General features: G+C 68.5%; 110 protein-coding genes and 1 riboswitch (1 of these 111 cut by a window edge). Of the genes, 54 read left to right on the forward strand and 56 right to left on the reverse strand.

Annotation, left to right across the window (positions count from 1 at the left end):
* Both EV137_RS17740 and EV137_RS17745 read right to left on the reverse strand, forming a co-directional pair.
* Positions 1-533 carry the 5' portion of a GNAT family N-acetyltransferase gene (locus EV137_RS17740; protein ID WP_134130039.1) on the reverse strand. Its footprint begins 19 nt before the window's first position, so 533 of the gene's 552 nt are visible here — the first part of the coding sequence; the start codon lies at positions 531-533; its stop codon lies off the left edge, out of view.
* A 9-nt stretch (positions 534-542) separates the two neighbouring features.
* Positions 543-1,838, reverse strand: a complete 1,296-nt coding sequence (locus EV137_RS17745; RefSeq protein ID WP_133783642.1) for an NsdA family TPR-like regulatory protein — start codon at positions 1,836-1,838, stop codon at positions 543-545.
* A gap of 228 nt (positions 1,839-2,066) precedes the next feature.
* Between EV137_RS17745 and EV137_RS40605 the strand changes: the two genes are divergently transcribed.
* Positions 2,067-2,240 (forward strand): hypothetical protein, encoded by a 174-nt coding sequence (locus EV137_RS40605; RefSeq protein ID WP_166679921.1) that lies wholly within the window; start codon positions 2,067-2,069, stop codon positions 2,238-2,240.
* Positions 2,241-2,629: 389 nt separating this feature from the next.
* Here the strand turns inward: EV137_RS40605 and EV137_RS17750 are convergent, their stop codons facing one another.
* Positions 2,630-3,631, reverse strand: a complete 1,002-nt coding sequence (locus EV137_RS17750) for a GNAT family N-acetyltransferase (protein WP_134130040.1) — start codon at positions 3,629-3,631, stop codon at positions 2,630-2,632.
* 9 nt (positions 3,632-3,640) lie between these two features.
* A complete protein-coding gene (locus EV137_RS17755; protein ID WP_134130041.1) occupies positions 3,641-4,552 on the reverse strand; it encodes a TolB family protein in 912 nt (303 codons plus the stop codon).
* A gap of 97 nt (positions 4,553-4,649) precedes the next feature.
* On the opposite strand from EV137_RS17755, the gene EV137_RS17760 reads away from it, so the two are divergent.
* Positions 4,650-5,669, forward strand: coding sequence for a LuxR C-terminal-related transcriptional regulator (locus EV137_RS17760; protein WP_166679922.1), 1,020 nt, complete (start codon positions 4,650-4,652; stop codon positions 5,667-5,669).
* Position 5,670: 1 nt separating this feature from the next.
* On the opposite strand, the gene EV137_RS17765 is transcribed toward EV137_RS17760, so the two are convergent.
* Complete coding sequence (locus tag EV137_RS17765; protein ID WP_134130043.1) at positions 5,671-7,119, reverse strand: MDR family MFS transporter; 1,449 nt, start codon at positions 7,117-7,119, stop codon at positions 5,671-5,673.
* A 165-nt stretch (positions 7,120-7,284) separates the two neighbouring features.
* On the opposite strand from EV137_RS17765, the gene EV137_RS41455 reads away from it, so the two are divergent.
* Together EV137_RS41455 and EV137_RS41460 are read left to right on the forward strand one after the other, a co-directional pair.
* Positions 7,285-8,322: an NACHT domain-containing protein gene (locus tag EV137_RS41455; protein ID WP_238175517.1), complete on the forward strand. Its 1,038-nt coding sequence runs from the start codon at positions 7,285-7,287 to the stop codon at positions 8,320-8,322.
* Complete coding sequence (locus EV137_RS41460) at positions 8,310-9,533, forward strand: hypothetical protein (RefSeq protein WP_238175395.1); 1,224 nt, start codon at positions 8,310-8,312, stop codon at positions 9,531-9,533. Before EV137_RS41455 ends, EV137_RS41460 begins: the two co-directional genes overlap by 13 nt.
* Here EV137_RS41460 and EV137_RS17775 read toward each other — a convergent pair.
* Positions 9,523-10,185 (reverse strand): hypothetical protein, encoded by a 663-nt coding sequence (locus EV137_RS17775; RefSeq protein ID WP_134130044.1) that lies wholly within the window; start codon positions 10,183-10,185, stop codon positions 9,523-9,525. The genes EV137_RS41460 and EV137_RS17775 overlap by 11 nt on opposite strands.
* A 116-nt stretch (positions 10,186-10,301) precedes the next feature.
* Positions 10,302-11,426, reverse strand: a complete 1,125-nt coding sequence (locus tag EV137_RS17780; protein WP_238175396.1) for an MFS transporter — start codon at positions 11,424-11,426, stop codon at positions 10,302-10,304.
* 54 nt (positions 11,427-11,480) lie between these two features.
* On the opposite strand from EV137_RS17780, the gene EV137_RS17785 reads away from it, so the two are divergent.
* Positions 11,481-12,212 (forward strand): helix-turn-helix transcriptional regulator, encoded by a 732-nt coding sequence (locus EV137_RS17785; RefSeq protein WP_134130045.1) that lies wholly within the window; start codon positions 11,481-11,483, stop codon positions 12,210-12,212.
* Here the strand turns inward: EV137_RS17785 and EV137_RS17790 are convergent.
* Genes EV137_RS17790 through EV137_RS17825 form a run of 8 tightly spaced genes read right to left on the reverse strand, consistent with a single transcriptional unit; the run spans position 12,185 to position 22,629 of the window.
* Complete coding sequence (locus EV137_RS17790; protein WP_202871027.1) at positions 12,185-12,796, reverse strand: TetR/AcrR family transcriptional regulator; 612 nt, start codon at positions 12,794-12,796, stop codon at positions 12,185-12,187. The two genes, EV137_RS17785 and EV137_RS17790, sit on opposite strands and share 28 nt — an antisense overlap.
* A complete protein-coding gene (locus tag EV137_RS17795; RefSeq protein WP_134130046.1) occupies positions 12,789-14,345 on the reverse strand; it encodes an AMP-binding protein in 1,557 nt (518 codons plus the stop codon). The genes EV137_RS17790 and EV137_RS17795 overlap by 8 nt, the downstream gene beginning before the upstream one ends.
* A gap of 13 nt (positions 14,346-14,358) precedes the next feature.
* A complete protein-coding gene (locus tag EV137_RS17800) occupies positions 14,359-15,516 on the reverse strand; it encodes an acyl-CoA dehydrogenase family protein (RefSeq protein ID WP_134130047.1) in 1,158 nt (385 codons plus the stop codon).
* Positions 15,513-17,465, reverse strand: a complete 1,953-nt coding sequence (locus EV137_RS17805; RefSeq protein WP_134130048.1) for an acetyl/propionyl/methylcrotonyl-CoA carboxylase subunit alpha — start codon at positions 17,463-17,465, stop codon at positions 15,513-15,515. The genes EV137_RS17800 and EV137_RS17805 overlap by 4 nt, the downstream gene beginning before the upstream one ends.
* Positions 17,466-17,470: 5 nt before the next feature.
* Positions 17,471-19,024: an acyl-CoA carboxylase subunit beta gene (locus tag EV137_RS17810; protein ID WP_134130049.1), complete on the reverse strand. Its 1,554-nt coding sequence runs from the start codon at positions 19,022-19,024 to the stop codon at positions 17,471-17,473.
* Positions 19,021-20,142 carry an acyl-CoA dehydrogenase family protein gene (locus EV137_RS17815; protein ID WP_134130050.1) on the reverse strand — a complete coding sequence of 374 codons (1,122 nt, stop codon included), beginning with the start codon at positions 20,140-20,142 and terminating at the stop codon, positions 19,021-19,023. The genes EV137_RS17810 and EV137_RS17815 overlap by 4 nt, the downstream gene beginning before the upstream one ends.
* Positions 20,139-21,848 carry an acyclic terpene utilization AtuA family protein gene (locus tag EV137_RS17820; protein WP_134130051.1) on the reverse strand — a complete coding sequence of 570 codons (1,710 nt, stop codon included), beginning with the start codon at positions 21,846-21,848 and terminating at the stop codon, positions 20,139-20,141. The genes EV137_RS17815 and EV137_RS17820 overlap by 4 nt, the downstream gene beginning before the upstream one ends.
* Positions 21,841-22,629, reverse strand: coding sequence for a TIGR03084 family metal-binding protein (locus EV137_RS17825; protein ID WP_134130052.1), 789 nt, complete (start codon positions 22,627-22,629; stop codon positions 21,841-21,843). Before EV137_RS17825 ends, EV137_RS17820 begins: the two co-directional genes overlap by 8 nt.
* Before the next feature lie 244 nt (positions 22,630-22,873).
* Between EV137_RS17825 and EV137_RS17830 the strand changes: the two genes are divergently transcribed.
* The 3 genes from EV137_RS17830 to EV137_RS17840 all read left to right on the forward strand — a co-directional run bounded on the left by EV137_RS17830 (position 22,874) and on the right by EV137_RS17840 (position 25,785).
* Complete coding sequence (locus EV137_RS17830; RefSeq protein ID WP_238175518.1) at positions 22,874-23,506, forward strand: hypothetical protein; 633 nt, start codon at positions 22,874-22,876, stop codon at positions 23,504-23,506.
* Between the two features lie 61 nt (positions 23,507-23,567).
* Entirely contained in the window at positions 23,568-24,467 is a 900-nt protein-coding gene (locus tag EV137_RS17835; protein WP_166679923.1) for an N-acetylglucosamine kinase, read from the forward strand.
* A gap of 70 nt (positions 24,468-24,537) precedes the next feature.
* Entirely contained in the window at positions 24,538-25,785 is a 1,248-nt protein-coding gene (locus EV137_RS17840) for a hypothetical protein (protein ID WP_134130055.1), read from the forward strand.
* Here EV137_RS17840 and EV137_RS17845 read toward each other — a convergent pair.
* Positions 25,782-27,845 carry a YhgE/Pip domain-containing protein gene (locus tag EV137_RS17845; protein WP_134130056.1) on the reverse strand — a complete coding sequence of 688 codons (2,064 nt, stop codon included), beginning with the start codon at positions 27,843-27,845 and terminating at the stop codon, positions 25,782-25,784. The two genes, EV137_RS17840 and EV137_RS17845, sit on opposite strands and share 4 nt — an antisense overlap.
* A complete protein-coding gene (locus EV137_RS17850) occupies positions 27,842-28,558 on the reverse strand; it encodes a P-loop NTPase family protein (protein WP_134130057.1) in 717 nt (238 codons plus the stop codon). The genes EV137_RS17845 and EV137_RS17850 overlap by 4 nt, the downstream gene beginning before the upstream one ends.
* A gap of 56 nt (positions 28,559-28,614) precedes the next feature.
* Between EV137_RS17850 and EV137_RS17855 the strand changes: the two genes are divergently transcribed.
* Positions 28,615-29,226: a TetR/AcrR family transcriptional regulator gene (locus EV137_RS17855; protein ID WP_134130058.1), complete on the forward strand. Its 612-nt coding sequence runs from the start codon at positions 28,615-28,617 to the stop codon at positions 29,224-29,226.
* Here EV137_RS17855 and EV137_RS17860 read toward each other — a convergent pair.
* Both EV137_RS17860 and EV137_RS17865 read right to left on the reverse strand, forming a co-directional pair.
* Positions 29,207-30,727 (reverse strand): molybdopterin-dependent oxidoreductase, encoded by a 1,521-nt coding sequence (locus tag EV137_RS17860; RefSeq protein WP_134130059.1) that lies wholly within the window; start codon positions 30,725-30,727, stop codon positions 29,207-29,209. The two genes, EV137_RS17855 and EV137_RS17860, sit on opposite strands and share 20 nt — an antisense overlap.
* Before the next feature lie 272 nt (positions 30,728-30,999).
* The gene (locus tag EV137_RS17865) at positions 31,000-31,551 is read right to left on the reverse strand and encodes a MarR family winged helix-turn-helix transcriptional regulator (RefSeq protein ID WP_238175397.1); all 552 of its coding nucleotides are present in this window, start codon (positions 31,549-31,551) and stop codon (positions 31,000-31,002) included.
* A 196-nt stretch (positions 31,552-31,747) separates the two neighbouring features.
* Between EV137_RS17865 and EV137_RS17870 the strand changes: the two genes are divergently transcribed.
* From EV137_RS17870 to EV137_RS17890, 5 genes are all read left to right on the forward strand, one after another.
* The gene (locus EV137_RS17870) at positions 31,748-32,764 is read left to right on the forward strand and encodes an ABC transporter ATP-binding protein (RefSeq protein WP_133996901.1); all 1,017 of its coding nucleotides are present in this window, start codon (positions 31,748-31,750) and stop codon (positions 32,762-32,764) included.
* Positions 32,761-33,567 (forward strand): ABC transporter permease, encoded by an 807-nt coding sequence (locus EV137_RS17875; protein WP_134130060.1) that lies wholly within the window; start codon positions 32,761-32,763, stop codon positions 33,565-33,567. Before EV137_RS17870 ends, EV137_RS17875 begins: the two co-directional genes overlap by 4 nt.
* The gene (locus EV137_RS17880) at positions 33,560-34,369 is read left to right on the forward strand and encodes an ABC transporter permease (protein WP_134130061.1); all 810 of its coding nucleotides are present in this window, start codon (positions 33,560-33,562) and stop codon (positions 34,367-34,369) included. The genes EV137_RS17875 and EV137_RS17880 overlap by 8 nt, the downstream gene beginning before the upstream one ends.
* Positions 34,370-34,462: 93 nt before the next feature.
* Positions 34,463-35,263, forward strand: a complete 801-nt coding sequence (locus EV137_RS17885) for a DUF8175 domain-containg protein (protein WP_134130062.1) — start codon at positions 34,463-34,465, stop codon at positions 35,261-35,263.
* An 11-nt stretch (positions 35,264-35,274) separates the two neighbouring features.
* The gene (locus EV137_RS17890; RefSeq protein WP_134130063.1) at positions 35,275-36,591 is read left to right on the forward strand and encodes a TrbL/VirB6 family protein; all 1,317 of its coding nucleotides are present in this window, start codon (positions 35,275-35,277) and stop codon (positions 36,589-36,591) included.
* A 121-nt stretch (positions 36,592-36,712) separates the two neighbouring features.
* Here the strand turns inward: EV137_RS17890 and EV137_RS17895 are convergent, their stop codons facing one another.
* On the reverse strand, positions 36,713-37,345 hold the full coding sequence (locus EV137_RS17895) for a GNAT family N-acetyltransferase (RefSeq protein ID WP_134130064.1): 633 nt from the start codon (positions 37,343-37,345) through the stop codon (positions 36,713-36,715).
* A gap of 52 nt (positions 37,346-37,397) precedes the next feature.
* On the opposite strand from EV137_RS17895, the gene EV137_RS17900 reads away from it, so the two are divergent.
* Entirely contained in the window at positions 37,398-38,324 is a 927-nt protein-coding gene (locus EV137_RS17900) for a hydroxymethylglutaryl-CoA lyase (RefSeq protein ID WP_134130065.1), read from the forward strand.
* 31 nt (positions 38,325-38,355) lie between these two features.
* Entirely contained in the window at positions 38,356-39,189 is an 834-nt protein-coding gene (locus EV137_RS17905) for a helix-turn-helix transcriptional regulator (protein WP_133996923.1), read from the forward strand.
* On the opposite strand, the gene EV137_RS17910 is transcribed toward EV137_RS17905, so the two are convergent.
* The gene (locus EV137_RS17910; protein WP_133996926.1) at positions 39,176-39,871 is read right to left on the reverse strand and encodes an EcsC family protein; all 696 of its coding nucleotides are present in this window, start codon (positions 39,869-39,871) and stop codon (positions 39,176-39,178) included. The genes EV137_RS17905 and EV137_RS17910 overlap by 14 nt on opposite strands.
* 129 nt (positions 39,872-40,000) lie before the next feature.
* Here EV137_RS17910 and aat point away from each other — a divergent pair, with 129 nt between their 5' ends.
* On the forward strand, positions 40,001-40,666 hold the full coding sequence (aat, locus tag EV137_RS17915) for a leucyl/phenylalanyl-tRNA--protein transferase (RefSeq protein ID WP_134130066.1): 666 nt from the start codon (positions 40,001-40,003) through the stop codon (positions 40,664-40,666).
* On the opposite strand, the gene EV137_RS17920 is transcribed toward aat, so the two are convergent.
* A complete protein-coding gene (locus tag EV137_RS17920; RefSeq protein ID WP_134130067.1) occupies positions 40,659-41,345 on the reverse strand; it encodes a TetR/AcrR family transcriptional regulator in 687 nt (228 codons plus the stop codon). The two genes, aat and EV137_RS17920, sit on opposite strands and share 8 nt — an antisense overlap.
* Before the next feature lie 112 nt (positions 41,346-41,457).
* Here EV137_RS17920 and EV137_RS17925 point away from each other — a divergent pair, with 112 nt between their 5' ends.
* Positions 41,458-41,925 (forward strand): nitroreductase family deazaflavin-dependent oxidoreductase, encoded by a 468-nt coding sequence (locus EV137_RS17925; protein ID WP_238175398.1) that lies wholly within the window; start codon positions 41,458-41,460, stop codon positions 41,923-41,925.
* Here EV137_RS17925 and EV137_RS17930 read toward each other — a convergent pair.
* Both EV137_RS17930 and EV137_RS17935 read right to left on the reverse strand, forming a co-directional pair.
* Positions 41,922-43,709 carry an ABC transporter ATP-binding protein gene (locus EV137_RS17930; protein ID WP_134130068.1) on the reverse strand — a complete coding sequence of 596 codons (1,788 nt, stop codon included), beginning with the start codon at positions 43,707-43,709 and terminating at the stop codon, positions 41,922-41,924. The two genes, EV137_RS17925 and EV137_RS17930, sit on opposite strands and share 4 nt — an antisense overlap.
* Positions 43,696-45,492: an ABC transporter ATP-binding protein gene (locus tag EV137_RS17935; RefSeq protein ID WP_134130069.1), complete on the reverse strand. Its 1,797-nt coding sequence runs from the start codon at positions 45,490-45,492 to the stop codon at positions 43,696-43,698. The genes EV137_RS17930 and EV137_RS17935 overlap by 14 nt, the downstream gene beginning before the upstream one ends.
* A gap of 64 nt (positions 45,493-45,556) precedes the next feature.
* On the opposite strand from EV137_RS17935, the gene EV137_RS17940 reads away from it, so the two are divergent.
* A complete protein-coding gene (locus tag EV137_RS17940; protein ID WP_133996942.1) occupies positions 45,557-46,621 on the forward strand; it encodes an adenosine deaminase in 1,065 nt (354 codons plus the stop codon).
* Here EV137_RS17940 and EV137_RS17945 read toward each other — a convergent pair.
* The 6 genes from EV137_RS17945 to EV137_RS17970 all read right to left on the reverse strand — a co-directional run bounded on the left by EV137_RS17945 (position 46,613) and on the right by EV137_RS17970 (position 51,797).
* On the reverse strand, positions 46,613-47,380 hold the full coding sequence (locus EV137_RS17945) for an ABC transporter permease (protein WP_133783570.1): 768 nt from the start codon (positions 47,378-47,380) through the stop codon (positions 46,613-46,615). The two genes, EV137_RS17940 and EV137_RS17945, sit on opposite strands and share 9 nt — an antisense overlap.
* Positions 47,377-48,357: an ATP-binding cassette domain-containing protein gene (locus EV137_RS17950; RefSeq protein WP_134130070.1), complete on the reverse strand. Its 981-nt coding sequence runs from the start codon at positions 48,355-48,357 to the stop codon at positions 47,377-47,379. The genes EV137_RS17945 and EV137_RS17950 overlap by 4 nt, the downstream gene beginning before the upstream one ends.
* Before the next feature lie 143 nt (positions 48,358-48,500).
* Complete coding sequence (locus tag EV137_RS17955) at positions 48,501-49,196, reverse strand: PadR family transcriptional regulator (RefSeq protein ID WP_134130071.1); 696 nt, start codon at positions 49,194-49,196, stop codon at positions 48,501-48,503.
* A 57-nt stretch (positions 49,197-49,253) separates the two neighbouring features.
* Entirely contained in the window at positions 49,254-50,324 is a 1,071-nt protein-coding gene (locus EV137_RS17960) for an acyltransferase family protein (protein WP_166679924.1), read from the reverse strand.
* 103 nt (positions 50,325-50,427) lie between these two features.
* On the reverse strand, positions 50,428-50,844 hold the full coding sequence (locus EV137_RS17965) for a GNAT family N-acetyltransferase (protein WP_134130073.1): 417 nt from the start codon (positions 50,842-50,844) through the stop codon (positions 50,428-50,430).
* Positions 50,844-51,797, reverse strand: coding sequence for a GlxA family transcriptional regulator (locus tag EV137_RS17970; protein ID WP_133996961.1), 954 nt, complete (start codon positions 51,795-51,797; stop codon positions 50,844-50,846). The genes EV137_RS17965 and EV137_RS17970 overlap by 1 nt, the downstream gene beginning before the upstream one ends.
* Before the next feature lie 82 nt (positions 51,798-51,879).
* On the opposite strand from EV137_RS17970, the gene EV137_RS17975 reads away from it, so the two are divergent.
* Complete coding sequence (locus tag EV137_RS17975; RefSeq protein WP_133996964.1) at positions 51,880-52,143, forward strand: hypothetical protein; 264 nt, start codon at positions 51,880-51,882, stop codon at positions 52,141-52,143.
* Here EV137_RS17975 and EV137_RS17980 read toward each other — a convergent pair.
* Positions 52,131-53,306, reverse strand: a complete 1,176-nt coding sequence (locus EV137_RS17980; RefSeq protein WP_134130074.1) for a DUF418 domain-containing protein — start codon at positions 53,304-53,306, stop codon at positions 52,131-52,133. The two genes, EV137_RS17975 and EV137_RS17980, sit on opposite strands and share 13 nt — an antisense overlap.
* Before the next feature lie 84 nt (positions 53,307-53,390).
* On the opposite strand from EV137_RS17980, the gene EV137_RS17985 reads away from it, so the two are divergent.
* Positions 53,391-54,212, forward strand: coding sequence for a class I SAM-dependent methyltransferase (locus tag EV137_RS17985; protein WP_133996970.1), 822 nt, complete (start codon positions 53,391-53,393; stop codon positions 54,210-54,212).
* Here the strand turns inward: EV137_RS17985 and EV137_RS40615 are convergent.
* Complete coding sequence (locus tag EV137_RS40615) at positions 54,206-54,346, reverse strand: hypothetical protein (protein ID WP_165546414.1); 141 nt, start codon at positions 54,344-54,346, stop codon at positions 54,206-54,208. The genes EV137_RS17985 and EV137_RS40615 overlap by 7 nt on opposite strands.
* A 102-nt stretch (positions 54,347-54,448) precedes the next feature.
* Between EV137_RS40615 and EV137_RS17990 the strand changes: the two genes are divergently transcribed.
* Entirely contained in the window at positions 54,449-55,306 is an 858-nt protein-coding gene (locus EV137_RS17990; RefSeq protein WP_133996973.1) for a DNA-formamidopyrimidine glycosylase family protein, read from the forward strand.
* A gap of 10 nt (positions 55,307-55,316) precedes the next feature.
* The gene (locus EV137_RS17995; protein ID WP_133996976.1) at positions 55,317-55,760 is read left to right on the forward strand and encodes a DUF2871 domain-containing protein; all 444 of its coding nucleotides are present in this window, start codon (positions 55,317-55,319) and stop codon (positions 55,758-55,760) included.
* Here EV137_RS17995 and EV137_RS18000 read toward each other — a convergent pair.
* Positions 55,734-56,570, reverse strand: coding sequence for a hypothetical protein (locus EV137_RS18000; protein ID WP_134130075.1), 837 nt, complete (start codon positions 56,568-56,570; stop codon positions 55,734-55,736). The two genes, EV137_RS17995 and EV137_RS18000, sit on opposite strands and share 27 nt — an antisense overlap.
* 102 nt (positions 56,571-56,672) lie before the next feature.
* On the opposite strand from EV137_RS18000, the gene EV137_RS18005 reads away from it, so the two are divergent.
* The 3 genes from EV137_RS18005 to EV137_RS18015 all read left to right on the forward strand — a co-directional run bounded on the left by EV137_RS18005 (position 56,673) and on the right by EV137_RS18015 (position 61,401).
* Positions 56,673-56,996, forward strand: a complete 324-nt coding sequence (locus tag EV137_RS18005; RefSeq protein ID WP_133783548.1) for a rhodanese-like domain-containing protein — start codon at positions 56,673-56,675, stop codon at positions 56,994-56,996.
* Between the two features lie 135 nt (positions 56,997-57,131).
* Positions 57,132-60,479: a phosphodiester glycosidase family protein gene (locus EV137_RS18010; RefSeq protein WP_238175399.1), complete on the forward strand. Its 3,348-nt coding sequence runs from the start codon at positions 57,132-57,134 to the stop codon at positions 60,477-60,479.
* Between the two features lie 10 nt (positions 60,480-60,489).
* Complete coding sequence (locus EV137_RS18015) at positions 60,490-61,401, forward strand: S66 peptidase family protein (RefSeq protein WP_134130077.1); 912 nt, start codon at positions 60,490-60,492, stop codon at positions 61,399-61,401.
* On the opposite strand, the gene EV137_RS18020 is transcribed toward EV137_RS18015, so the two are convergent.
* Genes EV137_RS18020 through EV137_RS18030 form a run of 3 tightly spaced genes read right to left on the reverse strand, consistent with a single transcriptional unit; the run spans position 61,373 to position 66,747 of the window.
* Positions 61,373-63,151, reverse strand: a complete 1,779-nt coding sequence (locus EV137_RS18020; RefSeq protein WP_238175400.1) for a S9 family peptidase — start codon at positions 63,149-63,151, stop codon at positions 61,373-61,375. The two genes, EV137_RS18015 and EV137_RS18020, sit on opposite strands and share 29 nt — an antisense overlap.
* Positions 63,152-63,211: 60 nt before the next feature.
* Positions 63,212-64,990: an ABC transporter ATP-binding protein gene (locus EV137_RS18025; protein ID WP_134130078.1), complete on the reverse strand. Its 1,779-nt coding sequence runs from the start codon at positions 64,988-64,990 to the stop codon at positions 63,212-63,214.
* Entirely contained in the window at positions 64,987-66,747 is a 1,761-nt protein-coding gene (locus tag EV137_RS18030; protein WP_134130079.1) for an ABC transporter transmembrane domain-containing protein, read from the reverse strand. The genes EV137_RS18025 and EV137_RS18030 overlap by 4 nt, the downstream gene beginning before the upstream one ends.
* Positions 66,748-66,911: 164 nt before the next feature.
* Between EV137_RS18030 and EV137_RS18035 the strand changes: the two genes are divergently transcribed.
* Positions 66,912-68,339 (forward strand): MFS transporter, encoded by a 1,428-nt coding sequence (locus tag EV137_RS18035; protein ID WP_134130080.1) that lies wholly within the window; start codon positions 66,912-66,914, stop codon positions 68,337-68,339.
* Between the two features lies 1 nt (position 68,340).
* Positions 68,341-68,889, forward strand: coding sequence for a dihydrofolate reductase family protein (locus EV137_RS18040; RefSeq protein WP_133996997.1), 549 nt, complete (start codon positions 68,341-68,343; stop codon positions 68,887-68,889).
* Here EV137_RS18040 and EV137_RS18045 read toward each other — a convergent pair.
* The gene (locus EV137_RS18045) at positions 68,886-69,899 is read right to left on the reverse strand and encodes a GTP pyrophosphokinase (RefSeq protein ID WP_134130081.1); all 1,014 of its coding nucleotides are present in this window, start codon (positions 69,897-69,899) and stop codon (positions 68,886-68,888) included. The two genes, EV137_RS18040 and EV137_RS18045, sit on opposite strands and share 4 nt — an antisense overlap.
* Positions 69,900-70,048: 149 nt before the next feature.
* On the opposite strand from EV137_RS18045, the gene EV137_RS18050 reads away from it, so the two are divergent.
* The 5 genes from EV137_RS18050 to EV137_RS18070 all read left to right on the forward strand — a co-directional run bounded on the left by EV137_RS18050 (position 70,049) and on the right by EV137_RS18070 (position 75,107).
* The gene (locus EV137_RS18050; protein WP_133783524.1) at positions 70,049-71,242 is read left to right on the forward strand and encodes an ATP-binding protein; all 1,194 of its coding nucleotides are present in this window, start codon (positions 70,049-70,051) and stop codon (positions 71,240-71,242) included.
* Between the two features lie 48 nt (positions 71,243-71,290).
* Positions 71,291-72,157 (forward strand): DUF3152 domain-containing protein, encoded by an 867-nt coding sequence (locus EV137_RS18055; RefSeq protein ID WP_134130082.1) that lies wholly within the window; start codon positions 71,291-71,293, stop codon positions 72,155-72,157.
* Between the two features lie 30 nt (positions 72,158-72,187).
* Positions 72,188-72,994 carry a hypothetical protein gene (locus EV137_RS18060; protein ID WP_134130083.1) on the forward strand — a complete coding sequence of 269 codons (807 nt, stop codon included), beginning with the start codon at positions 72,188-72,190 and terminating at the stop codon, positions 72,992-72,994.
* Complete coding sequence (locus EV137_RS18065) at positions 72,991-73,650, forward strand: alpha/beta fold hydrolase (protein ID WP_133997011.1); 660 nt, start codon at positions 72,991-72,993, stop codon at positions 73,648-73,650. The genes EV137_RS18060 and EV137_RS18065 overlap by 4 nt, the downstream gene beginning before the upstream one ends.
* An 18-nt stretch (positions 73,651-73,668) precedes the next feature.
* Positions 73,669-73,786: riboswitch (TPP riboswitch) on the forward strand.
* Positions 73,782-75,107 carry a purine-cytosine permease family protein gene (locus EV137_RS18070; protein WP_133997014.1) on the forward strand — a complete coding sequence of 442 codons (1,326 nt, stop codon included), beginning with the start codon at positions 73,782-73,784 and terminating at the stop codon, positions 75,105-75,107. It overlaps the preceding riboswitch by 5 nt.
* Here the strand turns inward: EV137_RS18070 and EV137_RS18075 are convergent.
* The gene (locus tag EV137_RS18075; RefSeq protein ID WP_202871029.1) at positions 75,046-75,426 is read right to left on the reverse strand and encodes a hypothetical protein; all 381 of its coding nucleotides are present in this window, start codon (positions 75,424-75,426) and stop codon (positions 75,046-75,048) included. The two genes, EV137_RS18070 and EV137_RS18075, sit on opposite strands and share 62 nt — an antisense overlap.
* A gap of 68 nt (positions 75,427-75,494) precedes the next feature.
* On the opposite strand from EV137_RS18075, the gene EV137_RS18080 reads away from it, so the two are divergent.
* A complete protein-coding gene (locus EV137_RS18080; protein WP_134130084.1) occupies positions 75,495-76,178 on the forward strand; it encodes a class I SAM-dependent methyltransferase in 684 nt (227 codons plus the stop codon).
* A 165-nt stretch (positions 76,179-76,343) separates the two neighbouring features.
* Here the strand turns inward: EV137_RS18080 and EV137_RS18085 are convergent, their stop codons facing one another.
* A complete protein-coding gene (locus EV137_RS18085; protein WP_134130085.1) occupies positions 76,344-76,910 on the reverse strand; it encodes a methylated-DNA--[protein]-cysteine S-methyltransferase in 567 nt (188 codons plus the stop codon).
* Positions 76,903-77,394 carry an RNA polymerase sigma factor gene (locus EV137_RS18090; protein ID WP_134130086.1) on the reverse strand — a complete coding sequence of 164 codons (492 nt, stop codon included), beginning with the start codon at positions 77,392-77,394 and terminating at the stop codon, positions 76,903-76,905. Before EV137_RS18090 ends, EV137_RS18085 begins: the two co-directional genes overlap by 8 nt.
* 251 nt (positions 77,395-77,645) lie before the next feature.
* On the opposite strand from EV137_RS18090, the gene EV137_RS18095 reads away from it, so the two are divergent.
* The 8 genes from EV137_RS18095 to EV137_RS18130 all read left to right on the forward strand — a co-directional run bounded on the left by EV137_RS18095 (position 77,646) and on the right by EV137_RS18130 (position 84,758).
* Positions 77,646-78,188 (forward strand): flavin reductase family protein, encoded by a 543-nt coding sequence (locus EV137_RS18095; protein ID WP_133997027.1) that lies wholly within the window; start codon positions 77,646-77,648, stop codon positions 78,186-78,188.
* On the forward strand, positions 78,181-79,224 hold the full coding sequence (locus EV137_RS18100) for an ABC transporter substrate-binding protein (RefSeq protein ID WP_133997030.1): 1,044 nt from the start codon (positions 78,181-78,183) through the stop codon (positions 79,222-79,224). Before EV137_RS18095 ends, EV137_RS18100 begins: the two co-directional genes overlap by 8 nt.
* Positions 79,221-80,057: an ABC transporter permease gene (locus tag EV137_RS18105; protein WP_133997033.1), complete on the forward strand. Its 837-nt coding sequence runs from the start codon at positions 79,221-79,223 to the stop codon at positions 80,055-80,057. The genes EV137_RS18100 and EV137_RS18105 overlap by 4 nt, the downstream gene beginning before the upstream one ends.
* Positions 80,033-80,743 carry an ABC transporter ATP-binding protein gene (locus tag EV137_RS18110; protein WP_134130087.1) on the forward strand — a complete coding sequence of 237 codons (711 nt, stop codon included), beginning with the start codon at positions 80,033-80,035 and terminating at the stop codon, positions 80,741-80,743. Before EV137_RS18105 ends, EV137_RS18110 begins: the two co-directional genes overlap by 25 nt.
* Positions 80,740-82,077: an LLM class flavin-dependent oxidoreductase gene (locus EV137_RS18115; RefSeq protein ID WP_134130088.1), complete on the forward strand. Its 1,338-nt coding sequence runs from the start codon at positions 80,740-80,742 to the stop codon at positions 82,075-82,077. Before EV137_RS18110 ends, EV137_RS18115 begins: the two co-directional genes overlap by 4 nt.
* Before the next feature lie 70 nt (positions 82,078-82,147).
* A complete protein-coding gene (locus EV137_RS18120; protein WP_133997043.1) occupies positions 82,148-82,972 on the forward strand; it encodes a glycerophosphodiester phosphodiesterase in 825 nt (274 codons plus the stop codon).
* Between the two features lie 358 nt (positions 82,973-83,330).
* On the forward strand, positions 83,331-83,747 hold the full coding sequence (locus EV137_RS18125; protein ID WP_133997047.1) for an ATP-binding protein: 417 nt from the start codon (positions 83,331-83,333) through the stop codon (positions 83,745-83,747).
* A gap of 39 nt (positions 83,748-83,786) precedes the next feature.
* Entirely contained in the window at positions 83,787-84,758 is a 972-nt protein-coding gene (locus EV137_RS18130) for a DUF5926 family protein (protein WP_134130089.1), read from the forward strand.
* 203 nt (positions 84,759-84,961) lie between these two features.
* On the opposite strand, the gene EV137_RS18135 is transcribed toward EV137_RS18130, so the two are convergent.
* On the reverse strand, positions 84,962-86,176 hold the full coding sequence (locus tag EV137_RS18135; protein ID WP_134130090.1) for an arginine deiminase: 1,215 nt from the start codon (positions 86,174-86,176) through the stop codon (positions 84,962-84,964).
* 95 nt (positions 86,177-86,271) lie between these two features.
* Entirely contained in the window at positions 86,272-86,862 is a 591-nt protein-coding gene (locus EV137_RS18140) for a dihydrofolate reductase family protein (RefSeq protein WP_133997056.1), read from the reverse strand.
* 188 nt (positions 86,863-87,050) lie between these two features.
* Between EV137_RS18140 and EV137_RS18145 the strand changes: the two genes are divergently transcribed.
* Complete coding sequence (locus EV137_RS18145) at positions 87,051-87,848, forward strand: glycosyltransferase family 2 protein (protein ID WP_134130091.1); 798 nt, start codon at positions 87,051-87,053, stop codon at positions 87,846-87,848.
* Entirely contained in the window at positions 87,838-89,376 is a 1,539-nt protein-coding gene (locus EV137_RS18150; RefSeq protein ID WP_133997061.1) for an MptA/MptB family glycosyltransferase, read from the forward strand. The genes EV137_RS18145 and EV137_RS18150 overlap by 11 nt, the downstream gene beginning before the upstream one ends.
* Here the strand turns inward: EV137_RS18150 and larC are convergent.
* Together larC and larB are read right to left on the reverse strand one after the other, a co-directional pair.
* Positions 89,373-90,671 carry a nickel pincer cofactor biosynthesis protein LarC gene (gene larC, locus EV137_RS18155; protein ID WP_134130092.1) on the reverse strand — a complete coding sequence of 433 codons (1,299 nt, stop codon included), beginning with the start codon at positions 90,669-90,671 and terminating at the stop codon, positions 89,373-89,375. The two genes, EV137_RS18150 and larC, sit on opposite strands and share 4 nt — an antisense overlap.
* Positions 90,671-91,387 carry a nickel pincer cofactor biosynthesis protein LarB gene (gene larB / locus EV137_RS18160; protein WP_133997067.1) on the reverse strand — a complete coding sequence of 239 codons (717 nt, stop codon included), beginning with the start codon at positions 91,385-91,387 and terminating at the stop codon, positions 90,671-90,673. Before larB ends, larC begins: the two co-directional genes overlap by 1 nt.
* 113 nt (positions 91,388-91,500) lie before the next feature.
* Between larB and EV137_RS18165 the strand changes: the two genes are divergently transcribed.
* Positions 91,501-91,980: a DUF4446 family protein gene (locus EV137_RS18165; protein WP_238175401.1), complete on the forward strand. Its 480-nt coding sequence runs from the start codon at positions 91,501-91,503 to the stop codon at positions 91,978-91,980.
* Here EV137_RS18165 and EV137_RS18170 read toward each other — a convergent pair.
* Positions 91,977-93,569, reverse strand: a complete 1,593-nt coding sequence (locus EV137_RS18170; RefSeq protein WP_133997070.1) for a bifunctional phosphatase PAP2/diacylglycerol kinase family protein — start codon at positions 93,567-93,569, stop codon at positions 91,977-91,979. The two genes, EV137_RS18165 and EV137_RS18170, sit on opposite strands and share 4 nt — an antisense overlap.
* 94 nt (positions 93,570-93,663) lie before the next feature.
* Between EV137_RS18170 and serS the strand changes: the two genes are divergently transcribed.
* Both serS and EV137_RS18180 read left to right on the forward strand, forming a co-directional pair.
* Positions 93,664-94,938 (forward strand): serine--tRNA ligase, encoded by a 1,275-nt coding sequence (serS, locus tag EV137_RS18175; RefSeq protein WP_133997073.1) that lies wholly within the window; start codon positions 93,664-93,666, stop codon positions 94,936-94,938.
* The gene (locus tag EV137_RS18180) at positions 94,935-95,729 is read left to right on the forward strand and encodes an HAD family hydrolase (protein ID WP_134130093.1); all 795 of its coding nucleotides are present in this window, start codon (positions 94,935-94,937) and stop codon (positions 95,727-95,729) included. The genes serS and EV137_RS18180 overlap by 4 nt, the downstream gene beginning before the upstream one ends.
* A gap of 188 nt (positions 95,730-95,917) precedes the next feature.
* Here the strand turns inward: EV137_RS18180 and EV137_RS18185 are convergent, their stop codons facing one another.
* Positions 95,918-96,472: a WhiB family transcriptional regulator gene (locus EV137_RS18185; RefSeq protein WP_133997080.1), complete on the reverse strand. Its 555-nt coding sequence runs from the start codon at positions 96,470-96,472 to the stop codon at positions 95,918-95,920.
* 586 nt (positions 96,473-97,058) lie between these two features.
* Between EV137_RS18185 and EV137_RS18190 the strand changes: the two genes are divergently transcribed.
* Positions 97,059-97,868, forward strand: coding sequence for an HAD family hydrolase (locus EV137_RS18190; protein ID WP_134130094.1), 810 nt, complete (start codon positions 97,059-97,061; stop codon positions 97,866-97,868).
* 4 nt (positions 97,869-97,872) lie between these two features.
* Here EV137_RS18190 and EV137_RS18195 read toward each other — a convergent pair whose 3' ends face one another.
* From EV137_RS18195 to EV137_RS18220, 6 genes are all read right to left on the reverse strand, one after another.
* Positions 97,873-98,481, reverse strand: a complete 609-nt coding sequence (locus EV137_RS18195; protein ID WP_133997086.1) for a bacterial proteasome activator family protein — start codon at positions 98,479-98,481, stop codon at positions 97,873-97,875.
* A 20-nt stretch (positions 98,482-98,501) separates the two neighbouring features.
* A complete protein-coding gene (locus tag EV137_RS18200; protein WP_134130095.1) occupies positions 98,502-99,032 on the reverse strand; it encodes a CGNR zinc finger domain-containing protein in 531 nt (176 codons plus the stop codon).
* Positions 99,033-99,201: 169 nt separating this feature from the next.
* Positions 99,202-101,814 carry an FtsX-like permease family protein gene (locus EV137_RS18205; protein WP_134130096.1) on the reverse strand — a complete coding sequence of 871 codons (2,613 nt, stop codon included), beginning with the start codon at positions 101,812-101,814 and terminating at the stop codon, positions 99,202-99,204.
* Positions 101,814-102,530 carry an ABC transporter ATP-binding protein gene (locus EV137_RS18210; protein WP_134130097.1) on the reverse strand — a complete coding sequence of 239 codons (717 nt, stop codon included), beginning with the start codon at positions 102,528-102,530 and terminating at the stop codon, positions 101,814-101,816. Before EV137_RS18210 ends, EV137_RS18205 begins: the two co-directional genes overlap by 1 nt.
* A complete protein-coding gene (locus tag EV137_RS18215) occupies positions 102,527-103,099 on the reverse strand; it encodes a PadR family transcriptional regulator (RefSeq protein ID WP_134130098.1) in 573 nt (190 codons plus the stop codon). The genes EV137_RS18210 and EV137_RS18215 overlap by 4 nt, the downstream gene beginning before the upstream one ends.
* 33 nt (positions 103,100-103,132) lie before the next feature.
* Complete coding sequence (locus EV137_RS18220; protein ID WP_134130099.1) at positions 103,133-103,705, reverse strand: TetR/AcrR family transcriptional regulator; 573 nt, start codon at positions 103,703-103,705, stop codon at positions 103,133-103,135.
* A 73-nt stretch (positions 103,706-103,778) separates the two neighbouring features.
* Here EV137_RS18220 and EV137_RS18225 point away from each other — a divergent pair, with 73 nt between their 5' ends.
* Positions 103,779-104,195 carry a VOC family protein gene (locus EV137_RS18225; protein WP_133997099.1) on the forward strand — a complete coding sequence of 139 codons (417 nt, stop codon included), beginning with the start codon at positions 103,779-103,781 and terminating at the stop codon, positions 104,193-104,195.
* Here the strand turns inward: EV137_RS18225 and EV137_RS18230 are convergent.
* Genes EV137_RS18230 through mobA form a run of 3 tightly spaced genes read right to left on the reverse strand, consistent with a single transcriptional unit; the run spans position 104,185 to position 106,635 of the window.
* Complete coding sequence (locus tag EV137_RS18230) at positions 104,185-105,162, reverse strand: NAD(P)H-quinone oxidoreductase (protein WP_134130100.1); 978 nt, start codon at positions 105,160-105,162, stop codon at positions 104,185-104,187. The genes EV137_RS18225 and EV137_RS18230 overlap by 11 nt on opposite strands.
* 40 nt (positions 105,163-105,202) lie before the next feature.
* A complete protein-coding gene (locus tag EV137_RS18235; protein WP_134130101.1) occupies positions 105,203-106,063 on the reverse strand; it encodes a phosphotransferase family protein in 861 nt (286 codons plus the stop codon).
* Positions 106,064-106,095: 32 nt separating this feature from the next.
* Complete coding sequence (mobA, locus tag EV137_RS18240; RefSeq protein ID WP_238175402.1) at positions 106,096-106,635, reverse strand: molybdenum cofactor guanylyltransferase; 540 nt, start codon at positions 106,633-106,635, stop codon at positions 106,096-106,098.
* Between the two features lie 80 nt (positions 106,636-106,715).
* On the opposite strand from mobA, the gene EV137_RS18245 reads away from it, so the two are divergent.
* The 5 genes from EV137_RS18245 to EV137_RS18270 all read left to right on the forward strand — a co-directional run bounded on the left by EV137_RS18245 (position 106,716) and on the right by EV137_RS18270 (position 111,583).
* Positions 106,716-107,507, forward strand: a complete 792-nt coding sequence (locus EV137_RS18245) for a carbon-nitrogen hydrolase family protein (RefSeq protein WP_133997110.1) — start codon at positions 106,716-106,718, stop codon at positions 107,505-107,507.
* Positions 107,508-107,561: 54 nt separating this feature from the next.
* Positions 107,562-108,629 carry an Rv2231c family histidinol phosphate aminotransferase CobC gene (gene cobC / locus EV137_RS18250; protein WP_134130102.1) on the forward strand — a complete coding sequence of 356 codons (1,068 nt, stop codon included), beginning with the start codon at positions 107,562-107,564 and terminating at the stop codon, positions 108,627-108,629.
* Between the two features lie 84 nt (positions 108,630-108,713).
* Complete coding sequence (locus tag EV137_RS41075) at positions 108,714-109,247, forward strand: BatC protein (RefSeq protein WP_202871031.1); 534 nt, start codon at positions 108,714-108,716, stop codon at positions 109,245-109,247.
* Positions 109,244-110,545: a cupin domain-containing protein gene (locus EV137_RS18265; protein WP_238175403.1), complete on the forward strand. Its 1,302-nt coding sequence runs from the start codon at positions 109,244-109,246 to the stop codon at positions 110,543-110,545. The genes EV137_RS41075 and EV137_RS18265 overlap by 4 nt, the downstream gene beginning before the upstream one ends.
* A gap of 96 nt (positions 110,546-110,641) precedes the next feature.
* Positions 110,642-111,583 carry a ferredoxin family protein gene (locus EV137_RS18270; protein WP_134130103.1) on the forward strand — a complete coding sequence of 314 codons (942 nt, stop codon included), beginning with the start codon at positions 110,642-110,644 and terminating at the stop codon, positions 111,581-111,583.
* 126 nt (positions 111,584-111,709) lie between these two features.
* Here the strand turns inward: EV137_RS18270 and EV137_RS18275 are convergent, their stop codons facing one another.
* A complete protein-coding gene (locus tag EV137_RS18275; protein ID WP_134130104.1) occupies positions 111,710-112,309 on the reverse strand; it encodes a gamma carbonic anhydrase family protein in 600 nt (199 codons plus the stop codon).
* Positions 112,310-112,903: the final 594 nt, after the last annotated feature.

Genomic DNA, 112,903 nt, shown 5'->3' on the forward strand with positions numbered 1-112,903 from the left:
CTGGGTGAATGTTCGGCTTCGAGGAGCGAATAGAGCAGGGAATCGCGCCAGGCGCCGTTGGTGAAGACGTGGTCGCGGAGGTGGCCCTCGTAGGTGAAGCCGAGGCGCTTCACGACGCCGATCGATGCCTCGTTCTCGGGGCCGATCGCGGCCGTGACCCGGTGCCGGCCGAGGGGGCCGAACGCGAAGCCGAGCAGCACCCGGGCCGCGTCCGTCGCGTACCCGTGGCCCCAGTGGTCCGCACCGATCGCGTAGCCGAGCTTGGCGGTCCACGACCCGCTCGGCGCGATCCGGCCGAACCCGATCACGCGATCGTCGTCCGGCCGGGTCACGGCGAGCATGTAGTCGGGACGGTTGTCCTGCGCGGACCGCGCCACGATGGCGGCCAGGCTCTGCTCGGCCTTGGCGCGGTCGTAGCTGTCGAACGCCATCCAGGTGGTCACTCGGTCGTCACCGGCGATCGCCAGATAGTCGTCGAGGTCGGTTGTCCGGAATTCCCGCAGTACAGTCAGCCGTCCGCTGAGTGCCTCCATCCGCGCAGGCTACCGGGGGTAGGTCTGCATCGGGGTCCGGGTAAAGGTCTCGATCTCCTCCTGGAGCTCCCGCGCGTCGTCGGCGCGACCGGACTGCCGCAGGGCCTGGTGGACCCGGCGGGCCGAGTGCACCACGCCGTTGATCCGGCGCTCGGTCGGCAGCGTCAGCACCGGGGCCAGCGCATCCGCCGCACCGTCCAGCTCACCGCTCGCGATCCGGGTGATCGCCATCGCGGCGTGGCTGCCGGCGGCGTCGCCGAAGGCCCACTCCGGGTGGTTCTCGTCGGTGTACGCGTCGACGGCCTGGCTCGAGTACCGCTGGGCCTGCTCGACCTCACCGGGCAGCTGGGCGAGCGCGTCGGCGGCGTAGTACAGCTGGCGGTTGCGGCCGAACGTGCACAGGCCGCCCATGTCGTCCAGGTCGTCGTTGTGGACCGAGTTCCATGCCTCTTCGGCGCGCTCCAAGGCGGCCCGGGTGGCCTCCGGGTTGCCGAGCGCGGCCCAGGCACGGGCCTCGCTGACCGGGAGCCAGACGCTGGTGGTGCTGTTGGCCTGCTCGGCGTACCCGGCCCCGAGCTGCGCGTACCGCACCGAGTCGTGCGGGTTGCCGGCCCAGTAGGAGACCAGGGACTGCAGGCCGCGCACCCAGGCGCGCAGGCCGTGGTGGTCGGCGTTGTCGGCGCACATGAACGCGGTCCGCGCCTGGGTCAGCGCGGCGTGCGGGTTGCCGAGGTCGTGGGAGGCCTTGGCGAGCAGCCCGCCGGTGACGCCGGCCAGGAAGTACAGCTGGCGGTGGTGGTCCGGGCGCTGGCGGCTCTCCAGCAGACCGAACACCAGGTCCTGCGTCTCGACCAGTTGGCCGAGGATCTCCGGGAGTGGACGCTGGGGGTACGCCTGGGCGGCGTGGCGTACGTCGTCGTACACCTGTTCCATGGCCTCGCTTCCGAGACCGGACTGGGCCGCGAGGGCAAACGCCCTCGCGCGGCTGGCAGCCATGTCGAGAACCTCCATCTCATTACCTGTCGTGATCCGTCCACTCGCGGCAGGTGCCGGCACCACCTGGGCGGCCTGTTCCGGCACGTACGGCGCGAGGAGTTCCTCGACCGGTTTGCCGAACAGGCGTTGCAGGGTGCGCCGGGTCTGAGGAGTGGTCCCCGCGCGCTCGCCCGATGCGAGGCGACGCAGGTGCCGCTCGGTGATGGTTCCACCCAGCTCGACGAACTCGGCGACGATCTCGGAGTAGGTCTGGTTCCGGCGCTGGATCAGGTGCGCCAGGACCGTCTTTGGCGCATACCTACTCGCCATCGTTCCTCCCGTTCACGTCAGTCAGACGTTGTCTCGACTTGTGCCCCACGACAAGGTGCTGTCCCCCAGATGTCCGCGAGAGGACCGGAAGAGGTCCGGCAAAGGTCCGGTCCAGGTCCTAGAGCGGTCACGTTGGGCTCGTGCACCATTACTGCCATGACAACCAGTAAGTCCAACTGGTTGCAAGGCCTGAGAGTTACGGGGTGAGAGGTTGTGACCATCGCGGAAATGACGTCGAGACAGCACCGGCGCCGAGTCCGGGTCTGGTTCGGCGAGCACGTGATCGCGCAGTACGTCGCGGAGGCGCCGCTCGCGGCCCGCTACGAACAAGCGATGCGGCGCCGTTTCGCCGGTCTCAAGGTCACCAACGACCTGCTCGGCCCGCTCGACTCGAACGACTGAAACACCTGATCGCTTCCGGGTCCTCCTCAGACCCGGTCGGCTGCTCCCTGGAGTCTCCTCACGTCCAGGGGCAGTGCTTGGAAGGTCCGGAGCACTCCTCAGTTCCGGACGAAACCCGAGGTGCGGTCCGGAGCACTCCTCAGCTCCGGACCGCACCGCCCTCCCGACCCGGCTGGGCTTGGCGGTTGAGTCCCTGTGTCGCCGCCGCCCAGCCGTTCCAACCCACCTCCTGGCCGACACCTCGGGCCAGGCAGGGCCGAGTGTCCTGGGCGGTAGGACACCGGAGGCTCCCGACACCTCACCGGGAACCTCCCCCTTGAGGTGGCTGGCTCCGAGTGTGACCGCCGCGCCTGGGCGGTCACACTCGGAGCCTTTTCACGCCAGGTTGGTCACCGGGTGATGACGTAGACGGCGAAGGGGGCGTCTGGTTGTACGTCGGGGGCGTCGGCGGACCAGCCTTCTGCGCGGATCTCGCCGGCGTACTGCATTCCGAGGCGCCTCATCACGGCCTGGGATGCGGAGTTGACCTGTTCCGTGAACGCGATCACGGATGCAGCGTCCAGGGTGTTGAAGGCGTAGTCCAGGCCCGCACGGCCGATTTCCGTGGCGAGGCCGCGGCCGCGGGCGGACTCGACGAGGGCCCAGCCGAGTTCGAGGCCCGTCCACTCGGGTCCTACCAGCGCGGCGATGGCCTCGGCGGTCGGCGTACCGGCGGGCATCCGGGACATTCCGCCCCGCCCGGCGAGCTCGCCACTCGACCGCTCGTACGCGATCCACTTGCCCACCGAGTCGCGATCCCAGCCCTCCTGCTGTTGGACGGCTCGCGCTGCTGCTTCCTCCGGTGACCACGACCCGTCGTACCACCTGGCCACCCACGGGTCCGCGTACAGCCGCACCAGGTCCGCTCCATGTCCGGGCAGGACACCGTTCGGACCAGTGATCGGCTCCAACCGGAGGCGGTCCGTGAACCGCGTCCGGACCACATGCGCCACCAGGTCGCGCAGCCGCCGGTCGCCATCGGTCCGGTTCACCATCAGCAGGTCGAGGTCACCCGGTCCGGCCCACGCGGACGCGTCGTGCTTGCCGGCCTCGAGACGCGGCCGGCTGAGGTCCCCGTCGACGGTGACGAGGTAGTCGACCTCCCGCCGTACCCGGCCCTCCCACTCCCATTCCCAGTCCGCGACGGTCCTGACGATGTCGCGGACCTTCCAGCCGGTCTCCTCCTCGACCTCCCGCGCCAGCGCCTCCTCAGGCGTCTCCCCTGCCTCGAGATGCCCACCGACGATGTCCCAGATGCCCGGCAACAACCGCCGCCCCGCCGTACGCCGCTGCAAATAAACGCGATGTTCGGCGTCCCGGATCAATGCCCCAACACAGTCGACCGCACGCATGCCACCAACCTAGTGGGATCCCCAGTCGATGTAGCGCGGTGCTGTCGGCAGCGACAGGATGTGGTGCGGGTGGCCACCGTGCGCGCGGAGCTTGTTCAGGGCGAACGTCCCGTGATCCTCGAGGCGGTAGGCGATCCAACGTCCATCGGGTGAGTACGAGCCGGTCAGCGCGTTGACCGCACCGCCGCTGAAGCGGGTCAACATCCGCAGCCCGGAGCCGTCCGGGCGGATCGTCGCCACGTTGGCCGACGTACCGGCCGGCTGATGGTCGGCATGCGTGATGATCGCGATCCGCGAACCGTCCGGGGCCCAGTCGTGCTTGACGCCGACATCGAGCGAGTACGACGTCAACTGCCGCAGACCGGACCCGTCGACGCGCATCCGGAACAGCGCCTGTTCGACCGCGTCGACCCTGGCCCGGACGAACGTGATGTACCTGCCGTCGGGCGACACGTTCGCGTCGGTGTCGTGGCCGGTGTCCGGGAGGGGGTTCACCGTCAGTTGCCGGCGTCCGGTGCCGTCGGTTCGCATGATGGCGATCCCGACCTCCGAGTCGAATACGATCCGGTGACCGTCGGCGGTGAATGCCGGGTTGCCCTGGAATCCGGTCGGGGTCAGGTCGTGCGCGCCGGAACCGTCCCGGTTCATCACCACGATCCCGGCATGGGTCTCGTCGCTGAGCTCGAACACGAGCCGCTTGCCGTCCGGCGACCAGTCCGCGTTCACGGCCTCGCCTGCCACCGAGGTGAGCTGGCGTAGGCCGCTGCCGTCCTGACGCACCGTGAACAGTTGCACCCCGGCGCCCGTGTCCGCGGAGTACACGATCCGGCCGTTGTCACCAGGAGTGGTCGCCTGCGCGGGTACAGCAGGGATCGCCAGTAAGGCTGCCAACGGCAACCAGAGCAGTCGTCGAATGTTCATGAGTCCCCCTCTGTCGACTATCCGCAGTCTCCGGGACCGCCGCGGCGACCTGCACTCCCCACTTCTCGGGATGCCGTCCGGGTGTCACGATGAGCAGATGGGGGATAGGGTCCGCGCTGCCAGGCGGACGATCCTGGCGAGCGCGCGGGACGAGTCGCGCGGCCTGCCGTTCGCGGACGGGGTGATGCGGGCCGTCAATCAAGCGGTCGGATTCGACGGGTACTGCCTGTTCGCCGTCGATCCGGTCACCGGCCTGCGCTGCGCGATGTACGCCGAGCACGGACTCGTCGTACCGACCGAACGCCTGGTCTTCAACGAGACCGTCGAACGGGACTTCAACCGGTACGCCGAGCTGATCCGCCGTCCCGGTCATGCCGGAGTACTCGCGATGCACACGACACCGGAGCCGCCGAGTCCTCGGCTGCACGAGATCCTGCGCCCGCTGGGGTACCAGTCCGAGCTTCGGCTGGCTCTGGTCGACGATGGCCGGTATTGGGGCGCGCTGTCGCTGTTCCGCGACGACCGGTGGCAGCCGTTCTCCGACGCGGAGGCGGAGACAGCGGCCGAGCTGGTCGGTCCGCTCGCGACAGCGCTCCGCCGCCATCAGGTACGACGTACTGACAGCCGGCAGGCCACGCGATCAGCCGGCATCGTCTTGGTGGGTCGCGAGGGCCGCTTCCTCACCGTGAGCCAGGAGGCGCAGACCTGGCTGGGTGATCTGACGTCTGAGGGCGTCATCGTGGAGGACGTGAGCCGGGTGGTGCATGAGGTAGCTCGAGCGGCCGCGGCGGGTCGTCGCGACGCGCTGTGTCGAGCTCGCACCACGGATGGCCGCTGGTTGGTGATCAGCGGGAGCCGAACGCCTGTGGAGCCGGTCGCTGTGACAGTCGTCGTTCAGCCCGCAGACACCGGCCAGGTGATACCAGCCTTCGCAGCATGGAGTGGGCTGTCCCACCGCGAGTCCGAAGTACTGGGTCTTGCTACGACCGGTCTTGCGGCGAAGCAGATCGCGCGGCGGCTCGGCCTGTCCGTCTTGACCGTCAACGATCACCTCGGCTCGACCTACCGCAAGACCGGCGTCAGCGGTCGTGACGAACTGCTGGCGCTGATGAGCTGAGCTAGCGGGGTGGGCGTTCGGTGATTCGGTTGGGCATGAAGAGGACGGCTACTACGAGGAGGAGGGCGGCTGCGGCGGCGCCGTAGTAGACGTCGTGGATCGCGGGGGCCAGGACGCCGGCGGGTACCTTCTCCAGGTCCGCGTGGTCGTCTCCCAGGCGGGCGGCGACGACGCCGTTCGCCACTGCGCCGAAGACCGCGACCCCGACCGCGCTGCCGACCGAGCGGGCGAACATGTTCGCACCGGTCACCACACCGCGCGTCTGCCATTCGACGGACGACTGCGCCGCCACGACCGACGGTGATGCGGAGAACCCGAGACCGATGCCGATGATGAAGCAGGCCGCGGCGAGGTGCAATACGGCGCTGGTGGCGCTGACCGTGAGCAGGACACCGGATCCGAGGACGACGATGAGGGCGCCCATCGACATCGTCGTACGGAAGCCGACGCGCAGGTAGATCCGCCCGGCGAGCGACGCCGCGATCGGCCAGCCGAGGGTCATCGCGGCGAGCGTGAACCCGGCGACGAGGGCCGACGTACCGAGGACGCTCTGGGCGAACAGCGGCACGTACGTCGAGAGCCCGATCATCAGCAACCCGATCAGGAGCGCGGCCGAGTTGGCCGAGTTCAGGACCCGATGGCCGAGCACCCACAGCGGCAGGATCGGCTCGGCCGCGCGCCGCTCGACCAGCACGAACGCGGTCAGCAGTACGACGGCCGCGGCCAGGATCACGATGCTCGTCGGGGAGTCCCAGGCCCACATCACGCCGCCCTCGAGCAACCCGAGCAGCAGCAGCGAACCGCCGACCGAGAGCAGGATCGCGCCGGCGTAGTCGATCCGGTGGCTGGTCTTGTCCGCCACCTGCTCGTCGAACCGGCGGACCAGCACCCAGGCGGCCGCCATCCCGAGCGGGATGTTCACGAAGAAGATCCACCGCCAGGAGATGAAGTCCGAGAACACGCCGCCGAGCGTCGGTCCGACGAACGACGAGATCCCCCAGACGCTGGCGATGTAGCCCTGCACCTTGGCCCGCTCCGCGACCGTGTAGATGTCGCCGACGATCGTCATCCCGATCGGCTGGATCGCACCGGCGCCGAGCCCCTGGATCAGCCGGAACGCGATCAGCGCCGGCATGCTCCAGGCGAACCCGCACAGCACCGACCCGAGCAGGAACAGTCCGACGCCGAGCAGCATGATCGGCTTCCGGCCGCGCTGGTCCGCGAGCTTGCCGTAGATCGGCACCGACACGGCCTGCGCGAGCAGGTAGATCGAGAACAGCCAGGGGAACTGGGTGAAGCCGCCGAGGTCGGCGACGATGGACGGTACGGCGGTGGCGAGGATCGTCGCGTCGATCGCGACCAGCCCGACGCTCAGCATCACCGCGAGCAGAATCGGGCCCCGCTCCGACCGAAGCCCCACGCCCGTCCGGTCGATCCGCTCCGTAGTCATATCACCAACCAATGTATGTGAACCGGCAACTCTTCCCCACTCTCAGCCCGCCCACCGGACGGTCCCCTGGGTACGACGAAGCAGGACGCCCCAGTGCAAGCGGAGTACGACGCGCCCTGGGTCGGGACGGTGGGCTCACGGGCCGTTACGCTCCGAGGGGTGAGGATGCGGGCCGTACTGCGTGGCGTCGTGCTCGTGGTGACTGTCTCGCTCGCGCTCGTACTGCTGCCGATCGCGATCAACGTCGGCACCGGCGGCACCGCACCGGCCTTTCTCGCGCCGTACGTCGGCTGGGTCTGGCCGGCGATCGGGGTGCTCTGGGTCGTCGCGGTGCTGACCGCACTGTTCGAGCTGCGCGACCGCCGCCTGCCGATCATCTCCAACCGCGGTGCCGACCAGCCGCGCAACCGCCCCAACGCCCTTGCCCGCATCGACCGGTACTTCTCCGAGCGTCGTGCCGGCTCGCTCGCGGCCCGCACCCGCGTCGCCCTGGCCCTCGACGAGCACCCCGGCGTCGTGGTCCGCCCGTACGACCTGTTCGTCCAGCCGCTCGACAGCGCACCGCGGCGCGTACCGAACGAGGCGGACATCGCAGGTGTCTTCGACGAGCTCCAGGACTCGATGCTGATCCTCGGCGCACCTGGTGCCGGCAAGACCACCCTGCTCCTCGACCTTGCCCGAAACCTCGCCAAGAATGCACATGTCGACAAGGGCCAGCCCCTCCCTGTCGTGGTCGACCTGGCCGGCTGGACCGCACAGTCGTCGTACAAGAACGACGACGACCCGAGTGACAGCCCACTGGTCGCCGGCTTCGTCCGCTGGCTGTTGTACGAGCTGGACGACCGCTACGGAATCCCGCCCGCTGTCGGACGCACCTGGCTGAGCAACGGCGAGCTGACCCTTCTGCTCGACGGACTGGACGAGATCGCCGAACCGAGCCGTGCCAAGCTCGCACCGGTCCTGGAGGAGCTCCGGCGCAACTACCGGATCGGCCAGCTCGCAGTCACGTGCCGAACGAACGACTACGAACGCCTCCCCCACAAGCTCCGGCTGTTCGGCGCCGTACACATCAGACCGCTCACGAGAGAACAGGTCCTCGACTACTTCACCACCGTCGGGCCGGCGCTCGACGGTGCGCGCGCTGCGATCGAGCAGGACGACGCACTCTGGGAGCTGGTCAATTCGCGCTCATGCTCAACGTGATGGTCCTGGCGTACCAGGGGCGAGCGCCGGAGGATGTGAACGCCCGCGGCGTCGCAGACCTGCGCCGTGAACTCTTCGACACCTACATCTGCGAAGTCCTCGCCCGAAACCGCCAGACCGCGAGACAGTACGACGCGAAGACCGCCGTACGGCGCCTATGGTGTCTGGCCTGGTGGACTCGACGCCGTGCCGGTGACCGGACCGCCGTACCGCGGTGGATGATGCCTGACGGGTGGTACGGGCTGTCGCTGCCGGGTGTGGACTACCTGACGCACGCGGTGTGCCTGCCCGCACTGTTCGCTGCCCTGACTGCCGGCGTGACGCTGGTGATGCTCGCGCAGTACGGCGTACTCGCCGGACTGGCTGTGGCCGGTGCTGCGCTGCTACTCGTCCACCTCCTGCCGCACCCCTGGCAGAAACACGAGGGGAACGGGCCGGACCGAGTACCGCTCTTCGCCCTCATCTTGTTCGCAGGTACGGCGATTACTGTCGCGGTGACTGTTGCCGCGCTCGGGCTGGTCGAGCTGCTCACCGCCAAGCCCGCACTCGTCGTCGAGGGCGCTGTGATCGCTGGATCCTACGTAGTCGAGCTGATCGTGTTCCACGACAACCGGCGGCGGCTGCTCCTCGGCGTACGGCTGGCTGTGGTTGTGGCGGCGAGCTGGATCACCCTGAGCCTCGGCGACCCCACAGCGTTCGCCTGTGGGGTGGCAATCGGCCTCCTTATTGCTCACGCGATCAGGATGCTGAAGTCGCTGCCGACGGACCACCTCCCCACCACAGCCGACAAGGGGTGGCGGATGGACCCATGGGTCGCTGGCGGAGCCGTTGCCGCGTTCCTGGTTGCACTGGTCCTGGGAGCGGACTTTGCGTCGCCGCAACTGGAAGCGGTCGCTGGCATCGTGGTCGGCACGGTCGCGGCGAAGGCCTGGCGGCGTCGTCCACCCGTCCTGGCCGGCCCGCTGTCCCGGCTGCTGCACGACTCGCTCCTCCGCTGGAGCGGGTACCTGCCGTGGCACCGCCGAGCCTTCTTGCAGTACGCCGCGGACCGCCACGTACTGGCTCGCACCGGGCGTGCGCAGTACTCGTTCATCCACCTCCTCGTCCGCGACCACCTGGCCGAATGCACACCGGACGAACTCGCGGCAAAGGTCGACCGTCGCATCGGAGAACGCGCTGCCCGCACTCAAGCCGGTTCGTTCAGGGCATAGCTTGGTGCTGCTGGTTGAGCCGGCTCAACCGCGCGGAACAGCGGCTGCCGGCAGCACCGCCCACCACCGCGCTCACCAACGTGACGAGCAGAATCGCGGCGAGTCCGACCAGCGCCGCCGCCGTACGATCGGTCTCGGCGATCGGTAGGGACGTCCAGTCGATCCTTGCGACGAGGTCGTATTCGCGGTCGGCGATGTACCCCAGACCGACGATCAGGGCGGTGGCGCACCAACTGAGCAGCCACACGTCCAGGCCTTGCCGTCCACCATGCGCCGGCACCATCCGTCCCCCGGCGTAGCCGCCGGAGAACGCACCGATTCCCAGCGACACAACGACGACGATCCAAGCGGTGACATAGACCCATTCCCAGCCGGCAAGCCTTTCCCAGCCGATCAGGGTGCCGGCAGCAGCGACCGACGCCAGCAGCAGTACGACGATGCCGCCGGCAACCAGCCAGCCGAAGAAGGCGACGCCGAACGACACGCCCTCGTCCGCTCGCCACTCGTCGACGACGCCTTGATCAGCATCGTCCTCATCGTTGTCAGGGTCGGGATCGCGCTCCGCGCGCTCGTAGCCCGCCTGTAACAACTCGTCCAGTCCGACCTCGAGGACCTTGGGTTCCCGGTGGACCGCGCCCCGTTGACGCATCATGGTCACTCCCTGACAAGACCGCCGTACGACGGTGTGCTGCCAGCTACTTCAGCCGCATTCCGCGGCGCTTCCGCTGTATCTCCCGGTACCCGCGACGAATCGCGGTCAGCCGCCGTTCAAGCTGGTTCGTTCAGGGTGTAGCCGATCAGGGTGCTGCACAGGGCCAGTGCGATCAGTGTGCTGAGGGCGAGGCGCAGAGAGGTGTGCTCGGCGATGGTGCCTAGGACCGGGGTCGCGACGCCGCCGATGCTGACGGCGAGGCCGAGGGTCATGCCGCCCGCCGTGCCGACGCGGCTGGGGAGGAAGTCCTGGCCGAGGGTCACATGCAGCGAGAAGGGGACCGACATCGCGATCGCGGCCGCCGCGAGGAAACCGAAGAACGCCGGCCCGGGGACGAACACCAGGAAGGCGATCGCGGGTACGGCGACGGCGTACGACGTCCGTAGGGTGCGGACTCGTCCGTAGCGGGTGGCGAGGCGGCCGCCGAGGAGCGTGCCGAGTGCGCCCGCTGCGAAGAGGACGAACAAGGCGATCCCGCCGGTCGTCGTACCGCCGCCGACCCGCTGCCCGGCGTACAGCGCGATGAAGGTACCGAGGCCGACGAACACGATCGATCGGCAGATCATGATCAGCGACAACCGCAGGAACGACGGCCAGTCGTCCGTCCCTCCACCGCCGCCCCGGGCGATCACCACGTGAGCGCGCGAGCGGACCGCCCAGGTGGTGATCGCGGCACCGAAGAGCGCGGGTACGACCAGCAGTGGCGTCAGCGACAACCCGCCCGCGGCGACGATCGGTGTGACCAGGACCGGCGCCAGCGCGAACCCGACGTTCCCGCCGACCGAGAACCAGCTCATCCCGACGTGGCTGCCGCCGCTCACGACGCGGGCCATCCGGGCCGCCTCCGGGTGGTACGCCGCGACGCCGAGCCCGGACAGCGCGGCCGCCAACCACGTGAGCCAGTAGGTCTGTCCGACGCCGATGAGGGCGATGCCGAGTCCGGCGGTGGTCATCGCGACCGGGATCAGCCAGGTGAGCGAGCGGCGATCGGTCAGTACGCCGAACACGGGCTGGACGACCGAGGAGAGCAGTGTCGCGGCGAGCGTGATGCCGGACACCGCGACGTACCCGAGACCGCGCTCGGCGACCAGGAACGGTACGAGCGCCGGCACGCAGCCCTGGTAGATGTCCACGCATGCGTGGCCGGTGGCCATCAGCCCGATCGGTCGAAGTCTCCACACCACTCGATCGTCACGGACCGGCAGCCTGTCCGGCTTCCGATAAAATGCCAATTCATGCCGGAAACCCGCCAACGTCCCGCGAGCACCGGTCACCAGCCGATCCAGGCCGGTGGCGGCATCGACCCGCACTGGCACGACCGGAACCAGATCGTGTACGCCGGTCGCGGGGTCCTGTCCGTCACCACCGACGCCGGCAGCTGGGTAGCCCCCGGGACCAGAGCCATCTGGATCCCAGCCGGCACCCTCCACCAACACCGCGCGTACGGCGAGACATCACTCCACACGGTGGGCCTGGAGGAGAACCCACTAGATCTGGACGCCCCGTCAGCCCTGGTAGTAAGCCCCCTCCTCCGAGAGCTGATCCTGGCCTACACAGATCCCGCAGAGAACCAACCTGATGAGACGCAGCGCCTGCGTGCAGTACTGCTGGACCAGTTGCGGCGTTCGCCTCAGCGGCCCACCTATCTACCCACACCACGTGACGCCAGGCTCGCGGCAGCCTGTGACGTGTTGCGGGAGGATCCTGCGGACGCCAGAACCCTGACGGAGTTGGGGCGAGCGGTCGGGGCGAGTGAGCGGACCCTGAGCCGGCTGTGCAAGGTCGAGCTCGGTATGACGTTCCCGCAGTGGCGGACTCAGCTCAGGTTGCACGAGGCGTTGAGGTTGCTGGCAGAGGGGAACTCTGTGACTCAGGTAGCGCACGCATGCGGCTGGGCGTCGACCAGTGCGTTCATTGATACGTTTCGGCGCGCCTTCGGTCACACACCCGGCTCACGCAGGGCCTGATCGAGAATGCGGCTCCACTGGCGGACAATGCCGCGCCGGCGCGCACTGTCGTCCGTGAGCAGGTCAGCCAACCCAAGACCGCGCGCCATGTCCAAGACCCCCTGCACGGTCTCCCTCACCCCAGGAGTCCGCTCACTGATGTCCAGCACCTCGAGCAGCGCCCGGTGCGCCTGCCGACCCACATGTGACTCCAGCCGCACGATCTGCTGCCGCAACGCCTCCTCTGTCGACGCCGCCACCCACAGGTGCAGTGCGGCGCGAAAGAGAGGCCCGGTGTACACGTCCGCGAGCATCCCCACGATCGCCTCAGTGCGCCCAGCTCCGCTCGGCAGCGCTGCGGCCTGCGCGCGGATCTCCGCCAACCGCACCTCGGTCATGTACTCGACCGCAGCCGCGAACAGATCCGCCCGCGTCGGGAAGTGATGCTGCGCCGCACCCCGCGACACCCCGGCCCGGGCCGCGACGACTGACACCGTCGTCGCGGCGTACCCGACCTCGGCCAGCGACTCGACCGAGGCCTCCAGCAGCCGCTGCCGCGTCGCCCGCGACCGGTCCTGCTGGGGTGCTTTCAGAACCTCACTCACGCGCAGCCTCACGCGCCCGCAACTCCCGGCGCAGGATCTTCCCCGACGCGGCCTTCGGTACGGCGTCGATGAACTCCACCTGCCGGATCTTCTTGTACGGCGCCACCCGCGCGGCGACGTACTCCATGACATCGTCCGCCGTCAGCGAAACCCCCGGCATCGGCACCACGAACGCCTTCGGTACTTCGTTGCCGTCCGCATCGATCCCGATGACCGCCGCGTCCGCGATCCGGTCGTCGGTGAGCAGCACGGCCTCCAGTTCGGCGGGCGGCACCTGGTACCCGTGGTACTTGATCAGCTCCTTCACGCGGTCCACGACGTACAGGTAGCCGCGCGCGTCCATCCGCCCGATGTCGCCGGTGTGCAGCCAGCCGTCCGCGTCGATCGTCGCGTCCGTCTCCGCCTGCCGCCCGAGGTACCCCTTCATCACCTGCGGCCCGCGGATCCAGATCTCGCCCTCGTCGGCGTCGTTGCCATCGGCACCGACCAGCCGCATCTCGGTCGACGGGAACAGCTTCCCTACCGCACCTGGCGGCGGCTCCTGGTCGTCCTGCGGTACGGCGTGTGTGCCCGGCGACAACTCCGTCATCCCGTAGGCCTGCAGTACGGCGTGCAACCCGAGCCGCTTCGCACATGCCTCGGCCAGCTCGCCGTCGAGCGGAGCAGCGGCCGAGGTCACGTACTTGAGCCGCGACAGGTCCACCGCGTCGACGGCCGGATGTTTCGCCAACGCCAGGACGATCGGCGGCGCGACGAACGCCCGCGTGATCCGCTGCTCGTCCAGCGTGGTCAGGAACTGCTGGAGGTCGAACTTCGGCAGTACGACGACCGTCGCGCCGAGTCGCAGCGGCAGGTTCATCAACACCGACAGCCCGTAGATGTGGAAGAACGGCAGGATCGCGATGATCCGCTCCTCCTCGCCCAGCCGGATCATCACCTCCGCCTGGGAGATGTTCGTCGCGATGTTCCGGTGCGTCAGCATCACGCCCTTGGCGGCGCCGGTCGTTCCGCTCGAGTAGGGCAGTACTGCGACGTCCACAGCCGGATCGATCGTCACCACCGGCTCCGGACCCGTGGACGCGAACAGCTCCTGCACCGAGCGGTACCTCTCGGCCTGGTCGCAGACGAAGATCTGCTCGACCCCGGTGCCCTCGATCGCCGCGGTCGCGGTCGGCAGGAAGAGCGAAATCGTCACCAGCAACTTCGCCTTCGAGTCGATCAACTGCTTGTGCAGCTCGTCCGCGGTGTAGAGCGCGTTCACCGTGGTCACGGTCGCGCCGGCGCGCGTGGCGCCGTAGAACACGACGGGGTACAGGATCGTGTTGGGGCTGTAGAGCGCGATCACGTCACCGTGCCGGATGCCGAGCTCGGCCAGTCCGGCCGCGACCCGCCGGGTCAGGTGGTCCAGCTGGGCGTAGCTCAGCTCTTTGCCGGTAACACCGTCGACCATCGCCGGCCGATCGCCGTACTCCTGCGCTCTGCCGAGCACGGCGTCGTGGATCGGTACGTCGAGCACCTCGACAGGCGGGAACTCACTGGTGATGATCATTGCCCCACTCCTCCTAGTACGACTTGGGCAGCCCGAGGCTGTGCTGGGCGACGAAGTTCAGGATCATCTCCCGGCTGACCGGCGCGATCCGGGTCGCCCGGGCCGCGGCGACGAGCGACGCCACGCCGTACTCGACCGTCATACCGTTCCCACCGAGCGATTGCACTGCCTGATCGGTGGCTCGTACGGCGACCTCGCCGGCGGCGTACTTCGCCATGTTCGCGGTCTCACCCGCTGCGAGATCCTCGCCCGCGTCGTACAGCGCCGCGGCCTTCTGCATCATCAGGCGGGCCAGCTCGAGCTCGATCTTGATCTGCGCGAGCGGATGCGCGAGACCCTGATGCGCGCCGATCGGAGCCTTCCAGACCTGCCGTTCCTTGACGTACGCCGTTGCCTTGTCGAGGGCGTGCCGACCGATGCCGATCGCGAACGCGGACGCCATGATCCGCTCCGGGTTGAGGCCGGCGAACAACTGCATCAGCGCCGCGTCCTCGGAACCGACGAGCGCCTCACGCGGCAGCTGTACGTCGTCCAGGAACAACGCATACTGCTTGTCCGGGCTGATCAGGTCCATCTCGATCTGCCGGAACTCCACCCCCGGCGCGTCGATCGGGACGATGAAGAGCGCCGGCTTGAGCTTCCCGGTCTTCGCGTCCTCGGTGCGGCCGACGACCAGGATCGCCTTGGCGACGTCGAGTCCGGAGATGAAGACCTTGCGCCCGGTCAGCGACCAGCCGTCCTCGGTACGGCGGGCCGTGGTGGTGATCTGGTGCGAGTTCGAGCCGGCGTCGGGCTCGGTGATCGCGAACGCCATGATCGTCGTCCCGTCGGCGAGACCGGGGAGCCAGTGCTGTTTCTGCTCGTCGGTGCCGAACCGGGAGATCACGGTGCCGCAGATCGACGGCGACACGACCATCATCAGCAGCGGGCAGCCGGCCGCACCGAGCTCCTCGAGGACGATCGAGAGGTCGGCCATTCCGCCGCCTCCGCCGCCGTACTGCTCGGGGAGGTTCACGCCGAGGAACCCGAGTTTGCCCGCCTCCAGCCACAGCTCGGTGGTGTGACCGCCGGTCCGAGCTTGCTGGTTGAACCACTTGTAGCCGTACTTCTTCCCGAGCTCGCCGACGACTTTCCGCAGCTCCCGGCGCTCTTCGGACTCAATGAAGCTCATGCGTCCTCCCCAACCACGGCCAGTACGGCGCCGACCTCGACCTGTTGTCCTGCTTCCGCCTTCAACTCACCGACGACCCCGTCTGCCGGGGCGGCGATCGTGTGCTCCATCTTCATCGCTTCCAGCCACAGCAGCGGCTGTCCTTGTTTCACCACGTCACCGACCGCGACGCCGACCCGGATCACGGTCCCGGGCATTGGCGCCACCAACGACCCGGCCGCGACCTGGTCAGCCGGATCCACGAACCGTTCCACCGGATGCAGCGCGACACTGCCGAGCGACGAGTCCACACACGTGATCCCGTCGTACGCCGCCACGGCGAAGGACCGCCGTACGCCGTCGACCTCCAGCACCACCCGCTCGGGGCTGCTGTCCAGAAGCGTGATGTTGCCGTCGGCAATCAGGCCGTCACGGCTGTATCGGTAGGCAACCTCGTGCACCACGTCGCCCATGCGGTAGCTCTTGCGCTGCGGCTGCGACGCCAGGTTCCGCCACCCACTCGGCACCCGCACCGGAGCCGCCCACCCGGCCGCATCCGCCAACGCGGCAGCCAACGCCGACACCCGCACCACCGCGTCGTCAGGCCCCGCTCCCACCCCGTGCTTGTCGAAGAACGCGGTGTCGGTGTCGCCCGCGAGGAACGCCGGGTGCCGGAGGATCCACGCCAGCAAGTCGCGGTTCGTCCCCACCCCGTGGATCGTCGCGCGTTCCAGTACGCCGGCGAGTCGTCGCGCGACTGCGGCCCGATCGGACCCGTACGCGATGACCTTGGCCAGCATCGGGTCGTAGTACGGCGAGACCTCCGACCCGTCCTCCACCCCCGAATCCACGCGGACCTTGAGGGGAAACTTTTCGCCACCAGGAGCAACTTTGTTTCCCCGCTGCGGGTCGTCGGCGATGGCGAAGCGGTGGAGGTGACCGGTCTGCGGGCGCCAGTCGTTGAGCGGGTCCTCGGCGTACAGCCGCACCTCGATCGCATGACCAACCGTCGGAGGTGGTTCGGGCGTGAGGCTATCGCCCGCAGCGACGGCGAACTGTAGTGCGACGAGGTCCAGGCCCGTCGTCTCCTCGGTCACCGGGTGCTCCACCTGGAGGCGGGTGTTCATCTCCAGGAAGTAGAAGTTCCCGTTCTCGTCCGCGAGGAACTCGACCGTCCCGGCGCCGACGTAGTTGATCGCCGCGGCCGCCTTCCGTGCCGCGTCGAACAGTTCCGCCCGCATCGACGGGATCCGTTCGACGAGTGGCGACGGGGCCTCCTCGATCACCTTCTGATGGCGGCGCTGGATCGAGCACTCGCGGTCGCCGACCGCCCAGATCGTGCCGTGCCGGTCGGCCATGACCTGCACCTCGATGTGCCGCCCGGTCGCCAGATACCGCTCGCAGAACACGGTCCCGTCGCCGAACGCCGACAACGCCTCCGCCGACGCCGCGTCGATCTCGGCGGCAAGATCCTCCAGCCGCGACACCACCCGCATCCCGCGCCCACCACCGCCGGCCGACGCCTTCACCAGCACGGGGAGATCGTCCGTCGACACCTCGGCCGGAGTCAGCTCGGCGAGGACAGGAACCCCGGCCGCCGCCATCAGCTTCTTCGCCTCGATCTTCGACCCCATCGACGAGATCGCATCCACCGGTGGCCCGGTCCACGTCAGCCCCGCGTCGATCACCGCCTGCGCGAACGCCGCGTTCTCCGACAGGAATCCGTACCCCGGATGTACGGCGTCCGCGCCGGCCCGCCGCGCCGCGTCGATGATCAGGTCGGACCGCAGGTAGGTCTCGCCCGGGGTGTTCCCGGGCAGATGTACGGCGGCGTCCGCCTCGTCGACGAACGGCATCCGGGCATCGGCGCTCGAGTACACCGCGACCGTCGACAGGCCGAGCGACCGGGCGGTGCGGAAGATGCGCCGGGCGATCTCGCCGCGGTTGGCCACCAGGACCGAAGTGATCATGCGCGTCACATCCTGAAGACGCCGAAGGACGACGTACCTTCGACCGGGGCGGAGTGGATGGCGGACAGGCAGATGCCGAGGACGGTCCGGGTGTCACGGGGATCGATCACGCCGTCGTCGTACAGGCGGCCGGACAGGAACATCGGCAGCGATTCCGCCTCGATCTGTCCCTCGACGTACGCACGCATCTGCTGGTCGGCCTGCTCGTCGTACGGCTGCCCCTTCGCCTCGGCCGCCGCCCGCGCGACGATCGACAGTACGCCGGCCAACTGCTGCGGACCCATCACCGCCGACTTCGCCGACGGCCATGCGAAAAGGAACCGCGGATCGAACGCCCGCCCGCACATCCCGTAGTGCCCGGCTCCGTACGACGCCCCCATCAGGATCGAAAGGTGTGGCACGCGGGAGTTGGAGACCGCGTTGATCATCTGCGCGCCGTGTTTGATGATTCCGCCCTGCTCGTACTCCTGCCCGACCATGTACCCGGTCGTGTTGTGCAGGAAGATCAACGGTGTGTTCGCACGGTTCGCGAGCTGGATGAACTGCGTTGCCTTCTGCGACTCCTCGCTGAACAGGACCCCGCGCGCGTTCGCGAGGATCCCCACCGGGTACCCGTGCACCGACGCCCACCCGGTCGCCAGCGACGACCCGTACAGCGGCTTGAACTCGTCGAACACCGACCCGTCCACCACGCGAGCGACCACGTCCCGCGGATCGAACGGGATCTTCAGGTCGCCCGGCACGATGTCCAGCAGGTCGTCCGCGGCAAGCAGCGGTTCGTCGTACGCCGGCTTGGGGGCCGGACCCTGTTTGCGCCAGTTCAGGCGCGACACGATCTGCCGCCCGAGCCGGATCGCGTCCGGCTCGTCCACCGCGAAGTAGTCAGCCAGACCTGACTTCCGTGCGTGCATGGACGCGCCGCCGAGCGATTCGTCGTCCGCGTCCTCACCGGTCGCCATCTTCACCAGCGGCGGTCCGGCCAGGAAGACCTTCGCGCCGCCGTCGACCATCACCACGTAGTCGCTCATGCCGGGGATGTAGGCGCCGCCAGCGGTCGAGTTGCCGAACACCAGCGCGATCGTCAGGATCCCCTCGGCCGACAACCGGGTCAGGTTCCGGAACATCGCCCCGCCGGGGATGAAGATCTCCTTCTGCGTCGGCAGGTCCGCGCCGCCGGACTCGACCAGGCTGATCACCGGCAGCCTGTTCGCCCGGGCGATCTCGTCGGCCCGCAACGCCTTCTTCAAGGTCCACGGGTTGCTCGCACCGCCCTTGACCGTGGGGTCGTTCGCGGTGATCAGGCACTCGACGCCCTCGACCACACCGATCCCCGTCACCAGGCTGGCGCCGACGGTGAAGTCCGAACCCCAGCCGGCCAGCGGCGACAGTTCGAGGAAGTACGAGTCCGGGTCCAGCAACAGCTCGATCCGCTCCCGCACCAGCAACTTCCCCCGCTTGTGATGCCGCTCGACGTACTTCGGCCCGCCGCCGGCGAGCGCCTTCGCATGCTCGGCGTCGAGCGCGGCAAGCTTCTCCAGCATCGCCTCACGGTTACTCATGTAGTGAACCCCAGTCGTTTGGAGGCAAGGCCGGTCAGGATCTCGGTGGTGCCGCCGCCGATGGCGAGGATCTTCTGGTCGCGGTACTGGCGTTCCACCTCGGCCTCCCGCATGTACCCGAGACCGCCGTGCAACTGCAGCGCCTGGTCGCACACCCACTGCCCCGCTTCGACCGCGGTGTTCTTGGCGAAACAGGTCTCGGCGATCACGTCTTCGCCTCGGATCGCTCGCTCCGCCACCGAGTGCACGTAGACCCGCGCCACGGAGATCCGCCGCGCCATCTCGGTCAGCGTGTGCTGCACGCTCTGCCGCGAAATCAACGGCCGCCCGAACGTGACCCGCTGACGGCACCACTCGACCGTCAGATCGAGCGCCCGCTGCGCACCGGCGTACGCCTGCACCGCCAACGTCAGCCGCTCGGCCACGAAGTTCACCGCGAGCTGCACGAAACCGGAGTCCTGCGCCCCCACCAGGTTCTCGACCGGCACGCGAACATCGGTGAACGACAGCTCAGCCGTGTCCGAGCAGAGCCACCCCATCTTCTCCAGCTTCCGCGACACCGCGAACCCCGGCATACCACGCTCGATCACCAGCAAGCTGATCCCGTGCGCCCCAGCCTCACCAGTACGAACAGCCGTCGTCACGAAGTCAGCGCGACAACCTGACGTGATGTACGTCTTCGCGCCGTTGACGACGAACACGTCACCCTCGCGACGCGCCGTCGTACGAATCGACGCCACATCGGACCCACCACCAGGCTCCGTGATCGCCAGTGCACCGATCAGCTCACCGTCCAGGGTCGGGCGAACCCACCGCTCGATGTGCCTCTCGTTGCCGCCAGCAATGATGTGTGGAAGTGCGATGCCGCAGGTCAGCAGCGACGCGACCAGCCCGCCGGACCCGCCCGCATAGTGCATCTCCTCAACTGCCCCGAGCGCATCGAGCAACGACCCGCCCCCACCACCGACCGCCTCAGGGAATCCGACGCCCAGCAACCCCAGCGCGCCCGCCTTCTTGTGCAGCTCCCGCGGCAGCTCGCCGTCCCGCTCCCACTGATCCAGATGCGGCAACACCTCAGCCGCCATGAACCGCCGTACCGACTCCCGGAAGGCGTTCACAACAGCACCTCCGGTACGTCGACGTACCGCGACCGGAGCCACTCGCCGAGGGCCTTCGCCTGGGGATCGAACCGTGCCTGCGCGGCGACGCCCTCACCCAGTAGACCCTCGACGACGAAGTTCATCGCCCACAGGTTCGGCAGCAGGTACCGCGTGACGATCAGCGCCTGCGTCTCCGGGAGGAGCACTTGGAAGAGCTCGACGGTGAGGGTGTGCGCGAGCCAGCGCCATACCTTCTCGTCGCGAGCCCACACGCCGACGTTCGCGTCGCCGCCCTTGTCGCCCGAGCGGGCGCCGGCGATCCGGCCGAGCGGTACCTCGCGGGTCCGCGGCGGTCCGCTCGAGAGCTGCAGCAGCGGCATCGGCGCCTCGATGTCGTCGACGGGCCGCAGCGGCTGCGTCTCCGCCGCAGGTTCAATCGTGCGACGGGAGCCGTCCGGCAGTACGACGACGTGCTCCACCTCGTGGATGTCGACGTACCCAGCACGGAAGACGCCGTACGGCGAACTGTCGCCGGGCGGCGCGGTGACGTGGAATCCGGGGTAGCTCGCGAGCGCCAGCTCCACCGCGGCGTTGCTGAACGCGCGGCCGACGACCTTCGGATCCGGATCCTTCACCGCGCACCGGAGGAAGACGCTCGCCTCCTCCTCGGACTCGGCGTTCGGCTTCTCCGTCCACGCCAGCGTCCACTTCAGCTCGGCCGGCCGCTTCGGCAAGGCCTGCTCAAGTTGCCGCTGCACGAGCTCGGCCTTCTGCTCCAGTTGCAGCCCGGTGAGCACGAAGTCGACCTCGTTGCGGAACCCGCCGACACTGTTCAGCGAGACCTTGTACGTCGGCGGCGGGGCTTCACCGCGGACGCCGGAGATCCTGACGCGGTCGGGACCGTCGTCGTCGAGCTCGATCGAATCGAGGCGCGTGGTGACGTCCGGACCGGCGTACCGGGCGTCGGTGATCTCGTACAGGAGCTGCGCCTTGACCGTGTCGATCGTGACCGCGCCGCCGGTGTTGTCGTGCTTGGTGATCACGCTGCTGCCGTCCGCGTGGATCTCCGCGATCGGGAATCCGGGGCGCCCGAAGTCGCGGATCTCGGTGAAGAACGCGTAGTTCCCGCCGGTCGCCTGGCAGCCGCACTCGATCACATGCCCGGCGACGACGGCTCCGGCGAGTTCGTCGTACTGCGTGCGCTTCCAGCCGTGATGCGCCGCGGCCGGTCCGACGATCACCGAGGCGTCCGTGACCCGACCGGTCACCACGACATTCGCCCCTGCTTGCAAGGCCTCCGCGATGCCCCACGCGCCGAGGTAGGCGTTCGCCGTCAGGGGCTCGCCCAGCCCGAGCTCCTTTGCGCGCCCGAGCAGATCGTCACCCTCGACGTAGGCGACCTTCGGATGCAGCCCGAGCTTGTCGGCCAGCTGTCCGATCGCCTCCGCGAGCCCGGCCGGGTTCAGCCCACCCGCGTTGCTGACGATCTTCACGCCTCGATCCAGCGCCTCACCAAGGCCCGTCTCGAGCTGCTTCAGGAACGTCTTCGCATAACCCAGTCCTGGGTCTCGCATCCGATCCCGCCCGAGGATGAGCATCGTCAACTCAGCCAGATAGTCGCCCGTCAGCACATCCAACGGTCCACCGGTCAGCATTTCCTGCACCGCGCTGAACCGGTCCCCGTAGAAGCCGGACGCGTTGCCGATGCGGATCGGCTCAGTCATGTTGTCCTGCCTGACGACCCTTCCCGGGCAGGCCGGCGAAGGCCTGGATGATCCCCAGCCACTCCTCGGCGTCCGCGCCCTCAGCCGTCACGGCCAGGTCGTCGCGGTGCCGGCGTTGCGTGGCGAGCAGGCAGAAGTCGACCGCCGGCGCAGTCACCCGCTGGGCGGCGTCCTCCGGACCCCAGGTCCACACGTCGCCGTCCGGGCCGGTGAGTTCGACGCGGAACGGTTCGGCCGGCGGCTTGCGATCGTTGAGCAGGTACGCGAAGTCGCGCGTGCGCACCGCGAGATGGGCGACGTGCCGCAGACGGTTGCTCGGCTGCCGTTGTACGCCGAGGGCGTCGAACACATCCTGCCCGTGCGCCCACGTCTCCATCAGCCGCGCGGTCGCCATCGAGGTCGGGCTCATCGGCGGTCCGTACCAGAGCACCTTCTCGCCGGCCGGCACCTTCTTCAGCGCCTCGGCGACCTCGGCCCGGGTCTCCCGCCAGTACGTCAGCAGTTGGTCAGGCGGCAGTGTGGCAGTCTCCTCGGCGCCGTCATCGACGTACGTCGTCGGACTCGCAGCTGCTTTCTGCAGTAGCTCCTTGAACCCTTCGGGATCGGTCGCGGCCAACTGCGTCGCCTCGTCGGTCCAGGCCAGGTGGGCGATCTGGTGCGCGATCGTCCAACCCTCGGCCGGCGTCGGCGTCGACCACTCCCCAGCAGCCAACCCACCGACCAACCGATCCAACTCCGCACTCTCGGCCCACAGATCCGCCAGCACTTCGTCCAGTCGCACGCCGCACTCCCTCACGAGGCACTCGTGCCCCGAGCGTCCCACGCCCACCAAAAAGAATCAACCGTGCTTGTTTTGGTGAGGTGGACCCCCCACGCACGGCCCAACTGCGCCTTTGGCCGCTGAAACCGGCAGCTGCGGAACTTGCGCCTGCGTGGACGTCCACCTGGTCGGGGAGGGCGGGTGACTGACATGTCATGGAGATTGGGTGGGGGAGGCGGGGCGTCAATAGGGTGCGTGGGTGGATATGGGATCGCCGATCAGCACGGTGGTGCCGTCGTTGGATGGGCCGGTGTTGCGGGTGCTGGCTGAGGCCGAGGGTGGTCTGTCGGGGCGGCAGATTCACAAGCTCGCCGGTTCCGGAAGCGTCGCGGGTGTGCGGCTCGTGCTGCAGCGACTGGCGGCGACCGGGCTGGTGCACGTCGACGATCTGGGCAATTCGTTGCTCTATCGCCTCAACCGCAAGCACCTGCTTGCCTCGATCGTCGAGCAGCTCGCGAACCTCCGCAGTACGTTGATCGCCCGGCTCGCCGACGAGGTCAGCGGCTGGCGGATCCCGCCGGTGCACACGAGCGTGTACGGCGCGGTCGCCCGCGGTGACGGTGATCTGGACAGTGATGTCGACCTGTTGCTGATCCGTCCTGACCGGCATGACTTCGAGGACGTGGTGTGGGAGGACCAGGTCGGCCGGCTGATGCAGACAGTCGTCGATCTCACCGGGAACCCGGCCCATGTCTTCGAACTGAGCCAGACCGAGTTCTCGGACCACCTGGCCACCGAGGACCCGATCCTCAACGACTGGATGCAGCCGAACATCCGGCTGACCGGTGTTCCGTTGAGCGTGCTCCTGAATGACCTCGAGGCAGCCCTTCCCCGGTAACCGGAGCCTGTGGGTACGCTGCCTGTCATCATTGTCAGGACTATCTACCCGGGACCACTCAATGACCCGCATCGCCATCGACGGCGGCCAGTCCGCTCTCCGTCTTCGCGTCCTTCCGTCCCGACGTACCGGCAACGGTCCCGGCTACACGCACGGACCGGACGCCGTCTCCAACCTCCTCGAGGCGATTCGCGCTGCCGCGTCCGAGGCCGAGCTGACCGGACCGGTCGAGGTCGTGGCTCTCGGCCTCACCGGTTACCCACAGGCGCAGGGCGCCGCGGAACGATTCGCGGCCGACGTCGGTGAGGTGTTGAACGCCGACGAAGTACGCCTCACCCAGGACATGGTCACCGCGCACGCCGGCGCGTTGCCGGACGGGTACGGCGTCGTTGTTGCCGCGGGTACTGGGCTCGTGTGTCTTGCCGTGGATCGCGACGGCACGTGGCGAAAGCTCGACGGGCACGGGTACCTCTTCGGCGACGCCGGGAGTGCCTTTGCGATCGGCCGCGCCGGGCTGGTCGCCGTACAGCGTGCTCGGGACGGCCGTGGTCCGGTGACGAAGCTCGCGGACACTGCTCTCGATCCGGTCGCGCTGTACCGGTCGTCCACGCTGGTCGACGACGTGGCTCGCTTCGCACCCGAAGTACTGCGGTGTGCGGCCGAAGGCGATCCGGTGGCGGTCGAGCTCCTGGTCCAAGCGGCCGGCGACATCGCCGAGACGATCGGCGCCGCGGTCGACCAACTGGCCGGTGAGGGACCCGTCCCGGTCGCCTGTGTCGGCGGTCTCTTCGACGGTGCCGGTGACCAGTTGCTGACACCTGTCCGCGAGGCGCTGCCGTCGCGAGCCAAGCTGACGCCGGCGGCGGGCAACTCGCTCGACGGCGCGGAACGCCTCGCCACCGAACCAGCCGAAACGTATGCCGACCTGATCGTCACACACCGCCGGGCGCGACCTCGATAATTACGGTGTAGGCCGTTATCTTGACCATGCATCGTCCGATCAGTGCCGGTACGACAGCTGGAGACTTCACGTGAACGAACTTCTCCTGGCCGCGACGTCCCTCGACGTCACCCCGCCGCCCGGCCACCGGCTCGACGGGTACGCCGCCCGCGCCGGGCTCTCGACCGGTACCGCGGACCCACTCCGCGCGACCCTGATCTGGTTGTCCACGAATGACGATCCCGGCGTGTTGTGGCTGACGCTGGACGCGATCGCCGTCGGGAGCGCGCTCTCGTCGGAGCTCGCCGAGGCCGCCGGAGCCGCCGCCGGCATCCCGCCGTCGCATGTCGTGGTGTCCGCGTCGCACACCCACTCCGGGCCGTCCGGCTGGACCGGTGAGATTCATCCCGTCATTCCGGCCGAGCGGGAACGGCCGCTGGTCGACTCGCTGGTCGGTGCCGTACGGGCGGCTGCACTCGAGCGGCACCCGGTGACGGCGAGCTGGCACTCGGTCGAGGTGATCGGCGTCGGTACGAACCGGCATCGTAAGAACGGTCCTCACGACAACACCGCCGGCATCCTCGCGCTGCATGGGCTCGACGGTTCGCTCGACGCGGTGCTGCTGGACTTCGCGTGCCATCCGACGACCTACGGCCCGGAGAACCTGCAGTACTCGGCCGACTGGCCGGGAGCCGCACGCGCTGCTCTCGCTCCCGCTGTGGTCGGCTTCCTGCAAGGGGCTGCGGGCGACGTCAGCCCTCGCTTTACTCGACAGGGTCGCGGTGCCGCGGAGGTCGCCCGCTTGGGCGGTCTGTTGGCTTCACGAGTCCGTGAGGCGCTGGCCACCCCTGGCCTGGAACTACCTCAGTCCGCGCCGAGCATCCGACGTACCACTCTCACCTTGCCGGTGCGGTCCGTCCCACCCGTTGACGAGTCCGAAAAACTCGTGTCCGCCATGGAGAGCCGCGTCAACGCCGAGCACGCCGGCGGCCCCTCCGGCCGCATCTCGCAAACCCGCCTGGAGGGCGCGCGCGGCCAGGCACTGATGGCCGCAGCCAACCTCCCACCGGCGCTGGACCTCCCGGTCAGCACGGTGACAATGGGCGACGTCTGCTGGATCAACCTCCCGGTAGAACTCTTCGCCGTCCACGGTGTCTGCCTGCAGGCCGACAGCACGCACCCCATCACCCGCGTCATCGGCTACACCGACGGCTACTACGGCTACGTAGTAGACCCGTCCGCCGCCGAAGCCGGCACTTACGAAGCCCTCATCACCTTCTTCGACCAACCCACCACCAACACCCTCCTCACCGAAACCGCTACCTTCGTCAACAGCTAGAGCGCGAGCTCTGGCTGTAGCTTCTTGGCCGGCCACACGCGTTGTTTGCGGGCGGCGAGGGTGGAGGCGGCCAGGGCTACTGCAAACCAGGCTGCCAGTGCGAGGAGGTCTCGGCCGAGGGAGGTGCCGGGGCCGCCGTACATGAGGTGGCGGACGCCGTCGATGGCGTAGCTCATCGGGAGAGCGTGGTGGAAGAAGTACAGGGGGTCGGGGATGGTCTGCCACGGGAACGTGCCGCCGGCGCTGACCAGTTGCACGACCATCAGGACCAGACCGAGGAACTTGCCCACGGCCCCGAACCACGCCGACAGTGCGTGCAGGATCGCGACGAAGGTGAACGACGTCAGGATCAGGAAGCCGACGGTCAGCCAAGGGTGAGCGGCGTGGATACCGAGGCCCAGAACCACGGCGACGAAGACGAGCGTGGCCTGGATCGCGCCGAAGAGCGCCGGAGGCAACCAACCGCCGAGTGCGACGCGGAACGGTGACTGCAGTGCGGCGAGCGCGCGCGGTGACAGCGGCCGGACCAGCAGGAACAGGACGTACGCCCCGATCCAGCACGCCAGGCTGAGGAAGAACGGGGCCAGGCCGGCGCCGTAGCTGTCGGCCGTGGCCTGCGAGACGTTCTGCAGCGTGACAGGTGCACCCAGCGTCTCGGCGACCGCCTTGCGCTGGTCGGCGGAAGGGTTCGGGATCTGCTTCACGCCGTTCTGGAGACCGGTGTTCAGCTGCGTCGCTCCGCTCTTCAGCTGACCCACACCGGTCGCAAGGCTGTTCACACCGGTCAGCAACTGCCCTTGCCCAGTCACAGCTTGCTTCTCGCCCGCAGCAAGCTTCTGCGCACCAGTCTGCAACGTGCCCAACCCGGTCTTCAGCTGCCCAGCGCCCGTGCTGAGCTGATGCGCCCCACTGGACGCCTCACTGATTCCACTCGTCAGAGCCGGTGTTGCCTTGGCCAGCGCCGACGCACCGTTCGACACCTTCCGCGCACCGCTCGCGAGCTGGTTGAGCTGCTTGGACGTCGACTGGATCTTGGTGTTCGCCTGTACGACGGGAGCACGCAACTTCGCCGTCTCGAGCAGAATCACCCTGATCTGGTGCTGGCTCAGCCCCTGCTGCTTCAAGCGCGCAGCCAGCTGCGCGTCGTACGCCTTGAGATCCTTCACCAATGTGCTGGACGCGGTCGCTACCTGCCGCCCTGTGCTGGCGATCTTCTCGTTGCCATCCGCTACCTGATCCGCTCCGGATGCCAACTGCTTCGTCTGGTTCGGCAGCGATGCAGTCTTCTCCTTCAACGTGCCCAAACCGTTGTCGAGCTTCGCAGCGCCCGTCGCCAGCGAAGACGCACCCTGAGACGCCTGTGCGGTGCCGGTGGCCAACTGTGTCGCTCCTGCTGACAGCTGCTTCTGCGCAGTGTTGAGCTGCGTAGCACCGGACTGCAGCTTCGTGACTCCGGTAGCGGCCGACGTCAGACCGCTCTGAAGCTGGGCAGCACCAGCAGCCGCAGAACCGACCTGCTTGTGGATGGTGTTGTACCCGGCCAGCAGCTGCGAGGCCGCGGTCTCACTAACCTGCGACGCGACAGTCTTCGTCACCTGCGCCACGACCTGGTTGGCGATCGTGTGCGCGATGTAGTTGTTGGCGTCGTTCGTCAGGAGTTCCAGCTCCGCCTGCCGCGGTGTGAAGTCCGCACTCGACGCCAGGTCGGACGAGAACGACTTCGGCAGCACCAGCGCGAACTCGTACGTCCCGTCCGATACGCCATTCGTCGCGTCCGCGCGCTTCACCTGATGCCAGTCGAAGCTCTTCGACTTCACCAGTTCGCCCGCGACCTGCGGTCCGACGTTGAGCTTCTCGCCGGTCGCAAGCGTCGTACCCTCGTCCTCGACGACGACGGCGGTCGGGATCTTGTTCAGACGCCCGTACGGGTCGTGGTTCGCGTAGAGGTACAGGCCGCCGTACAGCACCGGCACCAGCAGTAGCGCGACCACAGCGAGCTTTGGCAGCCGTCCGGCCGTCAAACGCCGCAACTCACTCAGGGCCATCCGCAGCGCGGTCACGCCTCGATCTCCTGTTCCTGGTCAATCGGGTCTTCTTCGTCGATCGGGGTGACTGGCTCGACGGGAGCCACAGGAGTGACCTGCACCGGGTCCGGCTGATCGGTCTCGCCCATTCGCGCGGCCTTGACGTCCAGCAGCCGTGCTGACGCGTCAGCACACGTGATGATCACGCCGTACCCCTGCGCCGCCAACCCGCGTCCCAGCTCGTACCAGCCATGCGGATCGCCACCGTGTCGATCCGGCATTGTCAGAATGACCACCTGTACGTCGGGACGCGCCACAGTGAGCTCCGTGAGCAGTCTGGTCCGTACGGCGACCGGCAGGTGCTCGAACCGCTTGTCGGCGTGCTCTGCGGCGTCATGCTCGTTCAGCCACTCCAGCACGGCCTTACGCCCCGCCTTGCGGCCGGCGATGGCCAGTTCCTCGCCCACGACCGTCTGAACAGGTAGTGCGTCGTCCGGCTCCGTGATGCCGGGCGCGTCGACCACGGCAACGCGTCGTCGCAGCAGGCCCGGGTCGGTCTTGCCGTCGAGCCGGACTCGCCCGGTGTCGGGCTTCAGCCGACCGGACAGGCCCAGCGCCGCAGCGACGTGCCCCGCGCCCGGGTATCCCGTCAGGAGCACCACCTGATGATCCGCGACCGACACCGACGTGGTGTGCAGCATCGGTGCGTGGGGTCCACGCACACTGATTCCGGCGGCCTCGAGCTCCATCCTGCATCCCCGTTCAATACGGTTGTGTATTCAATACAGAACTGTATCCTACTCCTATGGAAACGCCCAAGCGCCGCCGCTCCAACACCCGGGCCCGACTTCTCGAGGGGGCACTGGAGGTGTTCGCCGAGCGCGGGTTCCACGGTGCGTCGGTGGAGGACATCTGCGAGCGGGCCGGGTTCACCCGCGGCGCCTTCTACTCGAACTTCGGCTCCAAGGACGAGCTGGTGCTCGCCCTGTTCCAGGCCACGACCGACCGGCTCCTGGAGCAGATCGAGGCGCTGCTCCCCGAGTTGGCGAATCAGCCCGGCACGCTGCTGGACGCCGTCCTGGGACTGCTTGACGAGACCGCGCCGGACCGGCGGCAGTGGCATCTGATCTCCGCCGAGTTCACGTTGCACGCGTTGCGCGATCCGGAAGCGGCGGAGTCGCTGAACAGGCAACGGGCGATGTTCCGCGAGAGCCTGACCCGGCTGGTCGAGCAGATCGCCGAGACCGGCGGGCTGGAGCTCACCGTGCCGGCCGAGCAGTTCGTGCGCATGGTGATGGCGCTGCACGAGGGCGCGCGCTCACAGAGCCTGCTCGAGCCGCTGGAGGTCCCGGCCGGTTCGCTCGAGCACACGTTCCTGCCGATGGTGCTGGAAGCGGTCAGCCGACCTTCACGTTGACCGTGTGCAAGCCGGTCGCACCGTTAGGAGCGGGCGGCGCCGAGGACTCGACCTGGGGATTGCCCTTCGCGTCGAACGCCCGTACCTGCAGCACGTGCGTGCCGCGCGATGCCTCCCACGTCCAGTGCCACTGCCGCCAGGTGTCGATCGACGGATCCGCGGCCAGCGTGGCTTGTTGCCAAGGGCCCCCATCGACCCGGACCTCGACCTTCGACACCCCGACGTGCTGGTCCCAGGCCACGCCGGCGACCGTCACCCGTCCCGGTTCGACCTTCTTCCCCAGCGGAGTGTCGATCCGCGACGACAACTTGATCGGGCCGAGCGCCGACCAGCCGCGCGGCGTCCAGTACCCCTCGAACCGGTCGAACCGCGTCACCTCGATGTCCACCAGCCACTTCGTCGCCGACACGTAGCCGTACAGCCCGGGTACGACGATGCGCACCGGGAACCCGTGCTCCACCGGCAACGGCTGCCCGTTCATCGCGAACGCGAGCATCGCCTGCCGGTCGTCGAGCAGCGTCGGCAGCGGCGTACCTGCGGTGAATCCGTCCTTCGACGTGGACTGGATCGCATCCGCGTCCTTCGACGGGCCGGCCTCCAGGAGCAGGTCCTTCAGCAGGACGCCGGACCACAAGGCGTTCCCGATCAGGTCGCCGCCGACCTCGTTGCTCACACAGGTGAGCGTGACCCACTTGTGGATGACCTGGCGTTTCAGGAGGTCGTCGAAGGACAGTTCGAGCTGGTGGTCGACCATGCCGTGGATGCGGAGCTTCCAGTCCGCAGGCACGATCTGCGGCACCGAGAGTGCGGTGTCGATGCGGTAGAAGTCGTCGTTCGCCGTCGCCCACGGTACGGCGCCGTCGGCCTGGACGCCGGCGGGCGGGGCGAGGGTCGGCGGCAGTGGGAGGTTGAGCTGTTTGCGGGCATCCGCCACGGCGGCGCGATTCCCGCCGACGACCTTGCCCAGTGCGCCGATCGCCGCCGCGCCGAGGGCGACACCGGCCGACAACTGCAGGAAGCCGCGGCGGCTGACACCGTCGTCCGGGAAGTCGAGTAGCGGCTCGAGCCGACGGCTGAACAGGCGAAGAATGATGAGTGCGGTCACGCCGGCGAGTGCCGACGGGAGGAACCCGGTCTGGCCGGAGTCGGCGCGCGTCATGGCTGCGGCGACGGCGACGCCAGTCAGGGCGATCGTGATCAGGGCACCTGCCCAATAGCGTCGTACGGCGAGGATGCCGCCGACCGCGGCGAGGGCCACGACGACGATCAGGATGCCTGCTCGGAGCGCGGTCTTGTCGTGGATCCCGAACCAGGAGATCGCCAGCTCCTTCAGCCACGGAGGCACGCGGTCGATGAACGCGGATCCGATCGCGACGACGGGCGTCTGCCGCGTACCGAGGATCCCGGCTGCCACGCTGCCGACTGCCAGCCCGGCGAGGGCGGCGAGTACGCCACCGGCTGCCGCGCGCCAACGGATCGCCCGACGTACCGGCCCTGCCATAGCCCGCCCATCAGGGCCGCCTGGGCTCCCGGGTCCGCCGGAACCTCTGGGGCCTCCGGTTCCGCCCGAAGCTCCCGGACCGCCGGTTCCGCCCGAAGCTCCTGGACCGCCGCGGTGTCCGCGGCCGGTGGTGTCCGGCGTACCCGTGCCGGGGTGCAGCTGATCCGGGGGTTGTTTCACTTCTCAACCATTGCGCGATGAGGCGCCCGACACCAGTCGGGCGCCCCATCCGTTAGTCGCGGGTAATGCTCTTGTGTAGTTGTGAGGGTTGGTCAGATCCGGTCGGGTGTGATGGGCCCGAGCCCCGGGCGGCCGTTCGGCCAGCGGCGGGCGTTGTCCCGCACTCGGCGAAGCTTGCCGAGAACGACGTCCTGCTCGTCGGCCAACTGGGACATCCAGAGGCTGTCGATTTCGAGGAGGTGGTCCGGCAGTGCTTCGCGCAGCCGCCGCTTTCCCTCCTCGGTCAGGACCGCGAACGAGCCGCGGGCGTCGTCAGGACAAGGCTCCCGGCGGACCAGTCCGAGGTTCTCGGCACGGTCGACCAGCCGGGTGATGCCGCCGGTGGTGACGGTCAACTCCCGGGCGAGGGAGGTAAGACGCTGCTTCTCCCCGTTGCTGCGGGCCAGCCGCAGCAACAGTTCGAACATTGCCATTTGCAGTCCACTGCGCTTCAGGGAATGACGCATCAGGTGATCCAGCTCGGCTGCTGCTTCTCGCAGCAGGCCGTAAGCCGTCAGCACGTCGCTTTCCCAGGGTTCGGCAGCGCGGGTGGGTTCTGCATCGGCGAGCGCTAGGGGCGAGCAAAGCGAAGGCGCGATGGTCATGCGCGGACTCTATTAGCTGACTAGGTCACTTCGCTACACGGGGTGACCTTTCGGCTACAGATCGACCCAGAACCGCGTGCTCCTGAGCGTAACCGAGCACTCTCCGACAGATCCGGTCTAGAACGGTGAAATTCGGACTGCGGTGTCGGTGGATCGGTGGGAGGATGACCGTTCGCTCTTGCTGGGGAGGGTACGCATGGCGGTGATCGAGGCGGCTGAGCTCGTCAAGGAATTCAGCCGGCCGGCCGTGCTGGAAGGCCGGCTGCCGCGGCTGCGGGCGCTGTTCAGCACCAAACGCGACATCAACCGCGCGGTGAACGGGGTGAACTTCGAGGTCGAGCCCGGTGAACTCGTCGGCTACCTCGGCCCGAACGGCGCCGGCAAGTCGACAACGATCAAGATGCTGACCGGGATCCTCACCCCGACGTCCGGCGTGTGCCGGGTCGCCGGGCTGGAGCCGTCCCGGGACCGCGCCCGCAACGCCCGCAACATCGGCGTCGTCTTCGGCCAGCGGACCCAGCTCTGGTACGACCTCCCGCTCCGCGACTCGTTCGAAGTCCTCGCAGACCTCTACAACCTCGACCGAACGACGTACCGCAACCGCGTCGGTCTCTTCACCGAACTGCTCGACCTGTCCGACTTCCTGGACACACCCGTCCGCTCGCTGTCACTCGGCCAGCGGATGCGCGGCGATCTCGTGGCCGCGATGCTGCACGAACCGTCGATCCTCTTCCTGGACGAGCCGACTGTCGGCCTGGACGTGGTCGCGAAGGCGCGGCTGACCGAGTTCATCGCCGAGACCAACCGGTCCGCCGGTACGACGGTGGTCCTGACCACGCACGACATGGAAGATGTCGAGCGGCTCTGCCATCGCATCATCGTGATCGACTCGGGCACGGTCCTGTACGACGGCGACCTGTCGCGGTTGAAGGAACGCTTCATGCCGTACCGCTTCCTCGTCCTCACCTTGGCCGAGCGCAGCATCCGCCGGGTCGCGGACATCCCGTTCGCGACCGAGGTGGAGACCAGCGCGGTCGGCACGGTCCTGCCGTACCCGGACCGCAGCGTCGTCCTGCGTTTCGACCCGCGGGAGATCACCACGCCCGAGCTGATCGCGCGGGCGTCGCAGGTGTACCAGGTCGACGAGTTGTCGATCGTCGATCCACGGCTGACCGACGTGATCTCCCAGCTGTACGACGGACTGCTGACGTGAGCACGGCGGAGCAGGTCAGGGCGTTCCGCGGGATGACCCGTGCCGGCACCCGATCCGTCCTCATCTACCGAGGCGATCTGATCACCGGCGCGGTGACGTTGGTGATCCAGGTCGTCCTCGCGATCGCGGTCTGGCGGATCGTGTACTCCGGGCGTGGGCCGGTCGACGGTGTGGACGCTCGTACCGCGGTGGCGTACGCGGCGATCGCGGCGTGTCTGCAATCGGTGCTCCTTCCGTGGCAGTTCTCGTCGTTACCGATGCGGATCCGCAACGGGCAGATCGCAACGGACCTGACCCGGCCGCTGGGCCTGATCTGGCAGGTCTTCGGGCAGAACCTCGGCGTCCTGCTCGGCCGGCTCCCGCTCGGCGCGTTCGGGCTCGCGGCCGCCGCGGTCCTCGGTGCGTTGACGCTGCCGCCGGGGTGGGCTGCGGGACTCCTCTCGCTGGTGGCGACGGTCGGCGGCGTACTGGTCGCGATGCTGTGCAACCTGATCGTTTCGATGGTGACGTTCTGGACGTTCGAGGTCGGCGGGCCGTTGATCGTGTACCGGTTCGGGAGTGCGTTCCTCTCGGGGTCGTTGATTCCGCTGTGGTTCATGCCGGGGTGGTTGCGGGCTTCGGTCGAGTGGCTTCCGTTCCAGGCGCAGGTGTACACGCCCGTTTCGATCTATCTCGGTCAGACACGTGGTGGTCAGGCGCTCGCGCTGGTCGGCGTACAGCTGGTGTGGGTGGTCCTGCTGACTGGCCTCCTCGAACTGGTCTGGCGACGGGCGCGGTACCGGGTGGTGGTGCAGGGTGGCTGAGCAGACGTGGCTGCGTCAGTACGTCATCCTCGAACGCGCTGCGTTGCGGGCGCAGTTGCAGTACCGGGTGAACTTCTGGACGACTCTGATGGGCGGTGTCGCGTACCAGGGCACGCAGTTGCTGTTCCTCGGCGTACTCCTCGGGAAGTTCGGACTGATCGGCGGCTGGGGGTTCTCCGAGGTCGCGTTCGTGTTCGCGATGCGACTGGCGTCGCATGCCTTGTACGTCGTCCCGTTCGGGGCGCTGATGTTCACCGACGAGATGGTCCGCGACGGTGAGTTCGACCGGGTCCTGTTGCGACCGGTGAACCCGTTCCTGCAACTGGTCACGCGGAGGTTCCAGCTGATGGCGCTCGGGGACGCGCTGCTCGGCTTCGGTGCGCTGGCCATCTTCGGCTGGCAGGCGCCCGTCGACTGGACCCCGGCGAAGATCGGCTACCTGATCCTCGCGGTCGTCGGCGGCGGTCTGGTCGAAACCGGCATCCAGACGTTCTTCTGCGGCCTGTCCTTCGTCGCCACGTCCACCTTCTCCCTTCGCATCTTCGCCGACAGCTCGATCACCCAGTTCTCCGGCTACCCGCTGACCATGTTCGGCCGGGCCACCTTCTACGCGTTCTGCACGCTCTTCCCGATGGCGTTCATCTCCTTCCTCCCGGCAACAGTCCTCCTCGGCCGCACTTCCGACGTCCCGCTCCCCACCTGGCTGACCACCCTCTCCCCGCTCGCCGGCCCCGTCGTCCTCGCCCTCGGCTACTCCTTCTTCACCAAGATGATGCCGAGATACACCAGCCCCGGGAGCTGACTCTTCGGGCCTGTGGATAACTTCCGCGGCGGTCCGGCGATTTTTGCGAGCCTTGATCCGCGCGGTTGTGGATCAACGGAGGCGGGGAGTCGGATGAGCAAGGACAAGGACGAGAGTTCGCCGTACGGCGCTGGATTCATCGCGGCCTGCATCGTCGTCGGTGCGGTCCTGATCTGCGGGATCGTCATCATCTTCGCGGGCGGGGGCGGCTCGACCCGCGCGAGCGCCGCGGCCCAGCAGCCGGTCGCGGCCGCCTCGGTTCCGCCCACGAACGAGCCGGCCTCCGCGCCTGGCACCCCCGAGGGTGGTCCGGCGCAGACCAGCAACACCAACAGCTCCGGAAGCGAGGGGCGGACGGGTTCCTGCGGTCTTCCGGCCGGTGACCAGGCCGTTCCCGCCCAGGCGCCGGCGGTCGACGGTTGGGAGGTCAGCCGGCGGGTCGTCGTACCGCGCTCCTCGAAGTACGGACCGGGCACGACCGACTCCGACGGGTTCCGGCATTGCTTCGCGCACTCGCCTACCGGCGCGGTGTACGCGGCGTACAGCGCGATCGCGGCGATCGCGGACCAGAGCAAGCTCGTCCCGACGGTCAAGAAGCTCATGGTTCCCGGCTCGGCGACCGACAGCCTGCTCCGCCAAGTCGCCGCGGACGGGTCCTCGAGTGCCACCTCGACGGTCCAGGTCGTCGGTTACCGGGTCATCGACGCCGGACCGGACCGAGTGACCCTCATGCTCGCCATGCCCGTCGAGTCCGTGTACATGAGCGCCAACCTGACCCTGGTCTGGCACGAGGGTGACTGGCGTCTCCAGCCGCCGCCTCCGGGCGAGGCTGTCGGAGCCCCCTTCTCCCAGCACCGCGACCTGAGCGACTTCGTGAAGTGGAGTGGTATCTGATGTGCTCACCAATGGACATGAAGTGCCACGTCGTCGAGGGCGTCCAGTCCGCCGCCAACAACGGGATGGCGACCTTCGAGCGGATGACCTCGGACTTCTTCTCGACCATCCTGAACTCGCTGGCGACGTTCTGGGTCGAGCCGAAAACCCCCGTCGCCCTCGCGACCTCCAGCGCCGACGGGCAGACCTGGACGGAGAGCAAGACGGTCGCGTTCGTGCATGAGAAGACGCTCGGATTGACGTTGACGATCTTCGCTCTCGCGATCGTCATCGCCGGAATGCGGATGGCTTGGGAGCAACGGGCCAAACCGCTCCAGGACCTGCTGAAGGCGATGCTGACATTTGTGGTCGTCTGCGGTGCAGGAACCGCAGCTGTGCAACTCCTGATCGCGTGGTCGGACGACTTCGCCCTGAGCGTGGTACATGACGCGATCGGAGGCCATAGCTTCGTGGACGCCATGAAGAATGTGGTCACCGGGCCCTCCGATACCGGTGGCGGGGTCGGGAACGTGGTCAAGTCAGTACTGATGCTCGTGCTTCTCGGACAGTTGTCGGCCTGGGCTTCGCTGATCCAGATCGTCCTGATGCTGATTCGATCGGCGATGCTGGTGCTCCTTGGCTCGACGCTGCCGCTGGCAGCCGCGGCGACCAACACCGAGGTCGGCAAGGCGTGGTTCAAGAAGTACTGCGCGTGGACCCTGGGCTTCATCGCCTACAAGCCTGCAGCGGCCCTGATCTACGCGGCTGCGATCAAGCTCAAGCAGGAGAAGATGTTCGCCCAGGGGAGTTCGGGCCTGCTGCCGTCCCTCACCGGCGTGATGATGATGATGCTCGCGATTTTCGCCTTGCCGGCGCTGCTGCGCCTCGCGGTGCCGATCACAGCGGCCGTCGGGGGTGGCTCGGCCGGCATGGGGAGCACCGGTCCCGAGATGGGGTCGTTGGCGTCGGGCGCCGTCAACGTCGGCCCGTCCTCCCGCAGCGGTAGTAGCGCAGGGACATCCGGTGGCGGGGCATCGGGGGCCGGCTCATCGGGTGCGGGTGCGAGTGGTGCTGCGACGACCGGCGCCAAGGCTGCCGGGCTTGGGCCGGCGGGTGTCGCCGCGGCCGCGGCGCGCAAGGCTGTGGGGGCGTTCGCCGGGGCGGCGGCGCATTCGGCGGGTGAGGCAGGTGGTGGCAGTTCGGGGGCGTCCATGCCTCGGTCGAGCGGCAGCCGGTCAAGCGGCGGCCGCACGAACAGCCGAAGCCCCGGTGGACGGACCAGTCCAAGCCCCAAGGTTCCCGCCGGTTCCACAACCGGTGGAGACACCGGACCCTCCGGTAACTGGTAGCCGGTTCGCAGACAGGAGGATGGGTGCGATCGCTCTTGTCCCCAGGGTTATCCACAGCTGTGTATTGGGGCTGTCGGCAACGATCTGCTGGGTGTTCATCTGCTGGGTGTTCATCTGCTGGTCACTTGACCAGCAGGGCCTCGGAGCCGACTGGTTTGTAGCCGACGGCCAGGAAGGTGCGCAGGGAGGCCGCGTTGCCCGGCGTGATCTGGGCCCAGATCGAGGTGTCCGGCGGAATCAAGGCCCGGGCTGCCAACGCGAGCCGGCGGCCGTTGCCTTGACCGCGGGCGTCCGGTGGCACCTCGATCGCGCACTCCAGGCGCCCGGCCAGGCCGCAGCCGATCACCACGAGCCCGCCGTGCGCGTCGCCGTACACGTGGACGTCGTCGCGGTACCGCCGCGCGCGTTCGACCCGCGGGTGGTCGTGGTCGGCGAGCTCGGTCAGCCCTGCAACTGCAGCCGGGTCGGTGAGGGCCGGGGCGAGCAGCATCGCGTCGATCGCGTTGACCTGGCGGCCGGTGAACTCCTCGAGCGCGGCCAGGAACGGCGGGTTCGTCGGCGCGAAAGGATCGCCGTCCGGGACCCGCTCCGTGACCCAGGCCGGATCGACGTCCGCGGCGATCACGATGTGCCCGGTGAACGCGACCACGCACGACTCCCGCTCCGACGGCGCGGGTACGACGGTGAGCCCGAGATCCGGGGGCGGGAACACGCCGCGCTCGACGCCCCGCAGAATGTCAGCAAGAGATGTCATCACGAGCATTGTCACGGAGACCCCGTGTCATGCTCGACGAGGAGGCAGCACGATGCGCGAACCGCAGCTGGTGAAGGCCGACGGACTGCCCGACCGGGTCACGATCTACGAGGTCGGTCCCCGTGACGGGCTGCAGAACGAGTCGGCGATCGTCGACGTCGCGGTCAAGGCCGAGTTCATCCGGCGACTGCTCGACGCGGGTCTGACGACGGTCGAGACGACGAGTTTCGTGCACCCGAAATGGGTCCCTCAGCTGGCCGACGCGGCCGAGCTGCTCGACCAGCTGGAGCTGCCGGCCGGGGTACGCGCCCCGGTCCTCGTCCCGAACGAACGCGGTCTCGACCGTGCGCTCGCGGCCGGTGTCCGTGAGATCGCGATCTTCGCGAGCGCGACCGAGACGTTCGCGGCGAAGAACCTCAACTCCACGCTCGACGACCAGTTCGCGATGTTCACGCCGACGATCCAGCGTGCGCTCGCCGAGGGCCTGTCGGTGCGTGGCTACGTGTCGATGTGTTACGGCGACCCGTGGAAGGGCGACGTACCGATCGACCAGGTGGTCAAGGTCGGCGCGCGGCTGGTCGACCTCGGGTGCCACGAGCTGTCGCTCGGCGACACGATCGGTGTCGCGACGCCAGGCCAGGTCGGTGCGCTGATCGCCGCCTTCGGTGCGGCCGGCGTGGGTGTGGACAAGCTGGCGGTGCATTTCCACGACACCTACGGGCAGGCGCTCGCCAACACGCTCACCGCGCTGCGCGACGGCGTGACCACGGTCGACAGCTCCGCCGGCGGCCTGGGCGGCTGCCCGTACGCCGAGAGCGCGACCGGCAACCTCGCCACCGAGGACCTCCTCTGGCAACTCAACGGCCTCGGCATCGAAACCGGTGTTGATCTGGAGAAGCTTGTCTCCACCAGCACCTGGATGGCCGAACAACTGGGCAAACCCTCCGCAAGCCGAGTAGTGCAGGCTCTGGCCGGCTGAAAATGTCGGTGGCGCCTGCGACCCTGGTTCGGTGAGTGCGCAGCGAGCTGAACTCGGCGAGTTCTTGAAGGCTCGGAGGGCCCGGGTGGCGCCGGAGGATGTTGGCCTGCCCAGCGGCGGAAGACGGCGGACGCCGGGGTTGCGGCGGGAGGAGTTGGCGCTGCTCGCCGGTGTCGGCGTGACTTGGTACACGTGGCTCGAGCAGGGCCGGCCGATCAACGCCAGCGGGCAGGTGCTGGACGCGGTCGCGAAGACGCTGCGGCTGACGCCGGTCGAGCGCGAGCATCTGTACCGGCTGGCCGAGGCGACGCCGGTGCGGCTGCCGCGTACGACGGACTGCGCGAGCGAGGCCGTGTTCGACGAGATCGTGGCGGCGCTCGACCCGCTGCCCGCGGTGATCACGAACACCCGGTTCGACATCATCCGCGCGAACCAGGCGTACCACGACCTGTTCCACGACTGGCACCAGCTGCCCTGCATCCACAAGAACCTGCTCTGGTGCATCATCACCGAGCCTGCCGCCCGCGAGCAGTTGCTGAACTACGACACCGAGGTCCCGTATCTCGTCGGCCGCCTGCGCTCGGCCTACGGCGAACACATCGGCGACCCGGACTGGGAGACCGACCTCGAGCGCCTGCAGTCGATCTGCCCCGAGTTCGCCCAGCTGTGGTCACGCCACGAGGTCGCAGCCTGTACGCCGCGCCTGCGTCGGATCCTCAACCCGATCGCCGGCGAACTGCACCTCACCGTGACCGAACTAGCGGTGTCAGCGCACCCCGACCTGGTCCTCTACGTCGAGACCCCCGCCGACGACGAAACCCGGGCCAAACTCCAACTCACTCGCAGGGAGGCTACGGCTCGATAGGTCGGCGGATGCGCCGTACCAGGCTCTTGTCCGCGAACTGGCCGACGCGGTACGTCGTCCAGCCGTCGACGCCGGCGCCCACGGCACCGCCGAGCAGCGGGATCCGGCGAGTGAAGGTCACCGCCATCCGCTTACCGCTGATCCGCCCGATCAGCTCCGCGACGACCTCGCCGGAGATCTGGCGGTCCAGCTCCGGGTCGAACACCGGCGCGGTCGCGATCGCGAGCGGAGACGAGACCAGGCTCGACTTCCGTAGCCGGGCCGTCACGCCGTCCTCACCGAGCAGGCAGGTGATGACCGCCGTACGGACCCGCGGGTCGTCGAGGTCGTACCCGCGCAGGTGCGCGATCGCCGCGACCATCCGGCACTGGACGACCGCGAGACCGGTCAGGTTGGCGGGCAGCGCGACGGGCAGGGTGACGAGACCGCCGATGCTGGTGACGAACCCCTGCACGCCGGCGAGCCGGATGTGCTGGTCGATCACTGCCTCGATCGCGTCCGTGACGTCGCCGTCGCACCGCTCGAGCTTGTTGTCCGCGATCCGCTCCGCGCCCGGGAACCGCTGGTACCCGTCGATCGCGATCTCGAGGATCTGGCGCAACACACCACCCGCCGCCGTCGGGGCGAACCGCTGCGCGGCGGGCGCGAGACTACTGGCGACGAACCTGGCTACTCCGGCCACGGTGCTCCTTCCCGCCCGGCCCCACGCGTAAGAACCCGGACGTGCTTCAACTGTACGTGGCTCCGCAGCTCTCGGCACTCGGGACAAACCCTTAGGGTCCCTAGGTGTGCCCTGGTGCAGGATGGTGTCGTGCCGATCGAACCTGCTCCGTCCCAGTGGGACTTCCCGCCGGTCGGTGTGGCTGGGGCGAGTGATGTGGTCGCGGGCGGTGCCGACCTGGCGCCGGGAACGATTCTCGCCGCGTATCGGCGGGGGCTGTTCCCGATGCCGGATCATCGCGGTTCGGTGCTGTGGTGGTCGCCGGTCGACCGCGGCGTCATCGAGGTCGCCGGGTACCGCCCGACCCGCTCGCTGCGGCGGGCTCGAGCGAAGTTCGAGATCCGGGTCGACACCGCGTTCGACCGTGTCATTCGGGCGTGTGCGGACCCACGCCGCCCGGGTTCGTGGATCGATTCCGAGATCATCGCGTCGTACACCGAACTGCACCGGCTCGGCTGGGTGCACTCGGTCGAGGCGTGGGACGGCGACGAGCTGGCCGGTGGGCTCTACGGCGTCGCGGTCGGCGGACTTTTCGCGGGCGAGTCGATGTTCCACCACAAGACCGACGGCTCGAAGGCGGCCGTCGCGGGCGCGATCGAGCTGCTGAACGACGAGTACGCCGCCGACCGGGTCTTCGACATCCAGTGGGTCACCGATCATCTGGCCACGCTCGGCGCGGTCTCGATCCCGCGGGAGACCTATGTACGCCGTGTCTCGAAGGCGCTCGAGGTCCCGCTGCCGAAGGCGTTCAGCTGAGCCCGACGAAGGCCGCCATCTGCCGCGAGGCCGACGCGAAGAACTCGTCCGCCGGATCCATCGATCCGACCAGCTGACCGAACAGTTCGAAGCTGAGCATCCCGAACAACTGCGTCCACACGATCACGGTCCGCACCAGTACCGCCGGCGGAACGTCCGGGGCCAACGCGACCAGCACCTCCGTCTGCTGAGCCAGCGCTCCGGACGGCGACGGCGCGTCCGCCGGCGTCACCAGTCGCCCGGACTCCTGGGCGCGCTGCAACAACCCCAGCAACAGCAACGGCACCCGAGACGCTGGTTGCACCGTCGCCTGAGGCGCCTGGTAACCGCTGATCGGGGAGCCGTAGATCAGCGCGTACTCCTGCGGATTGGCCCGCGCCCAATCGCGTACGGCGGCATAGACGGCGATCCAGTCGTCCACCGGATCGTCACCGGTCGGCGCCGCCTCGGCCGCCGCGCCCAGAGCGTCGTACGCGTCGATGATGAGCGCGGTCAGCAGCTCGTCGCGGCTTGCGAAGTACCGGTAGAGCGCTGACGACACCATCCCGAGCTCACGGGAGATCGCCCGCAGCGACAGCGCCTCGGCGCCGACGGTGGCCAGCTGCTGCCGGGCAGCGGTCTTGATCTCGTCGGTCAGCTCGGCCCGGGCTCGTTCACGGGCGGTACGTCCGGCGTTCATGGAACCAGTGTGCCACAGAAACGAGAGCAGCGCTCTTGACAATGAGCGGCGATCTACTGTTCACTGATCACAACAGAGAGCACCGCTCTCGCAGAACAGTGAGGGAACCACCGTGACCCAGTACAAGCAGACCTACGACAGCAAGCGCGTGATCACCCTCAACGAGGGCAGCATGCGGGTCTTCAACAAGATCGTCGCGCGGCTGACGAAGCTCGGTCTCAGCCTGATGGGCAGCCGGGTGCTCTCGGTCCAGGGGCGCAAGTCCGGCGAATGGCGCAGTACGCCGGTGAACCTGCTGGTCATCGACGGTCAGCGCTACCTGGTCGCGCCCCGCGGCCACACCCAGTGGGTGAAGAACCTGCGCGCCAGCGGCACCGGGCGGCTGCAGCTCGGGAGCAAGGTCGAGACGTTCCGGGCCGAGGAGCTCGCCGACGCGGACAAGATCCCGGCGCTCCGGACGTACCTGAAGAAGTGGGCCTGGGAGGTCGGCACGTTCTTCGAGGGCGACGTGTCGAAGAACTCACCCGACGAGGTCCTGCACCACGTCGCCCCGGGTGTCCCCGTCTTCAAGATCAACTAGTGGTAGGCGGCCGCCTGGATCCGGTACAGGTCCGCGTAGTGGCCGTCGCGCGCCATCAGTTCCTCGTGCGTCCCGGTCTCGACGACGTGAGCACCGTCCAGTACGACGATCAGGTCGGCCATCCGCACTGTCGAGAACCGATGTGAGACGAGAATCGTGATCCGCCCGTCAGAACTCTCCTTGGCCGCCGCCGCGTACCGCTCGAAGAGTGCGTGCTCGGTCTCGGCGTCCAAGGCGGCGGTCGGCTCGTCGAGCACCAGTAGCAGCGGCCGGTCCCGCATGAACCCGCGAGCCAGCGCAAGCTTCTGCCACTGCCCGAAGCTGATCTCGGCTCCGTCCGGCCAGGTCGAACCGAGCTGGGTGTCCAGCCCCGACTCGAGCCGCTCCAGCACATCCTCCGCGCCGGCTCGTCCGACAGCAGTGGTGACAGCCGGTACGTCGTCCAGCCGCGGCAGGTCGCCGAGTCCGACGCTGTGCGCCGCGCGGAACTCGAACCGGAAGAAGTCCTGGAACGCACCCGCGATCTTCGAGCGCCACGCCTCGGCCGGGATCCGGTCCAGTGGCTGCTCGTCCAGCAGCACCCGCCCACCGCTCGGCTCGTACAGCTTGCAGATCAGCTTCACCAAGGTGGACTTGCCCGCGCCGTTCTCACCGACGACCGCGATCACCTTGCCGGCCGGCAGCGTGAGGTCGACGTCCTGTAGCGCGGGCCGCGAAGCTCCGGCGTACGAGAACGACACGTGCTCCAGGCGGATGCCGTCGACGAGCCGTTCGGGCGCAGGCTGATCCGCTGTGCTGTCGAACGACGCCGCGTAGTTCTCCAGCCAGACCAGCCGCCGCGACCCGTCCAGCCAGATCCCGCGCAGGAATCCGATCTCGCCGACTGTCGCTCCGATGTACGACGACAGCCGCGCACCGGCCGCCAGGATGAGCAGCACTTGACCGACTGAACCATGCAATCCCGAGGCGACGAACAGCACCGCGGCGACGTATGCCGCGCCGAAGATCGCCCACGCGATCCCGTGCCACACGGCACTGGTCCAGCGCGCGGCGGCGATCGGTCCATACCACTGCTCCCACTCGCGACGACGTCCCGCGACCAGGTCGGGCCCGATGCCGATGACTTGGACCTCCTTGCCGGGGGCAGGTGTGGTCGCGGTCTTGAAGAGGTGATCGGCCAGCCGGCTGTGTGGAGCCTGCTGCTCCTCCACCTCGCGTTCGACGCCCGGTCGCCAACTGGAACTGAGGACCGTCGGCAGCGCGAAGAGCAGGAGGAACGCGAGAGCCGGATGGATCGACATGAGCAGGGCGACCGTCACGCCGAGACGCAGGATCCAGCCGCAGGTGGAGAACAACGACATGTACATGTGGTCGAGCACGAAGACCTGTTTGCGCAGTACGGCCAGCCGATCCAGGTAGTCACGGCGTTCGTGGTGCTCGATTGTGGCGACCGACGCCTGCAGCCGGGCGACATGTGCCTCCAGCATGATCGTCACGCGGTCTCGGAACCGGCGTGAGATCCGTGTCGACAACGTCCGCAGGAACCAGGTCGCGGTCACCGACAACGCCAAACCGCTTGTCGCCAGCAGCGCGATCCGCCGATCGCCGTCCAGTACGCCGTCGGCGAGGATCTTCAGCCACAGAGCGAGCAACGCGTCCGGTACGGCGGCCAGCAGCGTCATCAGGAACGCGGCAACGAGCAGCCAGGGCTCGTGCTGGTACCCGAGCTTGCACAGGCGCCACATCGCCGGCAGTGCGCGCGGCAGGTCGTCAGAGCGTGTCATAGCTGAGCCCCTCCTCGTTGACCTCGGCGGTGAAGCGCTGCGCCTGCAGATCGAACATCGTCCGGTAGCGCCCGCCCAGCGCCATCAGTTCGTCGTGGCTTCCGAGTTCAACGACATGGCCCTGCTCCAGGACGCAGATCCGGTCGGCGTGCCGGACGGTCGAGAACCGGTGCGAGATGAGGATCGTGGTGACGTCGCGGGTCGCGGTCAGGATTCGGTCGAAGATCGCCGCCTCACCGCGAACATCCAGCTGGGCGGTCGGTTCGTCGAGCAGAACGAGGCCGGCGCCCTGGCGGACCGCGCACAGTGCCCGCGCCAGCGCGACCCGTTGCCACTGTCCACCCGAGAGGTCGGTGCCGTCGCCGTACCCCGTGGCCAACCGGGTATCGAGATCCGCCAAGTCGTCGGCGCCCGCGTCCGCCAGTGCGGCGCGGATGTCCGCCTCAGGCGCGCCGGCTGGTGCGACGTTGTCCCGCAACGGCAGCTCGAGCTTGAGGAAGTCCTGGAAGACGGCGGCGACGCGTGTCCGCCAGGCATCGACGTCGAGTTCCCGCAGGTCGCGGCCGTCGACCCGGATCGTCCCGGAATCAGGGTCGTACAGGCGGCACAGAAGCTTGGCCAGCGTGGTCTTACCCGCGCCGTTCTGACCGACGACCGCGAGCGACGACCCGGCCGGAATCGTCAGGTCCAGCCCGTCGAAGACCTGCCGATCGGACTGTGGATAGCTGAAGCTCAGCCCTCGAAGCTCGATCTCGACGGGACCCCGGCCGGCCGAAGCGTTCCCGACGCTCAACGCGCCGGCCGGTGCCATCGCAGGCTCCAGTCGCTGTACGGCGGCTACCGGGGCTGCTGCCCCGTCCAACGCCCAGTTCAGTCCGCCGAACGCGATCATGCTGACTCCGATCGCGACCTGTGCGAACACCACCAGCCGGTCGAGCGGCAGCCGCCCGTCGATCGCGGCTGCCCCGAGCGCCCAGAACACGAGACCGTTGGCCATCACCACGATCAGGAGACTCCCGATCATCGGGCGTTCCCGCAGGCGCGTGGCGGCGTACTGCAGCTCGAACAGGCGTCGGCGTCGCTCGGTAAAGCGCCGTACGGTCCAGTCGGCGAGGCCGAACAGGCGCAGCTCCTTCGCCGCGTCCGGCTCGACCGCCAGCTCGTAGGCGTAGTGCGCATGCCGTTGCGCCGAACGGACCTCGGCGGTGTTCCGGTCCTTCCAGACGCCGCTCTCCCGGAGCAGCCAGTGCGTCGCGGACCAGGCGGCGACGAGCACCAGCGGCGCCCACCAGGTGAACCCGAACAGCACCACCGCGGACGCGATCCCGCCGACCAGCTCGACCAGACTCCCCGCGACGAAGTCGACGTTCAGGTACATCGGCGGTCCGGTCTGGCCGTGGTCGAACTCCCGGGCCACCGTCAGGTCCTCACTCAGCTCCGGATCCTCGAGATGCCCGATCCCCGGCGGGCCGACACAAGCCTTCGCCAGTGCGTCGTTCAGGTACGCCGACACCCGACTCCCCAGGTTGGCGCTGACCGCCTGGTGCACCGGCGTCAGCACCTGCAGCAGAACGAACGTCGTACCCATCAACCCCAACGGCGCGGCCAACGACTCCCCGTGCTGCACCGCCCCCACCAGCCACCCCATCGCCACCGCAAACACCGCCGGCAACGCTCCCCGCGCCACCAACAACCCCCACCAGGCGATCGCCAGCCCTCGATCCGCCCGCGGCAGCACACCGAAGAACCGCCACTCAGCCCGCTCCCACAGCCGCCTCACCATCTCCTCACGATGACACCCCCACCGCCCCAAGTCTTGAACGTTTGCCGGATGGCACTATGGCTGGATGATCAGTCCCGAGCAGCTCAACGCGGCGCCCAAGGTCCTTTTGCATGACCATCTGGATGGTGGGCTGCGGCCGGCGACGGTGGTTGAGTTGGCGGGGGAGATCGGGCATGTGCTGCCGCGGACGGATGCGGGGGAGCTCGGGGCCTGGTTCGTGGAGTCGGCGGACTCGGGGTCGTTGGAGCGGTACCTGGAGACGTTCGATCACACGGTTGCCGTGATGCAGACCGCCGAGGCGATCAAACGGGTGGCCAGTGAGTGCGTGCAGGACCTTGCGGCGGACGGGGTGGTCTACGCCGAGGTCCGCTACGCCCCCGAGCAGCACCTGACCAAGGGGCTCACGCTCGAGCAGGTCGTGGATGCGGTCCGGGAAGGGTTCGAGCACGGGATGGCGGTTGCCGAGCGGCCGATCGTGGCGCGGCAGTTGCTGACCGCGATGCGGCACAAGGCGCGCTCGATGGAGATCGCCGAGTTGGCGGTCGCGTACCGCGACGCGGGCGTGGTCGGGTTCGACATCGCCGGCGCGGAGGCGGGGTACCCGCCCACCCGGCACCTGGACGCCTTCGAGTACCTGCAGCGCGAGAACGCGCACTTCACCATCCACGCGGGCGAGGCGTTCGGGCTGCCGTCGATCTGGCAGGCGATCCAGTGGTGCGGGGCGGACCGGCTCGGTCACGGCGTACGGATCATCGACGACATCACATACGACGAGGCAGGTGAGAAGGCGGAGCTCGGGCGGCTCGCGGCGTACGTCCGGGACCGGCGGATCCCGCTGGAGATGTGCCCGAGCTCCAACCTGCAGACCGGCGCGGCCGACTCGATCGCGAACCACCCGATCGGCCTGCTCGCCAAGCTCCGATTCCGGGTCACCGTCAACACCGACAACAGGTTGATGAGCGGTACGTCGATGAGCCGCGAGCTCGCCCTGCTCGCCGAAGCGTTCGGCTACGGCCTCCCCGACCTGCGCTGGTTCGCGATCAACGCGATGAAGTCAGCCTTCATCCCCTTCGACGAACGCCTCGCCATCATCGACAACGTGATCAAGCCTTGGTACGCCTCAAACTGACCGTTGATATGTACGGAAGGCTCGGGTGGACAGCCAGCCGACTATCAGTGTGAAGGCCAGTAGATAGAGGCAGTGCCGCCACACCGACGACCAGTTCGGGTCGGCGGCGAGGGACTGGCGGGCGGCGATGGTGGCCCAGTCGACCGGGTTGAAGCGGGCCGCGACGTTCACCCAGTGCGGTGCGACCGTCGGGTCGATCATGATCGACGACATGAACGTCAGCGGCAGCGACACGAACTGCGAGATCCCGATCAACGCCTCCTGCTGACGCGTGAGCAGCGCGACCGCGTTCGAGAGCGACCCGAACGCCGTACCGACGAGCATCGACGCGACGATCGTGACCAGATACCCGACGATCCCGCCGTCGTACCGCGCGCCCGCGGCGATTCCGATCGCGAACACGAGGATCGTCTGGATCAACGTGGTCGTCGCGTTGCTGAGCAACTGTCCCGCCATCAGCCCGCCGCGGCTGACCGGTGACGCGAGCATCCGGTCCATCACGCCGCGCTCCATGTCCTGCACGAACGACGTACCGCTCCAGCCGCTCGTCATCAGAGCCGTCATCATCACGATCCCCGGCGTCAGGAAGGCGATGTACGACGAGTCGCCGAACCCAGGGAGCCGTACGACGCCTTGGAACAGCTGCCCGAACAACAGCAACCAGATCGCCGGCTGCACCAACGTGAACGCGATCAACGCCGGTTGCCGATACGACGCCCGCATCCACCGCCCGAAGACGAGACCCGTGTGCGCAATCATGCCGCCTCCTCCGCCACGCGGAACGAGCGACCGGTGTGCTGCAGATACACGTCATCCAGCGACGGCCGCGACACGGTGACCGCGACAACCGGAATCGCCTTGTCCTCAAGGGCTCCCAGCACAGCAGGTACGGCGGTTGCGCCGCGATCGACCCGTGCACGCAGCGTGTTGCCTTCGACAACGATCTCGCCGATGCCAGGCAGCTGCCCGAGCAACGCCCGGACCGTCCCGTCGGTGTCCGGATCGACGAGCTCGACATGTACGGAGTCGCCACGCAACGAGGCCTTCAATGCCTCGGGGGTGCCCTCGGCAACGATCCGGCCGTGGTCGACGATCGCGAGCTGCCCCGCCAGCCGATCGGCCTCTTCCAGGTAATGCGTGGTCAGCAGCACGGTCAGACCTTCTTGGCCGGACAGCCGGACTACCTCGTTCCACAGGTTGGCGCGGGCCTCGGGGTCGAGTCCCGTGGTGGGCTCGTCGAGGAACAGCACCTTCGGCCGATGGACCAGGCCGAGCGCGACGTCCAGCTTGCGCTGCATGCCGCCGGAGTACGTCTTCACCGGGCGACTGCCGTGCTCCCGCAGCCCGAAGCGCTCGAGCAGTTCACGAGCACGCTGCAAGGACTCCTGGTGGGACAGGCCGAAGATGCGCCCGCTCAGCACCAGGTTCTCGAGACCGGTCGCCATCGGGTCCGAGCTGGACTTCTGCGGTACATAGCCGATCGAGCGTCGTACCTGGTCCGGCGAACGATTCACGTCGTATCCGGCGACCACGGCGGTCCCGGAGTCGGCTCGGGAGAGTGTGGTGAGGATCTTGACGGTGGTGGACTTGCCCGCGCCGTTCGGTCCGAGCAGACCGAGTACGACGCCTTCTCCGACGCTGACGGTCAGGCCGTCGAGCGCACGAAGCGGTGGGTTCTTGCGGCCGGCCGGGTACGTCTTGACCAGCTCGACCGCTTCGACGGCATGCGTAGCCATCACATGACTCCCTAAGGGATCGGGAGTCGGTCCGAGCTGGCTATCCTGATGGTTGTGCCCTTGGGTGCCAGGTCTTCGGACCGACTCGAGGAACTGCGGCCTTCGACCCTGGTGTTGCCGCACCGTGGGTCGAGGGCCGTCTCTTATCGGGCTTCCGGCGGTATCGCCTGCATCCAGGCGAACTCCTGCCCGAAGTACTTGACGGGATCCTTCAGTTGCTCGACAGGACTGATGCCCTCCTCCAGATAGAGCTTCCAGGCCTGACGCCAGAACCTGGAGCCGCCCAGCGTGTCTGTGCGAATCTCCTCGACGAGCTGGTGAACGTACGCCGATTCCGCCTGGAGCAGCGCCAGCCGGAACTCCGACTCGACCCAGAAGATCCGCGGGAACTCCATCGAGGCCATGTGGTCGTGTGCCGCGGTGATCTCCGAGATCTCCGTGTCGACCGCCTTGAGCCGCTGCTCGAGCAACTCGACGGCGCGATCGGGCGGCAGACCGGGCAGGTAGGCAAGCCCGGCCTCCAGCGGGTGGAACTCCCGAGCCGGCGTACCGACGAGCTCTGCCAGCCAGTCGCGGAACTCAGCGGAGCCCGCCTCGGTGATCTGGTAGACCGTCCGCTCCGGCCGGTTGCCCTCCCGAACCGTCTCCAGCGCCTCGACGAACCCGTGCCTCTCGAGCGCCGCGACGACCGCGTAGAGCGAGCCGTAGTTCACCTTGATGCTCTGGTCCTTGCCACGGGCCCGGAGCATCGTCGAGATCTCGTACGGGTGCATCGGCCGCTCGCTCAAACTCCCGAGCACCGCGAACGCGAGCGGGTTCGCCACCTTGCGCCGCGCCATGCGCCCTCCTCGATCTCGATTACTCGAAATCGAGTATTAGTTTGTGAGTATCCGATGTCAAGTATTCAGCCAGGCGAACGCGCGGGCCCCGAGACCGCGGACGCGGAGGTGGGCGAAGGCGCGGTACGCCGGTTCCTCGACGTACTTCGTCAGCAGCCAGGCGAGCCCGCTCACGCCGATCACCGCGCCCGCGATCTGGGTGAGCCGGTCCGCGCCGAGCTCCATCAGGCGGTACGCGATCAGATAGCCGACCACCTGGTTGAGCAGGTACAGCCCGAACGAGATCCGCGCCAGGAACTGGATCGGTCGCCGGAAGCCGGTGAGCAGTGTCCAGTCCGGACCGCGTGCGGCCAGCGCGACGATCACCAGCAGCACCCCGATGCCCAGCGACGACGGCAGATCCGACGTGTGCGCGTGCTGCGCGAAGACGGTCGCCACGAGCAGGGCGGCGAGATGCACCACACCGATGCGCCGCTGGGCCCAGAGCCAGATCGCGATGCCGATCGCGAACAGTTGCAGGCGATGCAGTCCGAGACCGTTCCACGCCTGCTGCACCCAGAACGGGCTGTGGCCGATGCGGTCGTTCCACTGCAGCACGACCGGCGCGATGATCATGATCCAGAGCAGCGTGGTGATCCGCCGCCCGAGGCCGCGCGGCCAGAGCAGCGCCGCGGCGCCGAACGCCATCAGCTGCAACGGCAGCGTCCAGTACGAGCCGTCGATGAGCTGGACGCCCGGGTCGAACGAGGCGGCCAGCGTGAGGTTGCTCCAGAGATCACGCCGCGTCGGCAGCACCCAATTGCTGGGCCCGAACCGCACCACGACCAGGTAGGTGAACAGCACGGCGATCAAGTACGGCGGGAGCACGCGACACACCCGCCGCCACAACCAGCGGTACGTCGAGCCCTTCCGGACCGTCACGCAGACGAAGTACGCGCTGATCACCAGCAGGATGCTGGCACCGACCTGGAACGGGTACGGCCCGAGCGGTGCGCCGAGCTCAGGGTGCAGGAACGGGCCCATGTACGTCGTGTGCGTGAAAATCACTGCCAGTACCGCCAGGACCCGCACCACGTCCCAGCTCAGTCGGCGTGCGGTCCTGCCCGGGGGGCGGTCCGGCGTCGTCACAACCACTCCATCTACGTTCGCCTGTTACCCCCCTGTGACCTTAGCCAGAGCGTGGGGTGGCGATGCAAATCCGCCCGGTGATGCCTTGCTCACATCGGGCGGGTCAGAGCGGCTTGACCCAGCGCGACCACTCGGGCTGCGGCGCGTAGCCCGCGGTGGACCAGACGCGGTGCGCGGGGGCGTTGTCGTCGAGCACCATCGCGTCGGCGCGGGTTCCGCCGTACGTCAGGAAGCGGGCCTCGGCGCGGGCGACGAGTTCGCGGCCGATGCCCTGGCGGCGATGGGTCGGCGCGACGGCCAGGCGGTACAGGTGGCAGCGCCACCCGTCCCAGCCGACGATGATCGAGCCGACGACCACGTCACCGTCGACGGCAAGGATCAGCGCCTCCGGATCACGCTCGATCAGCCGCCGGACGGCGTCGGCCGAGTCCGGCGGGCGGTGCGAATCCTCGGCGGCGGTCGCCCAGAACCTCAGTACTGCGTCGATGTCGGTCGCGGCAGTGTTGCGGTAGGCAACCATCAGCCGGCGGTCCGGAAGGTGCGGCGGTAATCCTGTGGTGGCACGCCCACCACCCTACGGAAGTGGTGCCGGAGCAGCGCGGCCGTCCCAAATCCTGACTCGGTGGCGATCTGCTCGATGCCCATCCGGGTCTGTTCGAGCAGGGTGCGGGCCCGCAGGACGCGCTGGGTCGTGACCCATTTGAGTGGCGTCGTACCGGTCTCGGCGACGAAGCGCCGGGCGAAGGTGCGCTCGGACATCTGTGCGCGCCGGGCCAGCGCGGGCACCGTGTGGTCGACGGTCAGGTTGTCGACCATCCAGTCGAGGACCGGCTGCAGGCTCTGTCCGGACGACTCCGGCACCGGTACCTCGACATACTGCCGCTGGCCGCCGTCGCGCTGCGGCGGGACCACCATCCGGCGGGCGATCCGGGTCGCGACCGCGCTGCCGAGCTCACGCCGTACCAGGTGCAGGGCGGCGTCGATCCCGGCCGCGGTGCCGGCGCTGGTGATGATGTTGCCGTCGTCGACGAACAGCACGTCCGGGTCGAGCTTCGCGGCCGGGAACTGGTCATGGAACTTGTCGATGTAGCGCCAGTGCGTCGTGCAGGCCCGGCCTTCGAGCAGGCCGGCGGCACCGAGCACGAACGCTCCCGAGCAGACCGTGAGCAGGATCGCGCCACGCGCCTCGGCCCGCCGGAGCGCGTCCAGGATCCGCTCGTCGTACGCGTGCCGCCAGGTGGTGGCCGGGATGCCGATCAGGTCGGCGTCCTCGAGCTCCTCCAGCCCGTACGGCGCGACCACCTGGGAGTGGCTGCTGGTCTCCATCGGCACGCCCGGCGTGGTCGAGCACACCTTGAAGTCGAAGGGCGGCACACCGTCGTCGGTGCGGTCGATTCCGAAGACCTCGGCCAGTACGCCGAACTCGAACAGGGCAACGTCCTCCATCAGGACGACGGCGATCTTCTGCAGCATCTCGCCAGTATGGCAGTAATTTGTCGGACTATGTCAATAGTGCCACTGGTGGCAGGATCTGATAGATAGAATCATTACTGCCATGACCGGATACATCGTTCTCGTAGTCACCGTGCTGGCCGTGATCGCGGCTCTGGAGATCAGCAACAGGCGCAACTCGACCGGTCCGGCTGCCGGACCGCGGGGCACCTGGATCGCCGACGACCGTGACGTGGCCCGGACCAAGCTCGACCTGCTCGCCCTCGGCGCAGCGGCCAAGCCCTTCAACCACAAGCCTGCTTCCACCACCGGGACAGTGCACAGCATCCGCACGGCCCGCCTGCACCACGGCCGTCACGCGGCCTGAGTGAGTTTTCGCCAGCTGGGGGCGGTCCCATTGGTGACCGCCCGCAGCAGGCCTTCGACCGGGCCGTAGCGGAAGCTGCTGAGCCAGACGTGGCTCAGCAGCGCTTGCAGGACGAAGATGCCGACCGCGAGGCCCACTGTCTCCAGTGGAGACACCTGACCCGACAGTCCGAAGCCGACACCGGTGAAGATCAGCATGGTCGCCACCGACTGCCCCAGGTAGTTCGACAAGGCCATCTGGCCGGCCGGTGCTAGTAGTTGGCGGATCTCCTCCCCGCGGTCGGAGTGCATGATTCGCAGCAGTGAAGCGACGTACGCCGCAGTCAGGAACGGTGCTGTCATCACACTCATCAGCACTGCCCTGGTGTCGCCGTTACCGCCCGACGCGTAGACGAGCCCGCCGGTGATACCGATCGCGAACCCGACCAGCTGGATCAGCCGCAGCAGCGCATCGGCCCCGTGCGTGTTCTGCAGCAGGCGCCGTCGACCGGCCACCATGCCGACGAGGAACGCGGCCAGTGTGGTCGGGCCCTGCACCGTCAGCAGCGACAGGCCGTACGTCGGGAGCGCGCGGACGTGCTCGCCGATGACGGCGCTGAACGAGCCCGCCAGGTTCGCAGTCGTCTCCTGTGCGGCTGCTACTGCCGTGCTGGGGTCGGTGAACTGCGTGGTGTCGACGAAGAGCGCGGCGAGCGCGAGGGTGATGAAGAGGTACGCGTAGATGCCTCCTGCGACCAGGAGCGCCGTACGGTCCTTCACTCGGCGCATGGCGAGCAGGACCAGGCCGATGATCGCGTAGACGCTCAGGATGTCGCCCGTGATCAGGAAGACGCCGTGCAGTGCCCCGAGCACGAACAGACCGCCGAGCCGCCGCAGCATCCGTGGTCTGAACGCTGCACCGGCTCGCTGCGCCGCCTGCATCTGCAACTGGAAGCTGTACCCGAACAGGAACGAGAACAGCAGGTAGAACTTCATGTCCACGAACACCGACGACAGCCAGTGCACCGAGTGGTCGAGCCAGGAGTCGTACGCCGGATTCTGCGCCAGGTGGATCGGGAACCCGGAGGCGGCGAAGGTGATGTTCACGACCAAGATGCCCAGGAGGGCGAAACCACGCAGCGCGTCGATGTCCTGAATCCGCGTTCGATCGAGTACCTGGCTCATGTACTCCAGCACATCAGGGCAACCCTGAGTGCACAGTCAGGCTGAATCCTCCTCGACGGTGGAGGTAGCTCTACCCTCGAGCATGTGAGCGACTATCGCGACGTCAACCGGGCCAACTGGGACGAGCGGGTGCCGGCGCACGTGGCGTCGCCCAGCTACCACGTCGACGACTTCCTGTCCGACCCGTCGTACCTCAGTGCGGTGGTTCGGTTCGACCGGCCGCGGCTCGGTGACGTCAGTGGGCTGCGCGGCGTACACCTGCAGTGCCACATCGGCACCGACACCGTGTCGCTCGCGCGGCTCGGTGCGCGGATGAGTGCGCTGGACTTCTCGGAGCCGGCCATCGAGCACGGCCGGTCGCTGGCAGCGCGGCTCGGGTTGTCGGTCGACTTCCACGTGGCAGATGCCTACGACGCGGTGCCGGTGCTGGGCGCGTCGGCGTACGACTTCGTCTACACCGGGATCGGCGCGCTGTGCTGGCTGCCGGACATCGAGCGCTGGGCCCAGGTCGTGGCCGGCCTGCTGAAGCCGGGCGGCCGACTGTTCGTCCGCGAGGGCCACCCGATGCTGGGCACCCTGGAGCCTGGTGAGCGGTACGCCGACGTGCGATACCCGTACTTCGAGACCGCAGCGCCGAGCGTCGTCGACGAAGGTGGGACCTACGTCGAGACCGACGCCGAGTTCAGCAGTACCGAGACACACGAGTGGAACCACGGGCTCGGCGAGACCATCACCGCCGTACAGACGGCCGGTCTGGTGTTCGACTCACTCACCGAGCACGACAGCGCACCGTGGAACGCCCTCCCCGGCCTGATGACCGAGGACGCCGAAGGTGAGTGGCGCCTGACGGAGAACCCGCACCGCCTGGCCGCCACCTACACCCTTCAGGCCCACAAGCCTCAGTGAGCCCGGCGCTGCTGCACCTTCTGCACTGCCTGCTTGATCTTCTGCTGGTTCTCCGGCTTGCTCAACTCGCGCTGCGCGACCTGAACCAACTTGGCCACGACAGCACCCTTGAGCATCGTCTTCACAAACCCCATCAGGGCCTCCCAACTCTGTTGCCACCGAAACTACCGGTACCCACAACCCATCCCCATGGGTGATCCACCGGAACTGTCCCTGGCATCAGGCACACTAGGAGGGTGCCTGAGTTGCCGGAGGTTGAGTCGCTGGCCGTGTTTTTGCGGGAGCGGGCGGTTGGGCATGCCTTTGTGCGGGCCGACATCACGGCGATCAGTGCGCTGAAGACCTACGACCCGCCGATCTCGGCGATGGTCGGGTTGCTGATCGACGACGTGCAGCGGCACGGCAAGTTCCTGGACATCTCCGCGCAGGGCGTGCACCTGGTGATCCACCTGGCCCGGGCGGGCTGGCTGCGGTGGAAGGACGAGCAGTCGACCGGCCTGGTGCGCCCGGGCAAGGGTCCGATCGCGCTCCGGACGGTCCTGGACGACGGCTCCGGGTTCGACCTGACCGAGGCCGGGACCCAGAAGAAACTCGCGGTGTACGTCGTCCGCGACGTCTCCGAGGTCCCGGGGATCGCGCGCCTCGGCCCGGACCCGTTCACGCTGTCGCTCGAGGACTTCGGCGAGATCCTGAAAGGCCAGGGTCGCGTCCAGCTCAAGGGCGTCCTGCGGAACCAGTCCGTGATCGCCGGCATCGGCAACGCGTACTCCGACGAGATCCTGCACGTCGCGAAGATGAGCCCGTTCAAACCGGCGTCGAACCTGTCCGACGACGAGCTCGAGACGTTGTACGACGCGATGCGCGAAACCCTCAAGGACGCGGTCGACCGCTCCGCCGGCCTCGCCGTACAGGACCTGAAGTCGGAGAAGAAGTCCGGTCTGCGGGTGCACGGCCGCAAGGGCCAGAAGTGCCCGGTCTGCGGCGACATCGTCCGCGAGGTGAGCTTCGCCGACTCCTCCCTGCAGTACTGCGCGACCTGTCAGACCGGCGGCAAACCGCTGGCCGACCGGAGGTTGTCGAAGCTGCTCAAGTAGGTTCCCGCCCATGCGGAAGATCTACGTGGCAGCACACGTCTACATGATTCTCGGACTGATCAGCGGGCTGTTCTACCGCGAGTTCACCAAGCTGAACGACTTCACCGGCGACTCGCAGCTCAGCGTCGTCCACACGCACATCCTTGCGTTGGGCATGCTGTTCTTCCTGATCGTGCTCGCGCTCGAGAAACTCTTCACCCTGACCGCGGGCAAGCTCTTCACCGCGTTCTTCTGGGTCTACAACGCGGGCCTCGCGCTCACCGTCGGGCTGATGATCGTCCGCGGCTCGATGACCGTGCTCGGCCACGAGCCCGGCGCCGCCCTCGACGGCATCTCCGGCCTGGGCCACATCACCATCACCCTCGGCCTGATCTTCTTCTTCGTCAACCTCGGCAAGTGCCTGCCCGCCAAGGAGGAGGCGTCCCTCTCAGAGGTCCACGACGTACGGCGATGACGCCGAGCGCCGGCCCGCGTCCAGGCGCACTCGCAGTTCGCGTGCACCGGCCGGGCCGGCGATCCGTGTCGCCCATCCGATCGACCGGCCCGGGTCGAGACCGTCGAACGTCCACGCCTGCTTGCTCGCGGACCAGTCCGCCGGGAGGGGGAGCTCGACTTCGCCACGTGCCGGGGTCCGGCCGAAGTTCGTCACGACCACGGTGAGTTCGTCGCGGCCGGGGTGGATCGAGGCCAGCACTGTGCCGACCGGTGCGACGAGCACCCGCCGTACGCCGGCCGGCACAGGCAGCGGAAGGACGCGGAGTTCGGGCATCGGGAACGGGCCGATCGTGGTCCGGGTCAGGTCGTGACCGGTCACGCTGTACCTGCGACCGGCCAACCGGATCTGGTGCCGGGTGTCGGCATCGATCAGGCCGAAGAACCGTACGGCGACATCGGTGGCGCGGCGGGCGACGAGGTGGGCCGGCGTACCGGTCGGAGTCAGGTCCCAGACGCCGTCCGCGTTGGCGGTGACGGTGTCGGGCGGGACGATCCGCAGCTTGCCCTGCAGCGCGACGCGGACCACCGGTGGCTCACCCGCCTCCGGCAGCCGGACGACCAGGTCGTCACCGTCGCGGCGCCAGGTGAGCGCCTTCCCGGTGTGGTCCTCGACGACGTGCCGTGGCGTGGTCGCGAGGCCGGGCAGACGTACCTCGTGGTCCGGTGGCCGGCAGGCGATGCGGAGCAGGAGCAGCTCGCGACTCCGCAGGATCGCCTCGCCCCAGGGTTGCGGCTCGAACTCCCCCGGGATCCCCTGAATCAGTGCCACCGCAGCCTCCTTCGAGCCACGGTCCGAAATCCGCCGTCCGCTGTCAACGCCTTATCCGGACTCCGGGCAACCGCCTCCCCCCGGGTCTGACATGCTTGGGGCATGTTCCGGAACCAGGAGATTCCTTCGGTCGTGGTGGCCGAGCTCGACGACGACCTGCTGGCGGAGGCGTTCGTGCTCGACGTGCGGGAGCCGGACGAGTGGGACCGCGGTCACATCGAGGGCGCCACGCACATCCCGCTCGGCGAGCTCCAGGAGCGCGTGGGCGAGGTGCCGCTGGACCAGAAGGTGCTCTGCGTGTGCGCGGTCGGCGGCCGTTCCGGCATGGCCACCCAGTTCCTGAACCAGCTCGGCCGCGAGGCGATCAACCTCGACGGCGGCATGCACGCCTGGCAGACCTCCGGCCGCCCGGTCAGCACGAACTGAGAAGAAAACCTTCCACACGGTGATCGCAGGGGTTACTTTGTCACCGGTCGGTTGATCGGCGTACACCTGCGGCTCATGAGGCGGTAGCGCGCGCGGCGTCGGATGACCGCGTCCGTCCACCGTGGGGAGGCTCCTGTGTCGCTCATCCGTCCCTTGACCACAGCGATCGGCGTAGGTGGCCTGTTGGCCGGCGTCCTGGTCAGTCCAGCTGCAGCCGAAACGACTGCAGGCATCCCGGACGCCGCGATCGCCGAAACCGGCGTACTGACGTCCCGTGACGACAGTCCGGTCGCGCCAGGCGTGAACTACACCTCGTTCGAGCGTCTGGACGCGAAGGGCTGGCAGCGCGGGGACATCCTCGACACCGACCTGGACAAACACGGTGTGACCGTCGACCTGGTCAACACCGGCAAGGTCTCCGGCGGTCAGCCGCTCAGTCAGCAACTGGCCCGCAAGGGCGCGATCGCCGGCGTCAACGGCGACTTCTTCGACATCAACGACACGACAGCGCCACTGGGTGTCGGGGTCGAATCCGGCAAGTTGCTGAACGCGCCCGACGCCGGCCACAACGACACCGCGGTGATCGGCAAGGACGGCCTCGGCAAGATCGCCGAGCTCTTTCTGCAAGGTACGGCGACCGATCTCAGCCGACCCGACGACGCCACCAAGCTCGAGCTGACCAACCTCAACTCGCCGACCGTCAACGCCGGCGGCATCGGCCTCTACACCCCGGAGTGGGGCGATGCGGCCCGGACCCGGACCGTGGACGGCCTGCCGACCGTGCGCGAGGTGATCCTTCGCGACGGTGTGGTCGTCTCCTCGGCCACCACTCCGGCCACTACCCCGTTGGCAGCCAACGAGCAGGCGCTGATCGGCCGCGAGGCCGGCGCCGACGCGCTCACCGCGTTCGAGGTGGGCGACAAGGTCGGCGTCGAATACGGCCTGCGCCCGGACGCGGGTGAGGTGGCTGCCGCCGTCAGCGGCAACTACCAGCTCGCGAAGGACGGCAAGGTTCCGGACACGGTGCCCGACGCCGACCTCGCGCCGCGCACCGCGATCGGGTTCGACGCCGACGGCAGCCGGATGATCCTGCTCACCGTCGATGGCCGCGCGACCGGTTCGCGGGGTCTGTCGCTGAAGGAAATGGGCCAGCTGATGATCAGCCTCGGGGCTGACGACGCGCTCAACCTGGACGGCGGCGGCTCCTCCACGATGCTCGCGCGGACCCCGGGCAAGGCCGCGCCGGAGGTCGTGAACGACCCGTCCGACGGCGGCGAGCGGCTGATCCCGAACGGACTCGGCCTGGTCCCGGTCAAGGGCTCCGGCCAGCTCAAAGGCTTCCGTGTCGAGGCCGTCGGCACGTCCGAGGAGAGCCCCGACACTGACCTCTCCCGCAGCTCCCGCGTCCTCACCGGACTCAGTCGAGTCCTCACCGCCACGGGCCACGACGAGACCTACGCTCCCGCGACCGGTACGCCGTTCTGGTACGCCGGCAGCAACGTCCGCGTCGACCAGAACGGTGTGGTCACCGGCCGCCGCGCCGGTGACGCGATCGTCACCGCGACCCGTGGCGCGGCGAACGGAAGGTTCCCGATGACAGTCCTCGGTACGCCGACCCGCCTGGCGCCCTCGACCCGGCAGGTCTCGCTCGCCGACGCCGCCGCCAAGGGCTTCTTCGAGGTCGACGGGTACGACGCCGACGGGTTCTCGACCTGGATCGAGCCGCGCGACGTCAAGCTCAGCTACGACCCGGCACTGGTGAAGATCGTTGCGAAGGGCAATGGTTTCGAGGTCAACGCGGTGAGCGGCGAGGCCGTCTCGGCCGTCGTGACCGCGACCGTCGGCACACTGAGCACGCAGCTCAGCGTCACGGCCGGCCTGACCAGCACGGTGGTCGACGAGCTCGACGACGTCACCAAGTGGGCAGCGAACGCCGTACCGGCCGGGAAGGCGACGGCATCCCTGTCCGCTGCGGAAGGGCATGACGGCGGGCAGGCGATCGCGCTCGACTACTCGCTGACGGGCAGCACTGCCACGCGCGCGGCGTACCTCTCGCAGACTCCGCAGCAGACGCTGCCGGGACAGCCGCAGAAGCTCGGCGCCTGGGTGTACGGCGACGGCAAGGGCGCCTGGCTGCGTGCCAACGCGTACGACGCCGCCGGTGGTACGGCGCAGACCCTCAACCTGGCTCCCACCGTCGACTGGACCGGGTGGAAGTACGTCGAGGCGGACATCCCGCCCGGGCTGGCGATGCCGCTGCGCTTCTGGCGGATCTACGTTGTCGAGACCTCGCCGACTCGGCAGTACGCGGGCCGGATCGTGGTCGACGATCTGACTGTCCGCAGCGCGCCGCCGGTGACGATGGACCCGCCGGCGAAGTTGATCGACCCGATGGTCGTGACCGACGGGACCGTGACCACGAGCGGTCGCTGGCGCTTCGCGGTGATGTCCGACGCGCAGTTCACCTCCGACGACCCGAACTCGGACTACGTGAAGCAGGCCCGCCGGACGATCCGCGAGGCGCTCGCCCAGAAGCCCGAGTTCCTGGTGATCAACGGCGACTTCGTGGACCGTGCGTTCGGCCCGGACATCGCGCTGGCCAAGCAGATCATCGACGAGGAGGTGGCCGGCAAGGTGCCGGTGCACTACGTGCCGGGCAACCACGAGACCTACGGTCCGGGCGACCTGTCCGAGTGGAAGAAGATCTTCGGCAACGCGACCAGCACGTTCGACCACTTGGGCACCCGGTTCGTACTGCGGGACTCGTCGCTCGGATCGCTGCGGGCCGGAGGATTCGACCAGATCCTCGATCTCCGCAAGCAGCTCGACGACGCGGCGACGAACAAGACGATCCGGAACGTCGTCGTGATGGCGCACCACCCGATCGACGACCCGTCGCCGACCCAGAACTCGCAGCTCGGTGACCGCAAGGAAGCCGCGATGATCGTGAAGTGGCTGGCCGATTTCCGCGCCTCGACCGGCAAGGGCGCGGCGTACATGGCGGCGCACGCGGGCACGTTCGCCGCGACCCGGACCGACGGCGTACTGCTCCCGCTGACCGGCAACTCCGGCAAGAGCCCCGCGGCGGCACCGGACGCCGGCGGCTTCACAGGCTGGGCACTGGTCGGAATCGCGACGACACCCAGCTCGTCGGCGCACCCATGGTTCCAGGTCGAGCTGCGACCACACGTCGATTCCCTCGAGCTGACCGCGCCGACATCCCTGCGTCGCGGTGAGACCGGCACGGCCGCAGCGACCGTCGTACAGGAGAGCCGTCGGGTACCGGTCGCGTTCCCGGTGTCGGCTGACTGGTGGGGCTCGTCCACCCTGCACATCGGTCCCGCGAAGACGGCCCCGTTCTGGGCAGTCGCCTCCTATGACCCGTCCACCGGCGTGTTGACCGCACTACACCCTGGCACGGCCCAGCTGGGTGTAACGGTGAACGGGGTCTCCAAGAGCTCGACGCTGCAGGTCGGTTGGTAGCGTCGGCGGCGTGACTGACGTGGTGGTGCCGCAGCGGCTGCGGAGCGGGGACCGGGTTGCTGTAGTGGCGCCGTCGGGGCGGGTGGACGCTTCGCGGCTCGACGCCGGAGTGGTCCACCTCAGGTCCTGGGGCCTCGAGGTGGACGTGATGCCGTCGGTGCTGGCCGGGCACGACCGGTTCAAGTACCTGGCGGCCGACGACAAGGCCCGTGCAGAAGACCTGCGGAACGCCTGGCTGGACCCGCGGTACGCCGCGGTGTTCTGCGCACGTGGTGGGTACGGCGTGCAGCGGATGCTCGAGTACGTCGACGTCGACGAGCTGGTCGCCGTACCGAAGTGGTTCGTCGGGTTCAGTGACATCACCGCGCTTCACGAGCCGCTGAACGCACGTGGTCTCGTGACGCTGCACGGGCCGATGGCTGCTGCTGTGGAGCAGCTGGACACAGATGCAGGGCGTGAACGGCTGCGGGCGCTCCTGTTCGAGCCAGAGACGGTCACAGACCTGCTCGCACCAGCTGGGGCACGCACTGTGATGAACGGCGTCGCCGAGGGTCTGCTGCGCGGAGGCAACCTGGCGTTGCTGGCGGCAAGCATCGGTACGCCGACCTACGCGCCGCCGGTGGGTGTCGTCGTACTCGAAGAGGTCAACGCGGAGGCATACCAAGCCGATCGGCTGCTTACTCAGCTGCTGCGTGCCGGGTGGTTCGAGCAGGTGACCGGTCTGGTCATCGGTAACTTCAGCAAGGGCGGCGAGGGACTCGACGACACCATCCGTGAGCGGCTCGAGCCACTCGGCGTACCGACGGTGGAGGATGCGGCGATCGGACATGAGGCGCTGAACCTCGCCGTACCGCTGGGACTGCCGGTACGGCTCGACGCGACCGCCGGGTCCCTTATCCCAAGTGGTCTCGTAGGAAACTGAACGCCTGCGGGTACGCGTCCAGGCGGTTCGTGAGCTTGGCCAGACCGTGGCCCTCGTCCGGGTAGACCAGCAGCTGGCACGGCACGCCGCGCTTCGTCAGAGCGTCCGTGATCTGCTCTGCCTCCGACAACGGGACCCGTGGGTCGTTGGCACCGTGGATGACGAACAGCGGCGCCCGGATGTCGTCGACCCGGCTGAGCGGACTCGCCGACTCCAGGAACTCCCGGTCCGTCGCCAGGTACCCGTACTCGCGCTCCCGCATCGCCCGGCGGTAGTCCGACGTGTTCTCCAGGAACGTCACCAGCGAAGCGATTCCGACGATGTCCACGCCGGCCGCCCACAGGTCCGGCTGGAACGCGACACCGGCCAGCACCATGTACCCGCCGTACGAACCGCCCCAGAGCGCTGCACGCTGCGGGTCGCCGTCGATCGTCGGCAGCCACGCGTTGATCGCGGCCAGGTCCTTCACCGAGTCCAGCCGCAGCTCACGGTCGTCCAGCGAGTACCAGCGCTTGCCGTAGCCGGCCGAACCGCGGACGTTCGGTACGACGACTGTGTGGCCCTCACCGGCCAGCGCCGAGATGATCGGGCTCCAGATCCGCATCGCGGCGCCTTCTGGACCGCCGTGCACATGGACCACGGTGGACCCCAGGCTCGGATCGGTCGGCCGGAACACGAACACCGGCACCTGCTCTCCGTCGAACGACGGAACGCGCATGCTCTCCGGGTGCTGCAGCTCAGCCGGAACCTCCACCGGGCGTAGCGCAGTCAATTCACCGCCCGGCACGAACCGGTACACGGTCGGCGGGACCGCCGGGGAGTTGTAGGTGATCGCCGCGAACGAGCCGTCCGGCGACCAGATCGGGTCCGGGGTGGCGTACTGCAGCCCCGCGCAGCCACCGGCGGGCAGGCCGACCGGAGCGATCGCCGACCCGTCCTCCAGCCGATGCAGCGCCAGGGCGACCTCGCCGTCCTCCAGTACGCCGATCAACAGGTGCTCGCCGTCCGGTGAGGGCCACCCGGCGAGGTCGCGGTCGTCGTCTGCCAGCAGTTCGCTCCACGCTGCGGTGCTGACGTCGTACCGGCGGATCGCCATCCGGTCGCGGTCGGCGTTGCTCGACACCAGGAACGCGGACGAGTCGGGCAGCCAGGCGACCGGCCCTTGGTCGTTGTGCGCGTCCTCCGCGGTGAGCTCGGTGACGGTGCGGCTCGATGTCTCGAGCAGGAGCAGTTGCCTCGAGTTCGCCGGGCTGCTCGCCTTCGAGAGGACGACCCACTTGTCGTCCGGCGACGGGTCGACGCCCATCACCCAACCGCCGCCGTCGTACAGGACGGTCTCGCGGCCGGTGGCCAGGTCATGGGTGACCAGGTCGAAGTCCACGCCGTTGCGGCGGTTCGTCGTGTAGAGAACACTGCCGGCCCGAGCTGCGACGAGGTGGTGGATGTATTCGGCGTCGTGGACCAGTGGGGTCAGTGTGGGCAGACCGGGTTCGTCGAGGTCGAGCAGCGACAGCTGACCGCGCTCGTCGCCGCCTGTGTCGTGCTCGACGACCACGCGGCTGCTACCCGGAACGAACCGGGCGCCGCGGCACGTGTCGTCGAGATCGGTGAGTGCACGCCAGGTGCCGTCCGGGTCGACCTCGTTGACCTGACGGGTGCCGGTGTCGTCGTACAGGACCAGCATGCGGCCGTCGTCGTCGACGTCCAGGGCCATGGTGGTGGGCAGAGAGAAGAGCGTCGTCAGCAGCACGCCTTCATCCTCACATGACCAGGGGGTGTCCGACGGTGCTCCGCCGGACACCCCCGCCCGTCATCGGTCGCCGTGCCAGGAGTGCCAGAGCGCGGCGTACGCGCCTTGGGCGTCCACCAGTTCGTCGTGGCCGCCCAGCTCGACGATCTTGCCGTCCTCGACGACTGCGATCACGTCGGCGTCGTGCGCGGTGTGCAGCCGGTGCGCGATCGCCACCACGGTCCGGCCCTCCAGCACGGTCGCCAGCGACCGCTCCAGGTGCCGGGCCGCGCGCGGGTCCATCAACGAGGTCGCCTCGTCCAGGACCAGCGTGTGCGGGTCAGCAAGCACCAGACGCGCCAGCGCGACCTGCTGCGCCTGCGCCGGTGTCAGCGAGACCCCACCGGAACCCACCTCGGTGTCCAGCCCGTTGTCGAACCCGGCCACCCAGCCGTCGGCGTCGACCGACCGCAGTGCCGCCCACAGGTCCGCGTCGGACGCGTCCTGCTTGGCCAGCCGCAGGTTGTCCCGCACGCTGCCCACGAACACGTGGTGCTCTTGGTTGACCAGGGCAACGTGACTACGCACCTGCTCGGCTGACATCCGGTCCAGCGCCGCACCACCCAAGGTGATGTCACCGACGCGTGGCGAGTAGATGCCGGCCAGCAAACGACCCAGCGTCGACTTGCCCGCACCGGACGGCCCGACGAGCGCCACGCGCGCCCCTGGCTCGACCGTCAACGTGACCCCGTGCAGTACGTCGCGGCCCTCCAGGTACCCGAACCGCACGTCGTCGGCCAGCACCGTCCGCCCGTCCGGCTCGTCCTCGCTCGTCGTCGCCTCGGTCTCCACCTCACGGACGCCGACCAGCCGCGCCAACGACACCTGTGCCACCTGCAACTCGTCGTACCAGCGGATCATCATGTTGACCGGCTCGACGAGCATCTGGATGTACAGCGCACCTGTGGTCAGCGCACCGACCGTCAGCCAGCCCTGGATCGCGAAACCGCCACCGATGACCAGTACGGCGGCCAACGCGACCGTGTGGGTCATGTTGATCACCGGGAACAGGATCATCCGCAGGTACAGCGTGTACCGCTCCCAGGCGACCCACTGGCCGATCCGGGTGTCGCCACCGGCGATCCGGCGGGCACCGAGCCGGTGCGACTCGACGGTCCGGCCGGCGTCGACCGTCTCGGCCAGCGCCGACGCGACCGCGGCGTACCCGGCCGCTTCCGACCGGTATCCCGCTGGTGCACGGCGGAAGTACCACCGGCCGCCGATGATCAGGATCGGCGCCGCGATCACCACGGCCACAGCCAGGGCCGGTGCGGTCACGATCAGCGCGCCGATCAGCAGCGACGCCCAGATGATCGCGATCGTCAGCTGCGGTACGGCATCCCGCATCGCGTGCGACAGCCGGTCGATGTCCGTGGTGATCCGGGACAGCAAATCACCCGTCCCGGCGCGCTCCAGCACGCCCGGCGGCAGTCCGACCGCGCGGACCAGGAAGTCCTCACGGAGATCCGCGAGCATCTCTTCGCCGAGCACTGCTCCGCGCAGGCGCGTGAGCCGTACGAACACCGTCTGCACCGCGAGGGCGATGACGAAGCCGATCACGACGTACGGCAGGTCGACGTCGGTGTGGCCCTCGGAGAGCTTCTGTACGACGTTGCCGAGCAGCCACGGCCCGACCATGCCGCTCAGGGCCGCTATCGCGTTCACCAGCGTCAGCCACAGGAACTGGCGCCGGTGCCGGCGGAACAGCTCCTTGATGTAGGCACGGACGGTCGCGCTACTGGCCACCGGGAGCCGCACTACCTCCTGCGGGGCTGCCGGGTCGTACTCCGGGCGCTTCACGCGAACTCCTCGAACGTCGGTTCTTCTTCACGGGTCACAACGGCGCGGTACCGCGCGTTGGTGTGCAGCAGCTCGTGGTGCGTGCCGACCGCGTCGACGCGGCCTTCCGGCACGAACACGACGCGCTCCGCCCGGTCCAACATCAGCGGACTGGACGTGAACACCACCGTGGTCCGGCCGGCGCGCAGCAACTGCAGACCGTCCGCGATCCGCGCCTCGGTGTGCGCGTCGACCGCACTGGTCGGCTCGTCGAGCACCAGCACCTGCGGGTCGACGTACAGCGAGCGAGCCAACGCCACCCGCTGCCGCTGGCCACCGGACAGGGACCTGCCGCGCTCGGTCAGCACCGCGTTCATGGCGTCGGACTCACCAGCAGGCAGCGTCTGCCGCAGTACGTCGAGGATGTCCGCGCACTGCGCCGCGTCCAGTGCTGTCTCGGGTGAGACCGCACCACTGGCCGGTACGTCGAACAGCTCGCGCACCGTCCCGGACAACAGGACCGGGTCCTTGTCCTGCACGAGTACGACGGTGCGCGCCGACTCCAGCGGGATGTCGTCCAGCGCGACGCCGTCGAGCAGCACGGACGCCTCGTCCGTGGCTGACGGGCTGTGGCCACCCAGACGGTCGGCCAGCAGACCGCCCTGATCCGGGTTGCCGCAGACGACCGCGGTGAAGCTTCCGGCCGGGACATGCAGCCCGGTGACCGGGTCGAGCACGTCGCCCTCCGGCAGCTGGGCCGCAGCGGTCCCCTTGGTGGCGTCGGTCCGCTGCAACGACAGCACGCGCGCGGCCCGGCGCGCCGACACCTTCGAGAAGATGAACGCGCTCGCGGTCTCCTCGAACGTCTGCAGCGGCACCAGCATGAACGTGATGAAGCCGTATGTCGTGACCAGCTCGCCGACCGAGATGTGGCCGGACGTCACCAGCCGGACACCCATCCAGACGACGAGCACCAGGAACAGCCCGAACAGCAGCACCTGCAGGGCCGCGATCAGCGACCACATCCGGGCACTGCGGACCGCACTGCTCCGGTACTCCTGTGAGGCGTCCCGGTACCGCTCCAGGAACAGCTGCTCACCGCCGATACCGCGCAGCACGCGCAGACCGGCGACGGTGTCGGCGGCCAGCTCCGTGGCCCGGCCGCCCTTGGCCCGCTGCTCGTCCGCCCGGCGCTCCGCGGGACCCATCAGCGGGACGATCGAGAACGCGAGCACCGGTACGGCGACCGCGACCACCAGACCGAGCTGCGGTTCGTAGAACAGCAGGCCGATCACGACCGCGAAGCAGGTCAGCAGCGCGGCCACGAACCGGCCGAGGACCTCGACGAACCAGCCGATCTTCTCGACGTCGCCGCTGCTCACGGCGACCACCTCGCCGGCCGCGATCCGGCGGGTCAGCAGCGAGCCCAGCTCCGCGGCCTTGCGGAACAGCAGCTGCTGCAGGCGGGACGCCGTACTGATCCAGTTGGTCACCACGGCCTTGTGGAAGTACGAGTCGGCGCCGGCCTTGGCCGCGCCGAAGGCGAGCAGCAGGGCACCGGCCAGCATCAGCTTGGGCCAGGACAGGTCGATCGCCGCCTGAACGGCGAGACCCACGGCGACCGGAGCGGCGGCGATGCCGCCGAAGTACACGAGGCCCCAGAACACTGCGAGGGCCTGCCCACGCAGTTGCTGGTGCTCCAGCCAGAGGATGAGTCGGAGGCCGGATCGGGTGTCGGGCACACCCGGATCGGCGAACGGGACAAGGCGCAAAGACATGACGTCTCACAAGGAGGCATAGAGGGGTGGAAAGAAGGCACCTGACCAGGCGAACAGATCAAGCCTAGGCGGCCCCGCCGACAGTCCGTCAAACCGTTTTCCCGGACACCCGGGAACCGTTTCCAGACCCGGTAGTAAAGTCTTCAACAGACGAAGGGAGCCGGGTGGAGGAGCTGACGCGGGGGCGGCGGCTGCTGGTGCTGGCGATCTGTTGCTCCAGCCTGTTCATCGTCGGTCTGGACTCGACGATCGTGAACCTGGCGCTGCCGGCGATCCGGTCCGAGTTCGGGGCCTCCGTCGCGAAGCTGCAGTGGACGATCGACGCCTACACGCTGGTGCTGGCCAGTCTGCTGATGGTCTCCGGGTCGACGGCGGACCGCGTCGGGCGGCGACGGACGTTCCAGGTCGGGCTGGTGCTCTTCGGGATCGGGTCGTTGCTGTGCGGAGTCGCGACGAGCGTCGACCTGCTGATCGCGTTCCGGGTGCTGCAGGCCGTCGGCGGGTCGATGCTGAACCCGGTGGCGATGTCGATCATCACGAACACCTTCACGGATCCGCGCGAGCGTGCGCAGGCGATCGGCGTGTGGGGCGGTGTGGTCGGGCTGAGCATGGCGGTCGGGCCGGTCGTCGGCGGGTCGCTCGTGGACGCGGCCGGGTGGCGTTTCATCTTCTGGATCAACGTGCCGGTCGCGGTGGCCGCCGTACTGATGACTGCGTTCTTCGTGCCCGAGTCGCGGGCCGCCGTGCCGCGGCGGATGGATCCGATCGGGCAGGTGCTCGTCGTACTGCTGCTGGGTGGTCTGACGTACGGGATCATCGAGGGCCGGTCCGCCGGGTGGGGGTCGCCGCTGATCATCGGATGCTTCGTCGTGTGCTTGGTCGCACTGGCGACGCTCGTGTACTACGAACGTCGTCGGGAGCAGCCGCTGCTGGAGCCACGATTCTTCCGGAGTGCACCGTTCTCCGGTGCCACGCTGATCGCGGTGTGCGGGTTCTCGGCGCTGTCGGCGTTCCTGTTCCTCAACTCGCTCTATCTGCAGTCGGTGCGTGGTTTCACCGCGCTGCACGCCGGTCTGCTCACGCTGCCGATGGCTGCGATGACCGTGGTGTTCGCACCGGTGTCCGGTTGGCTGGTCGGTCACAGAGGTCCGCGGGTACCACTAGTGGTGGCCGGCACCATGCTGACGGCGTCCGGCCTGCTTCTGTCCCGGCTGACCACGACTACCGCCACCGTGCATCTGCTGATCAGCTACCTGGTCTTCGGACTCGGCTTCGGCATGCTGAACGCACCTATAACCAATGCCGCCGTCTCCGGCATGCCACGGGCCCAGGCAGGTGTAGCCGCAGCCATCGCCTCCACCAGCCGCCAGGTCGGCGCCTCCCTAGGCGTCGCTGTCGCCGGCACCGTCCTCACCGCTCGCCTGGTCGGCTCCTTCGAAACAGGTTTCGTCAGCGCCGCCGAGCTCTGCTGGTACATCATCGCGGGCTGCGGAGCCCTGGTCCTTGTCCTCGGCGTGATCACCACGAGCCGCTGGGCTCGCAGTACCGCGGAGGCGCTTGTCAAAGATCCCGGTGCTGCTCCGACCAGGTGACATGACAAACAACAAGATCGTGGTGTCGGTGCAGGCGTCGCTGGACGGCCGGGTAGCGGCGGAAGGCGGCGCACTCGACTGGATGCAGGTGAAGGACGAGTTGCACGCGCACTTCGTCGACGTACACCGGACCGCGGGGATGTTCGTTTACGGGCGGAACACCTACGACGGCATGGCCGGGTACTGGCCGACCGCCGAAGGGGCGCCGTTCCTGGTGGAGTACGGCAAGGTCTGGACGGAGATGCCGAAGCTGGTGTTCTCGCGGACACTCGAGTCCGCGGACTGGAACACGACCGTGGTCCGCGAGCTCGATGCGCTCGAGGAGTACCGCAGGACCGCCGATGGCGACCTCTATGTGATCGGTAGCCCGCAGCTGGTCACCGCACTGGCCGATCGGGACCTGGTGGACGCCTACGAGATCTACGTGCACCCGGTGGCGCTGGGACATGGACCGTCGATCCTCGAGGGGTTGTCGTCGCGGCAGGGTCTGACGCTGACCGGTGCTCGGACCTTCGACGGGAACGTGGTCAAGCTGGATTACTGCCGCTAGCTCTCGACCAGCCCGGCGCGGGTCAGGGCCTTGAGGCGGCCGCGGAGGATCTTTTGCCGGCGCTCCTCATCGGGGAACAGCTCCAGGTAGACAGGTCCCTTGGCGGCGAGTAGGTCGTCGTCGAGGCGTCGTACTGTGCCGGCCGGGGCCCGGTGCGTCATTGCTGCCTGCACTGCTTCGCTGTCGATACCTGTGAGCAGTTCGGTGAGCTGCTCCTCCGTGGTGATGCCGAGGCGGTGCAGGATGCCCAGGATCCAGGCGTAGTGCGTGGTCTTTGCGTGCGGCGCGTCCGGGTAGCGGCGGGTCAGGTACGTCGTCAGCGTGCCCGTCGTGAGGTCCAACGGCGCCTTGTCCGACGCGGTCGCGGCCAGCTCGCGGTACAGCCGGTCGATCTCGGTGAACTCGTTGTCGGCGAGCTCCATCAACGCGGCGGCGAGCAGGAACCGCCGGTCGAACTCGGGCTTGCGGTCCGGCGGGATGTCCAGCTTGTACCGGATGTCGTGCTCGAACTCGGCCCACGCGTGCTGGACCGCCGTCCGGACCTGGATCTCCATCACCAGGTTCTTCAGTACGGCGTACTCCGGCAGCTCCCGGCGGTGCTCGTTCAGCCGGACCAGGTAGTGCTTGCTGGCGTACCCGAAGACGCCCTGCGCCCGGGTGTGCGCGCCCATGTCGGTGTGCTCGACGATCTCGAACTCTTCCTCGATCACCTCGCAGACCCGGTCCACCGCCTCCACCAGGAACGTGATGACACGGGCCGCGACCAGGTCGGTGATCTGGTTCAGCGGGTCGTCGTACTTGGGTCTGGTGGGGTCGTCGGGATGCGGCTTCGACGCCTTCGCGAGGAACGACTCGGGATCCTTGGCCCGCGCGGTGGCGGTCAGGTAGTTGATGCCTTCCTCTTCACCGATCAGCTCGTTGATCAGCGCCTCGAGCTTGCGTGCGCCGCCGACGTACTGCTGGTGCACCCGCTCGTACAACGCGCCTGCCTGCGGCACCCACTCCACCATGGCGGAACCCTAGTGCTCCCGAGGTCGCTCGTGCTGTCTATCGCTTTCTAGTCATTTCACTAGAAAGCTGTAGACAGCTGTCGCGACACGCTCTGCCCGTCGATCGGTCAATCTACGGAAAACGCTAGACGGCCTCATACAGTGAAAGCATGGATCCGATCCGGAATCCCTATGCGCCCGGCGCCGGTCAGCGGCCGCCTGAGCTGGCCGGACGCGACACCGAGGTGCGGCAGTTCGAGGTGGTGCTCGAACGGGTCGCGGCAGGCAGACCGGAGCGGAGCTTGGTGCTCAGCGGCCTCCGGGGCGTGGGTAAGACGGTTCTGCTGAACACACTGCGCTCGCAGGCGATCAAGCGGGCGTGGGGCACCGGGAAGATCGAGGCGCGACCGGACCAGAGCATCCGGTTGCCGATCGCGCAGGCGCTGCACACCGCGATGCGGGAGCTGGGGCACCGGCACCGCGACGACGAAAAGGTCGACCAGTTCAGCGCCGTACTGAAGGCCTTCGCGTTGCGTACGGCGGCGAACGACCGGAAGGGGATCCGCTGGCATCCGCCGGTGGACGTGGCCGCCGCAAAGGGCCGAGCCGACTCCGGTGACCTGGAGATGGATCTGATCGAGCTGTTCACCGACGCCGCGGACCTGGCGGGTGACCTGACGGTCGGGGTCGGGCTGTTCATCGACGAGATGCAGGACATCAGTTCGGACGACCTGTCCGCGCTGTGCGCCGCGTGTCACGAGATCTCGCAGCAGAGCGCGCCGCTGGTCGTCGTCGGCGCGGGCCTGCCGCATCTGCCCGCCGTACTGTCGGCCAGCAAGTCGTACTCCGAGCGGCTGTTCCGCTACATCCGTGTGGACCGCCTGGCGCGGGAGGCGTGCGACCGGGCGCTGATGGTGCCGGCGGAGAGCGAAGGCGTGCAGTACGACGAGGAGGCGCTGGACGAGCTGTACGCGCAGACGGACGGATACCCGTACTTCGTGCAGGCGTTCGCGCACTCGACCTGGGACCACGCGCCGGCCTCACCCATCACCATCAAGGACGTCGCCGTCGCGGGACCCGAGGCGTCCGCCGAGCTGACCGTCGGCTTCTTCGGCTCCCGCTACGAACGCGCGACCCCCGCGGAGCGCGAGTACATGCGCGCCATGGCCGAGCTCGGCATCGGAGTCGACGACGGCTCCGTCCCCACCGCCGAGGTCGCCAACACCCTCAAGCGCAAACCCCAGTCCCTCTCCCCCGCCCGCGACGGCCTGATCAAGAAAGGCCTGGTCTTCTCGGCCGAACGCGGCACCGTCGCCTTCACCGTCCCGCACTTCGGGAAATTCCTGCGGACGAGGACGGCTTAACGAAACCGGGCTTTCGTGCTCTGGCAGGTATCGGTAGGGTCGACTGTCATGACCACCCGGCGGAGCGGCCAGCGCGGACACACGTCTGGGCGTCGGCGGAGTGGGCGGCACAGTCGGCGGAAGTCGTACAAGGGGCAGTGGCTTGTAGTGACTGCGTTGGCGGTGCTGGGGACTGTGGTGGTGGCGCACCCGGATGTCGCGCACCGCAACAGCCTGGCGGCGCAGGCGGTTGCAGGGGTCAACGAGGTTGCTCAGGAAGAGCCGGTGACCTCGGTCACGCCCAAGACGACGCCGGTTCCGATTGCCACGCCGACGCAGAAGTTCACCACTCCGTTGCGACCGGCACCGACCCTGACGCGCAAGCCGAAGGGTGCGAAGCCCAACGTCCTGGTGTCGACCGGGAAGCTTGCTGTGGTGCCTGGGTTCAACAAGGCGACCGGTGTGCGCGACAAGATGACGTACCGCGTGGAGATCGAGCAGGGCGTGTCGGTGAACGGTGCCGCGGTCGCGGCGGCCATCCACAAGACGCTGACGGACCCGCGCGGCTGGCAGGCGGTGCACGAGGTGAGTTTCGAGCGGACGGACAGCGTCGACGCCGACCTCCGGATCATCCTCGCGACGCCGACCCTGACCGACAAGCTCTGTCTGCCGCTCGACACCGGCGGTGAGGTCTCCTGCCGCGTCGAGGACCGCGTCGTGCTCAACGCGAAGCGGTGGCTCTACGCGATCCCGGCGTACAACGGGCAGGTCGACCTGTACCGCAGCTACCTGGTCAACCACGAGGTCGGGCACGCGCTCGGCCACGGGCACTCGACCTGCACGACCCCGAAGACCCCCGCGCCGGTGATGATGCAGCAGACCAAGGGTCTGGCCGGCTGCCTGCCGAACGCCTGGCCGACGATCAAGGCCACCTGAGAAACTGGGTACGACGGGAGGGAGCAGGCGATGTCATCACAGGACTTCCCGACGTACGGCAGGGACGAGCAGCCCGAGCAGCAGGGATCCGGCGAGGAGCATCACTACGCGCCACCCACGCCGTACGGCGGCGGCACGTACGGCGCTGGTCAGCCCACCCCGCCTGAGCAGTTCCCGTATGCGCCGCCGCAGGCCTACGGAACGCAGCCACCGCCGCAGGGCAACCCGGCGTACCACCAGCCCCCGGCCTACCGTCCCGGTGCACCGTACGGCGCTCCGGCGAGCCCGCAGCCGCATGAGCTCCCGACGTACGGCCGCGAGGAGCACTCGCGTGACCCGCGGGCCGCTCGGGTCGTCGGCCTGGCCGCGTTCATCGCCGCGATCTACGGGCTACTGGTTGTCTCCGTCCAGCGCGTCGCCCTCCGTGAGATCTCCCAGGCGCCCGGCTCGCCGCTCAATCACCCACTCCGCACGGACGTGCTCGACGCGATCGGCCAACTGCTGCTCGTGGTCGTCGGCACTGCCGCGCTGGTGATGTGGATCCGCGACGTGCTGGCCCGCCACAAGTTCGGTCGCCGGCCCGACCCGGCCGAGCTGGCCGGTCTGCTCCTCGTCGCAGTGTCCGTCATCCCGATCCTGGTCTGGCTGCTCATGGTGTTGTCCACAGGTCTCGGTGCCAGCGACGATGCGGTCCACCGGCTGCCCACGGCGTACGGCTGGGGTGGTTTCGGCCTGCTGATCCTCGCCGTCGGTCTCTTCCTCGGGTACCGCGAGCTGAAGCCCGACGTACCGAACCCTGTCGTCAAGGGCGCTCCTGCCAAGGCTCCCTGGGAGTGAACGCACCTATCGTCCTCGTGCCCGGCCTGGGCCTCGGCCCGGAGTCGTACGCGCGGACGGTCGAACACCTCGTCACGCCGTACCACGTGGTCACTCTGCCCGGGTACGGCGAACCGGCGGGCACCCGTGAGGACCTGCACCCCCGTGCCCTCGCGGTAGCGCTTGCCGGGAAGATCCGCGAGCGGTCCGTGCTGGTCGGCCACTCGGCGAGCTGTCAGATCGTCGTCGAGCTGGCGATCCGCTACCCCGAGCTGGCCCACGCGCTCGTGCTCGCCGCCCCGACCGGCGACATCCGGCTCTCGAGTTGGGTCGACCGCGCGGTCCGGCTCGTCGGTTCCGCCATCCCGGACGCGCCGAAGCTGGTCCGGATCAGTCCGCAATACGCCCGTACGACGCTGCCGTCGATCGCCCGCGCCGGCGAAGCGTCGAGACACCACGACCTGGCCGCAGTCATGCCCCACGTGCAAGCGCCGGTGGTTCTGGTCCGCGGCCGGCACGACCTGCTGTGTACGGCGGAATGGGTCGAACGGCTCGCGGAACTCAGCCACGGCGAGGCCCGCACGCTGGACTCCGGGGCGCACATGCCGGTCGTGACGAACGGGCCGGAGCTGGCAGCGCTCATAGAACGGGCGGCCGCTCTTCCGCACAGTAGCTGACGAGTTAGACTTATCAGCACAAACCTATGCGGGAGCTCGCACCGAGGATGCGCGGGCTGAGAGGGCGACAGCTGGGTCGCCGACCGCCTGAACCTGACCGGGTAATGCCGGCGTAGGGAGTGGGGTCACTCATGACCGACACAGCTGTTCGTCCTGCCAGTACTACCGAGGCGCCGCTCGTCCTCACCACCGATGCGCCACGCACGCTCGGTTTCTTCGATCAGTTCACGCTCTGGGGCAACTTCGGCATCTCGCTGTTCGGCCCGGTGACCGGTGCGCTCGTGGCGGCGTACACCGGCTCGCTCTGGCAGGGGCTGCTCGCTGTGGTCGTCGGCTGTGGCATCGGCGCGTTGGTGCTCGGCGGTGCCGCCGTGTTCGGGTCGCACACGGGTGCGCCCGCGATGGCGAGTCTGCGCGGTCTGTTCGGCCGCCGCGGTTCGATCGCGCCGACCGTGCTGAACATCGCGCAGAACGTCGGCTGGGCGACGATGGAGATCATCGTGATCTCGCAGGCCGCGGTCGCGGTCACGAGTGAGCGGTGGCGCTGGCTGTTCGTCGTACTCGCCGGAATCATCGCCACCGCGATGGCGGTCCGTCCGCTCGGCAGCGTGAAGATCCTGCGGAAGTTCATGGTCTGGCTGGTGCTGCTCGCGTCGGTGTACCTGTTCGTGCAGGTGCTCAGCAAGCCGACGCACGCATTGCCGCAGGACAGTGTGTTCGGCTTCTGGCCGGCCGTCGACCTGGCCGCTGCCGGTGTCGTGTCGTTCGCGCCATTGGCGGCTGACTACACGCGGCACTCCCGGACCAACAAGGCCGCGTTCTCCGGGTCCGCACTCGGCTACGGCCTGGCGGCGATCGCGTACTACGCGCTCGGTGTCGTCGCTGTGGCAACGCTGCAGACCAACAGCGACGACGTGATCACCGCACTGGTCACACTGCCCGCGGGTGCGATCGCGCTGCTCGTACTGCTGGTGGACGAGGTCGACGAGGCGTACGCGAACGTCTACTCGACCACGCAGTCCGCACACAATCTGATCGGCCACGTCGATCGCCGCTGGATCTCGGTCGCGATCGGCGTGATCGCCACCGGTATCGCGCTGTTCATCGACCTGGGCAACTACACCCAGTTCCTGTACCTGATCGGCTCGGTCTTCATCCCGTTGTTCGCGGTCGCGATCGCGGACTTCTTCGTGGTCAGCAAGATGAAGTGGGACGTCTCCGGTACGGCGAAGTTCCGCTGGCAACCGACCGCCGCGTGGCTGATCGGCTTCGTCGCGTACCAGTTGGTGAACCCCGGAACCGTCTCCGGCTGGTCCCCGTTCTGGACGAAGGTCCAGCAGGCCCTCTTCAACGACCACCCCGTCCCTACCTGGCTCGGCGCGACGTACACCTCGATCATCGTCTCGATGGTGGCTGCTGTGCTTCTCGGCCGGATCGGTCGCCGGCAGGCTGCCTGAGCAGGGCGAGAGCGACCACCGGGAACACGAGCACGGACAGCAGCCCGGCGCAGACCAGTGCGGCGGCGGTGACCGGTGTCATCAGCCCCGTCGCCACGCCGATCTGCGTCGCCGTCACGATGAACGGCAGCGACGTCGCTTGCAGCAGCGCGGTCGCGGCCGTCGCGCGAGCTCCCAGCGTCCGCACCGCGAGGTACGCCGGTACTCCGCGAACCGCTAGCAGTGCTAGCAGGAACAGCGGCACGCGGACGAGCGCGGCGTCGTGCCACGGGCATTCCCCCTCGCAACACAGACCGTTCAGCAGGTCAGTGCCGGCCAACGGTCAGGCGTTACAGGAAGCTCGCCCTGCTGGACAACTGACCCGGAGCACGCGGAATACTGGCGGTCATGCTGAACTCCGCACTGCGTAGTCGGGCCGAGTATGCGGAACTCGGTGCCGACGGACTGGCCGCGCGTACGTCGCCTGAGCGGGACGCGCTGATCGTCAAGGCGGTGGAGGAGCTGCTGGAGGGCCGCGAGTCGGTGCTCGACCTGTGTTGCGGGTACGGACGGGTCGCGCTGCCGCTGCGCCGCGCCGGCAAGGTCGTGCGCGGGCTGGACATCTCGCCGAACCTGCTCGAGGCCGCTCGCGCCCGGGCCGCCGAGGAGGACCTCGCGATCGACTGGGCGATCGGCTCGATGACCGATCTGCCGTACAAGTGGGACTCGTTCGACGCGGTGATCTGCCTGTGGACGGCGTTCCACGAGCTGTTCGCGGAGGACGAGCAGATCTCCACGATCTGCGAGATCTCCCGGGTGCTGAAGCCGGGCGGGATCGCGATCATCGAGGGCCCGGTCTGGGGACCGGCGACCGCGGCCGAGATCGCCAACGGGATGCGGCAGGGTCCGGAGCACCGGATCGTCACCACCGAGCACGACGACGACCGCAGCAGCGTGCACTTCATCCACGACGAGATCAGCTACGGCCGCCTCTGCGCGGCCGCCGGCATCACGGACTACAAGGTCTACAAACGCGACTGGGGCGGCCGCCGCCGACTCATCCTCGAGATCCACCAGCCGGCAACCGACTAGTACGACGACCAACCTCGAATCTCTGACGTGTCAGTTTCTCGATTCGAAGACAGTCCCGGATCCCTTGCAGGTAAGGGGAAGCAAAGAAGCAGATCCCCACTCCACATTGGGGATCTGCTCCTTATTTCATCGAGTGTAAATCCATTACCGGAAATTCCGGAAAACTCAGCTTTTTGCTTCGAGATTCAGCAAGAATCGTTTTGCGTCGAGTCCGCCGGCGTACCCGGTGAGGGCGCCTTTCGCGCCGACGACCCGGTGGCAGGGCAGTACGACGCAGACCGGGTTCGCGCCCAGCGCCGTACCGACCGCGCGCGCCGCCTTGGGCCTGTCGATGTCGGCGGCAACGGTTCCGTACGTCGTCGTGGCGCCGTACCTGGTGTGTGTCGGCAGATCCGTCAGCACGAGCCGCTGGAACGGCGTCGCCAGCGCGAGGTCCACCTCCAGATCGAAGGCGTGACGGCTACCTGACAGGTATTCGTCGAGTTGCCGTCGTACGTCGTCCAGCGGCCGAGGCTGCCGTAGTACCCGCGGGGACACGGCCCGGGCGAGCCGCGCGGTCATCGTCTCCTCGTCGCCGAACGAGCTGGCGACGACCCGGCCGTTCGCGATGGCGAGCAGGAGAGTCCCGATCGGGGTGTCGTGCAGTGTGTAGGCGACGTCGGCGTCGGGCAGGACGGGTGGTTTCAGGTCAGTGGTGTCGAGCCGGGTCAGCCGGCTCTCGAGGTCAGTCATCGTGTACTCCGAGTTTCGTGCGCAGGGTCGCCAGCGCGTCGCTGACGAGCCGGCGTGACGCGGCGGGCGTGGTATCCAGAGCGGCGGCCACGCCGTGGTGGTCCAGGTCGCCGACGTACTTGAGCGTGATCGCGAAGCGTTGCCGCTCCGGGAGTTCGTTGACCGCCTGCCACAGGTCGGGGTCCGGCCAAGCCGTGGCCTCCGGTCCGTCGACCGCGACCGGCGGCGCCTCGTCCAGCGGGCGCTGCGGTTTCCGCGCCCGGTGTACGTCGGTCGCGCACCGGGCGGTGATGGTGAGGAGCCAGCTGCGCAGGTTCTTCGCCGAGGTCAGCTCCGGATATGCCGCATACGCCTTCTCCCAGGCGCGTTGCGCGACGTCGTCGCCGTCCTGACCGGCCATCGCCCGCGCCAGCCTGGCGACGTCCCGCCAGTGCGCGTCGATCAGCGCCTGGAACGGCGGCAACCCGACCTTCTCCCGAGTCATCACGTAAGTAGAACGCACGGCGCCTGTCGGGTGTGAGTCCGGATCCCGAGATTGTCTAGTTAGCCGATAGACATTGGTGCGAAGATAGCTGACATGACGACGACACTCCTCACCCGCCGTCGCGTCATCGACCTGCTGCGGACGGCGAGCGCCACCTGTCGGTGACCCGTTCTCTTGCTGCCGCCTGCATGAGGCCTGTCTGATCACGCCTCACATCACCTGTGGTCCCTGCCCCGTTCCGAGGGAGAGACATGTCTGTACCTGCCCTGAACCGTCCTGCCCTGGCCGTAGTACCTGACCGTTCCGAGGAGCGGATCGTGGACGCCGACGTCTACCGCTCCGTGTTCCGTCGCCACGCCGCCGGCGTCGTGGTGATCACCGCGGACTCCGGGCACGGCCCCGTCGGCTTCACCGCGACCTCGCTGGTCTCGATCAGCCTGCTGCCGCCGCTGGTCTCGTTCGCGATCGCGACCAGCGCCTCCAGTTGGCCGACCGTGAGTACGGCGAGCAGCGTGGTGATCAACTTCCTGTCCGCCGACCAGCACGCGATCGCCGGCCGGTTCGCCACCAGCGGGATCGACCGCTTCGCCGAACCGACCCGCTGGTCGCGGCTGGCCACCGGCGAACCCGCGCTCGACGACGCCCCGAGCTTCCTCCGCGCGCAGATCGCGCACCGTTTCGCCGTCGGCGACCACTACCTGGTCGTCGCCCGCCTGGCCACCCACACCGAACGTCGTGAGCACGAGCCGCTGCTCTACCACGACGGCCGCTACGCGAAAGCCCACCATGTCTAGAAAACGCCTCTACTCCGCCCTCGCCCTGCTCGCGCTCGTCACCGGCTGCAGCGGCAACGCGGCCGCCGACGGCGCCGCCAAGCTCTCGCTGGACGCTCCGCTGCCGACCTCGGTCCCCGACGGCACGAAGATCGTGGTCGGCGACCCCGCCACCGAAGTCGCGCTCAAGCTGTCCGGTCAGCTCGACAAGGTCTCGAAGTTCGTCCAGTTCGCCAACCTGAGCGGCGGTCCGCAGACCACCGAGGCGTTCCGGGCGCACGCCCTCGACCTCGGCTCGGTCGCCGAGATCCCGCCGATCCACGCGACCTGGACCGGCCTGCAGGTCAAGATCGTCGCCTCCAAGTTCCGCAAGGACCCGCTGAACCACCCGATCTACCAGCTGGGCATCGCGCCGGGCGTCTCGGTCAAGACGCTGGGCGACTTGCGCGGGAAGAAGATCGCGTACAGCCCCGGTCAGGCACAAGGTGCCCTGGTCCTCAAGGTGCTGCAGAAGGCCGGCCTGACCAAGGAGGACGTGAAGCTGGTCGAGCTGCCGAGCACGGGTGACGTCTACTCGAACGCGCTCTCTGGCAAGCAGGTCGACGTCGCCCCGATCGGCGGCGTACAGATCAAGCGCTACCTGGCGAAGTACGGGAAGGACGGGGCCAGCACGATCGCCCATGGCTTGCGCGACGACGCCGGCCACCTTTACGGCCCGGTCGAGTCCCTCGAGGACCCGGCGAAAGCCGCTGCTATCCGCGCGTACGTCGCCGCGTGGGGCGTCGCGCAGGACTGGATCGACAAGCACCCGAAGGAATGGATCCAGGGGTACTACGTGAAGGACCAGGGCTTGACCGAGGCTGACGGGCAGTGGCTCGTCGACAACGCCGGGCACCCGGACATCAGCGCCGACTGGAGCGACGCGATCGAGCGTCAGCAGCAGACCATCGAGCTGCTCGCCAAGGAGACCGGCAACAAGGTGATCCAGGCCAAGGACCTGTACGACCTGCGGTTCCAGAGCGTCGCCGCGGACGCGATCAAGGGAGGCGCCAAATGAGTGCGACCACGCTGCCCGGACTGCGGCCGCGCACGGCCTCGGCCCCCGTCGTACGGCGCCGGCGTCTCGGACCGGGCAAGCCGATCAGGTTCGGGGCCGCGATCGGGCCGGTGCTGCTGCTGGTGGTCTGGAGCATCGGCTCCGCCACCGGTTGGATCGACCAACGAGTACTGTCCGCGCCGTGGACCGTGGTGACCACGGCCGGCGACCTGATCGCCGACGGCCGCCTGCAGTCGAACCTGTGGACGTCCGCGCAGCGGGCCCTGATCGGTCTCGCGTTCGGCATCGTGCTGGGCGTGGTCCTCGCGCTGATCTCCGGACTGTCCCGGCTCGGTGAGGCGGTCCTCGACGGGCCGATCCAGATCAAGCGCGCGATCCCGTCGCTGGCACTGCTGCCGCTGCTGATCCTCTGGCTCGGCATCGGCGAGTCGATGAAGATCGTCACCATCCTGCTCGGGGTGTTCGTGCCGATCTACATCCACACCCACAACGGCCTGCGCACCATCGACAGCCGGTACGTCGAACTCGCGCAGACCGTCGGACTGTCCCAGTGGGAGTTCGTCCGGCGCGTGGTGCTGCCTGGCGCACTGCCCGGGTTCCTGCTCGGGCTGCGGTTCGCGGTCACCGGCGCGTGGTTGTCGCTGGTCGTCGTCGAGCAGATCAACTCCACCAGCGGCATCGGCTACATGATGGAACTGGCCCGCACGTACGGGCAGACCGACATCATCATCGTCGGCCTGGTCGTCTACGGCATCCTCGGCCTGCTGTCCGACGCGGTCGTCCGCCTGATCCAGAGGAGGGCCCTGTCATGGCGACGAACGTTGGCCTCGTAACCGTTCAAGTCCGCGACCTGGTACGCCGGTACGACGACCGCGCCGTACTGGACGGACTGGACCTGGCCATCGAACCGGGTGAGTTCGTCGCCCTGCTGGGCAAGAGCGGATCCGGTAAGAGCACGTTGCTGCGGGCGCTGGCCGGCCTGGATCACGACGTCGACGGATCCGGTGAGCTCGCCGTACCGGAGAACGTCTCGGTCGTCTTCCAGGACTCCAGGTTGTTGCCGTGGGCAAGAGTACTTGAGAATGTCGTGCTCGGCCTGGGCGGCGCGGACGAGCGCGGGCGGAAGAGCCTCGAAGAGGTCGGGCTGGCCGGCCGGGAGAAGGCTTGGCCGAACGAGTTGTCCGGTGGTGAGCAGCAGCGGGTCGCGTTGGCGCGGTCCCTGGTGCGGGAGCCGGAGCTGTTGCTCGCCGACGAGCCGTTCGGTGCGTTGGACGCGCTGACCCGGTTGAAGATGCACGTCTTGCTGCGGAAGTTGTGCGCGGCGCACCAACCCGCCGTACTGCTGGTGACGCACGACGTCGACGAGGCGATCGTGCTGGCCGATCGGGTGATCGTGCTCGACGCGGGCCGGATCGTCGCCGAGGAGACCATCACGTTGCCGGCGCCGCGGAGTGCGGCCGATCCAGGATTCGCCGCGGTTCGCTCGCGGCTTCTCGACGCTCTAGGAGTTGCGGTATGAGTAGGCAGTTGCATCTGAACGCGTTCCTGATGAGCACCGGGCACCACGAGGCGTCGTGGCGGCTGCCGGAGAGCGATCCGTTCGCGAACACCTCGGTGGCGCACTACCAGGCCCTGGCGCAGCTGGCCGAGCGGGGCAAGTTCGACTCGATCTTCTTCGCGGACTCGCCGGTGCTGTTCGGCAACGTCGGGCGGCGTCCGGCCGGTTCGCTGGAGCCGACCGTGCTGCTCACCGCGATCGCGGCGGCCACTTCCCGGATCGGGCTGATCGCCACGGCGTCCACGACGTACAACGAGCCGTTCAACCTGGCGCGGCGGTTCGCCAGCGTGGACCACGTGAGCGGTGGGCGTGCGGGCTGGAACGTGGTCACCACGGCTGGTCCGGAGGCGGCGCGCAACTTCAATCTGGCCGATCAGCCGGCGCATGCGGAGCGGTATGAGCGCGCGGCGGAGTTCCTCGAGGTCGCGTACAAGCTCTGGGACTCGTGGCAGGACGATGCCGCGATCGCGGACAAGGCCGAGGGTGTCTGGGCGGTCCAGGAGCGGGTGCAGCCGATCGACCACGTCGGCCGGCACTTCCAGGTCCGCGGGCCGCTCAACCTGCCGCGATCGCCGCAGGGGCACCCGCTGATCGTTCAGGCCGGTTCTTCCGAGGACGGCAAGGGACTGGCGGCGCGGTACGCCGAGGCGGTGTTCACCGCGCAGCAGACCCTGGAGGACGCGCAGGACTTCTATCGGGACCTGAAGGCGCGTACGGCGGCGCTCGGGCGGGATCCGGAGACGATCAAGATCCTGCCGGGGATCGTGCCCGTGATCGGATCCACGGTCGAGGAGGCCCAGCGCTTGGAGCAGCGGCTGGACGAGCTGATCCGGCCGGAGTACGCGCGGTTGCAGCTCGCGAAGACGCTGCGGGTCGACCCCGAGGACCTACCGTTCGATCAGCAGCTCCCTGCGGATCTCCCGGACGAGGACGAGATCGAGGGTGCCAAGAGCCGGTACACGCTGATCGTGACGCTCGCCCGGCGCGAGAACCTGACCGTCCGCGAGCTGATCGGCCGGCTCGGCGGCGGGCGCGGGCATCGCACGTTCACGGGTACATCGGAGCAGGTCGCGGACGCGATCCAGCACTGGTTCGAGGCCGGTGCGGCCGACGGCTTCAACGTGATGCCGCCGGTGCTCCCGTCCGGCCTCACGACGTTCGTGGACGAGGTGATCCCGATCCTGCAGGCGCGTGGTCTGTTCCGGACCGAGTACACCGGCACGACGCTGCGCGACCACTACGGCCTGGCACGGCCCGCCGGCCGGACTCCTCAGCTGCAGGAGGCCACTGCCTGAGGTCCGTTGAGGGTCCCGTCAGGTGGCGGGACCCTCAACCTCGCACGACCATGTGAAAGAGTTTCCTTTCATGGGGAAGCTCCCACGGGTGGTCGCGCACCGCGGTGCCAGCGACGTGGATCCCGAACACACGCTGGCGGCGTACCAACGAGCGATCGACGTCGGTGCGGACGGACTCGAGTGCGACGTCCGGCTGACCGCCGACGGCCACCTGGTCTGCGTCCACGACCGCCGGATCGACCGCACCTCGAACGGCCGTGGCGTGCTGTCCACGATGAGCCTCGACGAGCTGGAGAAGTACGACTGGGGCTCCTGGAAGCGCCCGTGGGCCGAGCTCGACGACGAGGCCGAACTGCCGGGTCTCGACGTCCGGAAGGTGCTCACGCTCGACACGCTGCTCGCGACCGTGCGGGACGCGGGCCGGCCGGTCGAGCTGGCGATCGAGACCAAGCACCCGACCCGGTACGCCGGGCTGGTGGAGCGGCGCCTGATCGAGGCCCTCGACCGCTTCGGCTGGGCGCACCCGAAGGTCGGAACGGAGTCGCCGGCCCGGGTGATGAGCTTCTCCTGGCTCTCCCTGCGCCGGCTGCGGACCGCGGCGCCCGGCCTGCGCACCGTCCTGCTGATGGACCGCGTCCCACTGCGCTTCCGCGACGGCTCGCTACCGACCGGTGTTTCGTACGCCGGACCGAGCCTGGAGATCGTCTCCGCACACCCGGAGTACGTCGATCGCGCGCACAAGCACGGACATCAGGTCCACGTTTGGACCGTGAACGCCGAGAACGACATCCGGCACTGCCGCGAGATCGGCGTCGACGCCGTGATCAGCGACCGCCCGGACGTCGCGTTACGCGTCCTCGCGGAGGGGGCGGAGCAGGTAGGACGCCGTACCTGACCCTGTAAATGCCGCGACTCCGTCGCGGCGGGTCATGGGGTGTAACTCCCGTCCTTCCCTCGTCGCTCCGGTCGCTGCGCTCCCTCCGCTCCTCAGTCCAGGCCGGGAGGCCCATGACCTGCGGGTTTGTGACACGCCGGAACGAATTCGTGTGGGTTGTGTCACGCCGGTCTGGATACGTAACGAGGCGAATGCGGGCGGTTATTGCAACGTTCAATACCGTCGATTTCATCACGGTTTCCCCGTGTTTACGCGTGATCTTCGCTCGGCTGTGTAACGGAATATCCGCAGGTGTTTTCCGGGCCGGAATCGTGGGGAGAAGTCCTTGTGGCTGAACCCATCACTGAGGAGACCCTGCTTGTCCTCTGCGACCCTGCCCGCCGACGTGAGCGTTGTGGACGTCGTACTGCCGCACGAAGTGTCCGCGGTAGCGGACGCCCGACGCCGTCTGGCCGCCTACCTGAAGCGCTACCGGATCACTGCCGCCGCCTGCGACGACGCGCAGCTGGTGCTCTCGGAGCTGCTCTCCAATGCGATCCGGTACGCGCCCCCGCTGCCGGCGGGTGAGGTGCGGGCCGCGTGGTGGATCGACCGGGCCGGGATCCATGTCGAGGTGACCGACGGGCGCGGCGACACCGAGCCACGGCGGATCACGGACCCGCATCCGGAGTCGGTCGGCGGCCGCGGCCTGGCCATCGTCGACGTCCTCACCTCCAGCTGGGGCGTTCGCACCGCCGCCCGCCACCGCACGGTCCACGCGATCGTCCCGAGCTAGTTCGCCCTGGACCACCCCCGGCTGCAAGACTGCGGGGTTATGGGAAAGAAGTCGCGGCAGCGCGCGAAGAACACGACGACGACCGTCACGCTCGACCCGGCCGATCTGGTCGACGTCGGGCCGCGGGAACCCTGTCCGTGCGGTTCGGGCAAGCGGTTCAAGCAGTGCCACGGCAAGGACCGGGCACAGGCCGCCGACACCTTCGTGGTGCGGCCGTTCGAGGGCCTGCCGTCGGAGTGCGACCTGATCGCGTTCCGCGAGATCGTGCCGTCGGGCACGGTGCAGGTCGAACTCACCGGTGAGAATGCCGGAAGGGTCATCAACCTGGTCACCTTGCTGCCGATGGCGATGCCGGGCCTGGTGCGCGACGACGAGACGATCTGGATCGGCTTGCAGACGCACGCCTCGTCCGGTGACCCGAGCCGCGACCTCGGCCATGCGATCACCGCCGCGCTGAAGACCGACCCGGGCAACCCGGTCCAGGTCGGCGACCTGATGAAGGACGGGCCGCGGCTGCAGGACCTGATCGACACCAGCAAGCCGATCGAGATCAAGGTCCACGAAGGCTTCGACTACTGGGTCGGTGAGAACGTCGAGGACCCGACCGGTGAGGTCGCGGCCGGCCTGGAGCGCGCGAACGCAGCGGCTGCTCCGACGGTCCGGCTGGAGTCGGTCGAGGCGGCGTACTGGACGAAGATCGGCGACCGCATCTACCTGCGGTGGGTCATGCCGCACACGGAGGACACGCTGCTCGACGCGCTCGCCCGGCTGCACGCAGCTGGTGGGTCCGCGCTCATCGACGGCAGCCGCCTGATCGGCTCGTTCCGCGCCCTCGGCGTCCTCGCGCCGGTCTGGGAGCTGCCCGCCGGCACCGAGGCCGCCGACGTCGAGAAGCCCGCCGCCGACTTCGCCACCGCCCTCGAGAAGGCCCTCGCCACCGAGGCCCCGCTGACCACCGAAGAGCGCGCCGCCCGCGCCGGCCTCGCCAGCCGCCAGCTCACCATCCGCTGAACAGCAGAACGCCCGGCTGAATGCTCAGCCGGGCGTTTCTGTTCACCCAGAGTGGTCTAGGCCATGATCGTTCAAATGGGCCTGGAACGTGGACGGCCCAAGTCCTGCTGACGGGGGAGCAACAGGGCCTGGGCCTAGGCATGAAGAGTACTCAGGCCGGGGGCTCGGCACAAGCCCCGATTTCACTCCGCGTGTCGTAGGGCTTACGGGGCTGCGGGCGCCCGCAGAACCGGGCACGACATGCACCGCGGACCGCCCCGCCCGGAGCCGAGCTCGGAGCCGGAGATCCGGATGACCTCGATCCCGGACTCCTCCAGGCGCGCATTGGTCTCGACGGTCCGCTCGTACGCGATGCACACCCGCGGTGCCAGGGCCAAGGTGTTGTTCCCGTCGTCCCACTGCTCCCGCTCGGCCGTCACCGGGTCCAGCCCGGTGTCGATCCGCCGCAGCGTGTCGATCCCGAGCGCCTTCGCCGCCGCGACCAGGAACGGCTCGGACTCCGCGACGTGGAGCTGGTCGCCGTCGGTCGTGACCGCGAGCGCCCGCATCTCCTCCGCCATGTTCGGGTACATCAGCACGGCATCGGTGTCGACCATCGTGCACACGGTGTCCAGGTGCATCGTCGCCCGCTGCTGAGCGATCGGTACGGCGAGAACGGTGTGCGCGAGCCCCTTCGCGAAGACCCGCCGCGCCAGCCGCTCCACACCGGCCGGTGTGGTCCGCTCCCCGACCCCGACCGCGAGTACGCCGGGACCGAGCGCGAGCACGTCTCCGCCCTCGACATGCTCCAGTTGGTGGTCGTACACCTTGTCGGCGCCCGCGAACCGCGGGTGGAACGTGTAGATCAGCTCGGTCAGTTGCGTCTCGCGCATCCGGGCGGGCATCGCCAGCGAGGTGACCGCGACCGAGTCCCGGATCCAGACACTCGAGTCGCGGGTGAACAGCAGGTTCGGCAGGGGGTCGATCAGGAAGTCCTCGTGGGCCAGCAGCGATGTGACCAACCCGCCTGCGTGCACCTCGTCGTTGCGTACGCCGGCCATCAGCGCCTCCGCCAGCGCAGCCGCATCCAGATCGCCGAGTGCCGCCCGCAGGTAGTCGCGGAGGGTGTCGCCCAGGCGTAGGTCCTCCGTCGCGCCGGCGACGGCCTGTGCCCGGGCCTCAGGGTTGGTGAGCGACTCGGTCAGCAGCTCGCCGAGGTACAGCACCTCGACGTCGCGGTCGCGGAGCGCCTGGGCGAACGCGTCGTGCTCGTCCTGCGCCCGGCCGACCCAGGGGATGCCGTCGAACAGCAGCTTGTCGTTGTTGCGCGGGGTGAGCCGCCGGAGCTCGTTGCCCGGCCGGTGCAGCATCACCGTCCGCAGCGGACCGACCTCACTGTCGACGCCGTACGCCGTACTGCCCTGTCGCGTCTCGGTCATCCGTCCGCCCTTCGCTTGGCCGTGCCCACCACGCTACGACAACCCGATCAATCTGTCTGATTGTCCGACAATATGCGTCCGATGGCCAATCGGGGTCAGGCGCGGACCCGGTCGTAGAGCAGGCAGAGGGCGCCGGACTCGGTCGGGGTCGAGTCGGTCAGCTTCCACGACGTGGCCGGCAGGCCGTCCTCGAACAGCCGGGCCCCGCCGCCGACCACCTCGGGGTCGAGGGTGATGCTCAGCCGGTCGATCTCGTCGGCCGCCAGCAGCGCCCGGATCACGCTCGAGCTGGCCAGCACGATGATGTCGCCGCCGTCCTGGTCACGCAGTTGCTTGACCACGTCCGCGGGCTCGCCGTCGGCGATCCGGGAGTTCTGCCACGGCGCCTCGGTCAGCGTCGTCGAGAAGACCACCTTCTCGGTCTCGTTCAGCCAGCGGGAGAAGGCCCGGTCCTGCGGCGACGCGTTCTCGTCGTCGGCCACCGCCGGCCAGAAGCCGCCGAAGCCCTCGTAGTTCTTCCGGCCGAGCAGTGCCGTGGTGGCCGGCCCGGTCACCCGGATCATGTGGTCCCGGGCACCCTCGGTGATCGCGTGCGGGACGATCCAGCTCATGTCGTAGTCGCCACCGGCGCCGTTCACCCGTCCGTCGAGGGAGAGCGAGATGTTGGCGGTCACTGTGCGGGTCATTTCTTTACCTCTTCCAGTTCGTTTCTTCCTGACACCGGAAATCCTGCCGCCGCTGCGACCCGGGAACATCTGCCACCTGGCCGATATCGATCGTCCCCTGGCTGACCGTCGTACGAAAGGACGAGAAATCCGCGGGCAGCGGCTGCTGACGAGGTCGATCGGCTGGAGAGGAACTAGGCTGCGGTGCTGTGCCCGATGAAGACCTGTCTCACGAACCGTTCGAGCGTGCCGTCGCCTGCGTGATCCCGGCGAAGGACGAGGCCGACCGGATCGCGGCGACCGTCGACGCGGTGCACAAGATCATCGGCGTCGACCTGGTCGTGGTCGTCGACGACGGATCCACGGACGGTACGACGGACGCGGCCGAGCGGGCCGGTGCAGTCGTCGTACGGCACGAGCGCAACCGCGGGAAGGCCGCCGCGATGGAGACCGGTGCGGCCGCTGTCGCGGAGCGGGACGGTGCGCGGCCGCGGCACCTGCTGTTCCTCGACGCCGACCTGACCGACACCGCGTCCGGAGCGGGTCCGCTGATCGAGCCGGTGCAGACCGGCCGCGCGGACATGACCATCGGGACATTGCCGGCACAGCTCCGGGCCGACGGGTCGAAAGCCGGCGGGCACGGGTTCGTGGTCCGGCTGGCGCGGGCCGGGATCCAGGAGGCGACCGGCTGGGCGCCGGAGCAGCCGTTGTCCGGGCAGCGCTGCATCACGCGGGCCGCGTTCGATTCCGCCGTACCGCTCGCTGCCGGGTTCGGTGTCGAGACCGCGTTGACGATCGACCTGGGCCGGAAGGGCTTCCGGATCCTGGAGGTGCCGATCGAGGTCCGGCACCGCGCGACCGGGACGGATCTGCGCGGCCAGTTGCACCGCGCAAAGCAGTACCTGCACGTCCGGCGTGCGCTCGCCGCTCGCAGTGCGCTGCCCGCGGACGGTGGTGGGCCGTCGCTGCGCAGTCTGTTTCCGCGGAGACTGCGCAATGAGCACTGAGCTGGGCCTGAAGTACGGCCGCCGAGCCGTCGCTCTCTACCTGGCCTGTACGGCGCTGATCGTCGCGGTCGGCCTGCTCGGTCCGTCGGTGGTCGTGCTGACCCTGACGAACAGGCACGCGTGGCTCCCGTCGTACTGGTTCGACACCAAGCCGAACGACTGGCTGGTGTCGGTGATGATCTACGTCGCGATCGCGCTCGGCGGGTACGGCGTTTTCCTTGCCACCAAGGCGCTGAAGCACGGCTGGGCGCCGCGCGTCGACCGGTTGATTGCCTTGGGCATCGGTACGACGGCGGCGATCACGTTGGTCCCGCCGATGGCGTCGGGCGACGTGCTGATCTACGCGGCGTACGGGCGCATCATGGCGCTCGGCGGCGACCCGTACACGGCCTCACCGGCCGACACCATCCGGCTCGGGTACGACCCGGTGATCGCCGCGACCGAGCGCCCGTGGCAGGGCGCGCGCAGCGTGTACGGACCGATCGCGACCTGGATCCAGTGGCTGTCCTCGCTGATCGGCGGCGACTCCGCGCAACTGACGGTGTGGATGCTGCAGTTGTCGGTCGCGATCAGCCTGGTCGTCACCGGGCTGCTGCTGGTCAAGCTGGTCGGCAAGGACCTGCCGGCCAAGCGGCGCGTGATCATGCTCAGCCTCGCCAACCCGCTGCTGCTGTGGTCGGTGCTGGCCGGTGCGCACAACGACGCGATCGCGGTGATGTTCGCGGTGATCGCGCTGGTGCTGTTCCGGCGGCACGTGTTCCTGGCCGGCATCCTGATCGGCGTCGCGGGCTGCACCAAGCTGTCGATCGGCCTGGTCGGGATCGCGATGCTGTGGGCGCTGCGCGCCGACCGTCGCAGGTGCCTCTACTTCTGCGGTGGCGGCGCGATCGCGATGGGCGGGCTGTACGCGATCGTCGGGCTGCAGGCGTTCCAGCAGGCACGGTCGCAGACGTCGTTCATCTCCACCGGTACGCCGCACAAGGTGCTGCTGAGCTTCTTCACCCTGTTCCTGCCGAACGGTCTGGTGCGGACCGTCCTGGCGATCCTCGCCTGGGTCGGCCTGATCGTGGTGGCGATCCTGCTGACGCAGGTGCTGCCGAAGTCGTTGGTGCCGCAAACGCATCCGGACGACCCGACGCCGGCCGCGATCCGCTACACCGCGATCTACGCGATCGCCTGGGTGCTGACCGCGATGTACTCGCTCCCCTGGTACGACGTGATCGCCTGGGCCGCCCTCGCCGCGGTCGCCGCGTCGAAGGTCGACGGCTTGATGGTCGTCCGTACGACGATGCTCGCGATCGCGTACGTCCCCGGGCGGGATCCGCACGCCCGCCAGGTCGCCGCGAGCCTGTCGGACTCCCTGGAGTTCTTCAGCGCGCGCCTGCGCGACACCCTCTGCCCGGCGATCGAACTGGCCGTCCTGATCGGCCTGATCGTCTGGGCCCGCCGCAACGGCGCCCAGTGGTGGCCGTACGACTGGCCCCGCCGCAAGCAGAAGGTTGTCGCGCAGAACGCCGAAGCGCGCTAACTCCAGAGGTCGTGGCCGGCTGCGATCGCCTTGGCGAGGACCGACTTCACCGGCTTCTTCAGGACGTTCGCGGCCGCGGCCACGTCGTCGTACTCCGGCTGCACGTTGATCACCTGACCGCCGTAGCGCGCGATCTTCACGTGGATCGACTGGCCGTCGACGTCGACGGTCGCGAACTCGCGGTCCGCGGCGTGCTTGCGGATCCCGAACTCGCGCAGCCCGATCGCCGAGGTCTCGGCCAGGATCACCGCGCGGACCGTCTCGGCGTTCGCGCTCCCGACCAGGACCGACAGCGTGTGCGCCGGACGGCCCTTCTTCATCAGGATCGGGGTCAGCCACGCGTCGGCGGCGCCCGCCTCCATCAGCCGGGCCAGGACCTGCGGCCAGATCCGCGGGTCGAGGTCGTCGACGTTGGTCTCGTAGACGAGCTCCGTGGCCAATTCGTCGGCCGACGCACCGAGCACCACGCGCAGGATGTTCGGCACCTCGACCGGGTCCCGGCCGCCCGCTCCGACGCCGGTCTGCTCGATCCGCATCGGCGGCAGCGGGCCGAACTCGTCCGCCAGCGTCGCCAGCAGGGCGGCGCCGGTCGGTGTCGTCATCTCGTACGGCGCCGGACCGCCGGTCACCGGTGCTTCGGCCTCGGAGACCAGATGAAGGACCGCGGGACCCGGGATCGGGATGCGGCCGTGCTGACCGCGCACCTGACCCCCGCCGCCCAGCACGATCGTCGAGACCACGATGTGATCGAGGTCGAGAGACACGGACGCGGCGGCGACGCCGACGATGTCCGCGATCGCGTCCAGCGCGCCGACTTCGTGGAAGTGCACGGTGTCCGGCTCCACCCCGTGAGCGGCAGCCTCCGCGCGGGCGAGACGCCCGAAAGTATCCAGCGCACGCGCCCGCACCGCGTCGTCGAGCTGAGCCTCCTCGAGCAGCCGCCGAACCTCGGCCCAGGCCCGCGTCGGACCCGAGTGCCCGTGCCCATGCCCCGCCCCGCCGCCTTCCCCGAGCCCATGACCATGCCCGTGCCCGACGCCCGCCTCCTGCCCATGATCGTGCCCGTGTCCGGCGTCCGGGATGTTCTCCGGATGTGGCGTGCCGTTGACCTCGACGGTGGCTTTGGTGGCGGCGATCTGGTGGCGGGCGGTCTGCGTGACGGTGACGGACAACGACGGGTCCACGGCAGCGACCGCCGCGTTCACCGCGTTCAGGTCGGCACCTGCCGAGATGAACGCGCCCAAGAGCATGTCACCGGAGGCGCCGGCCGAGCAGTCGATCCAAGCGACTCTCATCACGCCTCCTTCGTCTCGCGAGGAACCGACTGCCGAGCGACGCGTGCCGCGAACACCCCGGCCCCGAAGCCGTTGTCGATGTTGACGACCGTCACCCCAGGCGCGCACGAGTTCAGCATCCCGAGCAGCGCAGCCAGTCCACCGAACGAGGCGCCGTACCCAACTGACGTCGGCACCGCCACCAGCGGCACCCCGACCAGCCCGCCGACGACGCTCGGGAGCGCGCCCTCCATCCCCGCGACCACGATCAAGCAGTCCGCCGCGTCGAGCCGCTCCCGCTCTCCAAGGATCCGGTGCAGCCCCGCGACGCCCACATCGGTGATGACATCCACGCCGGCGCCGAACACGCGAGCCGTCGTCGCCGCCTCGGCAGCCACCGGAGCGTCCGACGTACCGGCTGCCACGACGGCGACAGTTCCCCGCCGCGTCGGCGGTTCGCCGAGCACCGCCGTACGGCCGACCGGGTCCACCACCGCATCCGGCAGCGCGGCAGTCACCGCCGCCTGGGCCTCGTCCGTCAACCGGGTCGCCAGTACGGCGTGACCGGGGTGTGTGGCGTGCAGGGTTCGCAGCAGTTCCACGACCTGAGACGGCGTCTTGCCCGCGCCGTAGACGACTTCGGCGTCTCCCGTGCGCCCGAGCCGGTCGGTGTCGAGCCGTGCGTAGCCGAGGTCGTGGACGCCCGGTTGTGGGCCCTGATCAGGCAAATGTGTCACGCCGCGAATCTACGTTGCCCCGGGCCGAGGTACCGCATCCGTCCCCGGTCGTGCACGCTGTGCGATCACCTGAACACTCAGGAATAACACTCGATGCCTTAGGCTCTCGTGCTGTGTCTTCGACGTTAGCCGGTGCCTTCGGGGTCGCCGCCCTCTTCGTGGCGGTGCTTGCCCTGGTGTTCGCGATCCAGGCCCTCCGGGCCCGGACGGTCTCGTCGGACCAGGTCGCACCCGCCCCAGTCCCCGAGCCGGAAGCCCAACCGGCCCAGCCGGAGGCCAAACCCGGCACCGTGAAGTCGGAGCTGCGCAGGCTCGGCAAGGACCTCGAAGTCACCCGCGGCGAGCTCAAGGGAACCCTCCAGCACCTTGCCGTCGTCCGGTACGACGCCTTCGGCGAAACCGGCGGCAAGCTCTCCTGGTCGATGGCAATCCTCGACGACAACGGCGACGGCGTCATCCTCACCTCGATCAACAGTCGCGCCGACGCCCGCACCTACGCCAAAGAAATCAAGTCCTTCACCAGCGAATCCAAACTCTCCCCCGAAGAGGAAGAGGCCTTGGAGAACCTCCGCAAGGAGTCCGAGCAGCCCTAGCGGCGTTTGGGAACGCGGGCGGTCAGGGCTCCGGGTTCTATTTCGGTGAACAGGGAGCGGCCGGCGCCGATGGGATCGCCGTCCAGTTGGCGCTGGACGTCTACGGCAGCGACGAGCTCGACCTTGCGGCCGGTGAAGCGTTCCAGGTACATGTCGGTGCGGTGGGTGCGGGTCAGGAGCCGCCAGACGACGATCGGCCACTGGGTCACGCGCCGCGGGGCGATCACGACGACGTCGAGGAGCCCGTCGTCGGGACGGGCGTCGGGGAGCAGAGGGATGTTGGCCTGCAGCATGCCGACGTTGCCGATCACGACCGTCCGGACGCGGCGTTCGATGGTCTCGGCGTCGTCGATGGTGATCTGGACGCGGACCGACGGGTGGTTGATGTTCTTCGCCGCCGACACCAGGTACGCCGTCCAGCCGATCTGCTTCTTCAGGTGCGGCGGGGCGTCGGAGATGATCGCGGCGTCCAGCCCGAGCCCGGCCATCACCGCGAACCGGTCGGTGTCGAGCCCGTCACCGTTGACCCGGACCAGGTCGATCCGCCGGTCGCGTCCCTCGAGGATCCGCTCCAGCGCGTCGTCCAGGTCGAGCGGGATGTGCAGGTTGCGCGCCAGCAGGTTCCCGGTGCCGGCCGGGATCACCCCGACCGGGATCCCGGTGTGCGCGAGCGCCGAGCACACCACGCGGACCGTCCCGTCACCGCCCGCGACCAGCACCAGGTCGGACTCGTTCTCGATCGCCAGCTTCGCCATCGCGTTCCCGGCGTCGTCCACGCGGGTCTCCAGCCAGAGCGGATCGTCGAACCCGCGGACCGCGAGCGCCCGCGTCACCTTCCGCCGGAACGCCACGCCGTCGCCGACCTTGATCGGGTTCACGATGACGGCCGCCCGGGGCGGAGCCGTCGTACCGTCACCGTCCGACGGGGTACGCCGACGGCGCCGCCGCAGCCCCGGCCGGAGGCCGAACCCGATCGACGTCGCGGTCAGGATCGCCAGCCCGAGCGCCCAGCCGCCGAGTACGTCGGACACGTAATGGACGTTCAGCGCGATCCGGTCGGCCGACGCGATCCACACCACCGCGATCACCGGCAGTAGCACCAGCAGCCGGAACCGTCGCCGCCAGCCGCGCACCGACGGCAGCACGACACCGAGCGCGCCGGCCATCACGAACGCGGCCGTCGCGTGACCGGACACGTACGAGAAGCCGCCGTTCTCGACCAGCATCAGCGCCGGCCGCTCCCGCTCGAAGATCGCCTTGACGGCCTGCACCAGGCCCAGCTCGGCGCCGGCGGAGGTGAGCAACCAGACGGTCAGCAACCGCGCCCGGCGATGCCACAGGTACGCCGCGACGACCACGATCACCGCCCGCGACGTCCAGGGCAGCACGACCGCCCCGATCACCTGCCAGACGTCCACGACGCTCTCGTGCGCAGCGCCGTACGACGCAGCTCGAGCGGCGACCGACTGGTCCCAGCGGGCCAGCGGCGGCCAGTGCCCGAACACGAGCACCGTGATCACGGCGAACGGCAGCGCACCCAGCACGACCGTGAGCACACGACCGATCGGACCGGGTGGGTGATGGTTCATGGCCCGCTCAGATCCCCCTAGGTGGTCACGTGTACCTAGATCATCATCCCGAATAGACTTCGCCGGTTCTGACACGCCCCGATACCCTCAGGGTGTGATTGACGCGAAACTGCTCCGTGAGACCCCTGATGTCGTGCGCGCCGCCCTGACCAAGCGCGGCGAGAGTACGGACCTGGTCGACCAGATCCTGGTCGCTGACGGGGAGCGTCGATCGTCCATCTCCGCCTTCGAGGCGCTCCGGGCCGAGCAGAAGTCGCTCGGCAAGCAGGTCGCCCAGGCCAAGGGTGACGACCGCACCGCGCTGCTCGAGCGCACCAAGGCGCTGGCCGCCGAGGTCAAGGCCAACGAGGCCGCCGCGAACGACGCCGCCCGCCGCTTCGACGAGCTCGCCGCCGCCCTGCCGAACCTGGTGTCCGACGAGGCCCCGGTCGGCGGCGAGGACGACTACGTGGTGGTGGAGGAGGTCGGCAAGCCGCGCGACTTCGCGGCGGAGGGTTTCGAGCCCCGCGACCACCTGGCGCTGGGCGAGCTACTCGGCGCGATCGACATGGAACGCGGCGCGAAGATCAGCGGATCCCGGTTCTACTTCCTCAAGGGCGTCGGGATGCTGCTCCAGCTCGGCATGCTGCAGCTGGCCGTCCAGCAGGCGGTGGAGAACGGCTTCACCCCGATGATCACGCCGACGCTGGTCAAGCCCGAGGTGATGGGCGGCACCGGCTACCTGTCGGCGCACGACGACGTGTACCGCCTCGAGGACCCCGAGCTGTACCTGACCGGTACGTCGGAGGTCGCGCTGGCCGGCTACCACATGGACGAGATCCTCGACCTGAGCAACGGCCCGATCCGGTACGCCGGGTGGTCGTCGTGCTACCGCAAGGAAGCCGGGTCGCACGGGAAGGACACCCGCGGGATCATCCGCGTCCACCAGTTCGACAAGGTCGAGATGTTCTCCTACTGCAGGCTGGAGGATGCGGCCGCGGAGCACCTGCGGCTGCTGGCCTGGGAGAAGGAGATGCTCGACAAGATGGAGTTGAGCTACCGGGTGATCGACACCGCGACCGGTGACCTGGGCGTCTCGGCGTACCGGAAGTTCGACTGCGAGGCGTGGGTGCCGACGCAGGGCCGGTACCGCGAGCTGACCTCGACGTCGAACTGCACGGACTTCCAGGCCCGTCGCCTGAACATCCGGCACCGCGACGCCGACGGCAAGACGCAGCCGGTCGCGACGCTGAACGGCACCCTGGCGACCACTCGCTGGATCGTCGCGATCCTCGAGACGCACCAGCTGGCCGACGGCTCGGTCCGGGTGCCGACCGCGCTGCAGCCGTACGTCGGCGGCCGCGAGGTCCTCGAACCGGTCGCCAAATGACGGATGGTCCGCGGCCGACGGCCGTTGCCCTGGACATCGATGGGACGCTGATCGACCACGACGAGGGGATGTCGCCCGCGGTCGTCGACGCGGTCCGCCGTACCGCCGAGCAGGTGCCCGTGATCCTGGCCACCGGCCGGGCCTGGTCGACCACCAAGCCGGTGGCCGAGCGGCTCGGGCTGCGGTCCGGCGGATTCGTTGTCTGCAGCAACGGTGCGCGTACGCTGCGCTACCCGGACGGCGAGGTCGTCGACGAGCGGACCTTCGACCCGTCGACGGTGATCACGTCGGTGCGCCGGTACGCGCCGAACGCACGGATGGCGGTCGAGGACCAGGACGGCAGCTACCTGGTCACCGCGCCTTTCCCGGACGGCGATCTCGGCGCGAACGCGCGGATCCGCGTGGTCGGCGACGACGAGCTCGCACCGCAACCCGTGACCCGGTTGATCATCCGGGACCCGGACCAGTCCGAGAGCGATTTCGTCCACCTGGCGGAACGCCTCGGCCTGCACGGGGTGAGCTACTTCGTGGGCTGGACCGCGTGGCTGGACATCGCGCCCGAGGGTGTGGACAAGTCGACCGGCCTGAAGGTGGCGCTCGCCCAGTACAACCTGGACCCGGCCGGTCTGCTGGCGATCGGTGACGGACGCAACGACATCGAGATGCTCACGTACGCCGGTCTCGGCATCGCGATGGACTCCGCCCCGGACGAGGTGAAGGTCGCCGCCGACGAGGTCACCAAGTCCGTCCAGGACGACGGCGTCGCCGCCGTACTCAACCGCTGGTTCTAGGCAACCTTTTCGGGCAGAACCGAAACCACTTGACAAACCACATGCCATAGGCAAGCGAAAGGCCCGGACTCCCTGTGATCACAGGGCGTCCGGGCCAAGCCCATACCCCTCTGTCCTTCTTTCTTCAGTTCAAAAGAGGAAGGAGAAGGTGGGGTGTCCGATAGTCCGCTGGCGGGCCGAGTATCGGATCAGGCGACTCGGCTGCCGCCGGTGCGGCGCGGCTGGTGCTGCTGGTCGACGACGGTGTCGAACGCGTCCAGCACGGCGCCGAGCTCGGGCCGCGGCCGCGGCGTCTTGGCTGCCGGGCTCTGACCGCGACGGGCCCGCCGCAGGTGCCTCTTGACCGTCGACAGCGAGCAGCCGAGCCGCATGGCCAGGGACTCCAGGCTGTCGTTCGGGTACTGGGTGCGCAGCCGCAGGACTTCTTCGTGGCTGACCGGACGGCGGGTGCCCCGCGCGCCGGCAAGCTGGTCGAAGTCGTCCGCCTGCACCTCGACGTCGAGCAGGTTGCGGATCGAACGCCGTTGCGCAGCAGTGGTTCCGGCGACGAAGCCGCTCACGTCGTGCTCGGCGACGGCGCTGTACAGGCAGTCCGTGAAGAGCGGGCACGACGCGCAGATCGTCTTGGCCTCGCGGACGAGCTGCTCGTAGCGCTCCCTGGTACGACGCGTTGCGGACGCCGGCGGCGGCTCCTCCATCAGGCGGTGCTGGAAAATGTCGGAACGCGCGATGCAGCCGGTCATTGCCCCCTCCCCCTTGGAACATGTGTCGACAGCCGCTCGGGAGCTACTGCCCCCCGGCCCCGCTAGATTGGCGCTGTTGACGATCATCAAGGCTCCCCAAGTATCAAGACCCGAATGAACGAACGGTGAACGACGTTCGTCCGCACGGATCCGCTAGCTGATGGACCTGCGCAATGTGCCTGCCCACCGTGTCGTCCCGGGCGCGGGACGGACCGATCCATAACTGTTGACGTCGCTGCCGCGGTTTTGGTTGCAGCCAATTCCGCAACAGTTCTTCGACGCTTGTATGTGCTTCCGGAGGTGGGGCGGCATCAGTCGCGCTGATCCAGAACAGGCTTACGACGCGAACGAACAGCCCCCGGTTCCCCGCCAGACCACCGCATGAAATCACGCGTCCCCCGGGTGGCGCAGGGGAACTAGCTGCCTTTGCAGCATCCTGCCGTAACGGTCTGGTGACGTTGTCAAAAGCTCAATCAGATAAGTCAAAAAGACTTGAAACCAACGTCTTACCGCTTGCGCCCGAGGCACCTGGAAGGGTAGTGCGCGACCAGCTCGCGCGAAGGTGCCGTGGCGATATCGTTACCCGGTGACGGTTCCGCGAAACCCCCGCTTGATAGCCACCGATCTCGACGGGACGCTCGTCCGTAGTGACGGCACCGTGTCCGACCGGACCCGCGCCGCGGTGCTCGCGGCGCAGCAGGCGGGAAGTGTTTTCGTAATGGTCACCGCCCGGCCACCTCGCTGGCTGCACGACCTGTCGTACCTGGTCGGCGAGCACGGTGTCGCGATTGTTGCCAACGGCTCCATTCTGTACGACGTCCTGCGCCGCAAGGCGATTCGGACCAGGTTGATCGAGCCCGCGGTCGCACTCGAGGTGGCGCAGGCGATCCGGGCGGCGATTCCGGACGTGCAGTTCGCCATCGAGCGACCGGACCGCTACGGACAGGAACCGGTCTACCTGAATCGCTGGCCGACACCGGACGACACCTTGGTCGCCGCGGTGGAGGAGTTGCTCGCGGAGCCGGCCGCCAAGCTGCTCGTCCGGCATCCGAGCCTGCAGTCCGACGAGCTGCTCGGACTGGTGAATCCGTTGGTGGGCCAACGAGTGACCGCCAGTCACAGCGGAGGTCACGGTTTGGTGGAGATTTCGGCCGGTGGCGTCTCGAAGGCCACGATGCTGGCCGATTTCGCCGCCACACAAGGGATCTCGGCTGCTGAGACGATCGCGTTCGGTGACTCGGTCAACGATCTTCCGATGCTCGCCTGGGCCGGAACGTCGTACGGCGTCGCGAACGCGCACCCCGAAGTCCTCGCGGTGGTGGACAGAATTGCCCCCGCAAACGACGAGGACGGCGTCGCCGCCGTCCTCGAGGAGTTCTTCCAGCCTTTGAAATAAGGCGTTACAGGTACATCCCGCCGCTGCCCGGGCCGTCGGTGTTGGCGGCCTGGGGTGCGCCGGGAAACGCGGGGTGCTCTTCGCCGGGCAACTGCTGGCCACCCGGCAGTGCACGACGCATCTGCTCCAGCTGCTGACGCGCGGCCATCTGCTGCGCGAACAACGCTGTCTGGATGCCGTGGAACAAGCCTTCCAGCCAGCCCACCAGCTGCGCCTGCGCGATCCGCAGCTCGGCGTCGGTCGGCGTGCTGTCGTCGGTGAAGTCGAGGCTGAGACGCTCCAGCTCCTCGACCAGTTCCGGCGCGAGGCCGCTTTCGAGTTCCTTGATCGACGCCTCGTGGATCGAGCGCAGTCGCGCCCGGGAGGCTTCGTCGAGCGGTGCCGACTTCACCTCTTCCAGCAGCTGCCGGATCATGTTCGCGACCCGCATCACCTTGGCCGGCTGCTCGACCAACTCCGTCACCGAGCGCGGTTCGTCGTCGTGCTCGTCCTCGTCGGAGCGCGGCGGTCCCTCGACGGCCATGCCGTCCGGTCCGACGATGAGCACCTTGCCGTCTTCGGTGCGCGCCCCGGCCATCGGGACTTCCTGGCCCTCGCTGCTGCTCTCACTCATCTGCCCATCCTAGGCCGGGGTCATGAGGCGCGGGCTCGGTGGCGGCGTACGGCGTCCCGGTTGGCGCAGCCGGGGCTGCAGTAGCGCTGGCGCCCGGTGCGCGAGAGGTCGGCGTACACGTTGTCGCAGCCCTCGGTGGCGCAGCGGCCGAGCCGGGTGATGCCACGGCCGGCCAGGTGCAGCGCCGTACCGGTGCTGATCAGTGTCGCGACCAGTCGCCCGACGGGCACGGTGTCCGGGCGGTAGTGCATGTGCCAGCCGTCGCCGGCGTGGTTGGTGAGCCGCGGATGCTCGGTGTACTTCGCGAGCATCGCATTCAGTAGGTCGACCCGCGCCTGCTCGTCCGGTGCGTCCACGACCAGCAGCCACTCGTCGAGCGCGGTGCGTACGGCGGCCAGATCCGCGGCGGTGACGTGCCGCTCGCGCACCAGGCGGCTCTCGACGCCGCTCTCCTCGCACCGCTCGGCCAGCTCGTCCGGTGTATTCGCCGGGCGCGTCACCAGGTTCACCGCGAGCAGGACCGCGTCCGCGCCGTAAGGGTTGAGATGCATAATGCCATTACATCACGATGGATCCATGACTGACCTCCACCGTCATCGCTGGTCCGCGATCTCGAGCCACCACGTCAGCGAAGGGCTGGTCGTGTACCAGCGGTGTGCTTGCGGCCAATGGCGCATCACAAGCACACCGCCGTACCCCGTTGCCCACCCAGAGATCGCGTCAGTCGATACGGCTGACCATCGGTAGGCGGGAACGGGTGAGCAGCCAGGCGAGGAGGCCGGCGAACAGCGGTACGACGATCACGATGCCGCCGATCTCCGCCCACGGGACCACGAAGTGCGGTGACCCGAACGCCGCGTGCGCGGTGTAGCCGTACAGCGCACCGACTCCCACGCCCAGCACGCAGCCCAGCTGTCCGAGCACCCAAGCCTGCGCCGCCGCGAGCGACCGCCGGCGCCTCGGGGGCGCACCGATCGCAGCGAGTGTGGCGAGATCGGCTCGTCCCTCGGCAGCTGACAACGACACCGAGATCGCGACGCCGAGCAGTGTGACCACCGTCGCCGCGAGCAGGATCCCGATCAGGAACAGCCGTCCCGGGCTCTGGTACCCCTTCTCGACCTGAAGCCCCTCATCCGTCCCGAGCGTCCGGGCGACCGCGGCGAGCTCGTCCTTGGACGGCTCCCTCGTCAGCTCGAAATGCACCTCGCTGACCCGGATCGTGCCCAGCTCGCGGGCCGCGTCCCGACTGATCAACGCGGTGTCCCGCAGGAACTGGACCGCGGGCGGGCCACCGAACGACACGGCGTCGAGGTTCCGCAGATAGTTCTGGTCGTCATCGTTGTACATGGCAACCTTCTGCCCGGGCTCGAGCTCGACGCCCGGAACCACCACCTTGCCGGCCCGCAGTGCGGCGGCAGCCTTCTCGCCGTACTCCCCGAACCGGGCGATGAACGCCGGATCCACTGCCTGCAGACTGAATCCGGCCATTCCCTCGGAGCTCTCCGGCGTCGCGACCACAAGGATCGGCAGGTAGCCGTATTCGTTGGGCTTTGCGTTCGGCAACAGTACGTCGCCGAGCTCGTACTGCGTCCGCACCGGCAACTGCGCGTTCAAAGCCGAGACGAGCGCCGGCGTAATCGTGGTCTCACCCAGAACGCCTTGGTTGACACGCAGTACGGCGTCACCGTGCCGGCCGGCTGCGACGTAGTTCGCGGCGTCGGCCGCAATCGAGTTGGACGCGGCGAACGCGACGGCAGCCGTGCCGGCGACGGCCATCATGATCGCCGCGGTCGCGGGACCCGTGCGATGCCGGTGCCGTGCGGCGTCGCGCATCGCCATCCGGCCGCTCAACGGCAGCGACCGCGCCAGGCCGGCGACCTTCACGACCAGACTCGGCAACATCCACACCAGTGCGATGATCGACGCCGTGATCCCGAGCAGGACCAGCGCGATCGGACCGCTCGGCGTCGCGCTCGCCTGCTGACCCATCGGCGAGTGCCGCGCCGACCTCAACGCGGCGGCGATCAGCGCGCTGCCCGCGAAGACGCACACCAGCCCGCCGGCGAGCAGGACCACCGCGGCGATCCGGATCCGCGCCGCCTTCGCCGTCACGCTGAACCGCCCGGCCAGCGCAGCCATCGGCGCCTGCCGACCGGCACTGATCGCCGGTACGACGGCAGCGGCGAGTCCGGCGCCGAGACCGAGGACGGCGATCGCCACGATCGTGCCCCAGGGGATCTGCCAGGCCGTGAAGATCGTGTCCGTCATCCGTTCCCAGACGGGCTTCGCGCTGACCACCGCGATTGCGGCGATCACCAGTCCGCCGGCCACGCCGACCAGTCCGGCGAACAGACCTTGCAGCACGACGATCCGCCGGACGTCACCCGGCGTACCTCCGGCCGCCATCACCAGACCGAGTTCGCGGGTCTGGCGGCGCGCGCCGACCGCGAACGCCGTACCGGCGAGCAGCACGATCTCCAGGATGCCGAAGCCGATGACCAGCGCCATCGCGGCGTACGGACCGATGTCGTCGGCGGTCGTGCCGTACGGGTCCGGTGGCGGATCGACGATGGTTGCTCGCGGCAAGAGAAACAAGCCCTTGTCGACCAGGTCGGCGCTGAGCCGGTCGGTGTCGGCCGAGTCCGGCAGGTCGACGAGGTACTGGACGGTGCGCGTCGGGTCGACATCGTTCAGCGCGGAGTCCGGCGTGGCGAAGATTGCCGGCGTGCTCTGGGTGGTGAGCATCCGGGCGATGCCGACGACGGCGTACCTCTTGCCGTTCGTGCTCTCGACTCTGTCGGTCCGGCCGAGCTTCTCGGCGAGTGACGGCGAGATCGCGACCTCATCGGGCTTCGCCGGGAGCCGGCCCTTGTCGAGCTTGACGGTCCCGGTCGTCAACGGGTTCGCGCCGTCGCCCGTGAGCAGCGTGACCGTGGTCCTCGAGTCCGGGATACGGACTTCGACCATGCCGGAGTCGACGAACTGGCGGGCCAGCTTCGTCCCCGCTGGGAGCAGCGGACTCGGGTCGAACGCCGACGGTGTCCGGACCGCCTTGTCGTGGCCCTCGGCCGGCGACGGTTCGCCGTACGTCATCTCCCGGCCCGGCGGCACCTGAAGCTTGTCGTACTGCGTGACATCGAGCCGGCCGTCCGCGCGGCCGATCGTGTTGGCGGCCAGCGTTTCGCCGCTCGGGCTCGCGGACTTCAGCACGATGCCCAGCCAGCTCGCGGCCAGCACCGGCAGGCCGATCAGGGCCGCGACCAGTAACGTGCGGCCGAGCGATCTTCGCGCCGTACGCCGAGCGATGCGCAGCGGCGCGGTCCACTGGCCCATCAGCGGCTCTCCTGCAGCAGCGCATCCGCATCCGGAAGCGGGCCCGCCTGTCCTACCAGTACGCCGTCGCGCAGGTAGACCACGCGGTCGGCCCAGGCGGCGTGCCGGGCGTCGTGGGTGACGAGGACCCCGCCGATGCCGTGCTGGTCGCAACGGTCCCGGAGCAGCCGCAGTACGGCCTCGCCGGTGTCGGAGTCGAGCGCGCCCGTCGGCTCGTCCGCGAGCAGCAGGCGGCGTTCGCCGACGATCGCGCGGGCGATCGCCACTCGTTGCCGTTGGCCACCGGACATGTCGTCGGGAAAGCGGTCGGCGAGTTCCTCGATTCCCACCTCCTGCAGCGCGGTGACGGCGTACTTGCGCGCAGCCCGGCTCCGGGTGCCGTCCAGCTCCAGCGGGAGCGCGACGTTCTCGGCCGCGGTCAGTGCCGGGATGAGGTTGAAGTCCTGGAACACGTAGCCGATCCTGCGACGACGCAGCGCCGCCACGGCGTTCCGGCTGAGCGTGGTCAGATCGTTGCCGTCGACAAGTACCTCGCCTGCGGTCGGCTGGTCGAGACCGCCGGCGCAGGTGAGCAACGTCGACTTTCCGGACCCGGACGGTCCCATCACGGCGACGAGCTCCCCCGGCGCAACGGCCAGATCCACACCCCGCAAGGCATGCACGGCCTGCTCACCCTGACCGTGCGTCCGCGTCAACTGGCGAATGTCGAGGATCACGAGTGGGTCTCCTGCTCATCCGGTACGTCGTACCTCTGGGGAGCCGGCCGTGGTTTGCCGCGGTGGCGTAACAGCATCGCCTCGCAGTGGTCGAGCCAGCGGATCTCGGCCTCGGCGCCGAAGATCATCGATTCGATGACCAGCTGCCAGGAGATCTCCCCCTCGGCGCTGTTGCGCTTCTGCCGGGTGAGTTCCTGCAGCGACTGCATGGTCGACATCCGCTGCCGCTGGACCACGGCGCTGACATCCACACCCGGCACCGCGAGCGCCAGGGCGAGCTTGATCGCGAGCTCGTCCCGCGGGCGCGACTCCCGGGCGACCGGGGTCTGGAACCACTTCGCCAGCTCGTCGCGCCCGGCGTCGGTGATCTCGTACATCGACCGGCCGTCGCCTTCCGACGACGCGGCGCGGACGAGGCCGTCACGTTCGAGGCGCGTCAACGTCGTGTAGACCTGCCCGATGTTCAGCGGCCAGGTCGCCCCGGTGGCGGCCTCGAACTCACCGCGCAGCTGGTAGCCGTACTTCGGATTGTCCTGGAGCAGCGCCAGCAATCCATGCTTGATCGACATGGATACCGAGTATGCATACTGAGTATGTGGCCGTCAATCCTCGCGGGTCAGGCGGCGGACCAGGCGGGCGGTGATCGCCTTCACGTCGTACGGGCGTCCGGTGCCCGGGGTCAGCTGATCGAGGACGAGGCCGTCGATCGCGAAGCGCAGCAGGCGGATCTCCTCGGCACCGCCCGGCAGGCCGGCGTTCGCGTTGAAGGCGACGTCGGCGTCGAAGCCCTGGCGGAGGGTGCGCGACAGGATCTCGTGCAGGCCGGGTCGGCGGGCCGCTTCGAGGCGGAGTTCGAGCAGCGCGAGCGTGAGTTCCGGCCGGCCGAGGAGGCGTTCGACGATGTAGTGGACGTAGTCCGTCATCAGTTCGAGGCCCGGCTCGCGAGCGGCGAGCGGCTCGAGGACGGCCTCGTCCGGGGCGAGGCGCTCGAAGATCCGCTCGCCGAGTGCGCCGAGCAGGGCGTCGCGGGTCTTGAAGTAGTTGGACGCCGTACCGGCCGGGAGTCCGGCGGCGGCGTCGACGGCTCGGTGGGTCAGGCCGCGGGCGCCGGCCTCCGCGAGCACGGCGAGGCCTGCGTCGGCCAGTCGAGTACGGCGTTCCGGATTCCGGGGCATGTTGACAAGGCTAGCAGAGTTCCACTACAACTGTCGTACACGACAACAACAGCTGTAGTAGTCAGGAGAGTTTATGCAACCCGCGGCATTCGGCGCGACCGTCGTCACCGACAACCCCTCGGAGGTCGCCGCCTTCTACACGCAGTACCTCGACCTGCAGGTCGGGATCGATCTCGGCTGGTTCATCACGGTCCGCCGCGGCACGGCGGACTGGGAGCTCGCGATCATGGAGCGCGGCCACCCGACGATTCCGGCGGCGGTGTCGGCGCAGACCGAGAGCGGATGCGTCTTCGGCTTCGTCGTCGACGACGCCGACAAGATCGCCGCCGCGCTGCGTGCGGGCGGCGTGAAGCTCGAGGGCGACCCGAAGACCGAGGTCTTCGGCCAACGGCACTTCTTCGTCCGCGACCCGGCCGGCACCTGGATCGACGTGATCCAGCTGGTCGAGCCCGACCCGGAATGGGTCGCCGCCAACCTGCCTACAGAGTGAGGAGGACCTTGCCCAGCTGGGTGGACCTCTCGAGGGTTTCGTGCGCCTTCGCGACCTCCTCGAGCGGGAACGTGGAGTGGACGACCGGAAGGACCTTCTGCTCCGCGATCAGCGGCCAGACGTGGCCGACGACCTCGGCGATGATCCGGCCCTTGTCCGCCACCGAACGGAACCGCAATCCAGTAGCGATCACGGATCCGCGCCGGCTGAGCAGCCGTCCGAGGTCCAGTTCGCCCTTCGCCCCGCCCTGCATCCCGATCACCACGAGGCGCCCGTCGTACGCGAGCGACTTCACGTTGTCGGTCAGGTACTTCGCGCCCATGATGTCGAGGATCACGTCGGCGCCCTCGCCCTTGGTCGCCTCGCTCACCACGGACGCCCACTCGGCGTCCTTGTAGTTGATCGCGACGTCTGCGCCGAGACGGGTGCAGAACTCCATCTTCTCCTTGGTGCCGACCGTGGTCAGCACCCGCGCACCGTGCGCGACGCCGAGCTGGATCGCCATCGTGCCGATCCCGGACGAGCCGCCGTGCACCAGCAGGGTCTCGCCCGCCTTGAGGTGCGCGGTCATGAAGATGTTCGACCAGACGGTCGCGACGACCTCGGGCAGCGCGGCCGCACTGACCAGGTCGAGACCGTCCGGCACAGGCATCACCTGCGGAGCGGGTACGACGACCTTCTCGGCGTACCCGCCGCCGGCGAGCAGCGCGCAACACTCGTCGCCGACCGACCAGCCCTCGACCTCGGCGCCGACCGCGGCGATCCGGCCGGACACCTCGAGGCCGATCGTGCCGGGAGCGCCCGGTGGCGGTGGATAGAAGCCCTGCCGCTGGAGCAGGTCGGCGCGGTTCACGCCGGCGGCGACGACGTCGATGACGACCTCGTCGTACGCCGGTTCCGGGTCCGGGATCTCGCCGATCCCGAGGACGTCGATTCCGCCGGCACCCTTGACCACGACAGCTCGCATGCTGCCCAACCTACCTTCAGCGCTCTCTTCAGCGTTCGTCTCAGCGTTCGACGAGTTTCGCCAGATCCTGTGCGATGGAGTCGAGGTAAGTGGTCTCGCCTATCGACTGGAACCAGTCCCATAGCTCGAGCGAGTGATAGAGCCGGTAGAGGTCGATCCGGTCCTCGGGTACGGCGCCGTAGCCGTCGGTGAGGCCGGCGAGCTTCTCGGGGTTGTCGTGGGCGGAGTACTGGATCGTCTTCGCGAGATCGATGAGTGGATCGGCGGCGATCGCGTTCTCCACGTCGATGAAACCGTTCACGCGCCAGGTGGTCGGATCCACGAGGATGTTGCCTTCGTGGAAGTCGTTGTGACACAGGACGGCTGCCCGGTTGTCCGCGAACAGGTGCGCGTGCTGTTCGACGTGGGCCGTGATCCCGGCGTGCAGCTTCGGGTCACCGCCGAGCTGCTCGAACTCCTGCAGCTTCTTCGCGAACTGCCGCCGCATGTACTGATCGTTGTCCGGCAGCGGGTCGAGGATCTGATCGGTCAGATAGCCGTACGCCGGTTGCGCGATGCGGTGAACGCGCTGCAACAGCTCGCCGAGTTGCGCGTACATCGCCCGCCAATCGGGCGGCTCGGCCTCGGACAGCGGAACGCCGTCGACCTTCGACAGCATCGTGACGCCGTCGCCGACGTGCATCACCCGTGGGATCGAGCCGGTGAGCTCCTGCTCCAGCATCCCGTAGACGTGTACTTCTTTCGCCTGCTTCCAGAGCCACTCCGGCGCGTAGACCTTCACGATCACCGGGTCTGCGGACGTGCGCACCTCGTACACGGTGCTCAACTGCCCGCCGGTGCGCTCCACAACCTCGCTGACGTCGAGGCCGATGACGTCCCTCACCAGCTGCGCGACATCCATGCGTCGAACTTATTGTCGACGTCCAGCGGTTTTCAGCCGTCTAGGTCCGACCAGGTGTCGACGTCGTCGCCTGCGTGGGTCGGTTCGGTCCAGGCGAGGTCGAGGCCGGCGAGCGTACGGCGTACCGACTTGTCTCTCGGGTCGCCTACGTCGTGGATCGCCTTCGCCAACGCGGTACGCCGGTACGCGGCCGCGAGCTGCTGCTCCCGGCCGTCGGTGTCGCGCAGCCCGTAACCGTCGTGCTCCGCGAGCCCCTGGACGAGCGTCGTCACGTCGGCCTCGGTGATCCACGGCAGGTCACAACTCACCACCACGACGACCGGTGCCGTCCCATGCTGGAGTCCGGCCGCCAGCCCCGCTACTGGCCCGCCCGACGGCGGGTCCTCAACCGTCCAGTCCACTTCCCGGTACGTCGTACGCACCGGGCCCACGACCACAGTCGAGGCGGCCCCTGCCGTCGCCGTCAACACCCGGTCCAGCAACGACAGCCCGTCGAGCACGAGCATCGCCTTGTCCACACCACCGAACCGAGTGGACCCGCCCCCCGCCAGCACCACCACGTCGAACTCCACCGCAGCAGTCTCGCACCTGTCCGGCGCCACCTGCGCGGTGCGGCTGAGGCGCCGCGAGTTTTCTGCGGCACCATGGAGAGATGAGGATTGCCGTGGTGCAGACCGCCAGTAGCTACGACAAGGTCGCCAACCGGGACGCGGTCAGCCGTCTGGTCGCGGACGCCGCGCAGGGCGGGCCTGACCTCGTGGTGCTGCCGGAGGCGATGATGTCCGACTTCGCGGTCGAGGGGGAGTCGGTGGCGGAGGCTGCCGAGGCGCTCGACGGCGAGTTCGTCACTACGCTCCGGAAGGCTGCGGTCGAGCACGGCGTGGCGATCGTGGCGGGGATGTTCGAACGCAGCTGCGACCAGCATCGTCCGTACAACACACTCCTGGCTGTCGGCGCGGACGGCGCACTGCTCGGCGCCTATCGCAAGATCCACCTGTACGACGCGTTCGGGTACAAGGAGTCCGACCAGCTGACACCTGGTGACGTAGCCCCGGTTGTGGTCCAGATCGGCGACCACTCGCTCGGTCTGATGACCTGCTACGACCTGCGCTTCCCAGAGCTCTCCCGCGCGCTTGTCGACGCAGGCGCCGAGGTGCTCGTCGTCCCGGCCGCCTGGGTCCGTGGACCGCTTAAGGAGCACCACTGGACCACACTGCTCACCGCCCGTGCTGTGGAGAACACCTGCTACGTCGCAGCGGCTGCACAGAACGGCAAGAAGTACTGCGGTCTCAGCCAGGTCATCGACCCGCAGGGCATCGCACTGGCGTCCGTGGGTGAGGCAGACGGGCATGCGTTCGCTGAGATCTCAGCCGAGCGACTGGCCGACGTACGCAAGCGCAACCCGTCCCTGCAGAACCGTCGGTACTCAGTCACTCCTCGCTGACCAGTGCGCGGACCGGCTGGCCCGAGGAACTCACTGACCCGTTAGCCTCCTGGCGTGGCGGATGGGTTTGATCTGGAGCATCACGGCGATCTCGAGGTCGGTGAGGGGCTGGTCGACCTCGCCGTCAACGTCCGCACGGGCACACCCCCGTCCTGGTTGCTCGACGCGATCACAGCGAGTCTGACCGATCTGGCGGCGTACCCACGGCAGGACGCCGCCGTTGCCGCGGTCGCGCACCGGCATGGTGTCGCGGCGGACCGGGTGCTGCTGACCGCGGGGGCTGCGGAGGCGTTCGTGCTGATAGCGCGGGCGTTCCGGCCGCGGCATCCGGTCGTGGTTCACCCACAGTTCACGGAGCCCGAGGCGGCGTTGCGTTCGGCCGGGCACCTGGTCGACCGGGTGATCCTGCGGCCCAAGGACGGGTTCACGCTGGACCCGTCCGCCGTACCGGCTGACGCTGATCTCGTTGTCATTGGTAACCCCACCAACCCGACATCGGTGCTGCACCGCGCCGACGGCCTGCGCGAACTGGCGCGACCCGACCGGATCCTGGTCGTCGACGAGGCGTTCATGGACGCCGTACCCGATGAGCCCGAGTCGCTCGCCGGCGCGTCGATCCCCGGGCTGGTCGTGGTGCGGAGCCTGACGAAAACGTGGGGACTCGCGGGACTGCGGGTCGGGTACGTCATCGCCGGCGCGGGTCTGATCGAGCAGCTGGCCGCGGTCCAACCGCACTGGCCGGTGTCCACTCCTGCGCTTGCGGCGGCAATTGCCTGCAGCAACGAGCGTGCCGTCGCGGAAGCGGCCCAGGCTGCGCTCGACATCGAACGCCAACGTGTCCATCTGCTTGACAGTCTCGGAACGGTCAGCGGACTTTCGACGTACGGCGTGGCGCGGGCTCCGTTCGTTCTCGTTCACGTTCCGGGGGCCGCGGAGGTGCGGGAATCCCTGCGTGCACAGGGGTTTGCGGTACGGCGTGGAGACACGTTCCCGGGACTCGGGCCGGACTGGTTGCGGGTCGCCGTACGGCCTGAGGACGTGACCGACGGGTTCGTGAAGGTGCTGTCGGAGCTGCTGCCGTCCAATCGAGTTGGCGCTGTAACGCGCGTGGGGTTTAGCTGAGGTCCTCTTTGCGCACAAGATGACCAGTGCCCCGGTTGGTATTCCCTGGGCAACTTTCTGGCCGTTCGCGAAGGGAGCAGCACAATGGGTCTCAACGATGACGACATGAACACCTCGTCCGAAGGTGGCGAGGGCGGCGGCGAGTACGGAGGCTCGAGCGGCTCGACCGCCGCACCCGGCGGCGGGGGCGGCGGGTACGGCGAAGAAGGTCCGGCCGACGGTGGCGCGTCGCAGGGCACCCAGGACGGCGGCGCCGACGGTGGCGCTGACGGCGGCGCCGACGGTGGCGCTGACGGTGGTGCCGGTGGAGGCGGCGGCTACGGCGAAGGTCCGGCCGACGGTGGCGCCTCACAGGGCACTCAGGACGGTGGCGCCGACGGTGGTGCCGGTGAAGGCGGCGGCTACGGCGAGGGCCCGGCTGACGGCGGCGCGTCGCAGGGCACCCAGGACGGTGGCGCTGACGGCGGCGCTGCGGGCGGGGCCGGCGAAGGTACCGCGGACGGCGGCGCGAACCCCAGCGGGACCGATGGCGGTGCTGACGGTGGCGCGGGCGGCTCTGATGGTGGTGCCGATGGTGGCGCGGACGGCGGCGCCGGCGGGAACTCCGGAAGCTGGTGACCACTGTGCCGGAGGCCGGGCAGTTCCCGCAGAACAACCATCCGGCCGCGCAGTCGGCGGCCGATGGCGGTGAGCAGTTGCGAGACGACCGCCCGGCACTCCGGCGCTGTGTGGCGGGGGATCTGGACGAATTCGCCAACTCCTACTGGGGTTCGCGGGCACTCTTGTCCCACGGCCCCGACCTCCCCGCGCCGTACGACGACCTGTTCAGTCTCGACGCCGTGGACGAACTGCTGTCGCGCCGCGGCCTACGGACGCCGTTCCTGCGGATCGCGAAGAACGGGTCGGTGGTCGGAGACAGCCAGTTCACCGGACCAGCTGGTGCCGGCGCGGAGATCGCGGACCAGGTACGAGACGACAAGGTAGCCGCGCTGTTCGCCAGCGGGCACACCGTCGTCCTGCAGGCACTGCACCGGACCTGGCCGGCATTGGTCGACTTCTCCACCCAGCTGTCCGCGGACGCTGGTCACCCGGTGCAGATCAACGCGTACATCACTCCGGCCGAGTCGCAGGGGTTCTCCGCGCACTACGACGTACACGACGTGTTCGTATTGCAAGTAGCCGGCGAGAAGCATTGGACCATCCACGAGCCGGTTCATCTCGACCCGCTCCGCAACCAGCCGTGGACCGACCATGCACGGGCCGTTCAAGAGGCCGCCCGCGACCAGGCTACGGTGATCGACGAAGTCCTGCGGCGCGGTGATGCGCTGTACGTGCCGCGCGGCTTCCTGCACTCGGCCAAGGCGCTAGGTGGTGTGAGCGCACACCTGACGGTCGGGATACACACACTGACGCGCTACCTGCTCGTGCAGGAGCTGGCTGCCCTTGCTGCGGATCAGGCGTCCCTGCGCACCGCACTACCTCTCGGCTTCGATCCTGGCGACCCGGAGCAACTAGCCCAGGTGCTGCCGCAAGTGGTCGAACTCTTCACGCAAGAGCTCCGTACGGCGACCCCGGACGCATTGGCCAACCGCCTCCGCCGCCGTACCTGGTCGAGCAACCGCCCAGCTCCACTCCCACCGCTGGCGCACGCCGCGTCCATCACCTCCCTCGCCGTCGGTACGACGGTCCGCCTCCGTGCCGGTCTCCGCTGCCGTCTCGTCCCCGGCGACCCGCTCGTCCTCCAACTCCCCGACCGAACCATTACCTTCCCGCCCGCCACGACCGCAGCCGTCACGGAACTCGTCTCGGGCGCCGACTGCAAGGTGGGAAACCTCCCGGGCCTCGACGACGCCGACCAACTCGTCCTGGTCCGCCGCCTCCTCACCGAGGCAGTCCTGGTCGCCACGGCCCAGTGACCACGGCCCAGTGACCACGGCCCAGCGACCACGGCCCAGTGACCATCGCGGGTGACCATCTGCTAGCTGAAGTCGGCGACCGTATCGTGAGGTGGCGTGGACCTCGGTGACATCAGATACCGACCGGAGACCGGCTGCGCGGCGCAGGCTGACCTCCGTCACGACTCCCTGACCGCGACCGCTCCGCCGGCCGAGCGCTGGCTCCTCATCGAGTCCCGCTCCGCCTGGCCCCGCCAAGCTCTGACCTCCCTTCGAAACAGCTCGTCCGGTGCCGAACTGGGTGATGTCGTTGCGCGCCGATGCCGCGAGTTGAGCATCCGGCCCGTACTGATCCGCCGGTACGGCCGGGTCGATCGGACTGGTCCCCGGCGCTGGGGACTGGTGGACTGCCGCCCCGGCCGCGAACTCGTTCGCTGGGGCGACCTGCCGACGGACGAACACCTACTGAACGTCCTCGCCGGCAAGGACCTGGGCCTGGTGAGCACTGCGCCGGTCTACCTCGTGTGCACGCACGGCCGACACGACGCGTGCTGCGCCGTCCGCGGACGCCCGGTCGCTGCGGCGCTGACTGCCGCCTACCCAGAACGCACCTGGGAATGCAGCCACATCGGCGGTGACCGATTCGCCGCGAACATTGTCGTGCTACCGCATGGCCTGTTCTACGGGCACGTCGCACCGACCCGCGCCGTCGAACTCGCCAAGCAGTACGACGAGGGTGCCGTCGTACCCGATCTCCTCCGTGGATCAGGTGCGTTCGTCCCGCCCGTCCAAGCCGCCCAGCACTTCGCCCGCGCTGCGGGTCACTCACCCGCGGTCGACAACCTCCTTCCGCAAACCGTTGAAGTCATCGGCGAGCACCGCTGGCGAATCCTCCTCGCATCCACCAACGGAACGGCATCAGGATCTTCGCCGGCCCGGCGCCTGATCGCCGTCGAAGTCTCGGCCCGCCTCGACACCGTCGACGCCCGCCTGACCTGCGCAGGTTCCTCTCCCGCCCAGATCCGTCACTTCGAACTCCACAACCTGACCACGGCCTGACCTGCGCAGGTTCCTCTCCGGCCCAGATCCGTCACTTCGAACTCCACAACCTGACCACGGCCTGACCCTGTTTTGACCACTGTTGCCCGCTGCCTGACGGCTACCGCCTGACCGTCACCTGAAGGGTCAGGTCGGGTCTGCCGGGCGATCCGAAGCGTGCTCGCCGTAGAAGGCTGACTGGCGCGCCATGATGTCGCGCATGGACGTACCGCGAGGTACGCCGTACACCGTGCCCGGGAAGTCCAGGTCGCGCTGGATCTGCCACAGCTCCTCGTGCCGGTCGGGGGAGAAGAGCTGGGCCGGGTCGCCGACGGCGATCCATCCGATCGGGAGGACCGTGCCTGCTTCCAGCCGCGAGTTCACGTGCAGCACGCTGTTGATCCGGAGCTCCGCGCCTGCGCCGGCGACAGAACCTGGGAACAACGCGGCGCCCGTGGCGATGAAGACTTCGTCCTCGACCGTGGCGCCGTTGACATGTGCATGGGGACCTATCAGGACCGCGTCGCCGATGAGCGCGGGATGATCGGCCCGGCCGCGCACCAGGGCGTTCTCCATCACCACACTGTTCTCACCGAGCCGGATCTCGCCGTTCTCCGCCGTCAGCACCGCACCGTGCAGGACCCTGCTGCCTTCGCCGAGGACGACGGCACCGCAGAGCACGGCCGATGGGGCGACGTACGCGGATTCGGGCACGACCGGTCGACGGCCGCGATGTTCCAGCAACATCTGCTGTCCTCTCGTCGCGTGATCACCTCGCTCCAGCTTGTACCAAAGTCGGTTGTGCGGAATCTCCACTGCCCGGGCCCTCACAACCCGGGCGGCGGTGTCCTCCGGGCCGTCCACATCGGGGGTGGCAGGCTCGGTCCGGCGGACAATCCGGGTGGAGAACCGCGAACTGAGCCAACATTAGAACAGATGTTCGATCAGATGCAACGTATCCTGACAGGTCAGGATGTGATGTCTCAGGACAACGGTGACGGTTCTGTATCAGGACAGCGGTGACTATGGATGTGTCACGACTTCCGTGACGGTTCGGCCTGGTTTGGGCGTGGTCCACCGGGGTCTGCCGTTGCCGATGTAGGTCGTGCTGCTGGGTGCATCGTCGACCGTTCCATTGGCCCACAGGACCCGCCGACTTACGAAGTCGACCAGGACGCCGATGCCAACGATGATCACTCCGGGCGGCCAAGCTCATCCTTCAGGGCCTCTTCATGCCGCTCCGAGTGTGGTCGGGTTAGCGTGCAGTGGGGGCGCTGCGAGGCGATCGTCCGTGCTAAATTCGTGCGAAAGCGCGAGCTTAGTCTCTAGTCGGGGCGCAAC

The organism is Kribbella pratensis, assembly GCF_004366075.1.
In the GTDB taxonomy this organism is placed as follows: domain Bacteria; phylum Actinomycetota; class Actinomycetes; order Propionibacteriales; family Kribbellaceae; genus Kribbella; species Kribbella pratensis.

What these genes read in the sequence shown, in the direction of transcription:
- EV137_RS17745 (WP_133783642.1), bottom strand. Translation starts at nt 1,838, where the DNA reads ATGGCGAGTAGGTATGCGCCAAAGACGGTCCTGGCGCACCTGATCCAG.
- EV137_RS40605 (WP_166679921.1), top strand. Translation starts at nt 2,067, where the DNA reads ATGACGTCGAGACAGCACCGGCGCCGAGTCCGGGTCTGGTTCGGCGAG.
- EV137_RS17750 (WP_134130040.1), bottom strand. Translation starts at nt 3,631, where the DNA reads ATGCGTGCGGTCGACTGTGTTGGGGCATTGATCCGGGACGCCGAACAT.
- EV137_RS17755 (WP_134130041.1), bottom strand. Translation starts at nt 4,552, where the DNA reads ATGAACATTCGACGACTGCTCTGGTTGCCGTTGGCAGCCTTACTGGCG.
- EV137_RS17760 (WP_166679922.1), top strand. Translation starts at nt 4,650, where the DNA reads ATGGGGGATAGGGTCCGCGCTGCCAGGCGGACGATCCTGGCGAGCGCG.
- EV137_RS17765 (WP_134130043.1), bottom strand. Translation starts at nt 7,119, where the DNA reads ATGACTACGGAGCGGATCGACCGGACGGGCGTGGGGCTTCGGTCGGAG.
- EV137_RS41455 (WP_238175517.1), top strand. Translation starts at nt 7,285, where the DNA reads ATGCGGGCCGTACTGCGTGGCGTCGTGCTCGTGGTGACTGTCTCGCTC.
- EV137_RS41460 (WP_238175395.1), top strand. Translation starts at nt 8,310, where the DNA reads ATGCTCAACGTGATGGTCCTGGCGTACCAGGGGCGAGCGCCGGAGGAT.
- EV137_RS17775 (WP_134130044.1), bottom strand. Translation starts at nt 10,185, where the DNA reads ATGATGCGTCAACGGGGCGCGGTCCACCGGGAACCCAAGGTCCTCGAG.
- EV137_RS17785 (WP_134130045.1), top strand. Translation starts at nt 11,481, where the DNA reads ATGCCGGAAACCCGCCAACGTCCCGCGAGCACCGGTCACCAGCCGATC.
- EV137_RS17795 (WP_134130046.1), bottom strand. Translation starts at nt 14,345, where the DNA reads ATGATCATCACCAGTGAGTTCCCGCCTGTCGAGGTGCTCGACGTACCG.
- EV137_RS17800 (WP_134130047.1), bottom strand. Translation starts at nt 15,516, where the DNA reads ATGAGCTTCATTGAGTCCGAAGAGCGCCGGGAGCTGCGGAAAGTCGTC.
- EV137_RS17805 (WP_134130048.1), bottom strand. Translation starts at nt 17,465, where the DNA reads ATGATCACTTCGGTCCTGGTGGCCAACCGCGGCGAGATCGCCCGGCGC.
- EV137_RS17810 (WP_134130049.1), bottom strand. Translation starts at nt 19,024, where the DNA reads ATGAGTAACCGTGAGGCGATGCTGGAGAAGCTTGCCGCGCTCGACGCC.
- EV137_RS17820 (WP_134130051.1), bottom strand. Translation starts at nt 21,848, where the DNA reads ATGACTGAGCCGATCCGCATCGGCAACGCGTCCGGCTTCTACGGGGAC.
- EV137_RS17830 (WP_238175518.1), top strand. Translation starts at nt 22,874, where the DNA reads ATGGGATCGCCGATCAGCACGGTGGTGCCGTCGTTGGATGGGCCGGTG.
- EV137_RS17835 (WP_166679923.1), top strand. Translation starts at nt 23,568, where the DNA reads ATGACCCGCATCGCCATCGACGGCGGCCAGTCCGCTCTCCGTCTTCGC.
- EV137_RS17850 (WP_134130057.1), bottom strand. Translation starts at nt 28,558, where the DNA reads ATGGAGCTCGAGGCCGCCGGAATCAGTGTGCGTGGACCCCACGCACCG.
- EV137_RS17855 (WP_134130058.1), top strand. Translation starts at nt 28,615, where the DNA reads ATGGAAACGCCCAAGCGCCGCCGCTCCAACACCCGGGCCCGACTTCTC.
- EV137_RS17860 (WP_134130059.1), bottom strand. Translation starts at nt 30,727, where the DNA reads ATGGCAGGGCCGGTACGTCGGGCGATCCGTTGGCGCGCGGCAGCCGGT.
- EV137_RS17865 (WP_238175397.1), bottom strand. Translation starts at nt 31,551, where the DNA reads ATGACCATCGCGCCTTCGCTTTGCTCGCCCCTAGCGCTCGCCGATGCA.
- EV137_RS17870 (WP_133996901.1), top strand. Translation starts at nt 31,748, where the DNA reads ATGGCGGTGATCGAGGCGGCTGAGCTCGTCAAGGAATTCAGCCGGCCG.
- EV137_RS17885 (WP_134130062.1), top strand. Translation starts at nt 34,463, where the DNA reads ATGAGCAAGGACAAGGACGAGAGTTCGCCGTACGGCGCTGGATTCATC.
- EV137_RS17890 (WP_134130063.1), top strand. Translation starts at nt 35,275, where the DNA reads ATGGACATGAAGTGCCACGTCGTCGAGGGCGTCCAGTCCGCCGCCAAC.
- EV137_RS17895 (WP_134130064.1), bottom strand. Translation starts at nt 37,345, where the DNA reads ATGACATCTCTTGCTGACATTCTGCGGGGCGTCGAGCGCGGCGTGTTC.
- EV137_RS17900 (WP_134130065.1), top strand. Translation starts at nt 37,398, where the DNA reads ATGCGCGAACCGCAGCTGGTGAAGGCCGACGGACTGCCCGACCGGGTC.
- EV137_RS17920 (WP_134130067.1), bottom strand. Translation starts at nt 41,345, where the DNA reads ATGAACGCCGGACGTACCGCCCGTGAACGAGCCCGGGCCGAGCTGACC.
- EV137_RS17930 (WP_134130068.1), bottom strand. Translation starts at nt 43,709, where the DNA reads ATGACACGCTCTGACGACCTGCCGCGCGCACTGCCGGCGATGTGGCGC.
- EV137_RS17935 (WP_134130069.1), bottom strand. Translation starts at nt 45,492, where the DNA reads ATGGTGAGGCGGCTGTGGGAGCGGGCTGAGTGGCGGTTCTTCGGTGTG.
- EV137_RS17940 (WP_133996942.1), top strand. Translation starts at nt 45,557, where the DNA reads ATGATCAGTCCCGAGCAGCTCAACGCGGCGCCCAAGGTCCTTTTGCAT.
- EV137_RS17945 (WP_133783570.1), bottom strand. Translation starts at nt 47,380, where the DNA reads ATGATTGCGCACACGGGTCTCGTCTTCGGGCGGTGGATGCGGGCGTCG.
- EV137_RS17950 (WP_134130070.1), bottom strand. Translation starts at nt 48,357, where the DNA reads ATGGCTACGCATGCCGTCGAAGCGGTCGAGCTGGTCAAGACGTACCCG.
- EV137_RS17955 (WP_134130071.1), bottom strand. Translation starts at nt 49,196, where the DNA reads ATGGCGCGGCGCAAGGTGGCGAACCCGCTCGCGTTCGCGGTGCTCGGG.
- EV137_RS17965 (WP_134130073.1), bottom strand. Translation starts at nt 50,844, where the DNA reads ATGGTTGCCTACCGCAACACTGCCGCGACCGACATCGACGCAGTACTG.
- EV137_RS17970 (WP_133996961.1), bottom strand. Translation starts at nt 51,797, where the DNA reads ATGCTGCAGAAGATCGCCGTCGTCCTGATGGAGGACGTTGCCCTGTTC.
- EV137_RS17975 (WP_133996964.1), top strand. Translation starts at nt 51,880, where the DNA reads ATGACCGGATACATCGTTCTCGTAGTCACCGTGCTGGCCGTGATCGCG.
- EV137_RS17980 (WP_134130074.1), bottom strand. Translation starts at nt 53,306, where the DNA reads ATGAGCCAGGTACTCGATCGAACGCGGATTCAGGACATCGACGCGCTG.
- EV137_RS40615 (WP_165546414.1), bottom strand. Translation starts at nt 54,346, where the DNA reads ATGGGGTTTGTGAAGACGATGCTCAAGGGTGCTGTCGTGGCCAAGTTG.
- EV137_RS17995 (WP_133996976.1), top strand. Translation starts at nt 55,317, where the DNA reads ATGCGGAAGATCTACGTGGCAGCACACGTCTACATGATTCTCGGACTG.
- EV137_RS18005 (WP_133783548.1), top strand. Translation starts at nt 56,673, where the DNA reads ATGTTCCGGAACCAGGAGATTCCTTCGGTCGTGGTGGCCGAGCTCGAC.
- EV137_RS18030 (WP_134130079.1), bottom strand. Translation starts at nt 66,747, where the DNA reads ATGTCTTTGCGCCTTGTCCCGTTCGCCGATCCGGGTGTGCCCGACACC.
- EV137_RS18040 (WP_133996997.1), top strand. Translation starts at nt 68,341, where the DNA reads ATGACAAACAACAAGATCGTGGTGTCGGTGCAGGCGTCGCTGGACGGC.
- EV137_RS18045 (WP_134130081.1), bottom strand. Translation starts at nt 69,899, where the DNA reads ATGGTGGAGTGGGTGCCGCAGGCAGGCGCGTTGTACGAGCGGGTGCAC.
- EV137_RS18050 (WP_133783524.1), top strand. Translation starts at nt 70,049, where the DNA reads ATGGATCCGATCCGGAATCCCTATGCGCCCGGCGCCGGTCAGCGGCCG.
- EV137_RS18055 (WP_134130082.1), top strand. Translation starts at nt 71,291, where the DNA reads ATGACCACCCGGCGGAGCGGCCAGCGCGGACACACGTCTGGGCGTCGG.
- EV137_RS18060 (WP_134130083.1), top strand. Translation starts at nt 72,188, where the DNA reads ATGTCATCACAGGACTTCCCGACGTACGGCAGGGACGAGCAGCCCGAG.
- EV137_RS18070 (WP_133997014.1), top strand. Translation starts at nt 73,782, where the DNA reads ATGACCGACACAGCTGTTCGTCCTGCCAGTACTACCGAGGCGCCGCTC.
- EV137_RS18080 (WP_134130084.1), top strand. Translation starts at nt 75,495, where the DNA reads ATGCTGAACTCCGCACTGCGTAGTCGGGCCGAGTATGCGGAACTCGGT.
- EV137_RS18085 (WP_134130085.1), bottom strand. Translation starts at nt 76,910, where the DNA reads ATGACTGACCTCGAGAGCCGGCTGACCCGGCTCGACACCACTGACCTG.
- EV137_RS18090 (WP_134130086.1), bottom strand. Translation starts at nt 77,394, where the DNA reads ATGACTCGGGAGAAGGTCGGGTTGCCGCCGTTCCAGGCGCTGATCGAC.
- EV137_RS18095 (WP_133997027.1), top strand. Translation starts at nt 77,646, where the DNA reads ATGTCTGTACCTGCCCTGAACCGTCCTGCCCTGGCCGTAGTACCTGAC.
- EV137_RS18100 (WP_133997030.1), top strand. Translation starts at nt 78,181, where the DNA reads ATGTCTAGAAAACGCCTCTACTCCGCCCTCGCCCTGCTCGCGCTCGTC.
- EV137_RS18105 (WP_133997033.1), top strand. Translation starts at nt 79,221, where the DNA reads ATGAGTGCGACCACGCTGCCCGGACTGCGGCCGCGCACGGCCTCGGCC.
- EV137_RS18110 (WP_134130087.1), top strand. Translation starts at nt 80,033, where the DNA reads ATGGCGACGAACGTTGGCCTCGTAACCGTTCAAGTCCGCGACCTGGTA.
- EV137_RS18115 (WP_134130088.1), top strand. Translation starts at nt 80,740, where the DNA reads ATGAGTAGGCAGTTGCATCTGAACGCGTTCCTGATGAGCACCGGGCAC.
- EV137_RS18120 (WP_133997043.1), top strand. Translation starts at nt 82,148, where the DNA reads ATGGGGAAGCTCCCACGGGTGGTCGCGCACCGCGGTGCCAGCGACGTG.
- EV137_RS18130 (WP_134130089.1), top strand. Translation starts at nt 83,787, where the DNA reads ATGGGAAAGAAGTCGCGGCAGCGCGCGAAGAACACGACGACGACCGTC.
- EV137_RS18135 (WP_134130090.1), bottom strand. Translation starts at nt 86,176, where the DNA reads ATGACCGAGACGCGACAGGGCAGTACGGCGTACGGCGTCGACAGTGAG.
- EV137_RS18140 (WP_133997056.1), bottom strand. Translation starts at nt 86,862, where the DNA reads ATGACCCGCACAGTGACCGCCAACATCTCGCTCTCCCTCGACGGACGG.
- EV137_RS18150 (WP_133997061.1), top strand. Translation starts at nt 87,838, where the DNA reads ATGAGCACTGAGCTGGGCCTGAAGTACGGCCGCCGAGCCGTCGCTCTC.
- larC (WP_134130092.1), bottom strand. Translation starts at nt 90,671, where the DNA reads ATGAGAGTCGCTTGGATCGACTGCTCGGCCGGCGCCTCCGGTGACATG.
- EV137_RS18170 (WP_133997070.1), bottom strand. Translation starts at nt 93,569, where the DNA reads ATGAACCATCACCCACCCGGTCCGATCGGTCGTGTGCTCACGGTCGTG.
- EV137_RS18180 (WP_134130093.1), top strand. Translation starts at nt 94,935, where the DNA reads ATGACGGATGGTCCGCGGCCGACGGCCGTTGCCCTGGACATCGATGGG.
- EV137_RS18185 (WP_133997080.1), bottom strand. Translation starts at nt 96,472, where the DNA reads ATGACCGGCTGCATCGCGCGTTCCGACATTTTCCAGCACCGCCTGATG.
- EV137_RS18195 (WP_133997086.1), bottom strand. Translation starts at nt 98,481, where the DNA reads ATGAGTGAGAGCAGCAGCGAGGGCCAGGAAGTCCCGATGGCCGGGGCG.
- EV137_RS18200 (WP_134130095.1), bottom strand. Translation starts at nt 99,032, where the DNA reads ATGCATCTCAACCCTTACGGCGCGGACGCGGTCCTGCTCGCGGTGAAC.
- EV137_RS18205 (WP_134130096.1), bottom strand. Translation starts at nt 101,814, where the DNA reads ATGGGCCAGTGGACCGCGCCGCTGCGCATCGCTCGGCGTACGGCGCGA.
- EV137_RS18215 (WP_134130098.1), bottom strand. Translation starts at nt 103,099, where the DNA reads ATGTCGATCAAGCATGGATTGCTGGCGCTGCTCCAGGACAATCCGAAG.
- EV137_RS18220 (WP_134130099.1), bottom strand. Translation starts at nt 103,705, where the DNA reads ATGCCCCGGAATCCGGAACGCCGTACTCGACTGGCCGACGCAGGCCTC.
- EV137_RS18225 (WP_133997099.1), top strand. Translation starts at nt 103,779, where the DNA reads ATGCAACCCGCGGCATTCGGCGCGACCGTCGTCACCGACAACCCCTCG.
- EV137_RS18230 (WP_134130100.1), bottom strand. Translation starts at nt 105,162, where the DNA reads ATGCGAGCTGTCGTGGTCAAGGGTGCCGGCGGAATCGACGTCCTCGGG.
- EV137_RS18235 (WP_134130101.1), bottom strand. Translation starts at nt 106,063, where the DNA reads ATGGATGTCGCGCAGCTGGTGAGGGACGTCATCGGCCTCGACGTCAGC.
- EV137_RS18245 (WP_133997110.1), top strand. Translation starts at nt 106,716, where the DNA reads ATGAGGATTGCCGTGGTGCAGACCGCCAGTAGCTACGACAAGGTCGCC.
- EV137_RS41075 (WP_202871031.1), top strand. Translation starts at nt 108,714, where the DNA reads ATGGGTCTCAACGATGACGACATGAACACCTCGTCCGAAGGTGGCGAG.
- EV137_RS18275 (WP_134130104.1), bottom strand. Translation starts at nt 112,309, where the DNA reads ATGTTGCTGGAACATCGCGGCCGTCGACCGGTCGTGCCCGAATCCGCG.